This is a genomic window from Stenotrophomonas nitritireducens, assembly GCF_001431425.1.
In the GTDB taxonomy this organism is placed as follows: Bacteria; Pseudomonadota; Gammaproteobacteria; order Xanthomonadales; family Xanthomonadaceae; genus Stenotrophomonas; species Stenotrophomonas nitritireducens.
Map to the genome: position 1 here is coordinate 1 of NZ_LDJG01000014.1, position 115343 is coordinate 115343.

The 115343-nt window shown below is 70.3% G+C and carries 90 protein-coding genes, 1 other RNA gene and 2 riboswitches (1 of these 93 running past the window's edge); of the genes, 70 read left to right on the forward strand and 21 right to left on the reverse strand.

The window, feature by feature from the left end:
• Positions 1-1065, reverse strand: a 1065-nt coding sequence (locus tag ABB22_RS09460) for a leucyl aminopeptidase (protein WP_057505200.1), incomplete at its 3' end; no start/stop codon positions are given.
• 105 nt (positions 1066-1170) lie between these two features.
• Between ABB22_RS09460 and lptF the strand changes: the two genes are divergently transcribed.
• Both lptF and lptG read left to right on the forward strand, forming a co-directional pair.
• A complete protein-coding gene (lptF, locus tag ABB22_RS09465; RefSeq protein ID WP_055766061.1) occupies positions 1171-2253 on the forward strand; it encodes an LPS export ABC transporter permease LptF in 1083 nt (360 codons plus the stop codon).
• Positions 2199-3356, forward strand: coding sequence for an LPS export ABC transporter permease LptG (lptG, locus tag ABB22_RS09470; RefSeq protein ID WP_200911343.1), 1158 nt, complete (start codon positions 2199-2201; stop codon positions 3354-3356). Before lptF ends, lptG begins: the two co-directional genes overlap by 55 nt.
• A 267-nt stretch (positions 3357-3623) precedes the next feature.
• Here lptG and ABB22_RS09475 read toward each other — a convergent pair whose 3' ends face one another.
• A complete protein-coding gene (locus ABB22_RS09475; protein WP_055766055.1) occupies positions 3624-4091 on the reverse strand; it encodes an RDD family protein in 468 nt (155 codons plus the stop codon).
• Between the two features lie 71 nt (positions 4092-4162).
• Between ABB22_RS09475 and ABB22_RS09480 the strand changes: the two genes are divergently transcribed.
• The 22 genes from ABB22_RS09480 (at position 4163) to ABB22_RS09585 (ending at position 40384) form a co-directional block, all read left to right on the forward strand.
• Positions 4163-5248, forward strand: a complete 1086-nt coding sequence (locus ABB22_RS09480; RefSeq protein ID WP_055766052.1) for a site-specific tyrosine recombinase XerD — start codon at positions 4163-4165, stop codon at positions 5246-5248.
• 434 nt (positions 5249-5682) lie between these two features.
• Positions 5683-6462, forward strand: a complete 780-nt coding sequence (locus ABB22_RS09485) for a DsbC family protein (protein ID WP_055766048.1) — start codon at positions 5683-5685, stop codon at positions 6460-6462.
• Between the two features lie 345 nt (positions 6463-6807).
• Positions 6808-10689 (forward strand): phosphoribosylformylglycinamidine synthase, encoded by a 3882-nt coding sequence (gene purL / locus ABB22_RS09490; protein ID WP_055766045.1) that lies wholly within the window; start codon positions 6808-6810, stop codon positions 10687-10689.
• Positions 10690-10968: 279 nt separating this feature from the next.
• Positions 10969-11832: a glycosyltransferase family 2 protein gene (locus ABB22_RS09495; RefSeq protein WP_235504252.1), complete on the forward strand. Its 864-nt coding sequence runs from the start codon at positions 10969-10971 to the stop codon at positions 11830-11832.
• Complete coding sequence (locus tag ABB22_RS09500; protein ID WP_055766041.1) at positions 11829-12668, forward strand: glycosyltransferase family 2 protein; 840 nt, start codon at positions 11829-11831, stop codon at positions 12666-12668. Before ABB22_RS09495 ends, ABB22_RS09500 begins: the two co-directional genes overlap by 4 nt.
• Positions 12669-12978: 310 nt before the next feature.
• Positions 12979-13437, forward strand: coding sequence for a cellulose biosynthesis protein BcsD (bcsD, locus tag ABB22_RS09505; RefSeq protein ID WP_055766038.1), 459 nt, complete (start codon positions 12979-12981; stop codon positions 13435-13437).
• Between the two features lie 22 nt (positions 13438-13459).
• Positions 13460-13780: a hypothetical protein gene (locus tag ABB22_RS09510; protein WP_152984107.1), complete on the forward strand. Its 321-nt coding sequence runs from the start codon at positions 13460-13462 to the stop codon at positions 13778-13780.
• Positions 13781-13871: 91 nt separating this feature from the next.
• Complete coding sequence (gene bcsA, locus ABB22_RS09515; protein WP_055766031.1) at positions 13872-16022, forward strand: UDP-forming cellulose synthase catalytic subunit; 2151 nt, start codon at positions 13872-13874, stop codon at positions 16020-16022.
• Positions 16019-18337 (forward strand): cellulose biosynthesis cyclic di-GMP-binding regulatory protein BcsB, encoded by a 2319-nt coding sequence (bcsB, locus tag ABB22_RS09520; protein ID WP_082443508.1) that lies wholly within the window; start codon positions 16019-16021, stop codon positions 18335-18337. Before bcsA (ABB22_RS09515) ends, bcsB (ABB22_RS09520) begins: the two co-directional genes overlap by 4 nt.
• A 23-nt stretch (positions 18338-18360) precedes the next feature.
• A complete protein-coding gene (gene bcsZ, locus ABB22_RS09525) occupies positions 18361-19509 on the forward strand; it encodes a cellulose synthase complex periplasmic endoglucanase BcsZ (protein ID WP_425477799.1) in 1149 nt (382 codons plus the stop codon).
• The gene (locus ABB22_RS09530) at positions 19491-23903 is read left to right on the forward strand and encodes a cellulose biosynthesis protein BcsC (protein WP_055767315.1); all 4413 of its coding nucleotides are present in this window, start codon (positions 19491-19493) and stop codon (positions 23901-23903) included. The genes bcsZ (ABB22_RS09525) and ABB22_RS09530 overlap by 19 nt, the downstream gene beginning before the upstream one ends.
• 125 nt (positions 23904-24028) lie before the next feature.
• On the forward strand, positions 24029-25207 hold the full coding sequence (pncB, locus tag ABB22_RS09535; protein ID WP_055766025.1) for a nicotinate phosphoribosyltransferase: 1179 nt from the start codon (positions 24029-24031) through the stop codon (positions 25205-25207).
• Between the two features lie 217 nt (positions 25208-25424).
• A complete protein-coding gene (locus tag ABB22_RS09540; RefSeq protein WP_152984108.1) occupies positions 25425-26951 on the forward strand; it encodes a BcsE family c-di-GMP-binding protein in 1527 nt (508 codons plus the stop codon).
• A gap of 44 nt (positions 26952-26995) precedes the next feature.
• The gene (locus tag ABB22_RS19015) at positions 26996-27130 is read left to right on the forward strand and encodes a hypothetical protein (protein ID WP_425477800.1); all 135 of its coding nucleotides are present in this window, start codon (positions 26996-26998) and stop codon (positions 27128-27130) included.
• On the forward strand, positions 27127-28773 hold the full coding sequence (bcsG, locus tag ABB22_RS09550) for a cellulose biosynthesis protein BcsG (RefSeq protein ID WP_055766014.1): 1647 nt from the start codon (positions 27127-27129) through the stop codon (positions 28771-28773). Before ABB22_RS19015 ends, bcsG begins: the two co-directional genes overlap by 4 nt.
• The gene (gene bcsR / locus ABB22_RS09555) at positions 28770-28949 is read left to right on the forward strand and encodes a cellulose biosynthesis protein BcsR (protein WP_055766011.1); all 180 of its coding nucleotides are present in this window, start codon (positions 28770-28772) and stop codon (positions 28947-28949) included. The genes bcsG and bcsR overlap by 4 nt, the downstream gene beginning before the upstream one ends.
• The gene (gene bcsQ, locus ABB22_RS09560) at positions 28946-29689 is read left to right on the forward strand and encodes a cellulose biosynthesis protein BcsQ (protein ID WP_200911342.1); all 744 of its coding nucleotides are present in this window, start codon (positions 28946-28948) and stop codon (positions 29687-29689) included. Before bcsR ends, bcsQ begins: the two co-directional genes overlap by 4 nt.
• The gene (bcsA, locus tag ABB22_RS09565; RefSeq protein WP_057505201.1) at positions 29686-32310 is read left to right on the forward strand and encodes a UDP-forming cellulose synthase catalytic subunit; all 2625 of its coding nucleotides are present in this window, start codon (positions 29686-29688) and stop codon (positions 32308-32310) included. Before bcsQ ends, bcsA (ABB22_RS09565) begins: the two co-directional genes overlap by 4 nt.
• A complete protein-coding gene (gene bcsB / locus ABB22_RS09570) occupies positions 32307-34649 on the forward strand; it encodes a cellulose biosynthesis cyclic di-GMP-binding regulatory protein BcsB (RefSeq protein ID WP_055766004.1) in 2343 nt (780 codons plus the stop codon). Before bcsA (ABB22_RS09565) ends, bcsB (ABB22_RS09570) begins: the two co-directional genes overlap by 4 nt.
• Positions 34649-38221, forward strand: a complete 3573-nt coding sequence (bcsC, locus tag ABB22_RS09575) for a cellulose synthase complex outer membrane protein BcsC (protein WP_055766001.1) — start codon at positions 34649-34651, stop codon at positions 38219-38221. Before bcsB (ABB22_RS09570) ends, bcsC begins: the two co-directional genes overlap by 1 nt.
• A 78-nt stretch (positions 38222-38299) precedes the next feature.
• Complete coding sequence (bcsZ, locus tag ABB22_RS09580; RefSeq protein WP_425477801.1) at positions 38300-39442, forward strand: cellulose synthase complex periplasmic endoglucanase BcsZ; 1143 nt, start codon at positions 38300-38302, stop codon at positions 39440-39442.
• A gap of 144 nt (positions 39443-39586) precedes the next feature.
• On the forward strand, positions 39587-40384 hold the full coding sequence (locus ABB22_RS09585) for a DUF3667 domain-containing protein (protein WP_082443507.1): 798 nt from the start codon (positions 39587-39589) through the stop codon (positions 40382-40384).
• A gap of 40 nt (positions 40385-40424) precedes the next feature.
• Here the strand turns inward: ABB22_RS09585 and ABB22_RS09590 are convergent, their stop codons facing one another.
• A complete protein-coding gene (locus tag ABB22_RS09590) occupies positions 40425-41741 on the reverse strand; it encodes an NCS2 family permease (RefSeq protein WP_057505202.1) in 1317 nt (438 codons plus the stop codon).
• Positions 41742-42155: 414 nt separating this feature from the next.
• The gene (gene ettA, locus ABB22_RS09595; RefSeq protein ID WP_055765989.1) at positions 42156-43820 is read right to left on the reverse strand and encodes an energy-dependent translational throttle protein EttA; all 1665 of its coding nucleotides are present in this window, start codon (positions 43818-43820) and stop codon (positions 42156-42158) included.
• 215 nt (positions 43821-44035) lie between these two features.
• Between ettA and ABB22_RS09600 the strand changes: the two genes are divergently transcribed.
• From ABB22_RS09600 to thiL, 12 genes are all read left to right on the forward strand, one after another.
• The gene (locus tag ABB22_RS09600; RefSeq protein ID WP_055765985.1) at positions 44036-44500 is read left to right on the forward strand and encodes an RcnB family protein; all 465 of its coding nucleotides are present in this window, start codon (positions 44036-44038) and stop codon (positions 44498-44500) included.
• 138 nt (positions 44501-44638) lie between these two features.
• Entirely contained in the window at positions 44639-45892 is a 1254-nt protein-coding gene (glyA, locus tag ABB22_RS09605; RefSeq protein ID WP_055765982.1) for a serine hydroxymethyltransferase, read from the forward strand.
• Between the two features lie 33 nt (positions 45893-45925).
• Positions 45926-46375: a DUF4337 domain-containing protein gene (locus ABB22_RS09610; RefSeq protein ID WP_161809360.1), complete on the forward strand. Its 450-nt coding sequence runs from the start codon at positions 45926-45928 to the stop codon at positions 46373-46375.
• A 17-nt stretch (positions 46376-46392) separates the two neighbouring features.
• Entirely contained in the window at positions 46393-46926 is a 534-nt protein-coding gene (gene nrdR, locus ABB22_RS09615; RefSeq protein WP_055765975.1) for a transcriptional regulator NrdR, read from the forward strand.
• A 147-nt stretch (positions 46927-47073) separates the two neighbouring features.
• A complete protein-coding gene (locus ABB22_RS09620) occupies positions 47074-47880 on the forward strand; it encodes a hypothetical protein (RefSeq protein ID WP_152984109.1) in 807 nt (268 codons plus the stop codon).
• A 42-nt stretch (positions 47881-47922) separates the two neighbouring features.
• Positions 47923-48390, forward strand: a complete 468-nt coding sequence (locus tag ABB22_RS09625; RefSeq protein ID WP_055765969.1) for a GNAT family N-acetyltransferase — start codon at positions 47923-47925, stop codon at positions 48388-48390.
• 99 nt (positions 48391-48489) lie between these two features.
• On the forward strand, positions 48490-49584 hold the full coding sequence (gene ribD, locus ABB22_RS09630) for a bifunctional diaminohydroxyphosphoribosylaminopyrimidine deaminase/5-amino-6-(5-phosphoribosylamino)uracil reductase RibD (protein ID WP_055765966.1): 1095 nt from the start codon (positions 48490-48492) through the stop codon (positions 49582-49584).
• Between the two features lie 267 nt (positions 49585-49851).
• A riboswitch (FMN riboswitch) is annotated at positions 49852-50092 on the forward strand.
• 135 nt (positions 50093-50227) lie between these two features.
• A complete protein-coding gene (locus tag ABB22_RS09635; RefSeq protein WP_055765962.1) occupies positions 50228-50830 on the forward strand; it encodes a riboflavin synthase in 603 nt (200 codons plus the stop codon).
• On the forward strand, positions 50827-51927 hold the full coding sequence (gene ribB / locus ABB22_RS09640) for a 3,4-dihydroxy-2-butanone-4-phosphate synthase (protein WP_055765958.1): 1101 nt from the start codon (positions 50827-50829) through the stop codon (positions 51925-51927). Before ABB22_RS09635 ends, ribB begins: the two co-directional genes overlap by 4 nt.
• Positions 51928-52102: 175 nt before the next feature.
• Complete coding sequence (ribH, locus tag ABB22_RS09645; RefSeq protein ID WP_055765955.1) at positions 52103-52570, forward strand: 6,7-dimethyl-8-ribityllumazine synthase; 468 nt, start codon at positions 52103-52105, stop codon at positions 52568-52570.
• On the forward strand, positions 52567-53046 hold the full coding sequence (gene nusB, locus ABB22_RS09650) for a transcription antitermination factor NusB (RefSeq protein WP_055765952.1): 480 nt from the start codon (positions 52567-52569) through the stop codon (positions 53044-53046). The genes ribH and nusB overlap by 4 nt, the downstream gene beginning before the upstream one ends.
• Positions 53047-53142: 96 nt before the next feature.
• Positions 53143-54117, forward strand: a complete 975-nt coding sequence (gene thiL, locus ABB22_RS09655; protein ID WP_055765949.1) for a thiamine-phosphate kinase — start codon at positions 53143-53145, stop codon at positions 54115-54117.
• 421 nt (positions 54118-54538) lie between these two features.
• On the opposite strand, the gene ABB22_RS09660 is transcribed toward thiL, so the two are convergent.
• From ABB22_RS09660 to ABB22_RS09680, 5 genes are read right to left on the reverse strand one after another with little or no spacing between them, the layout of a single operon-like run.
• Positions 54539-55921 (reverse strand): FAD-binding oxidoreductase, encoded by a 1383-nt coding sequence (locus ABB22_RS09660; RefSeq protein ID WP_055765945.1) that lies wholly within the window; start codon positions 55919-55921, stop codon positions 54539-54541.
• A 9-nt stretch (positions 55922-55930) separates the two neighbouring features.
• Positions 55931-56500, reverse strand: a complete 570-nt coding sequence (locus tag ABB22_RS09665) for a TlpA disulfide reductase family protein (protein WP_055765942.1) — start codon at positions 56498-56500, stop codon at positions 55931-55933.
• 20 nt (positions 56501-56520) lie between these two features.
• Positions 56521-57066, reverse strand: coding sequence for a metal-dependent hydrolase (locus ABB22_RS09670; RefSeq protein ID WP_055765940.1), 546 nt, complete (start codon positions 57064-57066; stop codon positions 56521-56523).
• Positions 57066-57440, reverse strand: coding sequence for a YraN family protein (locus ABB22_RS09675; protein WP_055765937.1), 375 nt, complete (start codon positions 57438-57440; stop codon positions 57066-57068). Before ABB22_RS09675 ends, ABB22_RS09670 begins: the two co-directional genes overlap by 1 nt.
• A complete protein-coding gene (locus ABB22_RS09680; RefSeq protein ID WP_055765934.1) occupies positions 57430-59157 on the reverse strand; it encodes a penicillin-binding protein activator in 1728 nt (575 codons plus the stop codon). The genes ABB22_RS09675 and ABB22_RS09680 overlap by 11 nt, the downstream gene beginning before the upstream one ends.
• A gap of 81 nt (positions 59158-59238) precedes the next feature.
• On the opposite strand from ABB22_RS09680, the gene rsmI reads away from it, so the two are divergent.
• The 3 genes from rsmI (at position 59239) to rnpB (ending at position 61484) form a co-directional block, all read left to right on the forward strand.
• Entirely contained in the window at positions 59239-60063 is an 825-nt protein-coding gene (gene rsmI, locus ABB22_RS09685) for a 16S rRNA (cytidine(1402)-2'-O)-methyltransferase (RefSeq protein ID WP_055767312.1), read from the forward strand.
• Positions 60064-60279: 216 nt separating this feature from the next.
• Positions 60280-61056, forward strand: coding sequence for an alpha/beta hydrolase (locus ABB22_RS09690; protein WP_161809361.1), 777 nt, complete (start codon positions 60280-60282; stop codon positions 61054-61056).
• 76 nt (positions 61057-61132) lie between these two features.
• An RNA gene (gene rnpB, locus ABB22_RS09925) (RNase P RNA component class A) lies at positions 61133-61484 on the forward strand.
• Between the two features lie 219 nt (positions 61485-61703).
• Here the strand turns inward: rnpB and tet are convergent.
• Entirely contained in the window at positions 61704-62948 is a 1245-nt protein-coding gene (tet, locus tag ABB22_RS09695; RefSeq protein ID WP_082443505.1) for a Tet(A)/Tet(B)/Tet(C) family tetracycline efflux MFS transporter, read from the reverse strand.
• A gap of 78 nt (positions 62949-63026) precedes the next feature.
• Between tet and ABB22_RS09700 the strand changes: the two genes are divergently transcribed.
• Complete coding sequence (locus tag ABB22_RS09700; RefSeq protein ID WP_055765928.1) at positions 63027-63662, forward strand: TetR/AcrR family transcriptional regulator C-terminal domain-containing protein; 636 nt, start codon at positions 63027-63029, stop codon at positions 63660-63662.
• Here ABB22_RS09700 and ABB22_RS09705 read toward each other — a convergent pair.
• Positions 63647-64435, reverse strand: coding sequence for an NRDE family protein (locus ABB22_RS09705; RefSeq protein ID WP_055765926.1), 789 nt, complete (start codon positions 64433-64435; stop codon positions 63647-63649). The two genes, ABB22_RS09700 and ABB22_RS09705, sit on opposite strands and share 16 nt — an antisense overlap.
• Before the next feature lie 332 nt (positions 64436-64767).
• Here ABB22_RS09705 and mraZ point away from each other — a divergent pair, with 332 nt between their 5' ends.
• The 14 genes from mraZ (at position 64768) to lpxC (ending at position 80903) form a co-directional block, all read left to right on the forward strand.
• The gene (gene mraZ, locus ABB22_RS09710) at positions 64768-65214 is read left to right on the forward strand and encodes a division/cell wall cluster transcriptional repressor MraZ (protein ID WP_055765922.1); all 447 of its coding nucleotides are present in this window, start codon (positions 64768-64770) and stop codon (positions 65212-65214) included.
• Between the two features lie 14 nt (positions 65215-65228).
• Positions 65229-66197, forward strand: a complete 969-nt coding sequence (gene rsmH, locus ABB22_RS09715; protein WP_055765917.1) for a 16S rRNA (cytosine(1402)-N(4))-methyltransferase RsmH — start codon at positions 65229-65231, stop codon at positions 66195-66197.
• Positions 66194-66457, forward strand: coding sequence for a cell division protein FtsL (ftsL, locus tag ABB22_RS09720; protein ID WP_055765914.1), 264 nt, complete (start codon positions 66194-66196; stop codon positions 66455-66457). The genes rsmH and ftsL overlap by 4 nt, the downstream gene beginning before the upstream one ends.
• Positions 66458-66572: 115 nt before the next feature.
• Positions 66573-68435: a peptidoglycan D,D-transpeptidase FtsI family protein gene (locus ABB22_RS09725; protein WP_055765911.1), complete on the forward strand. Its 1863-nt coding sequence runs from the start codon at positions 66573-66575 to the stop codon at positions 68433-68435.
• 8 nt (positions 68436-68443) lie between these two features.
• A complete protein-coding gene (locus ABB22_RS09730) occupies positions 68444-69919 on the forward strand; it encodes a UDP-N-acetylmuramoyl-L-alanyl-D-glutamate--2,6-diaminopimelate ligase (protein ID WP_235504250.1) in 1476 nt (491 codons plus the stop codon).
• Entirely contained in the window at positions 69916-71298 is a 1383-nt protein-coding gene (locus ABB22_RS09735) for a UDP-N-acetylmuramoyl-tripeptide--D-alanyl-D-alanine ligase (protein WP_055765905.1), read from the forward strand. Before ABB22_RS09730 ends, ABB22_RS09735 begins: the two co-directional genes overlap by 4 nt.
• On the forward strand, positions 71288-72373 hold the full coding sequence (mraY, locus tag ABB22_RS09740; RefSeq protein ID WP_055765901.1) for a phospho-N-acetylmuramoyl-pentapeptide-transferase: 1086 nt from the start codon (positions 71288-71290) through the stop codon (positions 72371-72373). The genes ABB22_RS09735 and mraY overlap by 11 nt, the downstream gene beginning before the upstream one ends.
• Positions 72373-73680 (forward strand): putative lipid II flippase FtsW, encoded by a 1308-nt coding sequence (gene ftsW, locus ABB22_RS09745; protein ID WP_055765898.1) that lies wholly within the window; start codon positions 72373-72375, stop codon positions 73678-73680. The genes mraY and ftsW overlap by 1 nt, the downstream gene beginning before the upstream one ends.
• Complete coding sequence (gene murG, locus ABB22_RS09750) at positions 73680-74777, forward strand: undecaprenyldiphospho-muramoylpentapeptide beta-N-acetylglucosaminyltransferase (protein WP_055765895.1); 1098 nt, start codon at positions 73680-73682, stop codon at positions 74775-74777. Before ftsW ends, murG begins: the two co-directional genes overlap by 1 nt.
• Before the next feature lie 43 nt (positions 74778-74820).
• Positions 74821-76257: a UDP-N-acetylmuramate--L-alanine ligase gene (gene murC / locus ABB22_RS09755; RefSeq protein ID WP_055765892.1), complete on the forward strand. Its 1437-nt coding sequence runs from the start codon at positions 74821-74823 to the stop codon at positions 76255-76257.
• 100 nt (positions 76258-76357) lie between these two features.
• A complete protein-coding gene (locus ABB22_RS09760; RefSeq protein WP_055765890.1) occupies positions 76358-77086 on the forward strand; it encodes a cell division protein FtsQ/DivIB in 729 nt (242 codons plus the stop codon).
• The gene (gene ftsA / locus ABB22_RS09765) at positions 77083-78318 is read left to right on the forward strand and encodes a cell division protein FtsA (protein WP_054667596.1); all 1236 of its coding nucleotides are present in this window, start codon (positions 77083-77085) and stop codon (positions 78316-78318) included. The genes ABB22_RS09760 and ftsA overlap by 4 nt, the downstream gene beginning before the upstream one ends.
• 178 nt (positions 78319-78496) lie before the next feature.
• Positions 78497-79726, forward strand: a complete 1230-nt coding sequence (ftsZ, locus tag ABB22_RS09770; RefSeq protein ID WP_055765887.1) for a cell division protein FtsZ — start codon at positions 78497-78499, stop codon at positions 79724-79726.
• Positions 79727-79991: 265 nt separating this feature from the next.
• The gene (lpxC, locus tag ABB22_RS09775; RefSeq protein ID WP_055765884.1) at positions 79992-80903 is read left to right on the forward strand and encodes a UDP-3-O-acyl-N-acetylglucosamine deacetylase; all 912 of its coding nucleotides are present in this window, start codon (positions 79992-79994) and stop codon (positions 80901-80903) included.
• Positions 80904-81083: 180 nt separating this feature from the next.
• Here lpxC and ABB22_RS09780 read toward each other — a convergent pair whose 3' ends face one another.
• Positions 81084-81521: a DciA family protein gene (locus ABB22_RS09780; protein ID WP_055765880.1), complete on the reverse strand. Its 438-nt coding sequence runs from the start codon at positions 81519-81521 to the stop codon at positions 81084-81086.
• A 12-nt stretch (positions 81522-81533) separates the two neighbouring features.
• Between ABB22_RS09780 and ABB22_RS09785 the strand changes: the two genes are divergently transcribed.
• The 3 genes from ABB22_RS09785 to ABB22_RS09795 all read left to right on the forward strand — a co-directional run bounded on the left by ABB22_RS09785 (position 81534) and on the right by ABB22_RS09795 (position 86878).
• The gene (locus ABB22_RS09785) at positions 81534-82484 is read left to right on the forward strand and encodes a M23 family metallopeptidase (RefSeq protein ID WP_055765877.1); all 951 of its coding nucleotides are present in this window, start codon (positions 81534-81536) and stop codon (positions 82482-82484) included.
• A gap of 157 nt (positions 82485-82641) precedes the next feature.
• Complete coding sequence (secA, locus tag ABB22_RS09790; RefSeq protein WP_055765874.1) at positions 82642-85353, forward strand: preprotein translocase subunit SecA; 2712 nt, start codon at positions 82642-82644, stop codon at positions 85351-85353.
• Between the two features lie 583 nt (positions 85354-85936).
• Positions 85937-86878, forward strand: coding sequence for a Nudix family hydrolase (locus tag ABB22_RS09795; RefSeq protein WP_055765871.1), 942 nt, complete (start codon positions 85937-85939; stop codon positions 86876-86878).
• A gap of 168 nt (positions 86879-87046) precedes the next feature.
• On the opposite strand, the gene ABB22_RS09800 is transcribed toward ABB22_RS09795, so the two are convergent.
• The 4 genes from ABB22_RS09800 to grxB form a co-directional block, all read right to left on the reverse strand.
• Positions 87047-87622 (reverse strand): DUF4124 domain-containing protein, encoded by a 576-nt coding sequence (locus ABB22_RS09800; protein ID WP_055765868.1) that lies wholly within the window; start codon positions 87620-87622, stop codon positions 87047-87049.
• 130 nt (positions 87623-87752) lie between these two features.
• On the reverse strand, positions 87753-88583 hold the full coding sequence (gene metF, locus ABB22_RS09805; protein WP_055765867.1) for a methylenetetrahydrofolate reductase [NAD(P)H]: 831 nt from the start codon (positions 88581-88583) through the stop codon (positions 87753-87755).
• Positions 88584-88684: 101 nt separating this feature from the next.
• The gene (locus ABB22_RS09810; protein WP_055765864.1) at positions 88685-89443 is read right to left on the reverse strand and encodes a COG4705 family protein; all 759 of its coding nucleotides are present in this window, start codon (positions 89441-89443) and stop codon (positions 88685-88687) included.
• A 142-nt stretch (positions 89444-89585) separates the two neighbouring features.
• Positions 89586-90227 carry a glutaredoxin 2 gene (gene grxB / locus ABB22_RS09815; RefSeq protein WP_055765861.1) on the reverse strand — a complete coding sequence of 214 codons (642 nt, stop codon included), beginning with the start codon at positions 90225-90227 and terminating at the stop codon, positions 89586-89588.
• A 216-nt stretch (positions 90228-90443) separates the two neighbouring features.
• Between grxB and ABB22_RS09820 the strand changes: the two genes are divergently transcribed.
• The 5 genes from ABB22_RS09820 (at position 90444) to ABB22_RS09840 (ending at position 95723) form a co-directional block, all read left to right on the forward strand.
• On the forward strand, positions 90444-92060 hold the full coding sequence (locus tag ABB22_RS09820; RefSeq protein ID WP_055765858.1) for an APC family permease: 1617 nt from the start codon (positions 90444-90446) through the stop codon (positions 92058-92060).
• A gap of 199 nt (positions 92061-92259) precedes the next feature.
• Positions 92260-93165: an alpha/beta fold hydrolase gene (locus tag ABB22_RS09825; RefSeq protein WP_152984111.1), complete on the forward strand. Its 906-nt coding sequence runs from the start codon at positions 92260-92262 to the stop codon at positions 93163-93165.
• 55 nt (positions 93166-93220) lie between these two features.
• Positions 93221-94261 (forward strand): sensor histidine kinase, encoded by a 1041-nt coding sequence (locus ABB22_RS09830; protein ID WP_425477802.1) that lies wholly within the window; start codon positions 93221-93223, stop codon positions 94259-94261.
• Positions 94258-94998: a LytR/AlgR family response regulator transcription factor gene (locus ABB22_RS09835; protein ID WP_055765853.1), complete on the forward strand. Its 741-nt coding sequence runs from the start codon at positions 94258-94260 to the stop codon at positions 94996-94998. The genes ABB22_RS09830 and ABB22_RS09835 overlap by 4 nt, the downstream gene beginning before the upstream one ends.
• Positions 94999-95168: 170 nt before the next feature.
• On the forward strand, positions 95169-95723 hold the full coding sequence (locus tag ABB22_RS09840) for a DUF3228 family protein (protein WP_055765850.1): 555 nt from the start codon (positions 95169-95171) through the stop codon (positions 95721-95723).
• A gap of 6 nt (positions 95724-95729) precedes the next feature.
• Here ABB22_RS09840 and ABB22_RS09845 read toward each other — a convergent pair whose 3' ends face one another.
• From ABB22_RS09845 to ahcY, 3 genes are all read right to left on the reverse strand, one after another.
• Positions 95730-96194 carry a GNAT family N-acetyltransferase gene (locus ABB22_RS09845; RefSeq protein WP_200911340.1) on the reverse strand — a complete coding sequence of 155 codons (465 nt, stop codon included), beginning with the start codon at positions 96192-96194 and terminating at the stop codon, positions 95730-95732.
• Positions 96195-96261: 67 nt separating this feature from the next.
• The gene (locus tag ABB22_RS09850; RefSeq protein ID WP_082443504.1) at positions 96262-97083 is read right to left on the reverse strand and encodes an alpha/beta hydrolase; all 822 of its coding nucleotides are present in this window, start codon (positions 97081-97083) and stop codon (positions 96262-96264) included.
• A gap of 138 nt (positions 97084-97221) precedes the next feature.
• Complete coding sequence (gene ahcY / locus ABB22_RS09855; protein WP_055765841.1) at positions 97222-98667, reverse strand: adenosylhomocysteinase; 1446 nt, start codon at positions 98665-98667, stop codon at positions 97222-97224.
• Positions 98668-98700: 33 nt separating this feature from the next.
• A riboswitch (S-adenosyl-L-homocysteine riboswitch) is annotated at positions 98701-98807 on the reverse strand.
• A gap of 103 nt (positions 98808-98910) precedes the next feature.
• On the opposite strand from ahcY, the gene ABB22_RS09860 reads away from it, so the two are divergent.
• The 3 genes from ABB22_RS09860 (at position 98911) to ABB22_RS09870 (ending at position 107343) form a co-directional block, all read left to right on the forward strand.
• On the forward strand, positions 98911-101418 hold the full coding sequence (locus ABB22_RS09860; RefSeq protein ID WP_057505203.1) for a S9 family peptidase: 2508 nt from the start codon (positions 98911-98913) through the stop codon (positions 101416-101418).
• Between the two features lie 294 nt (positions 101419-101712).
• Positions 101713-104421, forward strand: a complete 2709-nt coding sequence (gene ppc, locus ABB22_RS09865; protein WP_057505204.1) for a phosphoenolpyruvate carboxylase — start codon at positions 101713-101715, stop codon at positions 104419-104421.
• Positions 104422-104448: 27 nt separating this feature from the next.
• Entirely contained in the window at positions 104449-107343 is a 2895-nt protein-coding gene (locus ABB22_RS09870) for a serine/threonine-protein kinase (RefSeq protein ID WP_055765831.1), read from the forward strand.
• Between the two features lie 30 nt (positions 107344-107373).
• Here the strand turns inward: ABB22_RS09870 and ABB22_RS09875 are convergent, their stop codons facing one another.
• On the reverse strand, positions 107374-107886 hold the full coding sequence (locus tag ABB22_RS09875) for an acyl-CoA thioesterase (protein WP_055765827.1): 513 nt from the start codon (positions 107884-107886) through the stop codon (positions 107374-107376).
• Between the two features lie 243 nt (positions 107887-108129).
• Positions 108130-109365, reverse strand: coding sequence for a methionine adenosyltransferase (metK, locus tag ABB22_RS09880; RefSeq protein WP_055765824.1), 1236 nt, complete (start codon positions 109363-109365; stop codon positions 108130-108132).
• A 230-nt stretch (positions 109366-109595) separates the two neighbouring features.
• Here metK and olsF point away from each other — a divergent pair, with 230 nt between their 5' ends.
• From olsF to ABB22_RS09905, 5 genes are all read left to right on the forward strand, one after another.
• Positions 109596-111308 (forward strand): bifunctional ornithine lipid synthase OlsF, encoded by a 1713-nt coding sequence (olsF, locus tag ABB22_RS09885; protein WP_055765821.1) that lies wholly within the window; start codon positions 109596-109598, stop codon positions 111306-111308.
• The gene (locus ABB22_RS09890) at positions 111305-112108 is read left to right on the forward strand and encodes a UDP-2,3-diacylglucosamine diphosphatase (protein ID WP_055765818.1); all 804 of its coding nucleotides are present in this window, start codon (positions 111305-111307) and stop codon (positions 112106-112108) included. The genes olsF and ABB22_RS09890 overlap by 4 nt, the downstream gene beginning before the upstream one ends.
• A 66-nt stretch (positions 112109-112174) precedes the next feature.
• A complete protein-coding gene (locus ABB22_RS09895) occupies positions 112175-113566 on the forward strand; it encodes a TolC family protein (RefSeq protein ID WP_055767307.1) in 1392 nt (463 codons plus the stop codon).
• Complete coding sequence (locus ABB22_RS09900) at positions 113563-114573, forward strand: HlyD family secretion protein (protein WP_055765815.1); 1011 nt, start codon at positions 113563-113565, stop codon at positions 114571-114573. The genes ABB22_RS09895 and ABB22_RS09900 overlap by 4 nt, the downstream gene beginning before the upstream one ends.
• Positions 114558-115343, forward strand: partial view of an ABC transporter permease gene (locus ABB22_RS09905; RefSeq protein WP_055765812.1) — the 5' portion only. The gene runs 399 nt beyond the window's last position; 786 of the gene's 1185 nt are visible here — the first part of the coding sequence; it begins with the start codon at positions 114558-114560; the stop codon falls past the right edge of the window. The genes ABB22_RS09900 and ABB22_RS09905 overlap by 16 nt, the downstream gene beginning before the upstream one ends.

Here is a 115343-nt window from a genome sequence, read left to right on the forward strand (position 1 = left end):
CAGCGCGTCGCACAGGATCAGGCGGCCCTCGGCGTCGGTGTTGCCGACTTCGATGGTCTTGCCGGACATGGAGGTGATCACGTCGGACGGGCGGTAGGCGTTGCCGTCGATGGCGTTTTCCACCGCCGGCACCACCACCACCAGGTTCAGCGGCAGCCTGGCCTTGACCGTGGCGACGAAGGTGCCGATGACGTTGGCGCCACCGCACATGTCGTACTTCATTTCCTCGATGCCGCCCTGGGTCTTCAGGTTGACGCCGCCGGTGTCGAAGGTGATGCCCTTGCCGACCAGCACGTAGGGCTTGGCGTCGCCGCCGTTGTTCCACTTCAGCACCACCAGCTTGGGGCGGTTGGCCGCGCCGCGGGCCACGGCCAGCAGCGAGCCCATGCCCAGGGCCTCCATCTGCTGCTCGTCCAGGATCTCGGCCTGCGCGCCTTCATGCTCAGCGGCGGACTTGACCGAGGTCTCGGCCAGGTAGGCCGGGGTGCACAGGTTCGGCGGCAGGTTGCCCAGCTCGCGGGCGTACTCGACGCCGGCGGCGATGGCCTGGCCCTGCTGCAGGGCGGTCTCGTCGCTGCCGCTGATCGCCAGGGTTTCCAGGCCCGGGGCGTCGGGCTTCTTCTTGCCCAGGGTGGCGGTGTAGCGGTAGCTGGCGTGGTTGGCGGCGACCACGGCCTGGCGGACGTTCCAGGCGGCGTCGCGGCCGGCAACGACCAGCTCGGACAGGGTGAACAGCGCGCTGCGGGTGACCCCGCTGCGCAGCGCGCGCGCGGCGTCGCCTACCGCCTTGATGTACTGCGGCACGCCGAACTTGGCCGCATCGCCCAGGCCGACCACCAGCACGCGCGGCGCGGCCACGCCGGCCAGGTCGTGCAGCACGGTGGTGTTGCCGGTCTTGCCGCCGACATCGCCGCGCTCCACCAGCGCCGCGAGGCGGCCGCCGGAGGCGGCGTCCAGCGCCTGCGCCGCCGGGGACAGCGACTTGTCGGAAAAGGCGCCAACGATGACGCAGTCGACCGCGACGGAGGCCGGAGCGGCGTGGTTCAGGGTGAATTGCAGAGACATTGATCAGATTCCATTGCCAAATCCGTACAATCGCGGACTGTTTCCACCCTTCCAGACCGGCCGGGCGCGCCGCGAACCAAACCGGGAGTTTAAACCACCCACCCCATGGCGAAGCTTGACCGCTACCTGCTGAGCGACTTCCTCCAGAGCTTCCTGGCGACCCTGACCGTGCTGCTGGTGGTGAGCGTGGGCGGGGTGCTGGTGGACATCCTGGGCCGGATCGCCGACGGCCGCATGCCGGCCGGGCTGCTGCTGTCGCAGCTGGGCCTGCAGTTCATCGTCTACCTGCCCATCATCCTGCCGCTGGCCCTGCTGCTCGGGTTGTCGCTGGCCATCGCCCGGCTCTACCGGGACTCGGAGATGGCGGTGCTGACCGCGGTGGGGGTCGGCCCGCGGCGCCTGCTGCGACCGGTGCTGATGCTGGTGGTGCCGGTGGTGGCGGTGGTCGGGGCCTGTTCGCTGTGGCTGGGCCCCTGGGCCAACCGTACCGCCGACGCGATGGTCGAGGCCGCCAGCCGCAGCGTGGTCGTGGCCGGACTGGAGCCGGGCAGGTTCACCCAGCTTTCCGGCGGCGGCATCGTCTACCTGTCCTCGCTGAGCGAGGACGGCACCAAAATGGGCAAGGTGTTCATCCAGCGGCAGAAGGACGGGCGCATCGACGTGGTCTCGGCCAACAGCGGCGCGATGTTCTTCGAGGGCGAGCGCCAGCGCTTCCTGCGCCTGGAGGACGGACACCGCGTCGAGGGCCCGGAGAACGGCGCGCTGGACTACCGCCTGATGCGCTACGCCAGCAACGAGGTGGCGCTGCCCGACCGCGACGAGCCGCGCGGGCAGGACGACCCCGAGGTGCTGCCGACCTTGCGCCTGTTGGGCGACGACCGGCGCGAGGCGCAGGCGCAGCTGCACTGGCGCATCACCCCGCCGCTGCTGGCGCTGGCCTTCGCCCTGCTGGCCCTGCCGCTGGCGCGCAGCACGCCGCGGCAGCAGCGCTACGGCAGCATCATGCTGGCCTTCCTGGGCTATGTCGTGGGCATCAGCCTGATGATCAGCGGCCGGCAATGGCTGGCCACCGGCAAGCTGCCGACGGCGCTGGGCATGTGGTGGCTGACCGTGCCGCTGCTGGCGCTGGCGGCATGGATGTATTTCCGCGATGGCCGGCTGTCGCGCCGCAAGCGGGGCCGCGCATGATGCTGAGCCCGCGCATCCACGATTTCTACGTCGGCCGCACCGTGCTGTTCACGGTGCTGCTGACCTGGGCGGTGCTGACCGGCCTGGACGCGATGCTGTCGCTGTCCGGCGAGGCCAAGAACATCGGCACCGGCAGCTATACCTTCGGCCATGCCGTGGCCTGGACCGCCTATACCCTGCCGCGCCGCGCCTACACGCTGTTCCCGATGGCCGCGGTGATCGGCGCGCTGATGGGGCTGGGCCAGCTGGCCGCGACCTCGGAACTGACCGCCCTGCGCGCGATCGGCCTGTCGCGGCGCCGCATCGCGCTCTCGGTGGCCATCGCGCTGTCGCTGCTGACCGCGATGATGGTGGTCAATGGCGAAACCCTGGCGCCGTGGGCGCAGGAAAAGGCCGATGCGCTCAAGGCCAGCGCCAAGTTCAATACAGACATGGCCGTGGCCCGTTATTCCGGGCTGTGGGCGCGCGAGGGCGATACCTTCCTCAATGCGCAGAACGGTGAGGAACAGCTCACCGACGAAGGCGGGACGCGCCTGTTGCTGCACGACGTGCGCCTGTACCGGCTGGATGCCGGCGGCCGCCTGGCCAGCCTGACTTACGCGGTCACCGCGCGCCACGACACCGATGGCTGGACCCTGGAACAGGTGCGGCACGACACCTTCGGCGAGCGCTCGGCCACCCGTCGGACGGTCGCCAGCGAACGCTGGGATTCGGCGCTGGACGCGGCGGCGCTGGCCTCCGGCCTGGCCAAGCCGCGCAGCCTGACCGCGGCCGAACTGCGCACCAGCATCGAGTACCGCAAGCGCAACGGGCTGGATGCGCGCGACTACGAGGACACCTACTGGAGCCGCTGGTTCTATCCGGTGAACGTGCTGGCGCTGTGCCTGGCGGCGGTGCCGTTCGCGTTCGGCTCGCTGCGCAGCGGCGGCATGGGCAAGCGCCTGTTCCTGGGCATGCTGTTCGCGCTGGGCTTCCTGCTGCTGCAGATGTTCTTCGGGCGCATGGCCGGCGCGCTCAAGTTCGACTACCGCATCGCCTACGCGTTGCCGCCGATCGTGATGCTGGCCGTGTCCGGCTGGCTGTTCAAGCGCAGGTCGAGCTGACCTCCGTCCGCCGCGCGCATGCGAAGTGCGCTCCCTGTAGGCGCGATTTCAGTCGCGACCAGGGCCTGCCCCGGAAAGCCCCTTCACGACTGAAGCCGCTCCTGTGGGTTGAGCATTTCTCCCGCCGCACCGGGCGCGTGCCCGTCATGCCTGGTCACCCGTGGCAGCGGATGGGGGGCGATCAAGCGCCCATGCCGCGCTACGGGAAACCGGATGAACCGGTTTGCCTGCCGTGCCGCCGCGCGCCTGTGGAACGAAGCGCCGGGCTTATTCCTGTTTGGGCAGGCGCACCAGCCGCGTGTTGCTCAGTCGGTCGTGCCACGTAAGCCGCTCCCGGTCGAACAGCGCCCACCAGAATCCGAGCCCGCCGCACAGCAGCGACAGCGTGCCGACCGCGTAGCGCTTCCACAGCATGCCCATCGAGGGCGTGCCGTCGGCGCCGCGCACATGCAGCCGCCACGGGCGCATGCCCAGCGTCTGCCCGCCGCGCTTCCAGCTGGCCGTCGCATACACGCCCGCCACCGCCCAGCAGCACAGCCACAACAGCCACTGCAGCGGGCTGTACGGGGCGATGTTGTGGTGCGTGTTGCCGCTTGCGGCCACGTCCAGCAGGGTGAACGGCACGGCGGCGAGCATCCACAGCGCCAGCACCGGCCACAGGTCGTAGAGCATCGCCAGCAACCGGCGCAGCAGCAGCGGCGAAGGGCGGGACGGGGAAGCGGCGTCTGCGTTCATCGCGCGAGCATACGGGCTGGCGTGCGCGATGTGGATGGGCAGTGGCGCCGGCAATGCCTATCCTTCGCACGATGACTCCGCTTTCCACCGCCGCCGAACGCCGCCAGTTGGTGATGCAGCTGCCACCGCTGCGCGAGGAGGACGGCCACCGCATCCAGCGCTTTCTCGACGCGATCTGGGCCGAGCAGGGGCTGGCGCGGGCGACGCTGGACAGCTACCGCAGGGACCTCGAAGGACTGGCGCGCTGGGCGAACGGGCGCGCCTGCGAACCATCGGTCCGTGCGCCGGCGGGCGAACGGCCAGGGAGGGCGGGGACAACCGCTCCGCGAACCGGTGCCGCTGCGCCGGGGGCGGCTTCATCGGCGCAGGGAAGCCTGTTGGCCGGTATCGACCGGCCAGGCCTGTTCGACTATCTGGCCTGGCGCACCCATCACGGCTGGTCGCCGCGCAGCAACGCGCGGCTGTTGTCTGCGCTGCGCGCGTTCTTCGCCGATTGCCTGCGCCGCGGCGAGCGCGGCGACGATCCCTCCGCGCTGCTGGAGCCGCCCAAGCTGCCGCGGCCACTGCCCAAGGCCCTGGCCGAAAGCCAGATCGAGGCCCTGCTGGCAGCGCCGGATGTCGCCACGCCGGAGGGGCTGCGTGACCGCGCCATGCTGGAACTGATGTACGCCGCCGGGCTGCGCGTGAGCGAACTGGTCGACCTGCCGGCCAACGCCGTCAACCTGCGCCAGGGCGTGCTGCGGGTGACCGGCAAGGGCAGCAAGGAGCGGCTGGTGCCCCTGGGCGAGGAATCCCGGCACTGGCTGGAACGCTATCTGGCCGATGCGCGCCCGGCGCTGGCCGCGGGCCGGCCGGTGCAGGCCACGGCCCACGGCCAGGTGCCGCTGTTCCTGACCCGCGGCCAGAAGCCGCTGACCCGCCAGCAGTTCTGGCTGCTGGTGAAGACCTGCGCGGTGGTGGCCGGCATCGACCCGGCGCGGATCAGCCCGCACGGCCTGCGCCACAGTTTCGCCACCCATCTGCTCAACCATGGCGCCGACCTGCGCGCGCTGCAGATGCTGCTCGGCCACAGCTCGCTGTCCACCACTCAGATATACACCCTGGTCGCGCGCGAGCATCTGCAGAAGCTGCACCGCAGGCACCACCCGAGGGGGTGAGCGGCCGCGCTTGCGCGGCGCCCGGCGGGCCTTCCCGGGAAGGCGCCAGCGGGGCGTTGCCCCGCTCTACAAGGAGAGGGGACGCGGCGGCTTTGCAGCGCCGGGCATCGCCCGGCGGGGCCTGCCCGGGAATGTTCCAGCGGGGCGTTGCCCCGCTCTACAAGGAGAGGGGGCGCGGCGGCTTTGTAGCGCCGGGCATCGCCCGGCGGGGCCTGCCCGGGAGGGCTCAAGCGGGGCGTTGCCCCGCTCTACGGCGGTGGGACGCTGCGCCGGCAATGGAATCCTTGCAGGCCTCTGGCGCGCCGCGTGCAGTCGCGTCGCGCTGTTCGCGGGCCCTGCGGCAAGCGCCGCCAATCCCACCCCGCGCTGAACGTCCCGATCCGCGGGTATGCGAGAATCGCCACGCTTTCCGCCTCTTTCCCCTTGGAATCCCCATGCTCCGAATCGCCATCGCCGCGCTGCTGGGCGCGATCAGCCTGACCGCCTGCGCGCAGTCGAAGGCGCCCGAAACCACCACCGCCGCCGCTCCGGCCGCCGGCGATGGCGCGGTCGAGAAGCGGGTGCGCGATGCGCTCAAGCAGCTGGATCCGAATTTCAGCCCGGACTACATCGGCGCCGCACCGTTCGCCGGTTTCCGCGAGGTGGTGGTGTCCGGCCAGGTGCTGTACGTCACCGACGACGGCCGCTTCCTGCTGCAGGCCCAGCCCTACGACATCGGCAAGCGCGCGCTGGCCACCAGCGAAGGCCTGCTGGCCTACCGCCGCAAGCTGCTGTCCACGCTGCCGCATTCGGACCGGATCGTGTTCGCGCCGCCGAACGCCAAGTACACCATCAGCGTGTTCACCGACATCGAGTGCGGTTACTGCCGCAAGCTGCACCAGGACATCGCCGAACTGAACCGCCAGGGCATCGCCGTCGAGTACCTGGCGTTCCCGCGCATGGGCCTGGGCAGCAAGGACCATACCGACATGATCTCGGTGTGGTGCGCCAGCGACCGCAAGGCGGCGCTGACCGCCGCCAAGTCCGACCGCCCGGTGGAGGCGAAGAACTGCACCAACCCGGTGACGATGCAGTACAACGTCGGCCAGCAGCTGGGCATCAGCGGCACTCCGGCGATCTTCGCCGCCGACGGCACCCAGTTGGGCGGCTACCTGCCGCCGGCGCAGCTCAAGGCGGCGCTGGAACGGCTTCCCGGCGCGTCCGGCAGCCCCTGAGGCAGAAACGGCGGCCGAGGCCGCCGTTTTCATGTCCGCCATCGCCAGCCACCGTTCCCCGGGCGGGTGGCGGGCATGGCCCATCGCCGTCCTTGCAGGCCGGAGCATTCCCATGCAGGCCCGCCGGGCGGTACCCGGCGCTACAGAGCCGCTGCGCGTCCTCACCTTGTAGAGCGGGGCAACGCCCCGCTGAAGCCTTCCCGGTAAAACACCGGTGGCATGCCCCGCCTCCGCAATCCGGGCCCTGTTCCCGCCGCGGCGATGCGGCATGCCGTCGCCGGTTCCAGCCCGCGGCGCTCGCTCCGGTACAATGGCGGGCCCGACTCCCACCATGGTCTCCCGGACATGATCGTCCTCGAGGGCGCAGCCGCCCTTTCGCCGTTCCGCCGCGAACGTCTTGAATCCCGCCTGCAGTCCATCGCCGCCGATCTGCGCATTACCGGTGCCTGGCACGTCTACTTCATCCAGGCCGCCGATGCCGCGGCCGTCGACCAGGCCGTGCTGGGCCGCATCCTGCAGGGCCAGCCGCAGCCGGCCGCCGCCGCCGCGGATACGGTCTCGCGCTATGTGGTGCCGCGCCTGGGCACGCTGTCGCCCTGGTCGAGCAAGGCCTCCGAGCTGGTGCGCGGCGCCGGCCTGCCGATCCAGCGCGTGGAGCGCGGAACCCGCATCGACCTGGCCGGCTGGCCGTCCGACCCGGCAAAGCAGGCCGCCGTGGCCAGGCTGCTGCACGATGCGATGACGCAGTCGCTGCTGACCGGCATCGAACAGGCGCAGGCGCTGTTCACCAGCCCGGCGCGCGGCCAGCTGGAGCGCATCGCCCTGGCCGACCTGGAAGCGGCCAACAAGCGCCTGGGCCTGGCCCTGGCCGACGACGAGATCGACTACCTGCGCCGGCGCTATGCCGAGCTGGGCCGCGATCCGTCCGATGTCGAACTGATGATGTTCGCGCAGGCCAATTCCGAGCACTGCCGGCACAAGATCTTCAACGCCAGCTGGACCATCGACGGGCGCGAGCAGGACCGCTCGCTGTTCCGCATGATCAAGAACACCCACCAGCAGACCCCGCAGCACACGTTGAGCGCCTACAGCGACAACGCGGCGGTGATCGAAGGCGAGCCGGCCGCGCGCTACCGCCCCGATCCGGCCAGCGGGAAGTACCGCAGCGAAGCGGTGGTGCCCAGCGCGTTCCAGATCAAGGTGGAGACGCACAACCATCCGACCGCGATCGCGCCGTTCCCGGGCGCTTCGACCGGCGCCGGTGGCGAGATCCGCGACGAAGGCGCCACCGGCCGCGGCGGCAAGCCCAAGGCCGGCCTGACCGGCTTCTCGGTCTCGCACCTGCGCATCCCGACCCTGCCGCAGCCGTGGGAGGCGCCGCGCGCGCTGAATCCGCGCATGGCGCCGGCGCTGGACATCATGCTCGACGGCCCGCTCGGCGGCGCCGCGTTCAACAACGAATTCGGCCGCCCCAACCTGCTCGGTTACTTCCGCAGCTTCGAGCTGCCGGAAGACGGCATCACCCGCGCCTACGACAAGCCGATCATGCTGGCCGGCGGCCTGGGCGCGATCGACCGCGTGCAGGTGGACAAGCTGAAGCTGCAGGACGGCGACATCGTCATCGTGCTCGGCGGCCCGGCGATGCTGATCGGCCTGGGCGGCGGCGCCGCCTCGTCGGTGGCCTCGGGCGAGAGCGCCGAGGACCTCGACTTCGCCAGCGTGCAGCGCGACAACCCGGAGATGGAGCGCCGCTGCCAGGAAGTGATCGACCGCTGCGTGGCCATGGGCACCGGCAACCCGATCAAGTTCTTCCACGACGTCGGCGCCGGCGGCCTGTCCAACGCCATCCCGGAACTGCTGCACGATTCCGGGGTCGGTGGCGTGATCGACCTGGGCAAGGTGCCCACCGACGACCCGTCGCTGTCGCCGCTGGAACTGTGGTGCAACGAGTCGCAGGAGCGCTACGTGCTGGGCATCCCGGCCGGGCGCTTGGCCGAGTTCACCGACATCTGCGCGCGCGAGCGCTGCCCGTTCGCCGCGGTCGGCATCGCCACAGCCGAGGAGCGCCTGGTCGTGGCCTACGGCGCGACCCCGGGCAACGTCCCGGCCGACGCGCCGATCGACCTGCCGATGGACGTGCTGTTCGGCAAGGCGCCGAAGATGCACCGCGATACCGCGCATCCGGCCGCGCCGCGCTGGCCGGCGTTGAAGACCGCCGGCATCGACCTGCACGACGCCGGCCTGCGCGTGCTCGCGCACCCGACCGTGGCATCGAAGAGCTTCCTGGTCACCATCGGCGACCGCAGCGTCGGCGGCCTTGCCGCGCGCGAACAGATGATCGGCCCGTGGCAGCTGCCGATGGCCGACGTCGCCATCACCCTGGCCGGGTTCGACACCTGGGCCGGCGAAGCCATGTCGCTGGGCGAGCGCACCCCGCTGGCCCTGCTGGACGCCGCCGCCTCGGCGCGCATGGCGGTGGGCGAAGCGATCACCAACCTGTGCGCCGCGCCGGTGACCTCGCTGGATACGGTCAAGCTGTCGGCCAACTGGATGGCCGCCTGCGGCCACGACGGCGAAGACGCGCTGCTGTACGACGCGGTCAAGGCGGTGGGCATGGAGCTGTGCCCGCAGCTGGACATCAGCATCCCGGTGGGCAAGGACTCGCTGTCGATGCAGGCGCAGTGGCAGGCCGACGGCAAGGCCGAGAAATCGGTGTCGCCGGTGTCGCTGGTGATCTCGGCGTTCGCGCCGGTGGTCGATGCGCGCCAGCAGTTGACCCCGCTGCTCGACCGCGATACCGAAAGCGAGCTGTGGCTGATCGGGCTGGGCGCGGGCAAGCAGCGCCTGGGCGGTTCGATCCTGGCCCAGACCCAGGCCGACCACAGCGCGCTGCCGGCCTTCGCCGGCGAAGTGCCGGACCTGGACGATCCCGAGCGCCTGCGCGGCTTCTTCGAACTGATCCGCGATGCGCGCGAAGCCGGCCTGCTGCTGGCCTACCACGACCGCAGCGACGGCGGCGCGTTCGCCGCGCTGTGCGAGATGTCCTTCGCCTCGCGCCTGGGCCTGGACATCGTGCTCGACGCCTGGGGCGACGATCCGTTCCGCAGCCTGTTCAACGAGGAACTGGGTGCGGTGGTGCAGATCGCCCGCGAAGACCGCGCCGCGTTCGCCGACCTGGTCGAGCGCCACGCGCTGACCGAGTGCGCGCAGCGCATCGCACGGCCGACCACCGCGCCGGTAGTGCGCGTGCAGCTGGAAGGCGAAACGCTGGTCGAATGGCGCTGGGAAGAACTGTTCGACGCCTGGTGGTCGGTGACCCACGCCATGCAGAAGCTGCGCGACAACCCGGAAGCGGCCGACCAGGAACGCGCGGTCGCGCGCAGCTTCAATGCGCCGGGGCTGAAGCCGAAGCTGGCGTTCGACGCGGCCGAGGATGTCGCCGCGCCGTTCATCGCCACGGGCGCGCGGCCGAAGGTGGCGATCCTGCGCGAGCAGGGCGTCAACGGCCAGATCGAGATGGCCAACATCTTCGAGCGCGCCGGTTTCGACGCCTTTGACGTGCACATGAGCGACCTGATCGCAGGCCGCGTGCAGTTGGCCGATTTCCGCGGCATCGCCGCCTGTGGCGGTTTCAGCTACGGCGACGTGCTGGGCGCGGGCCGCGGCTGGGCGACCTCGATCCTGGAGCGTCCTGCGCTGCGCGAGGCATTCGCCGCGTTCTTCGCGCGCCCGGACACCTTCGCCCTGGGCGTGTGCAACGGCTGCCAGATGATGAGCCAGCTCAAGGACATCATTCCCGGTGCGGAGCACTGGCCGAAGTTCCTACGCAACCGCAGCGAGCAGTTCGAGGCCCGTACCGCGCTGCTGGAGGTGGTGGAGTCGCCGTCGATCCTGCTGCGCGGCATGGCCGGCTCGCGGCTGCCGGTGGCGGTGGCGCACGGCGAAGGCCGCGCCGAGTTCGACAGCGCGGTGGACCAGGCCGCGGTCGACGTGGCGCTGCGCTACATCGATGGCGACGGCAAGGCCGACCCGCAGTACCCGCTGAACCCGAACGGCTCGCCGGACGGCATCACCGGCCTGACCACCCGCGACGGCCGCGTCACCATCCTGATGCCGCACCCGGAGCGCACCCCGCGCACGCTCAACCTGAGCTGGGCGCCGAAGGGCTGGGGCGAGGATTCGCCATGGCTGCGCATGTTCCGCAACGCGCGGGTGTGGTGCGGCTGATCCGGCCGTGCCGGCGCCGGGCCTGCGGAAAGCCGCATGCCCGGCCTTGCTCCCCGTAGGAGCGGCTTCAGCCGCGATGGGGCTGTCCCGCTGCATTCGCCGCAGTGCCGCGCAGGTGTTGAACGCGGCATATGCTTGAAAGCCTCCTCGCGGCTGAAGCCGCTCCTACGGGTGCGCGCCGTTCCGGGCGGCTGCTAGAGTCCGGTGCGTCGGTACCAGGGAATCGCCGGTCGTGACCACTTCCGCACCATCCGTTCCACCCCATGCCGGGATCGCTGCATGACCCTGCCGGTGATCCTGTTGCCGGTGGGAGTGGACGACGCGGCGCTCGATGCCTGCCTGGCGGCGCTTGAAGCGGCCACGCCGGCCGGTACGCCGATCTGGCTGGCCGACGACGCGCAGGGCGGGCCGCGCGTGCAGGCGGTGATCGAGCCGTGGCTGGCGCGCACCCAGCTGCAGGCCGAATACACGCGCCGGCCGCGCGCCATCGGCGAATCGGCGCACCTGGAGGAAATGCTGCAGGCCTGCGGCGACGCCGACGTGGCGGTACTGGCGCCCGATGCGCTGCCGCTGCCGGGCTGGCTGCAGCAGCTGTCCGATTGCCTCGCGCGCGATGCCTCCATCGCCACCGCCACGCCGTGGAGCAATGCCGGCGAGACCGTGGCCTGGCCGCGCGCGGGCGAATTGAATCCCCTGCCGTCGGATACCGCGCGGCTGGTACGGGCCTGCGCGTCGATGCCGCTGCTGCATCCGGAACTGCCCTCGGCCGTCACCCATGCGGTGCTGATCCGCGGCAGCGCGCGGCGTCGCGCCGGCGGGCTGGATACGAGCAGCTGCGCATCCTGGTATGCCGCACTGGTGGACCTGAGCCTGCGCATGAGCGGGCTGGGCTGGCGCAACGTGCTGTGCGACAACGCCTTCGTCGGCCGCCACGACGAAGGCCGGCCCGCCGATGGCGACATGGAGGTGTTGGCCAGCCGCTGGCCGACCTGGACCGCACGCCTGGCCGGCTTCCTGATGGACGACCCGCTGCATGCGCATCGCCAGCACCTGCGCGCGTTGTGCGAGCAGGCGGCGATGCCGGCGCGGCAACCGGACCTGTTCGGCGATGGCGGCGAGCCGCCGGCGGAGGCGCTGCCGTGAGCGCGTCCATCGCCGTCGTCGTCGTCAGCTACCAGAGCGCCGCGACGCTGGACGAGTGCCTGCAGCGGTTGCGCGGTGCGCGCGACGTGGCGCAGATCCGGGTGGTGGACAACGCCTCCGGCGATGGCTCGCTCGGCATCGCCCAGCGCCACGCCCTGGCCGATGCGCGCGTACGCTTCATCGCCAATCCGGACAATCCCGGTTTCGCCACCGCCTGCAACCAGGGCGCGTGGGACAGCGACGCGCCGTGGCTTGCCTTCGTCAATCCCGACCTGATGGTCGAGGCCGATACGCTGGCGCGCCTGCGCGATCTCGGCCTGCCGCTGGGCGACTGCCTGCTCGGCGTCGAGCAGGTCGACGAGCAGGGGCGGCCGGACGCCGCGGTGCGCCGCCGCGATCCCGACTTCGCTGCGATGCTGCGCAATCCGGCGGCTGGTGCGCGGCTGGCGGTGGCCGCCGATCCGGCGCAGCCGCTGCAGCCGGTGCCGGCCCTGTCCGGCGCGCTGCTGCTGATGCCGCGCGCGCTGTTCGAGCGCATCGGCGGCTGGGATGGGGGCTACCGGCTGCATGCCGAGGACCTGGACCTGTGCCGGCGCGCGCGTGAGGCCGGGGCGATGGTGGCCGTCGCCAACGAACTGGCGGTGCTGCACGTGCGCGGGGTGTCCAGCCGCGCGCGGCCGTTCTTCGTGGAATGGCACAAGCATCGCGGGCTGTGGCGCTATTTCCGCAAGTTCGAGGCGCCGCGGCGCGGTCTGCCGGTGCGCGCCGCGGTGTGGTGCGCGATCTGGGCGCATGCGGCCGTGCAGGTTCCCAGGCTGCTGCTGCGCCGCCGATAGCCGGCTTTCCTGGCCGGGCCGCGGCCCGTACCGGCGCGACAGCTTCATCTCTGCGGCATTTCCGGTGCCATCGCGCAAAGGCGGCGCCATCTGGCCGGGGTTCTCTTACGGTCGTGTGTTTAGCTGTGCCATCCCCGTGGAAAATGATGGCGCGGCGGCATGGGTCTGTCGCGTTGGTTGCTTCATGGGCCGGAAATGAAAGTGTGATCTAATCCGCAATTGTTTTTTTGTGGTTCGCGAGAGAGGGCGGGATGGGCAGCGTAGGCAAGGTGCCGGTGCACGAGGGAGTGATGCACAAGGGAGTGATCCGGTGAATCCGGCAGAGTTGCTCGATGGTTACCGCGACCGTTCCTGTGCCCGGCAGTGGCGCGGTTTCCTGCGCGCGATGGCGGCCGAATTCGGCCAGGCGCTGCCGGATGAAGAGTCGGCACGCCTCATGGCGCGTATCGGCCAGCGTTTTGCCGACGCCCATCCATTGCCGCCCGCAGCCACGGTCGAGGCCCTGCAGGCGTCGGTCAATGCCGTCTGGAGCGAATGCGAGTGGGGATGGGCGGCGTTCGAGGAACGCCACGACCAGCTGCGCATCGTGCATGCCTGTTCGCCGTTTGCCGTGGCGCTGGGGCCGGGCAACGGCTGGCAGCACGGCTTCCTCGAAGGCGCCTACCGTCATTGGCTGCGCGCTGCCGGCATGTTGGCCGTTCTCGACGTCCGCCACCTGGCGACGGAGAACCGCGACCTTTCGATCTTCACCGTTGCGCGGGTGTTCTGACGATGGAAAAGGTGTGTGTGGCATGAGCAGAGATCATTCGATGGGCCCCCCGGGATGCGACGACGACGTGGCGGGGCTGTTCATGAAGCTTGGCGACGGCAAGGGAAGGCCGGAGTACCGGGATTTCCCCGAGGCCGCCCTGCCCCAGCCCACGGCGGCGGCACGACCGGCCAAAGCGGCGGCGGACGTGCTGGTCCCGCAGGAAGCGGGTATGCCCCCGACGCCGGCTGCCGGCGCCGCCGTGGCGGCGGACACGCCGCTGTCGCAGTTGTTCCGCAGGCTTGCCGAGACCGGCGGAGCCATCGCGGATGACAGTCCCCTGATCCGGCTGCGCGGGCAGTAGGCGAAGGGGCTCCAACGCCGGGGAGGGACGCCGTGGAGGCGGGCCCGGACCGGCATGGCCGCCCCGACCGGGCGGCGCAGAGGGGTAAACCATGAGACTTTCGATCAGACCCGAGGGCTCGCAGGCTCTGGCCCGCATTGCCTTGGCCGCACTGGTGCTGGTGGGCGTGTTGCTCATCGCCTTCGTCGTCACCGTGCCGTTGAACGTGGCGCAGCAGTTGCTGTTCTCGCTGGCGGTGTTCGTCATCGGCCTGTGCCTGCGCCGCGCCAGCAACCGCATCGTGCCGCTGGTGCTGATGGGGCTGTCGCTGGTCATGTCCAGCCGCTACATGTGGTGGCGCCTGACCGAAACCATGGGCATGGGCAGCCTGGTCGACCTGACCCTGGGCTTCGGCCTGGTCATGGCCGAGGTCTACGCGTTCGTGGTGCTGGTGCTGGGCTATTTCCAGGTGGCGTGGCCGCTGCACCGCCGTTCGCTGCCGCTGCCCGAGGACCAGTCGCAGTGGCCGACGGTGGACGTGTTCATTCCCACCTACAACGAGCCGCTGTCGGTGGTGCGCACCACCATCCTTGCGGCGACGGTGATGGACTGGCCGGCCGGCAAGCTGAAGATCCACCTGCTCGACGATGGCCGCCGCGAGGAGTTCCGCCAGTTCTGCGAGGAAGTGGGGGTGAACTATGTCACCCGCACCAACAACAACCACGCCAAGGCCGGCAACATCAACGCCGCGTTGAAGAAGAGCGACGGCGAATACGTCGCCATCTTCGATTGCGACCACGTGCCGACACGCTCCTTCCTGCAGATGTCGATGGGCTGGTTCCTGCACGACTCTCGGCTGGCGGTAGTGCAGACCCCGCACTATTTCTTCTCCGCCGATCCGTTCGAGCGCAACCTGGGCACCTTCGGCAAGGTGCCCAACGAGGGCGAGCTGTTCTACGGCCTGCTGCAGGACGGCAACGACGCCTGGGACGCCACGTTCTTCTGCGGCTCGTGCGCGGTGATCAAGCGCGCGCCGCTGGAGGAAGTGGGCGGCGTCGCGGTGGAGACGGTGACCGAGGACGCGCATACCGCCATCCGCCTGCACCGCGCCGGCTACCGCAGCGCCTACATCCCGGTGCCGCAGGCCGCCGGCCTGGCCACCGAGAGCCTGTCGGCGCACGTGGGCCAGCGCACGCGCTGGGCGCGCGGCATGGCGCAGATCTTCCGCGTCGACAATCCGATGCTGGGACGCGGCCTGAGCCTGGTGCAGCGCATCTGCTACACCAACGCGATGCTGCACTTCTTCTACGGACTGCCGCGCATCATCTTCCTGACCGCGCCGCTGGCCTTCCTGTTCTTCGGCGCGCACGTCATCCACGCCTCGGCGCTGATGATCTTCGCCTATGCCCTGCCGCACCTGGCGCAGGCCAGCCTGACCAACCTGCGCATCCAGGGCGCGCATCGCCACCTGCTGTGGAACGAGGTGTACGAGACGGCGCTGGCCTGGTACATCCTGCGGCCGACGCTCATGGCGGTGATCAACCCGCGGCTGGGCAAGTTCAACGTCACCGCCAAGGGCGGCCTGGTCCACAAGAGTTATTTCGACGCGCAGATCGCGCGCCCCTACCTGCTGCTGCTCCTGCTCAACCTGGTCGGCGTGGTCGCCGGCATCGTCAGGCTGGTGCTGGCCGACAGCAGCGGCGAGGTCAACACCATCTGGCTCAACCTGGGCTGGACCCTCTACAACATGATCATGCTCGGCGCGGTGATCGCCACCTGCAGCGAACAGCGCCAGATCCGCCGCGCCCACCGCGTACCGCTGGAAATGAAGGCGGTGCTGCACCTGCCCGACGGCCAGGCGCTGCCGTGCAGTACGGTCGATTTCTCCACCGGCGGCATGGCCATCCGCCTGGACCAGCCGCAGCCGGTACAGCCGGACACGGCGGTGGAAATCGAGCTGCGCCATCGCCAGCGCAGCCACCGCCTGCCGGCCGTGGTGCGTCACGACCGCGATGCGCAGGGGCTGAGCCTGCAGTTCGGCGAGCTGAGCGTCGAACAGGAGCGCTGGCTGATCGCCTCCACTTTCGCCCGCGCCGACATCTGGGTTTCGCTGTGGGGCCGGCACGAGCGCGACACCTTCCTGCGCTCGCTGTCCGACGTGCTCCGCGCCAGCCTCAGGGGCTTCCACCGCCTGGGCCGATTCGTCATCACCAGGGGGCGCTACGACGGCCAGTCCCAGCCCGCTCCCGGAGAAACCGCATGAAGCATTGCCTGCACACACCGCTGATTCCCGCCGCGCGGGCGCGCTGCGCCTCGCTGGCGTTCGCACTGGCCCTGGTGGCCGGCGCCGCCCACGCGCAGACGCTGGGCAGCATGCCGCCGCCGCCGGGCCTGCAGGCCGAGCCCGCCGCCGCCGCGCCGCCGGCGCCGGGGTTGCCGCTGCAGCGCAGCCGCTCCACGCTCAAGCAGCTGGGGCTGGATTACGAGGTGACCCTGCGCGGCATCCAGGGCACGGCCGGCATTCCGTTCTCGATCCGCAGCGACCAGGTCGTCGACCACGCCGCGCTGCACCTGAAATACACCTATTCGCCGGCGCTGCTGCCCGACCTGTCGCACCTTCGCGTCACCGTCAACGACGTGACCGTGGCGACGCTGCCGGTATCGGTGGAGGAGGCCGGCCGGCCGGTGGAGCGCGATGTCGCCATCGACCCGCGCCTGGTGACCGACTACAACCGCGTCAACCTGCAGCTGATCGGCCATTACACCCGCGAGTGCGAGGACCCGGACCACACCAGCCTGTGGGCCAACATCGACAGCGCCAGCTATCTGGAACTGGGCTGGCTGCCGCTGCCGCTGAGCAACGACCTGGCGCTGCTGCCGGTGCCGTTCTTCGACTCGCGCGACACCCGCCGGCTCGAACTGCCGTTCGTGTTCGCCGGGCAGCCGGCCAATGGCCAGCTGCAGGCCGCCGGCATCGTGTCCTCGTGGTTCGGCGCGCTGGCCGGCTACCGCGGCGCGATGTTCCCGGTCTCGACCGGCGCGCTGCCGGCGCGCGGCAACGCCGTGGTCGTGGCGACGCCGCGCAACCTGCCGGCCGGGCTGGCGCTGCCCGAGGTGGCGGGGCCGACGCTGGCGGTGCTCAGCAACCCCAACGATGCCGGCGGCAAGCTGCTGCTGGTGCTGGGCCGCGACGACGCCGAACTGCGCGCGGCGGCCACCGCGCTGGCGCTGGGGGCGCCGTTGTCCGGCGCCAGCGCCACCCTGCGCGACGTCAAGGAGGCCGCGCCGCGCAAGCCCTACGACGCGCCGAACTGGGTGCCCAGCGATCGCCCGGTGCGTTTTTCCGAACTGGTGCGCAGCACCAGCGAGCTCAACGTGGTGGGTTACAACCCGGACCTGATCCGCATCGGCCTGCAACTGCCGCCGGACCTGTTCGTGTGGCGCAAGGACGGCATCCCGGTGGACCTGCGCTACCGCTACACCCTGCCCGAAGGCGCGGACAAGTCGGCGCTGAACATCAGCATCAACGATGCCTTCGTCACCACGCTGCCGCTCAACGGCCGGCCGCTGGCGACCTCGGTGCCGCGGCAGATGTGGCAGAAGCTGGGCGCGCGTGGCGCGATGCCGATCCAGCAGCCGCTGCTGCTGCCGACCGGGCCGCTGTCGGCGAGCAGCCAGCTGCGTTTCCACTTCTTCTTCGACCGCCCGCGCGCGGAGGAATGCAAGAACACCTTCCCGGACGTGTCGGCCTCGATCGACGATTCCTCCACCATCGACCTGAGCGGCTTCGCGCACTACATGGCGATGCCGAACCTGGCCGCCTTCGGCAATGCCGGCTTCCCCTTCACGCGCCTGGCCGACCTGTCCGGCAGCGCGCTGGTGATGCCGGACAACGCCAATGGCGATGACGTGGCCAACGCGCTGGCGCTGCTGGGCCGCATGGGCGCCTCGACCGGCTACCCGGCGCTGCGCACGCGCTTCATCCAGGCGCGGCAGGTCGACGAACACGCCGACCAGGACCTGCTGGTGCTCGGCTCGCGCCGCAGCCAGCCGCTGTTCGCGCGCTGGGCCGCGGCGATGCCTGTGGGCGATGGTGCGCAGGTGCGCCGCTTCGGCCTTTCGGACTGGCTGTTCAACAAGATGCCGGCGTTCCTTTCCGCGGACGCGCGCCGTACCGACCTGCCGACCGTGGCCGAGGTCGGTGTGCGCCCGGAACCGGGCGACGTGCTGCTGATGGGCTTCGAATCGCCGTTGCGCAAGGGCCGCAGCGTGGTGGCGCTGATGGCCGACGAGCCGGGCCATGTCAGCCGCCTGTTCGAGGCGTGGTTCGATCCGGAGCGCCTGCGCGGCTTCCAGGGCAGCGTGGTCCTGCTGCACGGCGAGAAGGTGCGCAGCCTGGCCGGCAACCAGACCTATTACGTCGGCGAGCTGCCGCCGCTGCTGGCCCTGCGCTGGTTCTTCGCGCACCACCCGCTGTGGATGGCGCTGGGCGTGGGTCTGGTGTGCCTGCTGCTGGCGATGCTGGCCGGCTGGCTGCTGCGCCGGCATGCGCGCGCGCGGTTGAAGGTGGCCGGCTGAGCATGGAGCAGGCAGGTCCGGCCATGCTGTCCAGGCGCGACGTGCTCGGTCTGATGGCCGCCGCGACGGCGCTGGCCGCCTGTCCCGCGCCGGCGGCCGGAGTCGCCTGCGGCACGCCCTGGCGCGACTGGCATGGCTTCGTCCAGCGGCACGTGCAGGACGATGGGCGGGTCGTCGACCACACCCACCCGGACCTGCGCAGTACCTCCGAGTCGCAGTCCTATGCGCTGTTCTTCGCGCTGGCGGACAACAACCCGGTGCTGTTCGACCGCATCCTGGCGTGGACGCGCCGGCACCTGTGCGGCGGACGCCCGGACCTCAACCTGCCGGCCTGGCTGTGGGGGCGTGCCGGCGACGGGCAGTGGCGCGTGCTCGACGCCAATACCGCCTCCGACGGCGAACTGTGGATCGCCTACGCCCTGCTCGAGGCCGGCCGCCTGTGGAACCGGCCCGGGCTGGCCCAGGCCGGGCGCCAGATCCTGGGGCTGATGCGCAGCGCCGAAGTGGTCGAGCTGCCGAAATTCGGCCCGATGCTGCTGCCGGGAAACCGCGGCTTCGTGCAGCGCGACCGCTGGATCCTCAATCCCAGCTACCTGCCGCTGTTCGCGCTGCGCCGGTTCGCCGCGGTCGAGCCGCGCGGTCCCTGGGCGCGATTGGCCGAACGCAGCGTGGCGATGCTGCGCGCGGCCTCGCCGACCGGCTTCGCGCCGGACTGGACCGCCTGGAACGGCGAGGCCTTCGTGGCCGATCCGTCCAGGGGCGCGGTGGGCAGCTACGACGCGATCCGCTGCTACCTGTGGGCGGGCATGACCGATGCGGGCGAACCGCTGCGGCCGCGGCTGCTCGACGCGTTGCCGGGCCCGGCGCGGCTGCTGCGCGCCCAGGGCGGTTTCGCCGAGAAGATCCAGACGCGCAGCGGTTCCGGCACCGGCGCCGCGCCGGCCGGCTTTTCCGCCGCGCTGCTGCCTTACCTGTCGGCGCTGGGCCAGCCGGCCATGGCCGCCGCGCAGGCCACCCGCATCCCGGCGCCCGGCCCGGCGGCCGACGCCCTTGGCTACTACGACCGCGTCCTGGTGCTGTTCGGGCGCGGCTGGATGGATCGCCGTTTCCGTTTTGCTGCCGATGGGCGCCTGCTGCCCGCGTGGAGTTCGACATGTTCCGCAAAAACCTGAAACCCCTCTGCCTGCTCGGCCTGTGCGTGCTGACCGCGCCGGCATGGAGCCAGAACGCCGCGTCCACCCAGCAACTGGTCAACCAGGGCAACTACTGGCTCGACCAGGGCCGCGAGGACCTGGCCGCCGATGCCTGGCGCAAGCTGCTGGCGGCCGACCCGGCGCAGCCCGACGCGCTGCTCGGCCTGGGCATGATCGACCTGAACCAGGGGCGCCGCGCCGATGCGCAGCGGCGCCTGCAGCAGCTGCAGGCCAGGCACCCGTCGGCGGCGCAGACCGCGCGGCTGCGTGCGGCGCTGGCCGGCGGCGGCGCCGCTGCCGGCGCGGGATCGCTGCAGGCGGCGCGCGGCGCGGCCGCGGCCGGCCGCTATGCCGAAGCGATCAAGGCCTATGACGAAGTGTTCGGCGCCGGCGGGCCGCCGGACAACCTCGCGCTGGAGTACTACCAGGTACTGGCCGGCACCCAGGACGGCTGGGCGCGCGCGCGCGACGGCCTGCGCCGGCTGGTGTCGGCCGACCGCGACAACGGCGCCGCCGCGCTGGCGCTGGCGCAGGTGTTGACCTACCGCGAGCCGAGCCGGCGCGAGGGCATCGCCCAGCTGAAGACGCTCAGCCAGCGCCAGGACACGGCCGGTCCGGCGCGTGCCGCGTGGCGCCAGGCGCTGCTGTGGCTCAACGCCACGCGCGCCGACGCGCCGCTGTTCCAGGCGTTCCTCGAACTGCAGCCGGACGATCGCGAAGTGGCCGCCCGCCAGGCGCAGCTGCGCGACCAGGCGGTGCGTGCGGAAGCGGCGCCGGATCCGAACCAGCGCCTGCTGGGCGAGGGTTTCCGCGCCCTGCAGGCCGGCACCCTGGACGTGGCCGAGGCGCGCTTTGCCCAGGTGCTGCGTGCGCAGCCGAAGAATTCCGAAGCGATGGGCGGGCTGGGCTCGGTGCGGCTGCGCCAGGAGCGTTTCGGCGAGGCCGCCGAACTGCTGCGCCCGGCGGCGTCGGCCAACGGCAAGTGGCGCAGCGCGGCCAACGCCGCGCGCTACTGGCTGGTCCTGCAGGAGGCACGCCGGCAGCCGGGGCCGGAGGCGGTCGCGAAGGTGCGCGAGGCCATCGCCCTGCAGCCGAAGGAACCCACCGGTCATGTACTGCTGGGCGACCTGCTGGGCGCCAGTGACGCCGCCACGGCCGAGGCGAGCTACCGCAGGGCGCTGGAACTGGATGCCGGCAATGCCGGCGCGCTGCAGGGGCTGGGCGGCCTGCTCGGGCGGCTGGGGCGCGCCGACGAGGCGGCCGCGCTGTTCGACCGGTTGACCCCGGAACAGCAGGAACGTGCCGGCGGCGCCGCGGTGCTGCGCGCCAACCTGGCCCGCGCCCGTGCCCAGCAGGCGATCGCCTCGGGCAGCCTGGAGATGGCGCAGATCGAACTGGAGGACGCCGTGCTGCAGCAGCCGCGCGATCCGTGGCTGCGGCTGGAACTCGCCCGGCTCTACCAGCGGCAGGGACGCCCGGACCAGGCCGATGGCCTCATGGCCGGCCTGCGCGCACAGGATGAAGACTCGCCGCAGGCACTGTTCGCCCAGGCATTGTTCGCGCGCGAACGCAACGACTGGAACGGCGCCTGGGCCGCGCTGGAGCGCATTCCGGCGGCATCGCGCGATGCGGAGATGAGCGCGCTGCACGACACCGCCTGGGTCCAGCTGCAGGCTGCGCAGGCGCGCACCCTGGTGCAGGGCAACCGGGTCGGCGAGGCGCAGCTGCTGCTTGCCCGGACCGAATCGGCATTGGGCGCGCGCGTTGCACAGCCCGCCATCGCGGCGGCCCTGGCCGGTGCCTATGCCGACATCGGCAGCCAGCAGCGCGCGCTGGCGCTGGCGCAGCGGTTGATGCAGGGCAACCCGGGCGTGGAGGAGCGCCTGCAGTACGGCCAGGTGCTGCTGCGCGCACGCCAGGACGCCGAACTGGCGGCCCTGCTGCGGCAGCTGGGCGAGGCCGATCTCACCGCGCCCCAGCTCAAGCGCCTGCAGGAGCTGCGCAGCGCCTATGTGCTGCGCCAGGTCGACGCGCTGCGCGAACTCGGCAACCTGGAAGGCGCCTACGAGGTGCTGGCACCGGTGCTGGCGCAGCAGCCGCAGGATCCGCAGACCATCGCCGCGCTCGCGCGCCTGTATGCCGCGGCCGGCGATCACGGCCAGGCACTGGCGCTGTACCAGCAGCAGCTGCAGCTGGCCCCGGGCGACGTCGATGCGATGGTGGCCGCCGCCGGCAGCGCCGCGGCGATGCGCGACCTGGGGACCGCCGAGCAGTACCTGGAGCAGGCGCTGGCGCAGGCGCCGCAGTCGCCGGAAGTGCTGGCCGCGGCCGGCCGCGTGTACCGCTCGGCGGGCAAGAACCGGCGCGCGGAGAGTTACTTCAAGGCGGCCATCGCCGCCGCTGCGCGTGGTGCCGGGCAACTGGACAACGGTTATCCGCGCGCCAGTACCGCCCTGGCCGGCGGTGGCCGCGCCTTCAATCCCTTTGCTGGCATCACCCGCGGCAATACCCGGCCGGTCGCCCTGCGCGCCGATCCGGCGCCGCTGCCGGCCAGCGTCGCCGCGCTCGCCGGCAATGCGCCGTTGGCCGCGGCGGCCCTGCCCGCGCCGCAGATCGGTGCCGATGGCCTGCCGGCTCCGGTGCTGACACTCGCCGCCGCTCCCGTCGCGGCCGCGCCGGTACCGCAGCGCGCCGCGGCTTCCGCACCGATGGCCGGCGCACTGCCGGCGCCGGTGCGCGGCGTGATCGATGAACTGCGCGAACTGCGCGCCGACAGCAGCAGCGCGCTGGCGGCCGGTGCCGCTTACCGCAGCCGCGACGGCGAGGCCGGGCTGGGGCAGCTGGCCGACCTGCAGGTGCCGCTGGAAGCCCGCTTCGCCGTCGGCGACGGCAAGCTCCAGGTTTCGGTGACGCCGACCGTGCTGGATGCCGGCCGCGCCGACGCCGCCTACGCCTCCAGCAGCCGTTTCGGCGCGGGTCCGCAACTGGCCCTGTCCGGCGCGCTCGCCGCCGACCGCGCCCCGGTCGACGACCTGGTCGGATCGTCGCTGTACCAGACGCTGCTGACCAACGGCGCCACCACCGCGACCCGCAACCTCATCTACGAACGCGCGCTGGACAACGGCCGCTACCAGGAGCTGTTCAACCAGACCGACGCCACGCTCACCGCGGCCGAGCGCCGCCAGGCCACGCTGGAACTGCTGTATGCCGATCCGCTGCCGGACTACATGCTCGGCCGCGACCTGGGCAACACGCCGATCGCCGACATCGCCCGGCAGGTCCTCGGCAACAGCGCCCTGCTGCGTGGACTCAGCGCGGCCGAACAGGCCCAGTTGAAGGCACTGGCCGGCGGCAGCAGCGCTTCGCAGACCCCGCTGGCCTTCCAGGACACGCTGTACGCGATGGTGGCCAATGCCGCCGGCGCGCGCCGCCTGGGATCGCAGGACGCCAGCGGCGCCGGCGTGTCGGTCGGGTTCCAGCAGGGCGGTTTCAGCGCCGATGTCGGCACCACGCCGCTGGGCTTCCGCGAATCCAACATCGTCGGCGGGCTCGGCTACCGCGGCCAGGTCGGCGACACCCTGACCTGGTCGGGCGAAGCCTCGCGGCGCGCGGTCACCGACAGCCTGCTGTCCTTCGCCGGGGTGAGCGATCCGCGCAACGGCCTGCAATGGGGTGGCGTCACCGCGACCGGCGCACGCATGGCGGCGACGCTCGACAACGGCCTGCTCGGCGGTTACGCCAGCCTCGGCTGGCATCGCCTGCAGGGCACCCACGTGGCCGACAACGACCGCCAGGAACTGGGCGCCGGGGTCTACGTGCATGCGCTGGAAACGGCGAACCAGTCGCTGACCGCCGGCCTGAACCTGACCGCGATGCAGTACGACCGCAACCTCAGCGGCTTCACCTATGGCCACGGCGGCTACTTCAGTCCGCAGCGCTACGTGGACGTGAGCGTGCCGCTGCACTGGAACGGACGCGACGCCGCGCAGCGCCTGGCCTGGCAGATCGATGCCAGCGTCGGCGTGCAGAACTTCAAGGAAGACCCGGCGGACTACTTCCCGCTGGATCCGGCGATGCAGCAGGAGGCCTATGAAGCGGCATCGCTGGCGGCGCTGCTGGGCCTGACCCCGCGCTATGTCGCGCCGGTCTACGACGGCCAGACCAAGACCGGGGTGTCCTACAACCTGAGCGCGGCGGCCGAATGGCAGCTGTCCTCGCAGTTGTTCCTGGGCGGGCGCATGGAGTTCAACAATGCCCGCGACTACCGTCAGTTCGGCACCAATCTCTACCTGCGTTTCCTGCTCGACCGCCTTGGCTCGGGCCTGGGCAAGCAGCCGCGGCCGCTGCGCTCGCCCTACGCCGGCGACGAATAAGCGGCCATGGACGCGTCCGGCCCAGGCCGGGCGCGTCCGTCGGCGCAGCCGCCGCCGCGGCGCGCGGGCCGGACGTGGCGCGGCCTGCACGCGGTGCGCAGGGGAGGGCAGCGCATAATGCGCCCATGATCATCCCGTCCCTGCTCGATACCGACCTCTACAAATTCACCATGATGCAGGCGGTGCTGCACCAGCACCCCGGGGCGATCGTGCAGTACCGCTTCAAGTGCCGCACGCCCGGCATCGACCTGGCCCGCCATCTGGACCAGATCAGCGCCGAGATCGACCACCTGTGCAGCCTGCGCTTCGCCGCGGACGAACTGGACTACATGCGCCGGCTGCGCTTCGTGAAGCCGGACTTCGCCGATTTCCTCGGCCTGTTCCACCTGGACCGCAAGTACATCGACCTGCGCGCTTCGACGAGCGTGCCCGGCGAGATCGAGCTGGACATCACCGGCCCGTGGCTGCACACCATCATGTTCGAGGTGCCGCTGCTGGCGATCATCAACGAGGTCTGGTTCCGCAACACCAGCACCCCGGACTTCGCCGAGGGCGAGCGCCGCCTGCGCGCCAAGACCGCGCTGCTGCGCGACACGCCGGGCTTCGGCAACTGCCGCATCGCCGACTACGGGACCCGCCGCCGCTACTCGCACGACTGGCACGCGCACATGCTGCCGCTGCTGCGCGACGCGCTCGGCGCCCAGTACGTGGGCACCAGCAACGTGCACTTCGCGCGCCTGTACGGGATGACCCCGCACGGCACGATGGCGCACGAATACCTGCAGGCCTTCCAGGCGCTGGGGCCGCGCCTGCGCGATTCGCAGGTGGCCGCGCTCGAATCCTGGGCGCGCGAGTACCGCGGCGACCTCGGCATCGCGCTGTCCGACGTGGTCGGGCTGGACGCCTTCCTGCGCGATTTCGACATGTATTTCTGCAAGCTGTTCGATGGCGTGCGCCACGATTCCGGTGACCCGTTCGCCTGGGGCGACCGCATGCTGGCGCACTTCAAGGCCAACCGCGCCGATCCTTCGAGCAAGATCCTGGTGTTCAGCGACGGCCTGAACATCGAGAAGGTGATGCGCCTGTACGACTATTTCCGCGACCGCTGCCAGGTCGCCTTCGGCGTGGGCACGCACCTGACCAACGATCTGGGACCGACCCCGCTGAACATCGTGATCAAGATGGTGCGCTGCAATGGTCAACCGGTGGCCAAGCTGAGCGATTCGCCGGGCAAGAGCATGTGCGACGACCCGGGATACCTGGCCTATCTGCGGCAGGTATTCGGGCTGCCGCCGGCGCCCTGAACCGGGGCGGCTATGGCCATCCATTCATTCACAAAAATGAATTGGTCGTTCTACACACGCTGTGGAAGCGTTCTGTGTCACTGTCGTGGTGAGCAAGTGACATTGAGATGACGGGCAAGTCAAGTTTATAACTGTGATGCCCGTCATGGATCCGCGTGTGGGGTGAGGGACGGAGAGCGGTAGCGCACCGGCTGCGCACGCTGACAGGGACATAGCCTTGAAGACGATTTCACTTGCCATAGACGGCTTGCCGTACGAACTCACCCGCCTGCGTACGGGCGGGGTGTACTGGATCGCCTGCGCAGATGCCGCCCATGCCGACCTGTTCGCCGCCGGTGTCCTCGCCGGATCGGCCGAACTGCCGCTGGCCGTCGTGGGCGCGCTTGGCCGCTCGCCGGCGCCGATGGTCGCGCCGCTTGCGGCCGAGCAGGGCCCGGCGCGCATCCGCCTGTACGAAGCGACGGTCGCCGACCTGCCATCGGCGGTCCGCGCGCTGCCCATCGACCTGGCGCGCTGCGCCGCCGCGCGCGGCACCTTGTGCGTGGTGCAGGTGCCGGCCGCCGCGCTGGAAAACCTGGAAGGCGCCCACCTTGCGCGCTGGTGCGGGCAACTGCACGACTGGGCCACCGCCGGCGGCCACTGCGTGCTGCTGCTGTGCCATGGCGAGGTGGCGACGCTGGCGCCGCGCCTGCTGCCGCTCAACCGGCTGTGCGCCGGTGTCGCCCAGTTGTATCCGCATCGCGGCGCCCTGCAGTACCTGGTGCATTACTGGAGCAACGCCGAAGGCGTGTTCGCGCATCGCGATTTCGAATCGGAATGGCGCGGCTTCCACCTCCACGTGATGGCCGACGGCGATGGCCTGATGGCCGCGGTGCTGGCGCAGGAAGGCGGCGACCGCTTCCTCTACCTCGCCCAGGCCCAAGCGCTGGAAGGGGCGCCGCCGTTCTCGCCGGCCTGGCGCCTGTTCGACAACTGGTCGGCGCTGATGGCCGGCGCGCTGCAGGCGCAGGCGGCCACGGTGGTGCTGTCGATCGACGAGAATGCCGATGTCGACGCGCTGACCCGCATCGTCTTCCATCTGCGCAGCGAGCGCGGCAACGGCCTAAAACTGGTGGTGCGCGAGATGCAGCCCTGCCTGCGCTATGCCGACGAGCGCCTGTTGCTGGAATCCGGCGCCAGCCTGGTGGCGCCGTCCAGCCTGCCGCTGGCGCGCTTCCTGACCCTGCTGGAAACGATCCAGGGCCAGGTCTGGCAGGGACGCCTGCCGCAGGATCCGGAACGCCTGATCCGCCTGCACCGGCCGCCGGATGTCGGCGGCATCGTCACCCCGGTGCAGTTCAGGCAACTGGCCGGCGAACTGCTCGACCAGGGCGAGGGCGTGGTGGAAAGCGCGGTGCTCGTCCTGCAGCCGGTGGCCGGGGTGAGTCCGGTGCAGGCGCTGCAGCAGCTGCAGATGCGCCGCCGCGGCGATTTCGCCTGCATGCACGCCGGCCAGGTCTGGCTGTTCCTGTTCGCCTGCCGCAGCGATGGCATCGAGCGTGCGCTGGGCAACCTGTTCCGTCTGCCCTGGCGGGAATTATTCGATGGCTATCAGCGTCTGGTCGGGCACGACGTGGCCGCGATGGGCGCGTCCGAGGGCGGCGTCGCGCCGCCGCAGCCGCGGCAGGTGCCGGTGATGGCGCCCGTCGCGCAGGCGCCATCGTGGACGGCGCCGCGACCGATCCGCCTGGGGGGCGAACGATGAACGACCAGCAGGTATGGAGCCTGGTGGCTGCATGTGCGGTAGTGATGATTCCGTTGGGCGTGATGCTGGGGGCGATGCTACGGGCGCTGCGCGCGCGGCTGCGGCGCAGCCTGCCGCCACGCTACCTCCGGCGGGTGGGCGAACGCCGCCGCCAGGCCGCCCCGCGGAGGCAGGCATGAGCGACGCTGCCACCGCTCCCGCAGCGGCTTCCACGCCCTGGGCGTGGCCCGACCTGCGCGGCTGGAACCTGTATTTCCTTTCCAAGGTGATCCTCGCCTGGATGGGCGCCCTCGACCTGCACATCCTGCCCAACCTGCTGCTGCTCGCGGTCCTGCTGGTGCCGCTGCCGTGGCGCCGCGCGCGCATCGCGCGCACCGTGGTCGCGATCCCGGTGGCGGTGGCGCTGTATTACCAGGACACCTGGTGGCCGCCGTTCGAGCGCCTGCTGGCGCAGCCGGGCGTGCTAGATTTCTCGGCCTCGTACTGGATGGAGCTGCTGGGGCGCTTCATCAACTGGCAGATGGTCGCGCTGCTGGCGCTGCTGGTCTTCGGCTACCTGCTGCTCAAGCCGTGGCTGCGGGTCACCACGCTCAGCGTGCTGGGCATGCTGGGCATGGCGGCGATGGCGCTGCCGCTTCCGGCCGGCCTGCAGTCTGCCGGGAGGGGCGATGCGACGACGGCGCAGGGCGGCGCGGGAACCGGCGCCGCGGCGCGCGGTGGCCCGGCCGGCAACGACACGCTCAACGCCTACCTGGCCGGCTTCTACCAGCAGCAGGCCGGGCTGAAGACCGCGTTTCCCCCGGCCCAGGGCGGCGCGCCCTTCGACCTGATCGTCCTCAACATCTGCTCGCTGGCCTGGAGCGACCTGGATGACGTGGGCCTGCGCCACAACCCGTTGTTCGACGGGATGGACATGGTGTTCGACGATTTCAATTCGGCCACCTCCTACAGCGGGCCGGCGGCCATCCGCCTGCTGCGCGCCAGTTGCGGCCAGACCTCGCATACCGCGCTGTTCGATCCGGTGCCGGCACAGTGCCAGCTGTTCGCCAACCTGCAGGCGCTGGGGTTCCAGAACGAGCTGGCGATGAACCACGACGGCCACTTCGACGATTTCATTGGCGACCTCACCCGGTACGGCGGCCTGGCCGCCACGCCGCTGCCGATCGAGAACTATCCGCGCGCGCTGATCGCCTTCGACAAGTCGCCGCTGCGTCGCGACGCGGACGTGTTGACCGGGTGGCTGAAGCGCCGCCAGGCCGAATCCACCGGGCAGGTGGCGCTGTTCTACAACACGATCTCGCTGCATGACGGCAACCGCATCGTCGGCGCCGACGGGCGCGCGATGGCCAGCGACTACAAGGCGCGCGCGCAGATGGTGCTGGGCGACCTGCAGGGCTTCATCGACGCGCTGGAGAAGAACGGGCGCCGCGCCATGGTGGTGGTGGTGCCCGAGCACGGCGCGGCCCTGCACGGCGACCGCATGCAGATCCCGGGCATGCGCGAGATTCCCAGCCCTTCCATCACCCATGTCCCGGCGGGCGTGAAGCTGATCGGCATGGGCATTCCGGCCGCCGGCGGTCCGCGCCACGTGACCGCGCCGAGCAGCTACCTGGCGCTCTCGGAACTGGTGGCGCGGGTCTATGCGCTCAACGCCCAGACCCCGGCCGACGGCCGCGACTGGGACGGCCTGCTGCAGAACCTGCCGGTGACGCCGTCGGTGTCGGAGAACGAGGGGGCCAAGGTGATCGACTACGAGGGCAAACCGTGGTTGCAGCTCAAGGGCAGCCAGAGCTGGACGCCCTACCCGGAGGACAAGCCGTGAAGGCGCACGAACCGGACGCAGGACTGACCTCGGAACAGGACGACATCGACGTCCTGCGCGGACATCTGGGGATGCCGGCGCTGCCCTACCTGGACTTCTCCGCGCAGCGTGCGCGGGCGCAGGCGCTCGCGCGTTGGCCGCTGTTCGCCGAGCTGGCCGCGGAGCCGCGCCGATGAGCATGACGCTGTCTCTGCAGGGCGTGCGCGGTGGCGTCGGGGTGACGACGATGACCGCCGCGCTCGGCCACGCCCTGCACGCGCAGGGCGAGCGGGTGCTGCTGGTCGAGTGCAACCCGGACCACCTGCTCGGCCTGCACCTGGGACTGCCGGCTGCCGAGACGCGCGGCTGGGCGCGCGCGTGGCTGGAGGGTGGCGACTGGCGCGAGGCGGCGTTCGGCGCGACGCCCGGGCTGGCGCTGCTGCCCTACGGGCTGGCCAGCGATGCCGACGTGGCCGCGGTCGAGGACCGGCTGCGGCAGTCGCCGCGGTTCTGGACTGAGCGCCTGCCGGTGCTGGCGGCGCAGTTCGACTGGATCCTGTTCGACCTGCCGCAGCGGCTGGACGCGCACGTCGCCGCGGTCAACCAGCATGCCGCCTGCGCCCTGCCGCTGCGGATGGCGACAGTGGACCCGGGCTGCCACGTACTGCTGCAGCGACATGTTGATGATGCGCGACGGGTGCTGTGCAACCGCTACGACCCGGCCATGGACGTGCAGCGCGACCTGATGCAGCTGTGGATCGACGGTGGGCCGTCGCTGGTGCCGCAACCGCTGCACGAGGATGCCGCCGTGTCTGCCGCGCTGGCACGCAAGCTGCCGCTGGGCGTCGATGCCGACGGCTCGCAGGCCGCTGCCGACATGGTCAGCCTCGCGGTGTGGTGCCTGGCCGAGCGCGCGCGCCAGGGGCGGGCACGATGAGCCTGTGCTACCTGCGCTGGCCGCAACTGCGCGAAACGGCGCGGGCACCGCTGCCCACGCTGTGGCTGTTGTGGCTGCTGCAGGCGCTGGGCTGGGGGTTGCTGCGGCTCGAAGGGCCCGCCTGGCAGGCGCTGGCCCCGCGCCTGCCCGATGCCTTCCCGCAACTGCAGCCGTACCGTCGCTGGCGGTTCGGCGATCCGCTGCGGATGCTGATCCAGGCCGGATGGCTGCTGCTGGTCCGCATCACGCGGCGCACCTCCCGCCGCCGCCACCGGCTGGCGGAAGCCCGGCGCCGCCATGTCGCCGGGCTGCGCGGCGCCGCGGGCCGCGGCCGGCGGCGCTATCTGGACGCGCTGCGCGGCCTGCCGCAGCGGGTCTGGACCAGCGCGGCATGGCAGCGCATGTGGAGTTTCCAGGCCGGGCTCTCGCCGCGCGCGCGGAGGTGGCTGACGATCGTCGCCGGCCTGGCGACGCTGGGCCTGGGGCTGCTGTGCATCACTCAGCCGTTCAGCTATTTCGCGCAGCTTGTTTTCGTGCTGCTGCTCTGGGGCATCGCCCTGCTGATAAAGCGCATGCCCGGACGCTACGCCACGCTGATCCTGGTGGTGCTGTCGATCACCGTGTCGTGCCGCTACCTGTGGTGGCGGTACACCGCCACGCTCAACTGGAACAGCAAGTTCGACCTGGCCTGCGGCATCGTCCTGCTCGCCGCGGAAACCTATTCCTGGCTGGTGCTGATGCTGGGCTACGTGCAGGTGGCCTGGCCGCTGCAGCGCAGGCCGTCGGCGCTGCCGCCCGATCCGCGCGACTGGCCCACCGTGGACGTGCTGATCCCGACCTACAACGAGGAACTGTCGCTGGTGCGGCACACGGTGCACGCCGCGCTGGGCCTGGACTGGCCGGCGGACAAGCTGCGCATCCACCTGCTCGACGACGGCAGGCGCGCCGAGTTCCGCGAGTTCGCCGCGCAGGCGGGGGTCAACTACATCACCCGCAGCGACAACCGCCACGCCAAGGCCGGCAACCTCAATCACGCGCTGACCCAGATCGACGGCGAACTGGTGGCGATCTTCGACTGCGACCACCTGCCGGTGCGCTCGTTCCTGCAGGTCACCACCGGCTGGTTCCTGCGCGATGCGAAGCTGGCGCTGGTGCAGACCCCGCACCATTTCTTCTCGCCGGATCCGTTCGAGCGCAACCTGCGCGTGTTCCGCCGCGACCCCAACGAGGGCGAGCTGTTCTACGGCCTGGTGCAGGACGGCAACGACCTGTGGAACGCGGCCTTCTTCTGCGGCTCGTGCGCGGTGCTGCGGCGCGCGGCCATCGACGATATCGGCGGCTTCGCCACCGAGACCGTCACCGAGGACGCGCATACCGCGCTGCGCCTGCACCGCAACGGCTGGAACTCGGCCTACCTGCGCATTCCGCAGGCCGCCGGCCTGGCTACCGACAGCCTCGGCGCGCACGTCAACCAGCGCATCCGCTGGGCGCGCGGCATGGTGCAGATCTTCCGCATCGACAACCCGCTGCTGGGCAAGGGCCTGAACCTGTTCCAGCGTTTCTGCTACGCCAACGCGATGCTGCACTTCCTGGCCGGCATCCCGCGGCTGGTGTTCCTGACCGCGCCGCTGGCCTTCCTGCTGCTGCACGTCTACATCATCTACGCGCCGGCGGTGGCGATCCTGCTGTTCGTGCTGCCGCACATGGCCCACGCCAACCTGACCAATTCGCGCATCCAGGGCCAGTGGCGCCGCCCGTTCTGGGGCGAGGTCTACGAGACCGTGCTGGCTTGGTACATCGCGCGGCCGACCACGGTGGCGCTGTTCAGCCCGACCAGGGGCAAATTCAACGTCACCGACAAGGGCGGCACCCAGGCCGGGGACCGCTTCGACTGGAAGGTCGCCCAGCCCTATCTGGTACTGGCGCTGCTCAACCTCGCCGGGCTGGGGTTCGCTGTATGGCGCTTCCTGCATGGCCCGGCCGACGAACGCGGCACGGTGATCGTCAGTTCGTTGTGGGTGCTCTACAACCTGCTCATCGTCGGCGGCGCGCTGGCGGTCGCGGCGGAGGTGCAGCAGGTGCGCCGCACGCACCGGGTCAGCCAGCGCCTGCCGATGGCGCTGCGCCTGCCCGACGGGCGCACCCTGCGCGGGGTCATGCACGACTACTCCAACGATGGCGTGGGCCTGGAACTGGCGCATGCGCCGGAGCGCGGGTTGGCTGCTGGCACGCGGGTTTCCCTGCTGCTCGGCCGTGGCCGCCGCGAGTTCGCGTTCGCCGCGGTGGTCCAGCGCAGCGTCGGCGCGCGCCTGGGCCTGCTGCTGCGGTTCGAGAGCGAAGCGCAGCGGGTGGAGTTCGTGCAGTGCACCTTCGCCCGCGCCGACGCCTGGTTGAACTGGCACGCCGGCTACCGGCCGATGAGCCTGCCGCGCAGCCTGTGGAGCGTGCTCAAGCTTGGCTGGCAGGGCTACCGCAGGATGGGCGATTTCGCGCCCATCGATCTCGACCGGCCGATGCACTGGAGCCGCCGCGCGCTGCGCTGGCTGGCCAGTTACGCGCCGCAACGTCCACTTCCTTCCTATCCGGCTGACCCAGCCGCTGACCCGGGGCTTCGTCCATGAGCATTTCCACTTCACTGCGCTGGTTGCTGCTGCCCCTGTTGGCGCTGCCCGTCGCCAACGGTTCGAGCGCGCCGCAGGCGGCACCTGCCGCGCCCCCGGCAACGGATGCCGTGCCGGTACCTGCGCCCGCCGCACCTGCCGCCACGCCGCAGGCGCCGGCGACGGTCTGGTCCGGCGCCGCGTGGCCCTGGCAGCGCGCCAGCACCCTGGCCCAGCTCGGCCGCCGCCAGGACACGCTGCTGTCCGGTGTGCGCAACACCACCACATTCGAGTTCCAGGTGCGGCGCGACCGCCTGGCGCGCGAGGCCGAGCTCGACCTGAGCTTCACCCCGTCGCCGTCGCTGCTGCCCACGCTCTCGCACCTGCGCGTCTACCTCAACGACGCGCTGATGGACGTGGTGCCGATCGGCAACGACCAGCTCGGCCGGCCGGTGCAGGCCAAGGTGCCGCTGGACGCGCGCCTGATCGCCGACTTCAACCAGATCCGGCTGGAGTTCGTCGGCCATTACACCGACATCTGCGAAGAGCCGACGCACAGCTCGCTGTGGGTCAACCTGTCCAGCAACAGCACCTTGCGCCTGGGCGGCCAGCCGCTGGCGATGCAGGACGACCTGGCCAATTTCCCGCTGCCGTTCTTCGACCCGCGCGACAGCGCGCGGCTGGAACTGCCGGTGGTGTTCGCCGGCTCGCCGTCGGTGGCGCAGCAGCGCGCGGCAGCGCTGATGGCCTCGTACTTCGGCGGCATGGCCGGCTGGTGGCGGCAGGCGCGGTTCCCGGTCAGCTTCGACCGGCTGCCGGCGCAGGGCCACGCGGTGGTGATGGCGGTCAACGGCCGGTTCCCGTCGGTGATCGCCAAGCATGCGCCGGTGCAGGGGCCGGTGATCGAACTGGTGTCGCTGCCCGATGACCCGCAGCGCAAGCTGCTGCTGGTGCTGGGCCGCAACGACGAGGACCTGCAGACCGCGGTGTCGGCCATCGCCGCCGGCAACGCGCTGTTCCGCGGCACCCGGGTGCAGGTGGACGAGGTCAAGCCGCTGGCGCCGCGCAAGCCCTACGACGCGCCGAACTGGGTGCGCACCGACCGCGCCGTGCGCTTCGCTGAGCTGCTCGACTACCCGCAGCAGCTGCGCGCCAGCGGCATCGCGCCGCAGCCGATCGTGCTCAACCTCAACCTGCCACCGGACTTGTTCATCTGGCGCAACCAGGGCATTCCGCTCAACCTGCGCTACCGCTACACGCCGCCGTTCAGCAGCGACGAATCGCGGCTGAGCGTGGGCATCAACGACCAGTTCATTTCCAGCTTCCCGTTGATCCGCCGTTCCGGCAAGCAGGGCCTGGAGGAGATCCGCCTGCCGGTGCTGACCTCCGACGCCGGTGCCGGCGACGGCAAGCTGCTGATCCCCGCGCTGAAGATCGGCGACCGCAACCAGCTGCGCTTCGACTTCAACTTCGCCAGCGTCATGGGCAGCGCCCAGCGCGACCATTGCCAGACCGTGCTGCCGCCCAACCTGCAGGCCGCGATCGAGGAGGACTCCTCGATCGACTTCTCCGGCTTCCACCACTACATGGGCCTGCCGGACCTGGCCGCGTTCGCGCTGAGCGGCTTCCCGTTCACGCGCATGGCCGACCTGTCCGAGACCGTGGTGATGATGCCGCCGCGCGCCAACGAGGCGCAGGTCGGCCTGCTGCTGAACCTGGTCGGCGGCCTCGGCGTGCAGAGCGGCTACCCGGCCTATGGCCTGCGCGTGAGCGATGACTGGAAGCAGGCCGCGCGGCTGGACGCCGACGTGCTGATGCTCGGCGAACTGCCGCAGGAGCTGCGCGGCAGCGACCAGCTCTCGCTGATGATCGACAACCAGCGCACCACGCTGCGCAACGGCCGGGTGAGCTCGCCGCAGGAAGCGGTGATCGAGGCCCGCCTGGGCAGCGCCGGCGCCGATGCGGCGGTCAACCGCGTCGGCGTCACCGCCGATGCGCCGTTCGCGGCCATCATCGGCCTGCAGTCGCCGCACCACGCCCAGCGCAGCATCGTGTCGCTGGCCGCGAGCAAGGAGGCGGACTACGCGCTGCTGGACGACGCATTGAGCGACATCGGCAAGCGCGAGGCCATCGCCGGCTCGGTGTCGATCCTGCGCAGCTCCGGCATCCACAGCCAGTTCGTCGGCGAGCATTACTACGTCGGTTCGCTGCCGTGGTGGCTGCTGCTCTGGTACCACCTGGCCGACCACCCGGTGCTGCTGGCGGTGCTGGCCACGGTGGTGGTGCTGATGGTGGCGTTCCTGCTGTGGCGCGCGCTGCGCTGGGTGTCGCAGCGCCGGCTGGAAGCGGCCGAGCACTGATGCCCCGCCGCCTTTCCCTGTCGATGGCGTTGCTGGCAGGCCTGGCCGGGATCGGCCAGGTGGCCGCGCAGGAGCTGCCGCCCACGCCGGCCGGCAGCCTCGCCTCGCAACGCCAATGGCTGCTGCAGCAGGTGCGCATCGGCGAGGCCACCGGCCGCCAGCGGCTGATCGAGGACGCGCTGGCGCGGTTGCGCCTGCTGGCGCCGGACGACCGCGCCACGATGGTGGCGATCCTGGAAGTGCAGCTGTCGCAGCAGAAGATCGACGACGCCACCGGAACCCTGCAGCGCCTGCGCCAGATCGGTGCGGGCAGCCGCGAACTGATCGCCGGCGAACGGCTGTGGGCGGCGTACCGCGGCGACATGCAGGCCGAACTGCAGCAGGCGCGCATGCTGGCCACCGGCGGACGCAACGCCGAAGCGCTGGCGATCTATCGCCGGCTGTTCGACGACGACCCGCCGGGCATGCAGCTGGGACTGGAATACTGGCGCCTGCGCGGCGCCGAACCGGCCGGCCGGGCATTGGCGATCCGCCGCCTGACTGCGCTCGACGAGGCCTACCCCGGCAACACCGTGCTGCTGCAGACGCTGGCGCAGTTCCTGTTCGCCAGCGGCCGCGACGGCGAGGCGCTGGCGATCCTGGGGCGCATGGGCAGCAACCCCGAGGCGAGCACCTATGCCGCCGACGCGGAATGGGACTACCTGTCGTCCCGCCAGGCCGATGCGACCAATGTGCGCCGGCTGCAGTCCTTCATCGCCCGCTATCCGGGCTGGGTGCACCTGGACGACGCGCGCCGGCTCTACGACGAGCAGCGCAGGCGCGTGGGCAATCCGGCCTGGCTCGCGGGGCTGCGTGGTGGGCAGCTGCTGGACGCCGGCCGCAACGCGGAGGCGGAAACCGCCTTCCGCCAGGCCCTGCGCGGCTTCCCGCAAGAAGCCGATTTCCAGGGCGGACTGGGGTTGGCGCTGATGCGCCAGGGCCGCCGCGAGCAGGCGCTGGAACAGTTCCAGACGGCGCAGCGGCTGCAGGCGGATACCAGCAACAGCGACAAGTGGCGCGACCTGATCGCCAGCACCCGTTACTGGCTGCTCATCGACCAGGCCGACGCCGCGCTGGAGGCCGGCGAACTGGATCGTGCGCAGTCGCTGTACGCGCAGGCGCGCCGGCAGCAGCCACGCGAGATCAACGCGCAGCTCGGGCTGGTCGACGTGGCGGTGGCGCGCGGCGACGATGCCGCGGCCGGCCGCGAACTGCAGGCCGCGCGGCGCATCGCGCCGAACGATCCGAACCTGGTGCGCAGGCTGGCGCAGTTCTACGGGCGCACCGATCCGGCGCAGCTGGAAAGCTACGTCGCCGGCCTGTCGCCGGCGCAGCGCGGGCTCTATGCAGAGGAGCTGCGCAGGCTGCGCCTGGCGAAGCTGCGCGAACAACGCGAGCGCGCGCTCGCGGCGGGCGACGTGGCCACCGCCATCGAGCTGGGGCGCGAACTGCGCCGCGAGCAGCCGGACGACCCGTGGCTGGCCTATTCGCAGGCCAATGCGCTGCGCACCCGCGGTGCGGCCGAGGAGGCCGACGCGGTGATCGCCGAGATGGCCGGCAAGGCCGGCAACACGCCCGAGGCGCGCTATGCGCAGGCGCTGTACCTGTCCGGCTCGGATCGAATAGCGCCGGCACTGGCCGCGCTGGACGAACTGCCTTCCGCGCAGTGGAGCGACGACATGCGCGCGCTGGCCGCGCGCCTGCATCGCCAGCAGGCCACGGCGCGCGCCTGGGAGCTGCGTGCCGCCGGTCGCGAGGACGAGGCCATCGCCCTGCTGCGGAAACTGCCGCAGGACGCGGACATCCAGCTGACGCTCGCCGACTGGGCGCGCCTGCGCGGCGATCATGCGCAGGCACTGCAGCTTTACGGCCAGGTGCTGTATGCGCAGCCCGGCAATGTGGATGCGCAACTGGGCAGCGTGCAGGCGCTGATCGACAGCGGCGACCTGCAGGCCGCGCGCGCGCGCATGGCCGCCGCGCCACCCGTAGTGGAACCCGGCGACGTCGGCCAGCAGCGGCAGCTTGCCGCGATATGGTCCGGCCTGCACGACGATGCACGGGCGCTGGAGATCCTGCGCGGTGTGCTGGCCGCCAAGACCGCGCCGGACCCGCAGGTGTGGCGCGATGCCGCGCGCCTGCTGCGCGCCGACGACCCGGAACAGGCGCTGGACATGTATGCCCGTGCGATGGAAGAGAACGGCCTGCTCGCGCCGCAGCAGGCGCAGCCGCGCGACGACCGCGCGCTCACCCGCGCCAGCCGCGAAACGGCCGGCGACGACTGGCTGCGGCGCAGTCTGCGTGGCGATGTGGAAACGCTGTACCAGCAGCAGAACCCGACGCTGACGGTGATGCAGGATTCGGGACGGCGCAGCGACGGCACGCCGGGCATCTCGAAGCTCTCTCGCGACACGCGCATCGCCCACCTCGACGCGCCGTTCGCCGGCGGCCTGGGCTGGGCCAGGATCGAACAGGTGCACCTGGACGCGCGTCGTTTCGAGACCGACGCCAACGGCTTCCACGACCAGGATTTCGGCAGTTGCGAGTTGTACCTGCTGCGCGGCGACGGCAGCCGCCTGCAGGCGCCGGGCTGCGACACCCGCCTGCGCCAGCGCATGGATTCCGGCGCCGGCCTGGCGGTGGGCTGGCGCACGCTCGACGACCGCTGGAACTTCGACATCGGCCATACGCCCGCCGGCTATGCGGTCGGCAACTGGCTCGGCGGCGTCACCGTCAACGGCGACCTCGGCCGTTTCGGCTGGGGCGCGACGCTGTCGCGGCGGCCGATGACCAACTCGCTGCTGTCCCAGGCAGGCGCGGTCGATCCGCGCAGCGGCATCGTCTGGGGCGGCGTCACCGCCAATGGCGTCACCTTCAGCCTCGGCTACGACCAGGGCGGCCGCAACGGCGTCTGGTCGAACTGGAGCTGGCACCGCCTGACCGGCCGCAACGTCATGGACAACGACCGCGCCCGCGCGATGGCCGGCTGGTACCACAAGCTGGTGCAGCGCCCGGACCTGCGCGTGGACGTCGGCCTGACCGGCATGTACTGGCGCTATGCGCACGACCTGGGCGGCTATTCGCTGGGGCAGGGCGGCTACTACAGCCCGCAGCGCTATGCCTCATTGAGCGTGCCGGTGAGCCTAGCCTGGCGCAACGATGACTGGTCGGTGCGCGTGGACGCCTCGCTGGGCGTGTCCCGTGCGCACACCGCCTCGATCAGCCGCTTCCCGGAGCCATCGCTGATCGAGCGCGTGATCGAGCAGCTGCAGCCGCTGTATGGCCCGCTCACGCTGGATCCGGCCGGGCTGTACACCGCCGATTCCAGCAGCACCGGGACCGGCCACCGCCTGTACATGGCCGTCGAGCGACGGCTCGGCGACCACTTCGTACTGGGCGCGGCCGGCACCCTGCAGCGCAGCCAGGACTATTCGCCGAACACCTTCCAGCTCTATCTGCGCTATACGCTGAAGCCCTGGCAGGGCAACCTGCCGTTGCCGGTCTCGCCGCTGGTACCGTATGGCGAATTCCGCTAGCTCCCGCTCGAACCCGGTCGCCGCCGAAAGGGCGACCGGAAAGGCTAGGGGGACGAATCACGGGCAATCGAGGCTGGAATCCGCGCGATGACCACACCTGCCGATCCAACACGCCGCGCATTGCTGCAGGCCCTGGCCGCCGCGCCGCTGCTGGGCGTGCTGCCGTCCGCCTGCGCCGCCGCCGGCTGGCCGGCCTGGCGGGTGCTGGCCGACAGCAGCCTGAGCGCCGACGGGCGCATGATCGACCGCAGCCAGGACGATCTACGCAGCACCTCGGAAGGGCAGTCCTACGCGTTGTTCTTCGCCCTGGTCGACAACGACCAGGCGCTTTTCGACCGGATCCTCGCCTGGACCGCGAACAACCTCGCCGGCGGCGACATGGGCAAGCGCCTGCCGGCATGGCTGTGGGGACGCGATGCCAAGGGCGGCTGGAGCGTGCTGGACGCCAACCCCGCTTCCGACTCAGACCTGTGGCTGGCCTATGGGCTGCTCGAAGCCGGCCGCCTGTGGCATCGCCCGGCGCTGACGCGCACCGGCCAGGACATGCTGGCGCAGGTGCGGAGCACCGAAATCGTCGACCTCCCCGGGCTGGGGCCGATGCTGCTGCCCGGCCCGCAGGGCTTCGTCGAGGACGGCGCGACCCGGGTCAATCCCAGCTACCTGCCGCTGCCGCTGCTGCGCCGTTTCGCCGCGGTCGACCGCGATGGCCCGTGGGCGGCGCTGGCCGGCAACACGCTGGAACTGCTGCGGCAGACCGCGCCGCATGGCTTCGCGCCGGACTGGGCGGCATGGCGCGATGGCGCCTTCGTCGCCGATCCGGCCAAGGGCGCGGTCGGCAGTTACGACGCGATCCGCTGCTATCTGTGGGCCGGCATGCTGTCGCCGCGCGACCGCCTGTTCCGCGCACAGCTGCAGGCGCTGTCGGGCCCGTTGCGCCGGCTGCGCGATGGCGGGGCGATGTGGGAGAAGGTCGATACCCGCAGCGGAGCCGGCGAGGGCGAAGGCGGCTATGGCTTCCGTGCCGCCCTGCTGCCCTACCTGCTGGCGCAGGGCGAGCGGACGCTGGCGCAGGCGCTCCGGTCCAGCCTGCCGACGCCCGAGCAGCAGCGAAGCGATGCCCCGGCCTATTACGCGCAGATGCTGAGCCTGTTCGGCCACGGCTGGGCGGAAGGGCGCTACCGCTTCGCCGCAGACGGCCAGCTGCAGCCGCGCTGGCGCTGATCCGCCGATGCTGCGCCGGTGCGGCGTGCCCGGTGCCGCGCGCGCTGCGTCGTTGCATGCCGGCCACGCCCGCCTCGATGCCGATGATGGTCGCCGGCGAGGGCGCCGGTCTAGAATGCGCCCCTTCGACAGGGCAGGCAGCGCATGGGGATGCACGAGGAAAGCCACTGCATCAATTGCGTCCGCGCCGTCGCCGGCCCGCAACAGAAGTTCTGCCCGGACTGCGGCCAGCCCACGCCGGCGCGGCGCATCGACTGGGGGTACGTCGGCCATGAGCTGGAGCACGGCGTGCTGCAGATGGACCGCGGCCTGCTGTATTCGTTGAAGCTGCTGATGCTGCAGCCGGGCAGGCTGCTGCGCGACTACATCGAGGGACGGCGCGGCAACCAGGCCAAGCCGCTGCTGCTGGTCACCCTGACCGCCGCGGCGGTGGTGCTGCTGGGCCGTTTTGTCCTCGGCGAAGGCGTGGTGAAAGCGGTGGCGCACGCCGATGCCGCCGCCGCGATGGAGGCCGGGTCCGCGGCCGCGCGGCACATGGCGCGGTTCACCGCCGCCAGCCAGTCGGTCGCCGGGTGGATCAACGCCAACTTCGCCACCTTCACCTTGTTGCTGCTGCCGATCGAGGCCGGCGTGAGGTGGGCGGTGTTCCGCCGCTACAGCCGGCTGAACTATCCCGAATGGCTGGTGATCTCCACGCTGCTGGTCTCGCAGACATTCGTCGTCTGGATGGCGTTGATCTCGCTGCATCGCTGGCTGCCGCAGCTGCTGCAGTGGGTCGCGTTGTTCGCGGTGGTCTACTGCGTGTTCTCGCTGGTGCAGTTCTTCCAGGGAAGACCGGCGTGGCAGACGATATGGCGTGTCCTGCTCGCCGAGCTGGTGTTCGCGGTGATCGGCCAGGTATTGATGGCGGTGGCGATCTTCGCGCTCATGGTGGCCAGCTAGCACAGGCCGGCGCCGCTCCCGGGCGCGATGGCTCAGGGGCTCACTCCAGCGCGAAACGCAGCACGAACAGCCCGGCCACCAGCCTCAGCGCCGGGCGTGCCTCGCGCCAGCGGCCGGTGCCGGCCTTCAGTGCGGCATAGGCGATGAAGCCGAAGGCCAGGCCGTTGGCGATGGAATAGGTGAAGGGCATCGCCAGCGCACACAGCGCGGCGGGGACCGATTCGGTCAGGTCGCTCCATTCCACGTTGACCAGTTCGCGCAGCATCAGCCCGGCCACGAACAGCAGCGCCGGCGCGGTGGCGTAGGCCGGCACCATCGCCGCCAGCGGCGAGAACAGCAGCGCGGCCAGGAACAGCGCGGCGACCACCAGTGCGGTCAGGCCGGTGCGGCCGCCCGCCTGCACGCCCGAGGCGCTCTCGGCGAAGGCGGTGGTGGAACTGGTGCCGAGCAGCGAACCGGCGACGATCGCACTGCTGTCGGCCAAAAGCGCGCGGCCGAAGCGCTTGCGGCCGTCGGCCAGTTCCAGCAGGCCGGCGCGGCCGACCACGCCGTACAGCGTGCCAGTGGCATCGAACACTTCCACCAGCACGAACACCAGCACCACCTGCAGCAGCACGGCGACGGGCGCGCCGCCGTCGTGGTGCAGCAGGCCGGGCAGGTCCAGCTGCAGGAAGGTCGGCGCCAGGCTCGGCGGCAGCGAGACCAGGCCCTGGTACTGCACGTCGCCGGCCAGCCAGCCGGCGGCGGTGACAGCGAGGATGCCGATCAGGATCGCGCCGCGCACGCGCCGCGCCTCCAGCACCGCGATCAGCAGGAAGCCGCCCAGCGCCAGCAGGGGCGGCACGGTATTGAGCGGCCCCAGCGCCAGCATCGTGTCCTCGTTGGCGACGATCACGTTGGACTTCTGCAGCGCGATGATCGCCAGGAACAGGCCGATGCCGGCGACGATGGCCGAACGCAGCGAGGCCGGGATGCCGGCCACCAGCCAGGCACGGACGCCGCTCAGCGACAGCGCCAGGAACACGAGGCCGGAAATGAACACCGCCGCCAGCGCCTGCTGCCACGGCAGCCCGGCCGAGCCGACCACGGTGAAGGCGAAGAACGCGTTCAGGCCCATGCCCGGCGCCATGCCGACCGGGAAGTTCGCCGCCAGCGCCATCACCGCCGAGCCGATCGCCGCGGCCAGGCAGGTGGCCACGAACACCGCGCCCGGGTCCATGCCGGTGGTGCCGAGGATGTCGGGGTTGACGAAGACGATGTAGGACATCGTCAGGAAGGTGGTCAGCCCGGCCAATATCTCGGTGCGGACATCGGTGCCGTGCTGGCGGAGCTTGAACAGGCGGTCGAGCGGTGACATGGAAGCTCCGTGGCGGCGGGATGCGTTCTCGGTGAAACAGACGGGCGGGATGCCCCGCCGTGCGGCGAAGCCGCCCGGAGGGTGGGGTGCGGGCGTACCGGGCGCCGCTGCCCCGCAGGAACGGGCGGTAGTGGCGCGGCGGAGATTCTGCGGCCGTGGCAATGATGGGCGCGTCGCTGCGCGCCAGCCCGGCCAAGCCCACGGAAAACAGCTCCCGGGCCGCCGTGCGCTGCGGCCGCGCGGCGACACGTTGCCTGCGGCCGGCGATGAAGCGCCCTGCGCCGCTCCCGCGCCGTTCCCCGCCATGCGTCGCATGCCCGCACGGCGGCGAGGGTGCCGGCCATGCGCTTGCCTGTCCGGCAGGGCGGGGTCGAAAAGCGGACGGCCGCATCGCTGCGGCCGTCCGGGTACTGCTTACTTCAGCGCCTTGAAGCGCAGGCGCTTGGGGCCGGCATCGTCGCCGAGGCGACGCTTCTTGTCCTCTTCGTACTCGCGGTAGTTGCCCTGGAAGAACTCCACGTGCGAGTCGCCTTCGAAGGCGATGATGTGCGTGGCGATGCGGTCCAGGAACCAGCGGTCATGCGAGATGACGAAGGTGTTGCCCGGGAACTCCAGCAACGCATCTTCCAGCGCGCGCAGGGTTTCGATGTCCAGGTCGTTGGACGGTTCGTCGAGCAGCAGCACGTTGCCACCCTGCAGCAGGGTCTTGGCCATGTGCAGGCGGCCACGCTCACCACCGGACAGCGAGCCGACCAGCTTCTGCTGGTCCTGGCCCTTGAAGTTGAAGCGGCCGATATAGGCGCGCGACTGGATCTCGACACCGTTGATGTTGAGGATGTCCAGGCCGCCGGCGATTTCCTGGAACACGTTGTGGTTGCCGGTCAGCGCGTCGCGGCTCTGGTCGACATAGGACAGCTTGACGGTCGGGCCGACCACGATCTCGCCCGAATCCGGCTTTTCCTGGCCGGTGATCATCTTGAACAGGGTCGACTTGCCGGCACCGTTCGGACCGATGATGCCGACGATGGCACCCGGCGGGATGATCATCGACAGGTTGTCGATCAGCAGGCGCTCGCCGAACCTCTTGGAGACGTTCTTGAACTCCATCACCGAGTTGCCCAGGCGCTCGCCCGGCGGGATGAAGATTTCATTGGTCTCGTTGCGCTTCTGGTAGTCGACGCTCTGCAGCTCTTCCAGGCGGGCCAGACGCGCCTTGCCCTTGGTGCGGCCACCCTTGGCGTTCTGCCGCGACCACTCCAGTTCCTTCTGGATCGCCTTCTGGCGGGCCTTTTCCTGGTTGTCTTCCTGCTTCAGGCGCTCGTCCTTCTGCATCAGCCATTCGGTGTAGTTGCCCTTCCACGGAATGCCCCGGCCGCGGTCCAGTTCCAGGATCCACTCGGCGGCGTTGTCCAGGAAGTAGCGATCATGGGTGACGGCCACGACGGTGCCGGTGTAGCGCGCCAGGAACTGTTCCAGCCATTCCACCGACTCGGCGTCCAGGTGGTTGGTCGGTTCGTCGAGCAGCAGCATGTCCGGCTTCTGCAGCAGCAGGCGGCACAGCGCCACGCGGCGCTTCTCACCACCGGACAGGTTGCCGATCACCGCATCCCACGGCGGCAGGCGCAGGGCGTCGGCGGCTACGTCCAACTGGTTTTCCAGGGTGTGGGCATCGCCGGCGGCCAGGATGGCTTCCAGCCGTTCCTGTTCCTTGGCCAGTGCGTCGAAGTCGGCGCCTTCCTCGGCATAGGCGTCGTAGATCTTGTCCAGCGCGGCCTGCGCCTGCAGCACTTCGCCCACGCCTTCCTCGACCGCTTCACGCACGGTCTGGGCCGGGTCCAGGCGCGGTTCCTGCTCCAGGTAGCCGACCTTGATGCCGGCTTGCGGGCGGGCCTCGCCCTCGAAATCGGTGTCCACGCCGGCCATGATCTTGAGCACGGTGGACTTGCCGGCGCCGTTCAGGCCCAACAGGCCGATCTTGGCGCCCGGGAAGAACGACAGCGAGATGTCCTTGATGATCTGCCGCTTGGGCGGGACCACCTTGCTGACGCGGTTCATGGTGTAGATGTATTGCGAGGACATGACGTCTCCGTAGCGCACGCCCGCGCCCGGTCCGCAAGGCGGACGAGCCCGAGGCAAAAGGGAATGGGCGATTATAGCGGGAAGCCGCCCGGCACCGGCGGTCGAGCGCGGCTGGCCGCCGGATGAATGGCGCCGGTGGTAACCGTTTCCAGCCGGAAACCGTTCAGATCGCGTGAGCATGATGGGAAGCGTCCATCAACACCGCGAGGGCCACCATGAAGATGCACCGACTTGCAGTCGCAGCGATGACCACCCTGCTGGCCTTCGGCGCCACCGCCCCGGCCTTCGCCGCCGGCGATCGCGACCATGACCGCGGCCGCAACGGCTGGGACGATCGCGGCCGTGGGAACGGCCATGACCGCCGCGACTGGCGGGATGACCGGCGCGACGACCGCCGGCATTACAGCGCCGGTTACCGCGAGGGCTACCGCGACGCCCGCCACAACGACCGCCGCTACTACGCCCCGCCGCCGCGCGTGGCCTACCGCCCCTACGGTTTCGAGCGCGGCTACCGCTACAACAACTATTACGGCGGCCCGGTCTACGTGGTCAACGACTATGACCGCTACCACCTGCGCCGTCCGCCGCATGGCCACCGCTGGATCCGCGACGACCGCGGCAACCTGCTGATGGTGGCCATCGCCACTGGCATCATCGCCGACATCGTGTTCAACCACTGAGCCGGCGGCGATCGCGGGAAAGGCAGGGCGCCCATGGGCGCCCTTGCTGTTTCCGGGAGCGAGCGGGATGGCCGGGGTGGGGCAGTGAAGGAAGCGCTACAATCGGCCCTTCCCCCGCCCACCTTCCCAGGAGCCGAGATGTTCCCGCGTGACGCCCGTATCGAGTCCTACGACCCCGAGTTGGCCAAGGCCATCGCCGCCGAATGCCAGCGCCAGGAAGACCATGTCGAGCTGATCGCCAGCGAGAACTATGCCAGCCCGAGGGTGATGGAGGCGCAGGGCAGCCAGCTGACCAACAAGTACGCCGAAGGCTACCCGGGCAAGCGCTACTACGGCGGCTGCGAGTACGTGGACATCGCCGAGAAGCTGGCCATCGACCGCCTGAAGCAGCTGTTCGGCGCCGACTACGCCAACGTGCAGCCGCACAGCGGTTCGCAGGCCAACCAGGCCGTCTATTTCGCGCTGCTGCAGCCGGGCGACACCATCCTGGGCATGAGCCTGGCCCATGGCGGGCACCTGACCCACGGCGCCAAGGTCAATGCCTCCGGCAAGATCTTCAACGCCGTCCAGTACGGCGTGGACGAGCAGGGCCTGATCGATTACGACGAAGTCGAGCGCCTGGCGCTGGAACACAAGCCGAAGATGGTCGTGGCCGGCTTCTCGGCCTATTCGCAGATCGTCGACTGGGCGCGCTTCCGCGCCATCGCCGACAAGGTCGGCGCCTACCTGTTCGTGGACATGGCGCACGTGGCCGGCCTGGTCGCCGCCGGCGTCTACCCGAACCCGATCGAGCACGCCCACGTGGTGACCTCCACCACCCACAAGACCCTGCGCGGCCCGCGCGGCGGCATCATCATCGCCAAGGGCGCCGGCGAGGAGATCGAGAAGAAGCTGCAGTCGATCGTGTTCCCGGGCATCCAGGGCGGTCCGCTGATGCACGTCATCGCCGCCAAGGCGGTGGCCTTCAAGGAAGCGCTGGAGCCGGAATTCAAGGCCTACCAGCAGCAGGTGGTGAAGAACGCGCAGGCGATGGCCGATACGCTGATCGCGCGTGGCTACAAGATCGTTTCCGGCGGCACCCAGAACCACCTGATGCTGGTGGACATGATCGGCAAGGACGTGTCCGGCAAGGACGCGGAAGCCGCGCTGGGCAAGGCCCACATCACCGTCAACAAGAACTCGGTGCCGAACGACCCGCGCTCGCCGTTCGTGACCTCGGGCCTGCGCCTGGGCACCCCGGCCATCACCACCCGCGGCTACAGGGAGCCGGACTGCGTGGCGCTGGCCAACTGGATCGCCGACGTGCTGGACAACCCGGGCGACGACAACGTCATCGCCGGCGTTCGCGAGAACGTCACCCTGCAGTGCAGGCAGTTCCCGGTTTACGGATAAACCCGGGTGATCGGCGACCGGTGGCACCGCAGGGTGTTCCTGGTGCTGATCGTGGTATTGGGCCTGCCCACGCTGGTCGTGGGCGGCCTGCTGGCCGCATTGAGTGCCGGCATGGGTACCGCCTTCTGGGCGATGGGCGGCATCGAGGCAGGTGACGGTGTTTTCCTCACTGCCTGGGGTTGTCTGGGCATGGCGGGACTGCTCGGTGGTGCACGGTTGTCCGTCGCGATGCTGGTCGGCAGTGTGGCCACCCTGTCGCGTGTCCGCTGGCCGTGGTGGTCGATGCTGATTGCCGGCGTCGTCGCGGCATTGCCGTTGGCCGTACTGCTGGTTTACCTGGCCTGGACCGGCGAATTTTCCACCGGTTTTCCATGGCCTGCGCTGTTTTTCGGGCCGTTGGTGCTTGTCCCTGCGCTGCATCTGCTGTATCTGCGTATTACCTGCCATCGCCGGATCGCGCCTGGTACGCCCGAAAAGGCCTGACGCCCAAGGTTGTTCGAATGCACTGCCCCTTCTGCCAGCACACCGACACCCGCGTGATCGATTCGCGCGTTTCCGAGGATGGGGCGACCATCCGCCGCCGGCGCGGCTGCGAGGCCTGCGGCGAGCGTTTTTCCACGCTGGAGACCATCGAGCTCAAGCTGCCGGTCATCGTCAAGAGCGATGGCGGGCGCGAAGCGTTCGACGCGCGCAAGCTGCGGGTCGGTTTCGACCGCGCGCTGCAGAAGCGGCCGGTGCCCGAGGAGCGGATCGAGGCGGCGGTGCGCGCGGTGGTGCACCAGCTGCGGATGAGCGGCGAGCGCGAAGTGCCGTCGATCCGCGTCGGCGAGTTCGTGATGGACGAACTGCGCAAGCTCGACCACGTCGCCTACGTGCGTTTCGCCTCGGTCTACCGCAGCTTCGAGGACGTGGCCGATTTCCGCGACGAAATCGAGAAGCTGGAACGCGACCACCCCAGCGACGACGGCCAGTTGCCGCTGCTGGAACGGCCCCAGGTGCAGGAGGCGCGCCCGGGCAAGGGTGGCAGGCGCTGAGCCCGGAACGGGCAGGATGGGGAAGCGATGATGCGGATGCGATCGGAAGGGGGCCGGCTTTCCCGAGCCGGGCTGGCCGTGGCGTTGCTGTGGCTGGCGGGGACCGCGCAGGCGCAATCCGGGCCGGCGGAGGCGGCACGCCGTGCCATGCGGGCGGCCGAAGAGGCGGCCGCTGCCGTCGCGGCACTGGAGTCGGGCCAGGCCGGGATGCCATCCCAGGTGGAAGTCGCCAGCACGCCTCCGGCGCTGGTTGCCCGCTATGCGGTGGCCGAAGGTGGATTCGCCGGCTCGACCCTGCAGCTCAGCCAGGACGGGGGCTATGTGCTGCAGCTGGCGATGGCCCCTGTACCGCGCAGCTCGCGCGGGCGATGGTCGTTGCAGGACGACATGGTGCTGCTGCAGCCGCAGGACAGCCCGCGCGATACCGTGCAGCTGGTTCCCTACGAGGCCTTGGCCGACGAACGCGCCCGGTTGCAGCAGCAGTTCGCCCAGCTGCAGCAGGCCCTTTCCGGTACGTCGGATGAGCAGGCACGGGCGCGGCTGGAAGAACTGCGGGCCCAGTTCGCGCCGCAGCACGTGGCTGGAACGCCGCTGCAGGTGACCCTGCTGGACCCGGTCAGTGGCGTGGCCAGTGACGGCGTGCAGGTGGTGCTGGAACTGGCGCAGGGCGAGCCGATCGCCGCAGACAGGCTGGCGGGCGGGAACAGCTACCGCTTCCCGGCACCGCTGCCGGGGCAGGCCGTGACCGCCGTGCTGCTGCACTTCCCCGGGCTGGCCGAACCGGTGCGTCTGCCCTTGCCGGCACCGCTGCGGCCCGGTTACCTGGTGCTGTTTGATGCGTGTGCGGTGGGCATGTGCGTTTCGGACACGATGGGCCTGATGCTGGAGCAGCAGGAAGGTCAGGTACGCCTGCAGAGCTTTGGTGTCGGCGTGTTCAACGCGGTGGACGATTAGCATGCCGGCCGGTGCGCCGCCGCCGGCGGCTGTCGGGCTCCGATGAAGATCGTCAATCTGCAGGACCGGCGCGACCTGGTGCCGGCAATTGCCGCGGCCCATGTGCAGGCCTTCGGCACGCTGCTGCCGGACTGGACCGTAGCCCAGGCCGTGGCCGAGCTGCAGGCGCAGCAGCGCGATGCCATTCCCTGCAGCTGGCTGGCGATGGACGCCGGGGACTGGTCGGGTTCGGTGAGCCTGTTGCATGACGACCATGAACAGATCCGCGGCTGGTCGCCGTGGCTGGCCTCGCTGTATGTGAAACCCGAGGCACGTGGCTGCGGTGTGGGCGCGGCGCTGGTTGAACATGCCATCGCGCAGGCCGCCGTCTTCGGCGTGCCGGAGCTGTACCTGTACTGCGAAGCGCCGAGGGTGGCGTGGTATCGCACTCTGGGCTGGCGGGTGCATGCCCAACTGCAGCTGGGGCCATTGGCGATCACGGTGATGGCGGTGGAGACCGGGCACCGCTGACTGCCGGACGCTGCCGGGGCCCGGCCCGCAGCGCATACACTGCTGCTTCGCCCGTTGCCGCGGTTGGCGGCGGGCCGGGTACGCAACGAGGTTTTGCCGATGTCGTCGTTCACTGCCACCGATCACCTGCTGATGGCCCGCGCGCTGCGCCTGGCCGAGCGCGCCGCCTGGACCACGCGGCCCAATCCGATGGTCGGCTGTGTGATCGCCCATGGCGAGGAGGTGCTGGGCGAGGGCTGGCACCAGCGCGCCGGCGGGCCGCATGCGGAAGTGTTCGCGCTGCGCATGGCCGGCGAGCGCGCACGTGGCGCCACCGCCTATGTGACGCTGGAGCCGTGCGCGCATTACGGCCGCACCCCGCCATGCGCGCTGGCGCTGATCGAGGCCGGCGTGGCGCGGGTGGTGGCGGCGATGGCCGATCCGTTCCCCGATGTCGACGGTGGCGGTTTTGCGCTGTTGCGGCAGGCCGGGATCGAGGTGGCGGTGGGGTTGATGGCGGACAGGGCGCGCGAACTCAACCGCGGCTTCCTGTCGCGGATCGAGCGTGGCCGGCCGTTCGTGCGGGTCAAGCTCGCCGCCAGCCTGGACGGGCGCACCGCGATGGCCAGCGGCGAGTCGAAGTGGATCACCGGGGCGGCCGCGCGCGCCGACGTGCAGTGCTGGCGCGCGCGCGCCGGCGCGATCCTGACCGGCGCGGCGACGGTGCTGGCCGACGACCCGGCGCTGACCGCGCGTCCGGAGGCGGGCGACTTCCTGCCGCCTTTGCGGGTGGTGCTGGATGCGCGGCTGCGCACGCTGTCCTGCGCACGGGTGCGCGAAGGCGGTGCGCCCACGCTGTATCTGCATGATCCGGCGTTGACGCCGCCTGCGCTGGAAGAAGCGGAGTTCGCCTCCGCGCCGCTGCACGCCGATGGCCGCTTCGACCTGGCGGCGGTGATGGCGCTGTTGGCCGCGCGCGGCATCAACGAGGTCCATGTCGAAGCCGGGCCGACCCTATGCGGTGCGCTGCTGCGCGCCGGCCTGGCCGACGAGCTGCTGCTGTACATGGCGCCGCTGCTGATGGGCGAGGGCGCCCGCCCGCTGCTGGCCGGGCTGGGAATCGAGTCGATGGCGCAGGCGCGGCCGCTGGAGGTGCGCGACCTGCGCATGGTCGGCAAGGACCTGCGCCTGCTGCTGCGCCCGGTCGCCCCGTAGAGCGGGGCACCGCCCGGCGCTACAGCCCCGCCGCCTTGTAGAGCGGGGCAACGCCCCGCTGGGGCATTACCGGGCCAGCCCGCCGGGCGCCGCCCGGCGCTACAGCCCCCACCGCCTTGTAGAGCGGGGCAACGCCCCGCTGGGGTTTTCCCGGCAATGCACCGGCAGATGCGATGCCGCGCTCCGCGGAACACTGCCATCCATCCGCCAGACAGGTCCGCGGGGAGCCGGCTGGTACAATGCGCCGGCCGGTTCGCCGGCAACCACGAACGTCTTCAGGGCGGGGTGTAATTCCCCACCGGCGGTAGGTGCGCGGTTCCCCCGGGAACCTGCACGAGCCCGCGAGCGCCGAGGCCGGCACGCGAGTCATTGCACTCGCGGATACCCATGCATCGCATGCGCGGGTTGCAACGGCCGAGGGTCAGCAGATCCGGTCCGATGCCGGAGCCGACGGTTGGCGACGCCGCGAACGCGGTGCCGCCTAGAGTCCGGATGAAAGAAGACGGCCCGCGCGCGGCCCGGCCGTGCGCGCGCCTGTTTGCCTTGTGGCGTTTTTCGCTCTCCAACCGCGGGAAACGTTCATGAAAACCCTCTGCATTTCTCTTCCGGTCTTCCGGTTCGCCTCCACCACGGAGGTGCGCTGATGTTCACCGGCATCATCGAAGGCGTCGGCCGCCTGGCCGCGCATGAGCCCGTCGGCGGCGATGTCCGCTTCACCTTCGAGGTCGGCAGCCTGCCGTTCGACAACGTGCAGCTGGGCGAAAGCATCGCGGTCAACGGCGTGTGCCTGACCGTGATCGCGTTCGACGCCGGCTCGTTCCAGGCCGACGCCTCGACCGAGACCCTGGGCCTGACCACGCTGGGCCGCCTGGCCGTGGGCGCGGCGATCAACCTCGAGCGCGCGATGCGCCCGACCGACCGCCTCGGTGGCCACCTGGTCAGCGGCCACGTCGACGGCATCGGCAGGGTGCTGTCGATCCACGACGACGCGCGCGCGCAGCGCTGGCGCTTCGCCGCGCCGGTGCCGCTGCTCAGGTACATCGCCAAGAAGGGCTCGATCTGCGTCGATGGCGTCAGCCTCACCGTCAACGAGGCCGACGACGCCGGCTTCGAGGTGGCGTTGATCCCGCACACCGTCGCCCATACCCGTTTCGCCCACACCGGCGTCGACGACGCCGTCAATCTGGAAATCGACCTGGTGGCGCGCTATGTCGAGCGCCTGCTGGGCCAGGGAGCCACCGCATGAACTTCGCCCCCGTCCCCGAACTGCTGGAAGAGATCCGTGCCGGCCGCATGGTGGTGATCGTCGACGACGAGGACCGCGAGAACGAAGGCGACCTGATCATGGCCGCCGAGCTGGTCAAGCCATCGGACATCAACTTCATGGTCACCCATGGCCGCGGCCTGGTGTGCCTGCCGCTGACCCGCGAGCGCGCCGGGCAGCTCGGGCTGGCGCCGATGGTGCGCGCCAATACCGCGCAGTTCCAGACCAACTTCACTGTCAGCATCGAAGCCGCAGAGGGCGTGACCACGGGCATCTCGGCCGCCGACCGCGCCCATACCATCCGCACCGCGGTGAAGCCCGACGCCAGGCCGTCGGACCTGCACCAGCCGGGCCATATCTTCCCGTTGATCGCCCAGCCCGGCGGCGTGCTGACCCGCGCCGGGCACACCGAAGCCGGCGTCGACCTGGCCATGCTGGCCGGGCTGGAACCGGCCGGCGTGCTGGTGGAGATCCTCAACCCCGACGGCACCATGGCGCGGCGGCCGGAGCTGGAAGTGTTCGCGCGCGAGCATGGGCTGAAGATGGGTTCCATCGCCGACCTGATCGCCTGGCGGCTGGCCACCGAGCACACCGTGGAGCGGGTGGACGAGCGCGGGATCGACACCGAGTTCGGCGCGTTCAAGCTGGTCACCTACCGCGACCGCATCGCCCACGACCTGCACTTCGCGCTGGTCAAGGGCCAGCCGGACAAGGACACGCCGACCCTGGTCCGCGTGCAGGTGGAGAACCCGCTGGCCGACCTGCTGCACTGGCGCCGCGACGATTTCGGCGTGGCTGCCACCGATGCGCTGCGCGCCATCGCCGCCGAAGGCCAGGGCGTGATGGTGGTGCTCTCGGCTCCGCGCGATTCCGACGCGCTGCTGGCGCGCCTGCGCCGCGAACCCGAGGTGCGCCCGGCCGGCAAGGACAAGGACGTGGGCCAGTGGCGCCGCAACGGCGCCGGCGCGCAGATCCTGGCCGACCTCGGCCTGGGCAGGCTGCGCGTGCTCGGCACCCCGCGCCGGCAGATCGGCCTGGCCGGCTACGGCCTTGAGATCGTCGAGACCGTGCAGCCCTGACGACTCCTCCCGCAGGAGCGGCTTCAGCCGCGCCGGGGGTGTCCCGAAGAACCACAACCCTCGCCATCGCAGGCGCAGGGGACGTGGCCGCGGGGATCCCATCGCAGCTGAAGCCGCTCCTACGGGAAGGCGACCTACACGGTAAACTGACCCACCTTTTGGATCGCTACGCCCCATGAGCCACTACGAAGGCGACCTCCGCCCGGCCGGAACGGCCCGTTTCGTCATCATCGCCAGCCGCTGGAACGCCCGCATCACCGACGTGCTGGTGGCCGGCGCGCGGCAGAGCCTGGCCGGCAACGGCATCGGCGAGGACGCCATCGACGTGGTACGCGTGCCCGGCGCCTGGGAGATCCCGCTGGTCGCCGCGCGCCTGGCCGCCGCCGGCCGGCATGCGGCCATCATCACCCTGGGCTGCGTGATCCGCGGCGATACCCGCCACTACGAGCACGTGGCCGACCGTTGCGCAGAAGGCCTGATGCGCGCGCAGCTGGACTTCGGCGTGCCGGTGCTCAACGGCGTGCTGGCGGTCGAGCGCGTGGAGGATGCCGAGGCCCGCGCCGGCGGCAGCCACGGCAACAAGGGCGAGGAAGCCGCGCTGGCGGCATTGGAAATGGTCAATCTTCTGGAGCAGCTGCCATGAGCAACAAGAACCACGGCAAGCCTGCCGGCAAACCCTTCCGCCGCGACGGCGTCGATCCGGTGCTGCGCTCGCGCGCGCGCCGGCGCGCGCTGCAGGCGATCTACGCCTGGCAGATCTCCGGCGGCAACGCCGAGTCGCTGCTGGCCCAGTTCGCCCACGAGCAGGCGCACGAAGTGGCCGACCTGGCCTACTTCGAGAACCTGCTGCGCGGCGTGCTCGACCACCGCCGCGAACTGGACGAGGCGCTTGTGCCGTTCCTCGACCGTCCGGTCGAAGAGGTCGACGCGATCGAGCGCGCGGTGCTGCGCGTGGCCGCTTACGAACTGCGCCACCGCATGGACGTGCCGTACCGGGTGGTGATCAACGAGGCCATCGAGACCGCCAAGCGGTTCGGCTCCGAGCATGGCCACACCTACGTCAACGGCGTGCTGGACCGCGCCGCCGTGGAATGGCGCAAGGTCGAATCGGGCCAGTGACACCATCGCCGGTGCGCGACCGCGCCGGCCGGATCCACCACGACGCCGGGGCCGGCTGCATCGGCACCGGCGTTTTCGTTCCAGGAATGCCTGCGCATGAGCCTTGACGAGTTCGTACTGATCGAACGCATCGCGCGCCGCACCCATGCGCGCGACGACATCGCGCTGGGCATCGGCGACGACGCGGCCCTGCTGCGGCCCGCGGCGGACCAGCAGTTGGCGGTCACCGCCGACACGCTCAACGCCGGCGTGCATTTCCCCGCCGAGAGCGCGCCGGCCGATATCGGCTGGAAGGCGCTGGCGGTCAATCTCTCCGACCTGGCGGCGATGGGCGCCGCACCGGCCTGGTGCACGCTGTCGTTGTCCCTGCCGCAGGCCGAGGCCGCTTGGCTGGACCCGTTCGCCGACGGGCTGTTCGCGCTGGCCGATGCCAGCGGCATCGCCGTGGTCGGCGGCGATACTACGCGCGGACCGTTGTCGATCTCGATCACCGCGATGGGGCAGGTGCCGGCCGGGCAGGCGCTGCGCCGCGACGGCGCGCGGGTGGGCGACGACATCTGGATCAGCGGCCATCCCGGCGAGGCCGCCGGCGCGCTGCGGCTCTGGCAGCAGGGCAGGCTGGACGTGCGCCACGCCGCGGCCGATGCCGCTCACGAACACCTGCGCCAGCGCCTGCAGCGGCCGGCGCCGCGGTTGGAACTCGGGTTGGCGCTGCGCGGGCTGGCGCACGCGGCGGCCGATGTATCCGATGGGTTGCTGGCCGACCTGGGCCACATCGCGGCGCGCAGCGGCGTGGCAGTGGTGGTGCAGGCCGACACCATGCCGCTGTCGCCGGCACTGCGCGCCGCATTCGGCTTTGATGCCGCGCTGGACTGCGCGCTGCGCGGCGGCGACGACTACGAACTGTGTTTCACCGCCGCGCCGGAACGGCGCGAGGCGCTGGGTGCGTTGTCATCGAGCCTGGCGTTGCCGTTGACGCGCGTCGGCGTGATCGCCGAGGGCCGTGGCGTCCGCTGCGAGGGCGATGCCGGCGACGGGCGTGCCAGCGGCTACCGCCACTTCGCGGAGTAGGTCGGGCGTCGCGTTTCCCTGCCCGCGTCGTGCCGGCCGGCGCGCTCCGGTCGGGTCATGCGCATCGGCCGGGAAATGCAGCACTTCGCTTACCGGACGCCGCCTTGCCGCACGGCACGCTGCCGGTTTCCGGCGGGCGAAGGCCGGGGGGAATGCCGCGTCGTCGTGGAAATGCGCCGGCACCGCGTCCGCGTCATGCGGTTTCCATGCCGCGGCCCGGCGTGCGGCGAACTGCGAGGGAGCGATATCCATGGCCCGCACTCGTCTGATTGCGGTGTCGGGCGTGTCCGGGCGGCGCTCAGGCCGGGATTGCTTCCCGATACCTGACGATCCGGAAGCTGCGCGTCGGGGGCGTGGATCCGACTTGCCGCTGGCCGGAAAAAGCGGGCGGCCCCGCTTCTCGGCCGTCTCCCGCAGGTCGTCACCCGGGTGGCAACACCTTGCCTGGATTGAGGATGCCGTCGGGGTCCAGCGCCCGCTTGATCGCGCGCATTGTTGCCAGCGTGGCGGGGGTGAAGGCCTGCGCCATGAAGTCGCGCTTGGCCAGGCCGATGCCGTGTTCGCCGGACAGCGTGCCGCCCAGCGCGAGCGTCAGCGCGAACACCTCCGGCAGCGCCGCCTGCGCGCGCGCGTTCTCGCCGGCATCGTCCGGGTGGTAGAGGATGTTCACGTGCAGGTTGCCGTTGCCGGCATGGCCGAAGGTGACGATGGGCAGCGCGAAGCGCGCCGACAGCGCCTGCACGCCGGCCACCAGGTCGGGGATGCGCGAGACAGGCACCACCACGTCCTCGTTGATCTTGCCCGGCGCGATGCTCTTCAGTGCCGGCGACAATGCGCGCCGCGCCGCCCACAGCTGTTCGCGCGCGCTGCCGTCCATCGCCACGTCCAGCGCCAGCAGGCCATCGCCTTCGGCGGCCTGGGCCAGCGCATGCAGCACATTGGGCAGGGTGTCGTCGTCGCCGTCGGCGTCGATCAGCAGCATCGCGCCGGCGTCGGGCACCTGCGCGCCATTGCGGCGCAGTAGTTCCAGGCTGCGCGCATCCATGAACTCCAGCGTGGTTGGCGTGGCCGGCTGCGTCATCACCCGCGACACCGCGGCCGCCGCGCTCTCGGCGTCGCGGTACAGCACGCGCAGCCCGGCCTGCGCGCGCGGGCGCGGCGCCAGTTTCAACGTGGCTTCGACGATCAGCGCCAGCGTGCCCTCGCTGCCGACGAGCAGGTGGGTGAGGTCGTAGCCGGTGGCGTCCTTGGTCCACGGGCCGCCGCATTCGATGAGTTCGCCGGCGCCGGTCACCGCCACCAGCCCGAGCACGTTGTCGCGGGTGGTGCCGTACTTCACCGCGCGCGGGCCGCCGGCATTGGTGGCCAGATTGCCGCCGATGCTGCAGATCTCGAAGCTGGACGGGTCCGGCGGCCAGAACAGGCCGTGCGGCTGCAGCGCCTGCTGCAGGTCGCCGTTGAGCACGCCCGGCTCGACCACCGCGCAGCGGTCGCCGGGACGCAGCGCGAGGATGCGGTCCATGCGCGCGAACGAGAGCACGATGCCGCCGGCGGTCGGTACCGCTGCGCCGGTGGTGCCGGTGCCGGCACCGCGACCGACCAGCGGCACGCCGTGCTCGCGGCACGCGCGCACGATGGCCTGCACCTGCTCGCGGTTCTCCGGCAGTGCGACGCCCAGCGGCAGCGCGCGGCGCCAGGAGTTGTCCTGCGCATGCGCGGCGAGCGCGGCGGTGTCGGTGCGCCAGTGCGCGCCGAGCAGGTCGGAAAGCGCTCGGTCGAAAGCGGCGGGAAGATTGCGGTCCATCACCGCATTCTAGGGCGATGGCGCGTTGCCGGGCGGCCGGTTGCGGATCTCGTCCGGCAACAGGGCGACGATTTCTTCCATGAAGCCGGGCAGCGCGTCTGCCGAATAGCCCACGTGGATCGAGGCGATGCGGCCCTCGTGGCCGAGCACCAGCATGCGCGGTATGGCGCGAACGCCATAGCGTGCGGCGGTTTCGCCCTTGCCGTCGAACACGTATTCCAGATCGAGCTTGCCGTTGCGGCGGGCGAAGGCGAACACGTCCGCGCGCGGCTCGCCCCAGTTCACCGCGATCACTTCCAGCGCGTCCTTGCCCACCACTTTCTGCAGCTGCGCCAGTATCGGCAGTTCGCGCATGCAGGGCCCGCACCAGCTGGCCCAGAAGGTCAGCACCACGATCCTGCCGCGGTGCTGTTCCAGGTCGACCATCTGGCCCTGGCGGTTGTTGCCCAGCAGGGGCGGCGGGAATTCGCCAACCCGCGGCGATGCGGGGGTGTCGTCGGCGGCGTGCGAAAGCGGTGCCAGCAGCGGCAGCAGGCAGCACAACAGCAGCCCGAAGGGCTGCCGATTACGACGTTCCATGCATCTTCTCCCGGTGCGGCTCAGTCAGGGGCGCGGCCGCTTGCGCCTGCGGGTGATTGGATCATCCGCCAACCCAGTACCGCCAGCGCCAGCGGCAACCATACCCAGCGCAGTTCGGACAGCACGGTCTGCAGGCCGCGCGCGCTGAAGAAGGCGTTGGCGAAGGGCGAAACGCGTATCGGCCGCCAGGGCGCGAACAGGCGCGCGTCGCTCCATGGCCACCACAGCACCACGCCGAGGCCCCCGGAGGTGAGCGCGTCGAGCAGCGGGTGCGAGAGCGCGCAGGCGAAGACGAAGGCCAGCGCCTGCCGTCTTCCTGCGTGCAGCTGCCGGTGCAGCAGGAGGGCCGATGCCGCCGGCAGGCAGGCGAACAGCAGCGAGTGGCTGGCGCCGCGATGGTCGAAGGCATCGGCGTAGGGAATGTGCAGGGCGAAGGCCAGCACGTCGGCGTCGGGCAGCATCGCGGCGGCGATGCCGGCGCCGAGCAGGCGCGTGGAAATGCGGCCGCGCTCGCTGGCGCACCACAGCGCCAGCGGGACCGCGGCATGGGTGAAAACGCTGGGCATCAGCAATCGTCGGCGCGGAAGGCGTCGCGCAGCCAGTGCAGCCGCGGCGGTTCGCCGCTGGCCTCGACCACGTCGAAGCGGCAGGGCGCCTGCGCGTGCACGGGATGGGCCGAAAGATAGAGCTGCGCGGCCAGCAGCAGGCGGCGGCGCTTGCCGGCATCGACTGAAGCGGCGCCGCCACCGAATGCGGTGTCGCGGCGGTAGCGCACTTCCACGAAGACCAGGCTGGCGGCCGCCGGGTCGAACATCACCAGATCGAGTTCGCCACCGCGGTAGCGGACGTTGCCGGCCAGCCAGCTCAGGCCTGCGTTCTCGAGGTGCCGGCGCGCGGCGGCTTCCACCGCCGCGCCGCGTGCGGCCTTGTCAGCGGCCATCACCGATCGGCACCGGCTGGCCACCGCTGAAGGTGGACCACGCCGGCGTGCGCAGCACATTGCCGAAGCCGTCCAGGTGCAGGGTGCCGGTGGCGCCGGCCAGGCCGCCCTGGGTGCTGTTGGCGAGCTTTTCCAGGTAGGCGGAGATCTTCCAGGCATCGAAGCCGAAGGCGAACAGGCGCGCGGCGGCACCGCGTGCGGTCGGCAGGGTGGTGGCCAGTTCGCCGGCCGCCGGCAGGCCCGGGGCGCCGCGCACGCTCCACGTTTCGCTGGGGAAGGCGATGCCGTCCAGCGCCATGTCCTCGTCGGCCTTGCCAGTACCGGAGGCCAGCTGCGAGGTGCCCACGCGCGTGGCGCCGCCCATTCCCGCCAGCGCCAGCTGCGGCGCCAGCACGCGCGCCTGCGAACCCTTGACCGCCAGGAACACCGCGTCGACCGTGCCGGCCTGGCGCAGGCGCGCGCTCACGTCGCCCGGGGCGTCGCCGACGCTGAGGCTGGCGGCGACCTTGCCGCCACGCTCGGCGAAACGCTCGCGGAAGGCCGCGGTGGCACGGCGGCCGGTGTCGTCGTTGCTGCCGATCACCAGCACGTTGCCGCGCTCGCGGGCCAGCAGGTATTCGGCGGCCATGATGCCGTCGTCCTCCGGCGCCAGCGAGAAACCGGCGCTGCCGGCCGGCGGAGTGTCCTTGCCGCGGTTGAGCGCGAGCAGCGGTACCTGCAGCGGATCGCGGCCGAACAGCGCATCCACTTCATCGCGGCCCAGCGGGCCGACCACAAAATCCGCGCCGCTTGCCACGGCCTTGTCGTAGGCGGCGATGGCGCCGGCCGGGGTGCCGCGGGTATCGATGAAATCGACCTGCGGGCGGCGGCGGTACTCGGCGTAGTAGCCGGCGAGCAGGCCGTCGCGCACGGGCGCGGCGGCGGTGGCCAGGTTGCCCGACAAGGGCAGTAGCACCGCCATCTTCACCGGCGGCCGGTAACCGTCCGCCTCGGCTGGCGGACGCTTGCCGGTGTCCAGCTGCCAGGCGGCATCGCGGTCGAACGGACGCGGCAGCGGCAGGCCCCGGCCGATCAGGGCGCGGCCCGCATGGTTGTAGAGCGGGTCGCCGGCCGGCAGGGCGGCACTGCGGCTGGCGAGGCTGGCATCGTCCAGCCCCGCCAGCAGGCGGGTGATGGCGCGCTGGTTGTCGGTGCGGGCGCTGCCGGACAGCAGCACGCCGGCGCGGGCGCGGGCGCCGGCCGCGGCGAAGGCGTCGCCCGTGGCTTCCAGCGCCTGGCCGCGGGCCAGGTGCCAGCGGGCCTGCTGGGCGGCGGTGAGCTGGTCGGGCGGCTGCGTGCCCAATGCCTGCAGCACGGCGGCCGGCTGCTTGTCGGCCAGCGCCAGTTCCGCGCCCAGCAGCGCATGGCGCTGGCGGCTGGCGCCGGCCAGCTGGCGTGCCTGCACCTGCGGCAGCAGCATGCGCGCGCGGGCATCGTCGCCGGCCTCGTGCCAGGCGAAGGCGGCGTCGGCCAGCAACTGCGATTTCGCCGCGCCGCGCGCCAGCGCGGCCTCGGCCTCCAGCTGCTGCGCGGCTTCGCGCGGCTTGCCCTGTTCGAGCAGGGCGATGGCGGCCTGCTGCGCCGGCGACGTGGTCGGCGCCATGCCGGTGGTGGCGCAGCCGGCGAACAGCAGGAGCGACAGTGACAGGGCAGTGATCCGTGCGGCGGGCTTGTTCATTCGGGATCCGTTCAACGGCGCGCGGCGGCGCCGGGTGGGGGACACGGTAGGATTCTAACCTTGCCCATGGAAAAGCCGATGATGCCCGCCGCCTCCGCCACCCTGTACGTTGTCGCCACGCCGATCGGCAATCTGGCCGACCTGAGCCCGCGCGCGCAGGAGGTGCTGCGTTCGGTGGCGGCGATCTGCGCCGAGGACACGCGCCACACCGGCCAGCTGCTGTCGCACTTCGGCATCAGCCGGCCGCTGGTCGCCCTGCACGACCACAACGAGGAGGCGATGGCGCAGCGCGTGGTGGCGCGGCTGCTGGGCGGCGAATCGATGGCGGTGGTGAGCGATGCCGGCACGCCGCTGGTCAGCGACCCCGGTTTCCGGCTGGTGCGCGCCGCGCGTGCGGCCGGGGTGAAGGTGAGTCCGGTGCCCGGCGCCTGCGCGGCGATCGCGGCGTTGAGCGTGGCCGGCCTGCCCAGCGACCGTTTCGTGTTCGAGGGCTTCCTGCCGGCCAAGGGCGCGGCTCGGCGCGAGCGCCTGCAGCGGCTGGCCGGCGAGACCGGCACCCTGGTGTTCTACGAATCCTCGCACCGCATCGCCGAATCGCTGGCGGACATGGCCGCGGCCTTCGGCGCCTCGCGTCCGGCGGTGGTCGCGCGCGAACTGACCAAGCTGTTCGAGACCGTGCTCGACGGCAGCCTGGAGCAGCTGCTTGCCGCCGTGCAGGCCGACGACAACCAGCGCAAGGGCGAGTTCGTGGTGATGGTGCAGGGCGCCGCCGACGACGAGGAGGCGAAGATCGCCGAAGGCCGCCGGCTCTACGCCAGGCTCAACGAACACCTGCCGCCATCCACCGCCGCCAAGCTCGCGGCCGAACTCAGCGGTGCGCCGCGCAAGGCGTTGTACGGGCAATGACCGCTGCCGGGCCGGCAGCGGCGAGGTGATGCATCATTGGAGCTTCGATGGGCGGCGGCGGACGCCCGCGCCGTTCGGGGCAGGTCTGCAGTACGACGTTGCATGACGGCATGGGGAGAGGGGATGCGCCTGTGGATACGCGTGGTATCGCTAGGTGTGCTGGCAGCGCTTGCCGGATGCGTGATGCGCTACAAGGAGGAATACCTTGTCCGCCCCATGCCGGCGCCGGCGCCATCGCTTGAGGCGCTGAAAGACGGTTTTCCCGTGTTTACGTTCTCGGAGGCGCGGATTCCCGTCGCCGATGGCGCGGAACTGTATTCCCTGCGCCTGCTGCGCCCGGATGCGAAGGCGACGGTGCTGTACTTCGGCGGCAATGGCTACCGGATAGGGGCGAACGCGCGTTTCAGCGCGGCGGTGTATGCGGACCTGCCGGTCAACCTGGTGCTGGTCGACCATCGCGGCTATGGCGCGAGCACTGGAGCGCCGCGCATGGAAGCGCTGATGGACGATGCGCTGGCGGTTTACGACGACCTGCGCGCGGACAAGGCGTTGGCGGGCGTGCCATTGATCGTGCATGGGCAATCCATGGGAAGCTTCATGGCCGGTCATGTCGCCGCGCAGCGTCGGCTGGATGGCGTGGTGCTCGAAAGCTCGGCGACCACGACGGAGGCATGGGTGGCTTACCAGCGCTCGCTGCGCCCATTCTGGCAACGGCTGCTGGTGCGCAAGGTGGAGGTCGATGGCCCGCTGGCAGGACGCGGCAACCTTGCCGTCGCGCGTGGGCTCGATGAGCCGGTGCTGTATGTGGTGGGGGCGGAGGATCGGACTACGCCGCCGGCATTTTCGCGGGAGATGTACGAGGCCACGCCGTTGCCGGTCGATCGCAGGCAGTTGCTGGTGGTGCCGGAGCGGGGTCACAACGACGCGACCCGCTCGGATGCTTTCCGCCAGGCCATGTCGGCGTTCATCGCGCGGATCGTTGCCGAGGGCTGAACGCGCCGGCTGGTGTCGGCTTGAATGCAGGGATTGCTTCGACGCTGGAAGGGCAACGTGCGACAATGCGCGCGGCGGAGTCGGCCGGACAGTCGCGTCGTTCCTTCGGGAGCGCCGAGGAAAGTCCGGGCTCCACAGGGCAAGGTGCCAGGTAACGCCTGGGCGGCGCGAGCCGACGGAAAGTGCAACAGAAAGATACCGCCTACGTCTCCTCCGGGAGGCCGGTAAGGGTGAAATGGTGCGGTAAGAGCGCACCGCGAGTCCGGCAACGGACCGGCACGGCAAACCCCACCTGGAGCAAGACCAAATAGGGACCTAATGGCGTGGCCCGCGTCGGGTCCGGGTAGGTTGCTCGAGCGTCACGGTGACGTGGCGCCTAGAAGAATGACTGTCCACGACAGAACCCGGCTTACAGGCCGGCTCCGCCGCTTTTCCCGCCCTGCAGTCGGGAAAAGCCCCAATGTTTTGTACCGCGGAGGCGGTACAAAACATTGGGGCCCGGGCCTCTTGCCTTCCAGAACCCCGCGCCTGTCGGCGCGCCCCCTTTACTAAAGGGGGCTGTTACTAAAGGGGGCTGTTCTCCAAGTGGATGGCGTGGCTCGCTTCGCGTCGCGCTTTGGGATGAGGGCCGCTTTTTCGGGCTTGCCTCAAGGTGCCTGCTGTTTTTCTGCGTTGCTTTGCGCGGTGCCGGGAAGGGCAGGCTCGACGGTTGACGATGTCTCCCTTTGCCTGCGGCCGAACAGCAGTGGCAGGACCAGCAGGTTGGTGGCGGCGCCCACCGCCCAGACCAGTCCGGGCCAGAGGCCCTGGCCCAGGGCGTAGAGGGTGGTCACCAGCAGTGGGCCGGCGATGCCGATCAGGCTGGTGATGCTGGTCAGGGTGCCCTGCAGTTCGCCCTGCCGGTGGTCGTCGATGCGGCGGGTGAGCAGCGACTGCAGGGCCGGGGCGGCAAGGCCGCCGGCGGCGAACAGGGGCAGCAGCAGGAAGGGCTCCCAGCCGGAAACGGCGATGGACAGCAACAGCAGGCCCAGCGAGTCGCCGGCCAGGCCGAGCAGCAGAGCGCGGCGTTCGCCCAGGCGCGATACCAGCGGCGCGATCGCGAACGCCTGGGTCAGGGCGTGGCACAGGCCGTAGCCGGCCAGCGACAGGCCGGCCACCCACATGCTCCAACCGAAGCGGTCCTGGCCGTACAGGATCCACAGGGTTGCCGGCCATTGCCCGACCAGGGTGACGATGGCGTATACCCCCACCAGTGGCAGCAGGCCGGGCCGTCCCTGCAGGCGATGCAGGGCAGCGAAGGCGTTCAGGCTGACCTTGCGGCGCTCGGGGTGCGGCGCCGGGCGCGATTCGGGCAGCAGCCGCCAGGTCAGCAGCAGGTTGAGGCCGTTGAGCACCGCGGCGAGCATGAACGGTGCGCGCAGCAGCCATTCGCCGAGCAGGCCGCCCAGCACCGGGCCGGCGATGAAACCGATGCCGATGGCCGCGCCCATCTGTCCGAACCGCGCCGCGCGCTGGTCTTCGGGCGTGATGTCGGTGAGATAGGCGGCGGCCACCGCCATGTTGGCGCCGGTGACGCCGGCCAGGGCCCGGCCGAGATACAGCCAGGGCAGGGTCGGGGCGAAGGCCATCAGCAGGTAGTCCAATGCCGCGCCCGCGAGCGAGACCAGCAGTACGCGGCGTCGGCCCAGGCGGTCGCTCAGTGCCCCCAGGACCGGCGCGCACAGGAACTGCATCAAGGCGTACACCGACAGCAGCGCGCCGTAATGGAAGCTGTTGGCGGTGCGATCGCCGGTCATGCTCTGCAGCAGGCCCGGCAGGATGGGCATGATCAGGCCGAAGCCGATGGTGTCGATCAGCAGGATCGCGAGCAGGACGAACAGCGGTTTGCGCATGTGGGCGTCTTGTAGGAAATCCCTATCGGCGATAGGGTGGGGTGGATTGTTCCACATTTCCCTATCGGTGATAAGTCGTTGAATGACTCCACTCCTCCGCGCCTGAGCCGCGAATCGGTGGTGCGGGCCGCGCTCGAACTGCTCGACGAAGTCGGTATCGACGCCCTGAGCACGCGCCGGCTGGCCGAACGGCTCGGCGTGCAGTCGCCCACGCTGTACTGGCATTTCCGAAACAAGGCCGAACTGCTTGCGGCCATGGCCGAGGCCGTCATGCAGGAGCGGCGCCAGCAGCCGCTGCCGGCGCCGGGCCAGTCATGGCAGTCGTGGTTCATCGCCAACGCGCACGGCTTCCGCCACGCCCTGCTCGGTCGCCGCGACGGCGCCCGGCTGCACGCGGGAACGCGCCCGCAGGGCGCTCTTTTCGACGACGTCGAGGCCAAGCTGGGCGTGCTGTGCGCGGCCGGCTTCGAGCCGGTGCAGGCGATCGGCCTGCTGCTGGCGGTCAGCCGCTTCGTGGTGGGCTGGGTATTGGAAGAGCAGGCCGGGCCGGCCGACGACCTGGCCGCCGGCAACGGGCCCGACGCGGCGCGCCATCCGCTCGGTGCCAACGGGTGGCAGGAACTGGCGAAGGAGAGCCCGGACGCGATCTTCGACCGGCAACTGCGGCTGTTCGTGGCGGGGGCCGAAGGAATGATCGGTCAGCGCACCGGCTGAGGATTCCCCGGCGGCCGGAGGTCCATCCGGGTCTCGCCCAGGAACACGCCCTGCGGGCCGAAGCGGCGTTCGACGATGAAGCCCTGTCCGTCGTGGCCGACCGCCACCAGGGTGCTGGCGCGGGTGCCGTAGTCCTCGCCGCGGATGAAGGCGGCCGACAGATGCCGTTCCAGCGGCAGCGCGATGCCGGTCGCCGGCAGGTCGGCGTCGGCTGGGCGCCACTCGTCGGCGAGGGCGTTCCACAGCCCGTCGAGCGGCGGGTCGTCCTGCGCCAGCCAGCTTTCCAGGGCGGCCATCAGCCGGCGTGTCTTCGGCCACGGCGCATCCAGGGCGCCGTTGGACATGCCGTGCACGCCCGGCACCAGCGTCTGCCGCGCAGACGGGCGATTGCCCAGGTAATGGCAGCCGCCTGCATCGGCCAGCAGCAGGTTGAACGGCGCATAGTCGCCGGCAACAGCGTTCAGCCGGTCGATTTGGTCCTCCGCGCAGGTGCCGGCACCGGCCAGGTAATCCGCGACCAGGGCGCCGCGCGAGGGCCCGCCGCTGGCCGCGGCCGGGTCGCGCACGTTGGTGATCACCGCCGCGCGCCCCTTGCCGTCGATCCCCATCCAGGTGCCGCCCGAGCGCAGGTCGCGGCCGGCGATCACATCGTCCTGCGGCGGTGCCCAGCGCTCCAGTGCCGCGGTGGGGCGGGCATGGAACTCGTCACGGTTTCCCGCCATGAACAGGCGCCAGCGGGGGTGGGACTTCCAGGCGAGAGCGACCAGACACATGCCCGCCAGTGTGCCCTCTTGCGCGTGCTGCGGCCACGGCTGGCTGAATGGCGGCGGGTGCCGGACGTGTTTTTCACGCCTCCTCTACACGGCTGAATTTCATTGAAATCTCAAAATTTGAGACGAAACAGCAACTTGTGGATAAAGCTTGAACAAGTCTCTAAAGATTGGCGCAAACCCTTGATGCGAATGACGATTTTGCCCACTGAAAGTTGTTGACAACCCTTTGCTCGCTGCTAAGGTGGTCATCCGAGGGGAAACCGGGTTTTTTGTGGGTTTCCGTGGTTCAATGACCGCCCAAGCGACATCAGGCACTGACAGGTAGAGACGGCGTGTTTCAAGGCGAGACGGCCATCACGGTTGACGACAAGGGACGCATGGCGGTGCCCACCGCCCATCGCGACCTGGTCGCGCGTGCGAGCGGCAACCGTCTGGTGCTGACCTACAACCCGTTCGAAGCCGGGTGCCTGTGGCTGTACGCCGAGAAGGAATGGGAACGGGTGCGTGACGACCTGATGGCCAAGCCCAACACCCAGCGCGTGATGCGCACCCTGCAGCAGAAGCTCGTCGGCTCGGCCGCCCATCTGGAACTGGATGGCAATGGCCGCATCAGCCTGCCGTCCAGCCACCGCAGCGCGGTCGGCATCGAGAAGAAGGCCGTGCTGATGGGCATGGGCGACAAGTTCGAACTATGGAGCGAGCAAGCGCATCGCGCACTGATCCAGCAGACGTTGTCTGACGAGGATCTGGGCGATGGGCTGCTCGATCTGAAGTTGTGAGCCGGGGTGCCCGGGTGCGCGGTCAAGCGCAGGCCGGTCACCCTCCGGTGTCGCAGCCGCCGGCGGCTCACCTGCCGGTGCTGTACACCCAGGTCCTGCAGGGCCTGAGGGTGATCGAAGACGGTACCTATCTGGACGGCACGTTCGGCCGTGGCGGCCATGCCGGCGGCGTGCTGCGCCAGCTCGGCCCGCACGGGCGCCTGCTGGTGATGGACAAGGATCCGGAAGCCATCGCCGTGGCGCAGCGCGACTTCGCCCCGGACGGCCGCGTGGCCATCTACCGCGGCAGCTTCGCCGACCTGCTGGACTGGAGCGAGACCGCCGCCGGCCTGGACGGCGTGCTGTTCGACCTGGGCGTGTCCTCGCCGCAGCTGGACGTGGCCGAGCGTGGTTTCAGCTTCGGCAAGGACGGCCCGCTGGACATGCGCATGGACCCGGACGCGGGCGAAAGCGCGGCGCAATGGCTCAACCGCGCCGAGGAGCGCGAAATCGCCGATGTGCTGTGGACCTACGGCGAGGAGCGCCAGAGCCGCCGCATCGCTCGTGCCATCGTGGCCCGCCGTGCGAACCCGCCGTTTTCACGCACCGCCGAGCTGGCCGAGCTGATCGCCTCGGCGATGCCGCGCGGCAAGGACAAGATCCATCCGGCCACGCGCAGCTTCCAGGCCATCCGCATCCACATCAACCGCGAGCTGGCCGACCTCGAGGCCGGGCTGGACGCGGCGATGGCGCGGCTCAAGCCCGGTGGCCGGCTGGCGGTGATCAGTTTCCATTCGCTGGAAGACCGCATCGTCAAGCAGTTCATGAACCGCCACGCCAAGGCGCCGCCGAGCAATCGCCGCCTGCCGGAAGTGCAGGCTTTCGTGCCCGTACTGGACCTGGTTGGCGGCGCGATCAAGGCCGAGGACGACGAACTTGCGGTCAATCCGCGTTCGCGCAGCGCCGTGCTGCGCGTTGCGCAGAAGCGCGGGGTGGCCGCATGAGCCGCCTGCTGCTGGTGGTGCTGCTGGCCTGCACGATCGCCTCGGCGATCGGCGTGGTGTTCATGCGCCACCGCCACCGCCAGCTGTTCGTCGAACTGTCGCGGCTGGAGCACTCCCGCGACGAGCTGAACATCGAGTTCGGCCGCCTGCAGCTGGAGCAGGCCACGCTGGCGCAGGCCACGCGCGTGGACCAGGAAGCGCGCGGCCGCCTGGGGATGAAGTTCCCGGAAGCCGGCGACATCGTGGTGGTGCGGCCATGACGAAACGGCAGGACAGCTGTTTTGCACGGCGAAGCCGCCCGCAGGGTGGCGCAGGGTCGGTTTGTGCTCCTGCAACACCGGCATTCCCGCCGTCCATGGCGGTCAGAGGTGCGCCATGAACGCACCACGCCGCAACCGCAATCGCAGCCAGTTCAACCTGCGCAACCGCATGCTGATGGTCGGCGCGGGGCTGGGCCTGTGCGCGGTGACCCTGGTCGGCCGCGCCGCCTACGTGCAGCTGGTCAACAGCGATTTCTACCAGCGCCAGGGCGAGGCACGTTACCTGCGCGAAGTGCCCATCGCGACCTCGCGCGGCATGATCACCGACCGCAACGGCGAGCCGGTGGCGGTGTCCACGCCGGTAGCCTCGATCTGGGTCAATCCGCAGGAGCTGCTGCGTGCGCCCGAGCGTATTCCCGGGCTGGCGCAGGCGCTGTCGCTGCCGGTGGACGAACTGACCTCGAAGCTGACGCAGAAGGCCGACAAGGAGTTCATGTACCTGCGCCGCCGGATGAATCCGGACGTGGCCGAGCAGATCGTCGCGCTGAAGATTCCCGGCGTGTTCGCGCAGCGCGAGTTCCGCCGCTACTACCCGCAGGGTGAGGCGATGGCCCACGTGCTGGGCTTCACCAACATCGACGACCACGGCCAGGAAGGCCTGGAGCTGGCCTTCGACGAATGGCTGCGCGGCAAGCCCGGCGCCAAGAAAGTGATCCGCGACCGCAAGGGCGCGATCGTGGAGAGCATCGACCTGGTGCGTCCGGCCGAACCCGGCAAGGACCTGACCCTGAGCATCGACCGCCGCATCCAGTTCCTGGCCATGCGTGAACTGCGCAACGCGGTCACCGCCAACCAGGCCGCCGGCGGCTCCATCGTGATCATGGACGTGGCCACCGGCGAGGTGATGGCCATGGCCAACCTGCCGACCTACAACCCGAACTCGGTCAGCGGCGCCACGCCGGACGCGCGCCGCAACCGCGCCGTGACCGACCTGATTGAGCCGGGTTCGACGATGAAGCCGCTGACCATCGCCACCGCGCTGCAGAACCACGTGGTGACCCCGGACACCATCATCGACACCAACCCGGGCTACCTGGCGCTGGACAGGCGCTACACCATCCGCGACGTGCCGCGGAACAACGGCGTGCTCAACGTCACCGGTGTGATCACCCGCAGCTCGAACATCGGCGCGGCCAAGATCGTCTCGCGCCTGCCGGACCAGACCTTCTACAACTCGGTGCGCGCCTTCGGCTACGGCATGGCCCCGCACAGCGGTTTCCCGGGTGAATCGGCGGGCGTGGTGCCGGTGCCGGGCAGCCCCGGCTGGTCCGGCACCACCAAGGCCACCATGTCCTACGGCTATGGCCTGTCGGTGACGCCGCTGCAGATCGCGCAGGCGTATTCGGCGCTGGCCAACGGCGGCCGCGTGATCCAGCCGACCTTCGTCAAGGGCCAGCACAGCGAAGCGCGCGAGGTCATCGACCCTGCGGTCGCGCAGGAAGTGGTGCGGATGATGGAGACGGTGGTGACCCAGGGCGGCGCCAAGCAGGCGGCGATCCTGGGCTACCACGTCGCCGGCAAGACCGGCACGGCGCGCAAGAACGGCCCCAACGGCTACGAACGCGACCATTACAACCTGTTGTTCGCCGGCGTGGTGCCGGCCACCAATCCGCGCTTCGCCGCGGTGATCGTGGTCAACGACCCGCGCGGCGCGCTGCAGTACGGCGGCCTGGTATCCGCGCCGGTATTCCACCACGTGATGGAAGGCACCCTGCGCCTGATGGACGTGCCGCCGGATGACATCCAGTCGTGGCTGGCGGCGCAGGCGGCCGGCAAGGTCGGCGGCAACCCGGTCAACAACCCCGCGGTGCTGCCGGTTCCGCAGGATCCGGCCGAACCCAACATCGACGCCGAATTCGATGCCGCCATGCCGACCGCCATCGCGCCGCAGCCGGCCGCGACGGAGGTGCGCCAGTGAGCCGCACGATGAAACTGTCGCAGCTGCTGCCCGACCTGGCGCTGGCCGCCGACCCGCAGATCGGCGGACTGGTGCTGGACTCGCGCCAGGTGCGTCCCGGCGACGCGTTCGTCGCCATCGCCGGGTTCGGCGCGCACGGGCTGGGCTTCGTCGCGCAGGCCAGGGCCGCCGGTGCCAGCGCCATCCTGTTCGATCCGCCGGCACCGGCGCAGCTGCCGGCGCCGGCCGACGCCATCGCCGTGCCCGGCCTGCGCCAGCGCATGGGCGCGATGGCCGACCAGTTCCATGGCCATCCTTCGCATGCGATGACGATGGTCGGCGTGACCGGCACCAACGGCAAGACCTCGACCGTGCAGCTGCTGGCCCAGGCCTGGCACCTGCTGGGCCGCCGCAGCGGCAGCATCGGCACGCTCGGCGTCGGCCTGTACGGCGACGTGGTGCCGACCGGCTTCACCACGCCGCTGGTGCTGCAGATGCATGAAGTACTGGCGCAGCTGCGCGACGCGGGCGCGCAGGCGGTGGCGATGGAAGTCAGCTCGCATGCGCTGGACCAGGGCCGCGTCGATGCCGTGCATTACGACGTGGCCGTGTTCACCAATCTCACCCGCGACCATCTCGATTACCACGGCGACATGGCAAGCTACGGCGCGGCCAAGGCGCGCCTGTTCCATCGCGAGGGCCTGAAGGCGGCGGTGATCAACCTGGACGATGCCTTCGGCCGCGAACTGATCACCACCCTGGCCGCCGGTGTCCAGGCCATCGGCCTGAGTTCGACCGGGCAGCCCGGCGCTGCAATCCGCGCCGAGACGCTGGTGCTGGACGGGCAGGGCATCGGTTTCGACCTGGTGATCGGCGAGGAGCGCCATCCGCTGCGTTCGCCGCTGCTGGGCCGCTTCAACGCCGACAACCTGCTGGCCGTGGCCGGCGCGCTGCATGCGCTGGGCCAGCCGGCGGCGACCATCGCCGACGTGCTGGGCAGGCTGCAGCCGATCCGCGGCCGCATGAACCGCCTCGGCGGGCAGGGCGAGCCGACCGTGGTCATCGATTACGCGCACACGCCCGACGCGCTGGAGCAGGCGCTGCGCAGCCTGCACGGCCATCTCGACGGCCGCCTGCTGTGCGTGTTCGGCTGCGGCGGCGAACGCGATACCGGCAAGCGCCCGCAGATGGCGGCCATCGCCGAGAAACATGCCGACGCGGTATTCGTCACCGACGACAATCCGCGCGGCGAGGATGGCGACACGATCGTCGCCGACATCATGGCCGGTTTCGCCGCGCCGTCGCGGGTGAGCGTGCAGCGCGACCGCGCGCGCGCCATCGGCGCGGCCATCGCCCAGGCCGGCCCCGGCGACATCGTGCTGGTCGCCGGCAAGGGCCATGAGCCCTATCAGGAGATCGCAGGCATCAAGCATCCTTTCGACGACACCGACGTCGCCTCGCGCGCGCTGCAGGCACGCGCGGCGAACGGGAAGGTGGGCGCATGAAGCGCACTCCGCTGTCGCTGATCGCGCACTGGGCCGGCGGCGAGCTGCATGGCGAGGACGCGAGCATCGACGCCATCGGCAACGATACCCGCACGCTGGCCCCCGGCAGCCTGTACCTGGCCCTGCGCGGCGAGCGTTTCGACGGCCACGATTTCGCCGCCGGTGCGGTGGAGAACGGCGCCAGCGCGCTGCTGGTGGAGCGCCTGCTGCCGCTGGACGTGCCGCAGGTGGTGGTCGCCGATGCCGAGCGTGCGCTGGCGAAGATCGCCACCGCGATGCAGCGTGACCGCGCCACGCGCGTGTTCGCCGTCACCGGCAGCAACGGCAAGACCAGCGTGAAGACACTGCTGCTGGCGATCCTGCAGAACGTGGCCGTGGTCGAAGGCCGCACCATCCATGCCACGCCGGGCAACCGCAACAACGAGATCGGCATGCCGCTGGCGGTGATCGACGCGCCGGAAGACGCCGACTTCGCCGTCTACGAGATGGGCACCGGCAAGCCGGGCGACATCGCCTGGCTGACCGCCATCGCCGCACCGGACGTGGCCCTGGTCAACAATGTCGCGCCTGCGCACCTGGAGCGCATGGGCAGCCTGCTGGAGATCGCCAACACCAAGGCGGCGGTCTACGACGACCTGCGCGAAGGCGGCGTGGCGGTGGTCAATGCCGACGATGCCTTCGCTCCGTTCTTCGCCGAGCGCGCAGGCGCCCACCGCGTGATCCGCTTCGGCCTGGAAGCCAGCGCCGACGTCACCGCCACCGGCATCGCGCTGGCCGAAGCCGGCTCGCGCTTCCGCCTGCATACGCCGCAGGGCGAGGCCGAGGTGGCGCTGCAGCTGCCGGGCCGCCACAACGTGCTCAATGCGCTGGCCGCCGCGTCGCTGGCGCTGGCCGCGGGCATCGCCTTGCCGCGCGTGGCCGAAGGCCTGGCGCAGGCGCGCCCGGTCGCCGGCCGCCAGGTCGCGCGCGTGCTGGGCAACGGCGCGGTGCTGGTGGACGACAGCTACAACGCCAATCCAGGCTCGCTGGCCGCGGCGATCGCCGCGCTGGCCGCGGGCAAGGAAGAGGGCTGGCTGGTGCTGGGCGACATGCGCGAACTCGGCCCCGACGCGCAGGCGCTGCATGCGCAGGCCGGCGTGCGTGCGCGCGAGGCCGGGCTCAAGCGCCTGTATGCGCTCGGGCCGCTGAGTGCCGCCGCCGCCACCGCCTTCGGCGAGGGCGGGCGTCACTTCGACAGCCACGCCGCGCTGGCCGCCGCGCTGGCCGCCGACCTTCATGCTGGCGTGCGTTGCCTGATCAAGGGCTCGCGCGGCAGCGCCATGGACAAGATCGTGACCGCGCTGCTGGGGCGCGGCGAGGACACACCGCATGTTGCTTGAACTGGCCCGTTGGTTGCAGCAGCTGGACGACCTGTTCCGGCTGTTCAACTACCTCACCTTCCGCGGCATCCTCGCGGCGCTGACCGCGCTCGGCCTGTCGCTGTGGCTGGGGCCGGCCGCGATCCGCCGCCTGGCCCAGCTCAAGGGCGGCCAGCCGATCCGCAAGGACGGCCCGCAGTCGCACTTCTCCAAGGCCGGCACGCCGACCATGGGCGGCGGCCTGATCCTGCTGTCGGTGCTGATGGCGGTGCTGCTGTGGGGCGACCTGCGCAACCGCTACGTGTGGCTGGTGATGGCGGTGATGCTGTGCTTCGGCGCCATCGGCTGGTACGACGACTGGATCAAGATCGCCCGGCGCGACCCCAATGGCCTGAAGTCGCGCTGGAAATACCTGCTGCAGTCGATCTTCGGCCTCGGCGCCGGCCTGTTCCTGTTCTACACGGCCGACGTGCCGGCGGCGCTGACCCTGTACATCCCGATGTTCAAGGCCATCGCGCTGCCGCTGGCCGGGATCAGCTTCGTGGCGATCGCCTACTTCTGGATCGTGGGCTTCTCCAACGCGGTCAACCTGACCGACGGCCTGGACGGCCTTGCGATCATGCCGACCGTGCTGGTCGCCTGCGCGCTGGGCGTGTTCGCCTATGCCTCGGGCAACGCGGTGTTCTCCAGCTACCTGCAGATCCCGCAGATTCCGGGCGCGGGCGAACTGGTCATCATCTGCGCGGCGATCGCCGGCGCCGGCCTGGGCTTCCTGTGGTTCAACACCTATCCGGCGATGGTGTTCATGGGTGACGTCGGTGCGCTGGCGCTGGGCGCGGTGCTGGGCACCATCGCAGTGATCGTGCGCCAGGAACTGGTGCTGGTGGTGATGGGCGGCGTGTTCGTGATCGAGACGCTGTCGGTGATGATCCAGGTGGCCAGCTTCAAGCTGACCGGCAAGCGCGTGTTCCGCATGGCGCCGATCCACCACCACTTCGAACTCAAGGGCTGGCCCGAGCCGCGGGTGATCGTGCGTTTCTGGATCATCTCGGTGGTGCTGGTGCTGATCGGCCTGGCGACGCTGAAGGTGCGCTGATGGACGACACCGCGCGCCAGGCAACCCGGCTCGAAGCGATCGGCGGCCACTACGACAAGTGGCTGCTGGGCGCGGCCGTGGCGCTGGCGTCGCTGGGCATCGTGATGGTGGCGTCCAGCTCCATCGCGCTGACCCAGAGCCCGTTCTACTACCTGACCCGCCACCTGGTGTTCATCGGCATCGGCCTGGCGCTGGCGGCGGTGGCGATGCGCGTGGAGCTGCGCGAGATCGAGAAGTACAACCACCTGCTGCTGCTGGGCTGCTTCGCGCTGCTGGTAGTGGTGTTCGTGCCGGGCCTGGGCAGCACCGTCAACGGCGCGCGCCGCTGGATCAACCTGGGCGTGGCCAAGTTCCAGACGGTCGAAGCGGTGAAGGTGCTGTACATCGTCTGGCTGTCCAGCTACCTGGTGCGCTTCCGCGACGAAGTCAACGCCACCTGGCAGGCGATGCTCAAGCCGGTGGGCGTGGTCGGCGTGCTGGTCGTCCTGCTGCTGCTGCAGCCGGACTTCGGCTCGTCGATGCTGCTGCTGGGCATCACCACCTGCATGCTGGTGCTGGGCGGCGCGCAGCTCAAGCGCATCGTGCTGCCGGTGCTGCTGATGCTGCCGGCGCTGGTGCTGCTGGTGATCTTCGAGCCGTACCGCATGCGCCGCGTCACCTCGTTCATGGACCCGTGGGAAGACCAGCTGGGGTCGGGCTACCAGCTGTCCAACGCGCTGATGGCGATCGGCCGCGGCGAATGGGCCGGCGTGGGCCTGGGGGCGTCGATCCAGAAGCTCAACTACCTGCCCGAATCGCACACCGACTTCATCTTCTCGGTGATCGCCGAGGAGCTGGGTTTCGCTGGTGTATGCACCATCATCGCGCTGTACGCGCTGCTGGTCGGACGCGCGTTCTGGCTGGGCATGCGCTGCATCGAGATGCGCCGCCATTTCTCCGGCTACATCGCCTTCGGCGTCGGCCTGTGGATCGGCCTGCAGACCTTCGTCTCGATCGGCGTGAACCTGGGCATGCTGCCGACCAAGGGCCTGACCCTGCCGCTGATTTCCTCGGGCGGTTCGAGCGTGATGATGACCTGCGTGGCAGTCGGCGTGCTGCTGCGCGTGTCGTGGGAATACAACCGCGCGGTGCGTCGCCAGGAAGTGCGTGAGGACGCCGACGTGGCCGACGCGCCGGCCGCCGATGCGGCGCAGCCGGTCGAGCCGGCCACCGCCACCGCGATCGCCGCGGCCATGCAGGCCGGTGCCGCGCGCGGCACCAGCCGCATGCAGCAGCGGGTCGAGCCCACGTTCGGGAGGATCGCCTGATGGCCGCCTCCACGCCTGCCAACGATGCGCGTCCGGTGCTGATCATGGCCGGCGGTACCGGCGGCCACATCTTCCCCGGGCTTGCCGTCGCCAAGGTGCTGCGCGAGCGCGGCGTCCCGGTGACCTGGCTCGGTGCCGACGGCGCGATGGAAACCCGGCTGGTGCCGCAGCACGGCATCGCCATCGACACGCTGGCCATCTCCGGGCTGCGCGGCAAAGGCAAGCTGGCGCTGCTGGGCGCGCCGCTGCGGGTGCTGCGCGCGATCCGCGCTGCCGGTTTCGTCCTGCGCGACCGCAACCCGCGCGCGGTGGTGGCCTTCGGCGGCTTCGCCTCCGGTCCCGGCGGCATGGCCGCGCGCCTGCACGGTTTTCCGCTGCTGGTGCACGAACAGAACCGCGCGCCGGGCATGACCAACCGCATCCTGTCGCGTTTTGCGCGGCGCCTGCTGACCGGCTTCCCGGGCAGCTTCGCCGGCACCCGCGAAGAAGCGGTCGGCAATCCGGTGCGCGCCGAGATCGCCGCGCTGCCGGCGCCGGAACAGCGCCTGGCCGGCCGTGACGGTCCGATGCGGGTGCTGGTACTGGGCGGCAGCCAGGGCGCGCGCGCGCTCAACAATGCCGTGCCCAAGGCGCTGGCCGCGCTGGGTGGCGGCGTCGCCATCGAGGTCTGGCACCAGTGCGGCGAGAAGCTGCACGACGAAGCGCAGCAGGCCTACCGCGCTGCCGGCGTCGAAGGCCGCGTCGATGCCTTCATCACCGACATGGCCGCCGCCTATGCCTGGGCCGACCTGGTGGTGTGCCGCTCCGGCGCCTCCACCCTGGCCGAGCTGTGCGCAGTGGGCATCGGCAGCGTGCTGGTGCCGTTCGCCGCCGCGGTGGACGACCACCAGACCCGCAACGCCGAATACCTGGTCGAGCGCGGCGCCGCCGAACTGCTGAAGCAGGACGACGCGCTGGCCGCCAATCTGGAAGGCGTGCTGCGCGCTCTGGCCCACACTCCCGCCCGCCGCATGCAGATGGCGCAAGCCGCGCGTGCGCTGGCCAAGGTCGATGCGGCCGAACGCATCGCCGACATCATCCTCGAGGAAGCAGCATGAACACGGCACCGCGCACCCGCGCCCGCCCTACCGGAGGCCGCGCATGATCCGCCGCCTCCACGACACCACCGACCTGGTCCGTGCGTTCCCGCGCGTGCACTTCGTCGGCATCGGCGGCACCGGCATGAGCGGCATCGCCGAAGTGATGCTGACCCTCGGCTATGAAGTCTCCGGTTCGGACAACGCCGACAACGCCGCCACCCGCCGCCTGGCGCGGCTGGGCGCGCGGGTGATGCGCGGGCACTCGGCCGCCAACGTGCTCGGCACCGACTGCGTGGTGGTGTCCAGCGCGATCCGCGAGGACAACCCCGAACTGATGGAGGCGCGCAGCCAGCGCATCCCGATCATGCCGCGCGCGGCGATGCTGGCCGAGCTGATGCGCTTCCGCCGCGGCATCGCCGTGGCCGGCACGCACGGCAAGACCACCACCACCTCGCTGACCGCCGCGGTGCTCAGCGAAGGCGGCCTGGACCCGACCTTCGTGATCGGCGGGCAGCTGCTGGCCGCCGGCGCCAACGCCAAACTGGGCGGCGGACAATGGCTGGTGGCCGAGGCCGATGAGAGCGACGGCAGCTTCCTGCGCCTGAACCCGCTGGTGGCGGTGATCACCAACATCGATGCCGACCACCTGGAAAACTACGGCAACGACTTCGCGCGCGTGCAGGCCGCATTCGCCGAGTTCCTGCAGCGCCTGCCGTTCTACGGGCTGGCGGTGCTGTGCATCGACGACCCGGAAGTGGCCGCGCTGGCCACGCAGACGCCGCGCCATGTCATGACCTACGGCATGAGCGGCCACGCCGACGTGCGTGCCGAGGACGTGGAGCAGGACGGCGCGCGCATGCGCTTCACCCTGCGCCTGCCGGAGGGCAGCAGCGTGCCGGTGACGCTGGCGCTGCCGGGCCGCCACAACGTACTCAACGCGCTCGCCGCCGCCGCCATTGGCTGGCAGCTGGGCGTGGCGCCGGAAACGATCGCCGCCGCGCTGGAAAAATTCGAAGGCGTGGGTCGCCGCTTCAACGACCTGGGCGTGGTCACCACCGCCAAGGGCGCGAAGGTGCGGCTCATCGACGACTACGGCCACCACCCGCGCGAACTGGCCGCGGTGTTCGCCGCCGCCCGCGGCGGCTGGCCGGCACAGCGCCTGGTGGTGGCGTTCCAGCCGCACCGCTACAGCCGCACACGCGACCAGTTCGATGCATTCGCCGCGGTGCTGTCCGAAGTGGACGCGCTGGTGCTCAGCGAGGTGTACCCGGCCGGCGAGGCACCGATTCCCGGCGCCGACTCGAAGTCGCTGGCCCGCGCCATCCGCGCGCGCGGCCGCAGCGAGCCGGTCGTGGTCGGCCACGCCCATGACCTGGTGTCGGTACTGCCGGACGTGCTGCGCGACGGCGACCTGCTGCTGATGATGGGCGCTGGCGACATCGGCCACGTCGCCCAGCAGATCGCCACCGGCGGTTTCCAGGGGGCGCAGGACGAATGAAGGCCTGGCTGCTCCCGCTGATGCGCACCCCGATCATGGCCGTTGCCGGCCGTGGCGCGGCGCCGTCGTGCGGAAACGCGCGGGCGCAGGGGAGGCGCGCATGAGCGCGGTGCTGCGGATCCTCGCCTGGCTGCTGGCCATCGCCCTGGTGGCGCTGCCGGTGGTGGCCGTGCTCAACGGCTGGGTCGGTGCCGAGCGCTGGCCGCTGGCCAAGCTGCGCGTGCACGGCGAGTTCAAGCGCGTGCCCGGCGAAGAGCTGCAGAAGGCGTTGCTGCCGTATGCGCGCGCCGGCTACTTCGCGGTGAAGCTGCAGGACGCGCAGCACGCGGTGGAGCAGCTGCCGTGGGTGGAGAGCGCGCAGGTGCGCAAGCAGTGGCCGGACGTGCTGGAAGTCAGCATCGTCGAGCACAAGCCGTTCGCGCGCTGGGGCAAGGACCGGCTGCTGTCCGAGCAGGGCCGCCTGTTCGCCACCCCGCACGGGCTGGAGAACGCGCCGCTGCCGGAACTCGATGGCCCGGACAGCAAGACCGCCGAAGTGGTCGAGCTCTACAACGAATCGCGCGCGCTGTTCGCGCCGGCCGGCGTGGACGTGCGCGCGCTGGCGATGGACGCGCGCGGCAGCTGGTCGCTGGCGCTGGACAACGGTACCGAGGTCATCGTCGGCCGCGACGATGCGCGCTCGCGGCTGGGCCGCTTCGTGCGCGTGCTGCCGCAGCTCACCCGCACCCAGGTGCCGATCGTGCGCGCCGATCTCCGCTATACCAATGGTTTCACGCTGAGCTGGGGAACCCCGCCGCCGGCAGCAAAGCAGACGCAGGACAGGACATGAATCGCAAGGGTGACAAATCGCTGATCGTCGGCCTCGACATCGGCACCTCCAAGGTGGTGGCGCTGGTGGGCGAGTATTCGCCGGGCAGCCCGATCGAGGTGATCGGCATCGGCTCGCACGAATCGCGCGGGCTCAAGCGCGGCGTGGTGGTGGACATCGAATCGACGGTGCAGTCGATCCAGCGCGCCATCGAGGAAGCCGAATTGATGGCCGGCTGCGAGATCCGCTCGGTCTACGCCTCCATCTCCGGCAACCATGTGCAGTGCCGCAACTCGCAGGGCATCACCCCGATCCGCGAGGGCGAGGTGACCTGGGGCGACCTGGACCGCGTGCTGGAAGCGGCCAAGGCGGTGGCGATCCCGGCCGACCAGAAGATCCTGCACGCGATCCCGCGCGAGTACGTGCTGGACGATTCGCAGGAAGGCATCCGCAACCCGGTCGGCATGACCGGCGTGCGCCTGGAGGTGCATGCGCACCTGGTGGTGTGCGCGCAGTCGGCGGCGGCCAACATCAGCAAGTGCGTGCAGCGCTGCGGCCTGCAGGTGGACGACCTGGTGCTGTCCTCGCTGGCCTCCTCGGTGGCGGTGTTGACCGCCGACGAGCGCGAGCTGGGCGTGGTGATGGTGGACATCGGCGCCGGCACCACCGACATCGCGGTGTTCGTGCAGGGTGCGATCTGCCATACCGCCTCGCTGCCGATCGCCGGCGACCATGTCACCAACGACATCGCGCACATGCTGCGCACGCCGACCCCGGAAGCCGAGCAGATCAAGGTGCGCTACGCCTGCGCGCTGGCGCAGCTGGCCACCGCCGAGGAAAGCATCCAGGTGCCGTCGGTCGGCGACCGGCCGCCGCGGCGCATGCCGCGCGCCTCGCTGGCGCAGGCGGTGCAGGGCCGCTACGAGGAGATCTTCGAGATGGTGCAGGCCGAACTGCGCCGCTCGGGCTTCGAGGAGATGGTGCGCGCCGGCATGGTGCTCACCGGCGGCGCCTCGAAGATGGAAGGCGTGGTCGAGCTGGCCGAGGAAATGCTGCAGATGCCGGTGCGCGTGGGCATCCCGCAGCACGTCACCGGCCTGGGCGAAGTGGTCGGCAATCCGGTGCATGCCACCGGCGTCGGCCTGCTGCTGATGGGCAGCCAGATCGAGCACCCGCGGCGTCCGTCGCTGCCCACCGGGCGCGCCGGCACGCTGTTCAACAAATTGAAGAACTGGTTCCGCGGCGAGTTCTGACGCGGGGCGGGCGGTAACGCCGGCCCCGGCCGGCGGATTGAAGCAGAGCGGTACCTCCCGAGTGGCGCAGGCCACGAAGGAATTCCAACGACAACTGCCGCAACGGCGGCGCGGTACGGCAAGGGCAGGATGCCCGCGCGGCCACGCCACTGGAAGCGGTTATAACGAGGACATGGACATGGCACATTTCGAACTGATCGAGAAGATGGCACCCAACGCGGTGATCAAGGTGGTGGGCGTGGGCGGCGGCGGCGGCAACGCCGTGGCGCACATGGTCAACTCCAGCGTGGACGGCGTGGAATTCATCACCGCCAACACCGATTCGCAGGCGATCAAGAACTGCGGCGCCAAGCTGCAGCTGCAGCTCGGCACCAACGTCACCAAGGGCCTGGGCGCCGGCGCCAACCCGGAAGTCGGCCGCCAGGCCGCGCTGGAAGACCGCGAGCGCATCATGGACGCCCTGCAGGGCGCGGACATGGTGTTCATCACCGCCGGCATGGGTGGCGGCACCGGCACCGGCGCCGCGCCGGTGGTGGCGCAGCTGGCCAAGGAAATGGGCATCCTGACCGTGGCCGTGGTCACCAAGCCGTTCCCGTTCGAAGGCCGCCGCCGCATGCAGGTGGCGCTGAAGGGCATCGAGGAACTGAGCCAGCATGTCGACTCGCTGATCACCATCCCCAACGAGAAGCTGATCACCGTGCTCGGCCGCAACGCCACCATGGTGCAGGCGTTCCGCGCCGCCAACGACGTGCTGCAGGGCGCGGTGCAGGGCATCGCCGACCTGATCGTGCGCCCGGGCCTGATCAACGTCGACTTCGCCGACGTGCGTACCGTGATGTCGGAAATGGGCCTGGCGATGATGGGCACCGGCACCGCCCGCGGCGACGACCGCGCCCAGGCCGCCGCCGAGGCCGCCATCCAGAACCCGCTGCTGGACGACGTGAACCTGGCCGGCGCCAACGGCATCCTGGTCAACATCACCGCCGGCCCGGACTTCACCATGAGCGAGTTCGACGAGATCGGCCGCACCATCGACGGCTTCGCCTCGGAAGACGCCACCGTGGTGGTCGGCACCGTGCTCGACCCGGACATGCAGGACGAAGTGCGCGTGACCGTGGTCGCCACCGGCCTGAACCGCGTCGCCGCCAAGACCGCGCAGCGGCCGGGCGAGCGCGCGCCGATCAAGCTGGTGCGCAACGCCACCACCGGGCAGGCCGAGTTCGGCGGCGACTACGAGAGCCCGGCCGACGCCGTGGCCAAGGCCGTCGGTAGCTCGCTGGGCATGGGCCTGCGCCGTCCGAGTTCGGACACCGTGGCCGCGCCGGCCCCGGCTGCCACGCCGGCCGCCGCGGAACTGCCGAGCGACTACCTGGATATTCCTGCCTTCCTGCGTCGCCAGGCCGACTGAACTGCCGGCCGCCGTTGCGCCGTGCGCCCCGGGTGGGACGTGGCGGTGGGCGGTGTGCCGGAAGGGTCGTGAGTTGCAGGCGCCGGGGTTGTCCTCCCCGGTGGCGGCATCCATGTCCTTGTTGCCGGGCCAGGATCGGCCCGGCAGCAGCTTCGCCTCCCCGGAGGAGGCGGGGCGGCAGCGTGCCAGGGCGGGATGTTGATGCGTGTTATTCTTGTTTGGCTATGGCCGCGCTCCGGGCGGGCCCCTCCAGAACCTACTTTCGATGATCCAGCAGCGCACTCTCAAGAACACGATCCGCGCCACCGGCGTCGGCCTGCACAGCGGCGACAAGGTCTACATGACCCTGCGCCCGGCCCCGGTCGACCATGGCATCGTGTTCCGCCGCGTGGACCTGGACCCGGTGGTGGAAGTGCCGGCGCGTGCCGATCTGGTCACCGAAGTGACCCTGTGCACCGGCCTGACCTGCGAAGGCGCCAAGATCCAGACCGTCGAACACCTGATGTCGGCCATGGCCGGCCTGGGCGTGGACAACGCCATCGTCGAGCTGTCCTCGGCCGAGCTGCCGATCATGGACGGTTCCTCTGGCCCGTTCGTGTTCCTGCTGCAGTCGGCGGGCATCGCCGAGCAGCCCGCGCCCAAGCGTTTCCTGCGCATCCTCAAGACGGTGGAAGTGCGCGACGGCGACAAGATCGCCCGCTTCGAGCCGCATGAGGGTTACCGGCTGGGCTTCACCATCCAGTTCGACCATCCGATGATCCCGGCCAGGCAGTCGCGGGTGGAGATCGACTTCTCCACCGCCGCCTACATCAAGGAAATCTCCCGCGCGCGCACCTTCGGCTTCATGCGCGACCTGGAGTACATGCGCGAGCGCAACCTGGGCCTGGGCGGTTCGATGGACAACGCCATCGTGCTGGACGAGTTCCGCGTGCTCAACGACGACGGCCTGCGCTACGCCGACGAGTTCGTGCGCCACAAGATCCTCGACGCCATCGGCGACCTGTACCTGGCCGGCGGCCCGGTGCTCGGTGCCTACGAGGGCTACAAATCCGGCCACGCGCTCAACAACAAGCTGGTCCGCGCGCTGCTGGCCGACGCCAGCGCCTGGGAGTGGGCGAGCTTCGATTCGCCGGCCGCGGCCGACCCGGTCGTGTATGGCGCGGTCGCCTACGCCTGAATGGGTGTCGTCCGGCGGGGCGTGCAGGTTTTGTGAATCCAGACGCGATTCCAGCCTGAATTTAACCAATAATTAACAAAACACTAACTCCTGCACAGCAAGTCGCGGCTAGGATTCCTGCCGGCTTGGTGCTGGAGTCCTTCGGGATGTCCAGATGCGGCGGAGGATCTCCATCCGCATTCAGGAACGGGTGCCCTTTACATCCGCCAGGCAAGCCAGGGCGTCGCGCAGGCCTTTGTGCGTGGCGGCCGTTACTGCGTGAGTGCTGCGCTGGTCGTTGCGCACCGGGGAGGGTGCAGGCGCGGTTGCAGTCTTGACGGTCACCCGGGTGGCCTTCAGCCCGATGGATCGGGCCGCGTCGAGCAGCTGGTCCTCGGCAAGCCTGACCTTGGCGTGCCAGACCGGCGATTCGACGAGAAAAACGAGGTGTTCGCCGTCCACATTGGCCAACCGGCAACGGTTGCCCAGCGCAGGCGGCAGATGGGGGCGCAACTGCCGGTCCAGCGCGTCGAGCCACAGGGCTCGCCGCAACGGGTTTCCCGCTTTGTCCGCCATGACCGCTTCCAGCGCCTGTTTCGGCGCGGTGCGGGAACGAACGCTGGATTTCGGCTCAGACATAAGAATTCTTCGATGGCATTCAAAAAGATCGTAATCAAAACACGGGGGCAGCAGGCGAAAACGCCATTGGCACGCCTGCAGGTTTTTTTCGAGGATAGGCCAAAGGCACTGCTCGGCACCGTGATGGCGCTGGGCTGCCTGGTCGGCGCGGGGCTCACCCTGGGCACCGGCGCGGCGGGCGACTCGGCGCTGCGCGCCAAGGTCGAGCGCCAGGAGCGGGAGCTGGCCAAGGTGCAGGCCGACGCGCAGACCCAGGTCAACGCGCTGGCGGCGCGGCTGGGCGAGCTGCAGGCCCAGGCCACCCGCCTGAACGCGCTGGGCGAGCGCCTGACCCAGATGGGCAAGCTCGAGGACGGCGAGTTCGATTTCAACGAGACGCCCGGCCTGGGCGACGGCGATGCCGGCCCGGCCCAGGATATCCCGCTGAGCGCGGTCAACAGCGACTTACAGGTGCTGGAGCAGCGCTTCGCTGCTTCGGGCCGCCAGCTGTCGGTGCTCGAATCGCTGCTGTTCGACCACCAGCTGGAGCAGAACGCCGTGCCCTCGCGCATGCCGATCCGCAACAGCTACGTGACCTCCGGTTTCGGCACCCGCGCCGATCCGTTCGGCCGCGGCGCCGCCACCCACAAGGGCATGGACTTCCACGCCCGCGTCGGCGACCCGGTGATGGCCGTGGCCGAGGGCGTGGTCAGCTTCTCCGGGGTCAAGGGCGGCTACGGCAACGTGGTCGAGGTCGACCACGGCAACGGCTACAAGACCCTGTACGCGCACAACTCGCGCCTGAGCGTGCGCGAGGGCGACCTGGTGCGTATCGGCCAGGAAGTGGCCAAGGCCGGCTCCACCGGCCGTTCCACCGGCGCCCACGTGCACTTCGAGGTGTGGCAGGACGGCCGCGTGGTCAACCCGCGCAAGTTCCTCGGCGACGGCGGCAACACCCCGGTGGGCCGCGTCGGACGTGGCTGACGGCCGCGGACGGGCGCTTGAATCGCCAGGCGCCCGCCCCAAGCTACAATAGGCGTTGCCATCGACAGGGCGCATTGCGCCCTGTTTCGTTTGTGCCCGGCTGGTCCCGCTTGGGGTGGGGTCCGCGCACGGTATTCCATTCAAACCGGTTCCTTCAATGATCAACAGCCTGCTTACCCGCGTTTTTGGCAGCCGCAACGAGCGCCAGCTCCGCCAGCTCAACCGTATCGTCGCCAAGATCAATGCCTTGGAGCCGGAGATCCAGAAGCTCTCCGACGACCAGCTGAAGGCCAAGACCCCCGAGTTCCGCGAGCGCGTCGCCGCCGGCGAAGCGCTGGACAAGGTGCTGCCGGAAGCCTTCGCGGTCTGCCGCGAGGCCTCCCAGCGCGTGCTGGGCATGCGCCACTACGACGTGCAGCTGATCGGCGGCATGGTGCTGCACCTGGGCAAGATCGCCGAAATGCGCACCGGCGAAGGCAAGACCCTGGTCGCGACCCTGCCGGTGTACCTCAACGCCCTGGAAGGCAAGGGCGTGCACGTGGTCACCGTCAACGACTACCTGGCGCGCCGCGACGCTGCGCAGATGGGCAAGCTGTACAACTGGCTGGGGCTGAGCGTGGGCGTGGTCTACCCGGGCATGCCGCACGGCGACAAGCGCGAGGCCTACGCCGCCGACATCACCTACGGCACCAACAACGAGTTCGGCTTCGACTACCTGCGCGACAACATGGCGCTGACCCGCGCCGACCGCTACCAGCGCGGCCTGCACTACGCCATCGTCGACGAGGTGGACTCGATCCTGATCGACGAGGCGCGCACGCCGCTGATCATCTCCGGCCCGGCCGACGATTCGCCGGAGCTGTACATCCGCGTCAACCGCGTGGTGCCGCAGCTGGTCAAGCAGGAGACCGAGGAAGGCGAGGGCGACTTCTGGGTCGACGAGAAGGGCAAGCAGGTGCACCTGTCCGAAGCGGGCATGGAGCACGCCGAGGAACTGCTGCGCCAAGCCGGCATCATCGACGCCGACAACGAGGGCGGCCTGTACGCGGCGCAGAACCTGACCGTGGTCCACCACCTCAATGCCGCCCTGCGCGCGCATGCGATCTACCAGCGCGACGTGGACTACATCGTGCGCGACGGCGAAGTGGTGATCGTCGACGAATTCACCGGCCGTACCCTGGCCGGCCGCCGCTGGTCCGACGGCCTGCACCAGGCGGTGGAAGCGAAGGAAGGCGTGCCGGTGCAGCGCGAGAACCAGACGCTGGCCAGCATCACCTTCCAGAACCTGTTCCGCATGTACAAGAAGCTGTCCGGCATGACCGGTACGGCCGACACGGAAGCCTACGAATTCCAGAGCATCTACGGCCTGGAAGTGGTGGTGATCCCGACCAACAAGCCCACCATCCGCAAGGACCACCCGGACCAGGTGTTCCTCAACCGCAAGGGCAAGTTCAATGCGGTGCTGGCCGACATCGAGGAATGCGCCAAGCGCGGCCAGCCGGTGCTGGTCGGCACCACCTCGATCGAAACCTCGGAAATGCTGTCCGAGCACCTGCGCAAGGCCGGCGTGCAGCACGAAGTGCTCAACGCCAAGCAGCACGACCGCGAAGCGACCATCGTCGCCAACGCCGGCCGCCCGGGCTCGGTGACGATCGCCACCAACATGGCCGGTCGCGGTACCGACATCGTGCTCGGCGGTTCGCTGGAGACGGAACTGCACGAACTGGGCGAAGAGGCCAGCGCCGAGCAGAAGGCCGCGCTCAAGGCGGCGTGGCAGGAGCGCCATGACGCGGTCAAGGCCGCCGGCGGCCTGCACATCGTCGGCACCGAGCGCCACGAATCGCGCCGCATCGACAACCAGCTGCGCGGCCGTTCCGGCCGTCAGGGCGACCCGGGCTCGTCCCGCTTCTACCTGTCGCTGGAAGACAACCTGATGCGCATCTTCGCCTCGGACTGGGTGCAGAAGGCGATGCGCCTGATGGGCATGAAGGAAGACGACGTCATCGAGGACCGTCTGGTCAGCCGCCAGATCGAGAAGGCGCAGCGCAAGGTCGAGGCGCACAACTTCGACATCCGCAAGAACCTGCTGGACTTCGACGACGTCAACAACGACCAGCGCAAGGTGATCTACGCCCAGCGCGACGAGCTGCTGGACGCCGAGTCGGTCAAGGACAACATCGACGGCATCCGCGGCGACGTGATCTACGACCTGGTGATCCGCTTCGTGCCGCCGAACTCGGTGGACGAGCAGTGGGACCTGCCGGGCCTGCAGGCCACGCTGGAATCGGACCTGGGCGTGCAGATGGACCTGGTGGGGCTGTTCAAGCAGCACGAGGAGCTGGACGCCGAGGGCATCGCCCAGGCCGTGTCCGACCACCTGGACGAGCACTTCGCGCAGAAGGAAACCGCCGTTGGCGGCGAGACCATGCGCGCGCTGGAGAAGCACGTGATGCTGACCGTGCTCGACCAGAGCTGGAAGGAGCACCTGGCGCGCATGGACTACCTGCGCCAGGGCATCTACCTGCGCGGCTACGCGCAGAAGCAGCCCAAGCAGGAATACAAGAAGGAAGCCTTCGAGCTGTTCTCGGAGATGCTGGAGAACGTCAAGCGCGAAGTGATCCACCTGCTCTCGCGGGTGCGCATCCGCAGCGAGGAGGAAGTGGCGGCGATGGAGGCGCTGGAGCGCCAGCAGGCCGAGGCGCGCCTGCAGATGTCGCAGTTCCAGCACCAGGACAACGGCGGCTACGGCGCCGACGAGGAAGCTGCCGACGTGCAGGCCGCGCTCGCCGAGCCCAAGGTCGGCCGCAACGATCCGTGCCCCTGCGGCAGCGGCAAGAAGTACAAGCATTGCCACGGTCAACTCAACTGAGTTGAGTTGACCGTTGTGTAGCCCGCAAAGCGGGCTACGCACCCATGATCCGTGCAACGGATCATGGGTACACGATCTTTATCCCCGATCCCCCGCGCCTTCGGCGCGCCCCCCTTGCCAAGGGGGGCTCCTCATCGGGTGGATACCAGCAACGCCGGCCATTGGCCGCGGCACGCCATCGCTGCGCGCTGTCGCCCACGATGTGCGCCGCAAACTGCAGCCCTATCCTTCTTCTTCCCCGGCCCGGAGCAGCGCACGAGGCGTTCGGCTGGTCTGTGCGGCGATACCGTGCAAGCAGGCCGCCCTCCCGCAGCTTGACTCGCCGCACGCGGCTCGCCCTTCGAGCCGGCTTCGCTGTTCGCGCTTCGCGCAGTGGCGCGGCCCTGCTTCAGGGGATGTGTCTCCAGGCGCGATCCCGGCAGGGGCCGACTGTTGATCGGGCCCGTCGAGCGTCCCCGGGCTCACCGCATGACCGCAGGTGTGGGGCTTGCCCCACACGGGGCCTTCTCGATGAACGTCCATGCCGGGAAAGCACGAATGCAAACGATTGCGCCTTCCCCCGGATTTTCGGCATTCTCGGCGCATGACACCTCCGTTGCGCTCCATCCATGTCGTGGCCGCCGTCATCACCGACGCCCGTGGCCGCATCCTGCTCAACCGCCGCACCGGCAACAGCGACATGGCCGGTTTGTGGGAGTTTCCCGGGGGCAAGCGCGAGCCGGGCGAGACCTCCGAACAGGCGCTGGTGCGCGAACTGCGCGAGGAACTCGGCATCGAGGCCGAGGTCGGCGACTGGGTGATGGAGGTGCCGCAGCTGTATCCGGACAAGCGCCTGCGGCTGGAGGTGCGGCTGGTGCAGCGCTGGAAGGGGACCGCGCGGGGGCGCGAGGGCCAGGCCATCACCTGGGTGACGCCCGACAAGCTCTGCCGCTATTCGATGCCGCCGGCGGACCTGCCGGTGGTGGCCGCGCTGCGCCAGGCCGACCGCTACCTGGTCACGCCGGAGCCGTCGGCCGGTGCCGCCGCCTGGCTGGACGGGCTGCAGGCCGCGGTTGAGGGCGGTATACGCCGGGTGCAGCTGCGTACGCCGCAGGCCGGCGACCGCGCCGCGCTGGCGCGCGGTGCGGTGGAGCGGGTCGGCCACCGGGCCGAGCTTTTGCTCAACCGCGACATCGCGCTGGCGCAGGAACTGGGCGTGGGCGTGCACCTGGGCAGCGAACAGCTGCTGCAGCTGGAGCGGCGCCCGCTGCCGGACAGCGTGCTGGTCGGCGCTTCCTGCCACGATCTGGCGCAGCTGCAGGCCGCGCAGCGGCTGGGCTGCGACTTCGCCGTGCTCGGCCCGGTGCAGGCCACCGCCAGCCATCCCGGGGTGGCGCCGTTGGGCTGGGAGGCGTTCGAGCTGCTGCGCGAACAGGTATCGCTGCCGATCTATGCCATCGGCGGTCTGGCCGCGGAGGATATCGACACCGCGCGCCGGCACGGCGCGCTGGGCGTGGCCGCCATCCGTGCGCTGTGGCGGCCGTGACCGGTCGGACAGGGCCCGCGTTCCGGGCTGATATCGGCCCGGCGCGGGACAAGGCGGGTGGGAAAGAACGCGCGGGACGCACCGCGACCGGTGGGCTGGGCGGCCGGCTTCCGGGGCCGTGCTCGAGCGGTGCCGGCAACCGCCGCCGCAAGGCGGGCGGGAAGGCCCCTAGAGGCTGATCCAGAAACAGTTGTATTGACGGCGCAGCTTCAACAGCGTGCGCGAGGGCGTGCCGCTGCGGCCCAGCACCTGCTCCAGCCGCAGCGCGACCGGGCGCGCTGGCGTGGCCGGCATGTTGGTGATCATGATCGGGCCGTTGCCGGCCGCTTCGCCGGTATCGTCCGCGGGTTCCAGCTCCGGATCGCGCGGAAACACCGGCGCGATGTCGACCAGCGGGCGCTGCACGATCGCATCCAGCCGGTCCATCACCCGCGTGGCTTCGGCGCTGGACAGTCCGCTCCAGGCATAGATGCCGGACAAGCGGTTGGCGTCGCGGGCGTCCACCGCGGAACGGATCTGCGCCACCACTTCGCTGAGCCGGCGCGCGCAGGTGTCGCGGTACAGGCCGCTGCCGCCGGCGGCGCGCGCCCCGGGCAGCAGGCGCGCGTGCGCGCCCATCGCCTCGCAGGACTTGTCGCCGTATACCGTCCGCCCCTGCGCATCGGTGCAGCGGTTGACCTGCTGCGCCTGCGCGGCGCCGGCCCACAGGGCGGTTGTGAAGAAGAGGAGCGGCAGGCATCGCATCGGCCAAGCCTAACCGGTGCAGCGCATCCTGATGCGTGACGGCAGTTCCGCGGCTCCGGCCGCAACGCCACGCGCCTCCATGCGAGGGGGCAGCTGGGCAGTTCCATCGCGCCCCGGCCTGTGCCGGCGGTCAGCCGCGGCCGATCCGCTGCAGCACCGCGCTGGTCGGCCTGGCCAGGTTGAGCGTGTAGAAGTGCAGCGACGGCGCGCCGCCGGCGATCAGGCGTTCGCACAGGGCGGCCACCACGTCGGCGCCGAACGCGCGCACCGAGTCGGCGTCGTCGCCATAGGCCTGCATGCGCTTGGCGATCCAGCGCGGGATCTCCGCACCGCACTGCTCGGAGAAACGGCGCAGCTGGCTGAAGTTGGAGATCGGCATCACCCCGGGGATGATCGGCACGTCCACGCCCAGCCTGCGCGTGGCATCGACGAAATGGAAATAGGCGTCGGCGTTGTAGAAGTACTGGGTGATGGCCGCGTCGGCGCCGGCGTCGATCTTGGCCTTGAAATGGCGCAGGTCGGCCAGCGCGTCGCTGGCCTGCGGGTGCGTTTCCGGGTAGGCGCCGACCTCGATGCGGAAGGCGTCGCCCTGCTCGGCGCGGATGAAGGCGATCAGTTCCGAGGCGTAGCGCAGGTCGCCGGGAAAGCCCATGCCCGAGGGCAGGTCGCCGCGCAGGGCGACGATGCGCTTCACCCCGATGGCGCGATACAGCTTGAGCAGCTCGCGGATCTCCTCGCGGGTGCCGCCTACGCAGGACAGGTGCGGCGCGGCCTGCAGGCCATGGTGCTGGTTGAGGTGGCGCACCGTCTCGGAGGTGTAGCTCAGGGTCGAGCCGCCGGCGCCGAAGGTGCACGACACGTATTCGGGCGCATGCGCCTTGAGCCTGCTCGCGGTGCGGTCCAGCTGCGCGCGCTGGTCATCGGTCTTGGGCGGATAGAACTCGAAGCTGAGCGCGGTCATGGCGGGCCGTCGGAGGGATCTGGCCCGAATTATATCTCTCCATCAAGATGGATATGCAATTGTTTCGGCTGTGACCGGGGCTCCGCCCGCGCGCGACGCTTTCAGTGCGCCTGCCGTGCCGCCCGCTGCGGCAGCAGGGCGATGCAGGCGGCGATCGCCACCAGCAGCACCAGCGAGGCGGTGTAGCGGCTAAGCGCCAGGCCACCGTGGTCGAGCGGCTTGTCGAGGAAATCGCCGACCACCGCGCCCAGCGGCCGGGTGAGGATGAAGGCCGCCCAGAACAGCAGCGTCTTCGACAACCGGGTGCCGAAGTGCAGCGCCGCGACCAGCGCCAGCAGCCCGCCGAACAGGACGATGCCGCCGGTATAGCCCAGCCCCTGGGTATCGGCCGCCCAGTCGCCCAGTGCGGTGCCCAGGGTCTGCGAGAAGGTGATGGTCAGCCAGTAGAACAGCTCGCTGCGTCGCGAGGTGATGTCCGCCACCGAGATGCTGCCGGTGCTGCGCTGCCAGCAGAACAGCGTACCCAGCAGCAGCGCCAGCAGCAGGCTGCTGCCGCCGCTGTAGCCGATGCCCAGCGAGCGGTCCACGTAATCGGCCAGGGTGGTGCCGACCGTGGTGCTGGCGATGATCGCCGCCCAGTACAGCCAGGGACGGAAGCCGCTGGCGCGGATCTGCGCCGCCACCGCGACGGCGAACACGGCGGCGAACAGCAGCGTGCCGAGCAGATAGCCCAGGTCCATCGACATGGTGACCGCGTCGCCGCCGACCTCGCCCAGCGTGGTGGCCAGGATCTTGGTGATCCAGAAGGCGAGGGTGACTTCGGGAACCTTGCTGTCGCGCAGGGTGGCGCTGAGGGTCATGGCGGCGATCCGGTCCGGGAGGGAGGCGCTGCCACGATGCGGAGCCACGGGTCGGAGGCGTGTCGGAAACGCGCCCCCACCCGCCAGCAGAGCGCCGGCCGCTGGATCGCCGTTCAGCCGGCGGCCGCGCGTGCCACGGGGCTTACAGCGCCTTGCCGTCGAACAGTGCAACCCGGCAGCGTGCGGCCCTGTCGGCCACATAGCGCCGCACGTTCGGGCCGAAAGCGATGTCCTTGACGATGGTCAGCGAGCGCAGCGCCGGGAACAGGCGGAAATCGCTTTCGTCGAGCGTGTCGGCCGGGCCTTGGGCCAGCAGCGTCTCCAGTTCGTCCAGCCGGGGCTGCAGCTGGGCGAGGAACTCGGCGGTGCCGTCCCACAGCGCCTGCAGGTCGCCGAAGGCCTTGATCTCGCGCGCGATGAACGCCGCACGCGCCTCGTCGGTGGCCAGTTCGCGGAAATCCGCGCGGGTGAAGCGCGGCACGCACAGGCGCAGCATCAGCGGCCACACGCGTTCGACCCACGCATCGATGGCGGCCTTGTTGCCGGCGGAAATGACGGCCGGCGCGGAGGCCTGGTCGAGGTAATGCACGATGTCCATGCTCTCGGGCATGAAGCTGCCATCGTCCTTGCGCAGGATCGGCACGACCTTGCGGCCGACCATGCGGGTGGGCGTCTCCACATCGCCTTCCATGATGATGCCGATGGCCACGTCCAGCTGCTTGAGGCCGATGATCATCTGCGGCCGGCAGCAGAACGGGCAGTGTTCGTAGATGAAGAGTTCCATGGGGCGTGGGCGTGGTGGAGGTGGCGCATCATCGCGTCGCAGGACGCGCGCGACAACCACGGCGGCGCAACGGAGCGTGGCGGAAAATGCGGCCTGGCGCATTCCTGCCACGGTGTCTTCACGTGCCGGCGTGCCATAGGTAGGGCCGGCAGCCGGGTCCCGCGCTGCCACCCCCGTTCCCGTGCCGGCACCGGCACGCCGTCTGCCGGAGCCACCATGCATCCTCCCAGCGCCATCCGCCGCGACGTCGGCCCCATCGCCCTGATGCTGACCGGGCTGGGCTCCATCATCGGCTCGGGCTGGCTGTTCGGCGCCTGGCGCGCGGCCGGCCTGGCCGGGCCCGGGGCGATCTGGGCCTGGGTGCTGGGCGCGGCCATCATCCTCACCATCGCGCTTACCTATGCCGAGCTGGGCGCGATGTTTCCCGAATCCGGCGGCATGGTGCGCTACAGCCACTATTCGCACGGTTCGCTGGTGGGCTTCATCGCCGCCTGGGCCAACTGGATCGCGATCGTCTCGGTGATCCCGGTGGAGGCCGAAGCCTCGGTGCAGTACATGGCGTCGTGGCCATGGCAATGGGCGCAGGACCTGTACGTGCAGGCGCCGGGCGGCCATGGCGAACTGACCCCGCCGGGGCTGGGCATCTCCGCCCTGCTGGTGGTGGTGTACTTCCTGGTCAACTACTGGAGCGTGAAGCTGTTCGCGCGCTCCAACAGCGCCATCACCGTATTCAAGCTGGTGGTGCCGGCGCTGACCGCGGTGGCACTGATCGCCAGCGGCTTCCATGCGCAGAACTTCTCGGTGGGCCTGCATGGCGCCGGCAGCCCGGTGCTCGATTTCTCGGCGATCCTCACCGCGATCGCCACCGCCGGCATCGTCTTCAGCTTCAACGGTTTCCAGAGCCCGGTGAACCTCGCCGGCGAAGCCCGCAACCCCGGGCGCAGCATCCCGCTGGCGGTGGTCGGCTCGATCCTGCTGGCGACGGTGATCTACGTGCTGCTGCAGGTGGCTTACCTGGGCGCGGTGCCGCCGCACATGCTGGAACAGGCCGGCTGGCACGGCATCGATTTCCGCTCGCCGTTCGCGCAGCTGGCGCTGATCGTCAACCTGCACTGGCTGGCGATGCTGCTCTACGTCGATGCCTTCGTCAGCCCCAGCGGCACCGGCATGACCTACACCGCCACCACCGCACGCATGATCTACGGCATGCAGCGCAACGGCACCGCGCCGGACATCCTCGGCCGCGTGCACGCGCATTGGGGCGTGCCGCGCCCGGCGATGTGGCTGAACCTGGCGGTGTCGTTCCTGTTCCTGTTCTTCTTCCGCGGCTGGGGCACGCTGGCGGCGGTGATCTCGGTGGCGACGGTGATCTCCTACATGACCGGCCCGGTCAGCGCGATGTCGCTGCGCCGCACCGCGCCCGGCCTGCACCGGCCGCTGCGGGTGAAGGCGCTGCCGGTGCTGGCCGGCGTCGCCTTCGTGATGGCCACCGAACTGCTGTACTGGGCGCGCTGGCCGCTGACCGGCCAGATCATCCTGCTGATGCTGGTGGCGCTGCCGATCTACTTCTACTACCAGGCAAAATCGGGCTGGCACGACTTCGGCCGGCAGCTGAAGGGCGCGGGGTGGCTGGTCTGCTACCTGCCGACGCTGGCGCTGGTGTCGTGGCTGGGCAGCAGTACCTTCGGCGGCCGCGGCTACCTGGCCTATGGCTGGGACCTGGTGGTGGTGGCGGTGATCGGTGTCGCGTTCTACGTCTGGGGCGTGCAGTCGGGTTGGCGCACGCCCTCGGTGGAGCAGGCCGAGGCCATCCCGCATCCGGAACAGGCCTGACACCGGCATGCGTCATCGGGGGGCATTGCATCGCCCCTGAAAGAGGGGGGCAAATAGGCTTTGTGCGTACACGATGCCGCGCCGGTCGTCCGCTGCCACCCCCGCTCACGGGCGCCGGCGGCCATTCGTCATCCAACGGCCGCGGCGGCTGGGCGGCGCAGGCAAGCTGCGCGCACCACAACCGAACGGGAGTTGCACGATGAAGCCGGTCCACATGCGTTCGAGCAAGCGCTCCTCCGCCTTGTTGCTGTTGTTGCTGGCGGCACCGATTGCCGCCAACGCCGCAACTGAAACTGTCTTCCAGGACATCAAAGTGGAAGTCGTGGGCCGCGGCGTGCCGGTGTTGATGGTGCCCGGCCTCAACAGCAATGCCGACACCTGGCGCGGCACCTGCCAAGCGCTGCAACCGCAGGTGCAATGCCACCTGGTCAGCCTGCCGGGCTTTGCCGGACAGCCTGCAGTGGAGGGCGAAGCCTTCCTCGTGCCGATGCGTGACCGCCTGCTGGCCTATATCGCCGAGCGCAAGCTGCAGAAGCCGGCGGTGATGGGCCATAGCCTGGGCGGTGTGCTGGCCCTGCAGATGGCATTGGCGCAACCGCAGGCCGTGGGCAAGCTGGTGATCGTCGATTCGCTGCCATACTTCGGCGCGATACAGAACCCGGCTGCCACCGTGGAAACCGTGCGGCCGATGGCCGAGCAGATGCGCATGGCGATGCTCGCCCAGCCCGAGGCAGCCTACCTGGCGCAGGCCGAGGCTTCGGCGAAGGGGTTGGTACGCGACGCGTCGCGGTGGGATACGCTGACCGCATGGAGCCGCAGCAGCGCGCGCAGCGCCACCACGGCAGCCCTGTACGACATGATGACCACCGACCTGCGTAGTGAAGTGGCGGCAATCCGCTCACCCACCCTGGTGCTGGGCAGCTGGGCCGCCTACCAGTCGATGGGCGGCACCATGGAATCCACTCGCGCCATCTTCGCCGCGCAATACGCCAAGCTGCCGGGAGTGGATATCCGCATGAGCGAAGCCGGCTACCATTTCCTGACGTGGGATGACCCGCGGTGGGTGGAGGCGCAGGTACGCCAGTTCCTCGAACTGGCACCCTGAGCGGGGCATGGCGCGGGGCCTGTTGCCGGCCCCGCACGACGGAGCAGGCATGGAAATCGAAACGCCGCCGCCGGTGCGCGGCTTCTGGTGGTTCAACGCACTGGCATGGGGCCTGTATTCCGGCCTGAATTTGTTCATGGCCGTCACCTTCGCGCATTTCTCTTCGGGCATGGTATTGATCTGCGTGACTTTGGGCATCGCGTTGTGTCTGGTCAGCGGCGGCATCCGCGGGCTGGCCCTGCGGCAAGCCTGGTGGGAGTCCGGGGGCGCAGGCTTGGTCCTGCGCCTGCTGCTTGCCATCGCGCTAGGCGCCAGCCTGGCGCAGTTGCTCATCTGGCTGGTAATGGTGCTGGCGTTGCACTGGGGATGGATAGTCATGCCTGGTGGCGTAGCCGATTACCGCCCCGCCGCCGCGCTGGGCTATTGGCTCAATACCATGGTGGTGCTGACGATGTGGGTCGGCGCGTGGACCGCCTGCCATGGCATACGCCGGGCTCGCCACAGCGAGCTGGCGCGGCTGCGCGAAGAGGCCAGGCGCAATGCGATGGAACGCGATGCGCTGCGCGCGAGGCTCAACCCGCACTTCGTGTTCAATGCACTGAACAACCTGCGTGCGCTGATCAACGAAGACGCTGTACGTGCCCGTGAAATGGTCACGCGCCTGTCCAATACGTTGCGCAGGGCGCTGGAAAATACCGGCGATGCATCGATCCGGCTGGAACACGAACTGGCGCTGGTGGAGGACTACCTGGCGGTGGAGCAGGTGCATTACGAACAACGGCTGCGAGTGCAGCGACGCATCGATGCATCGGCCCTGCACGCGCTGTTGCCGGCGATGGCCTTGCAGTTGCTGGTGGAAAACGCGATCAAGCACGGCATTGCGATGACCCCCGAAGGGGGTGAACTGGAAATCGACATCCGGTGCCGGAGCGGCGCTTTGTGCATAGAGGTAGGCAACCCCTTGCCGCCGCAGGCCGCACCCGCCGGGCATGGCTTGGGACTGGCCTACCTGCGCGCGCAGCTGCGACCGGACGGTCATGTCGGACTGCGCTCCGAAGGCGGGCGCATGCGGGCGCGCCTGGTGGTGCCGCAATGAGCACCTGTCTGCGCGTACTGGTGGTTGACGACGCGCGGCTGGCTCGCCGCGAAATGCGGACCTTGCTGGCGGCGATGGAGGGTGTGGAGTGCATCGGCGAGGCCGATGACGTGCCCGCCGCGCGCGAGGCCATCGCCCGCCTGCACCCGGACGTGGTGCTGCTGGACATCCAGATGCCGTCGGGCAGCGGCTTCGACGTGCTCGATGGTTTGCAGCTGCCTCCATCGGTGATCTTCACCACCGCATACGACCGATATGCCGTGCAGGCCTTCGACGCCAATGCGCTGGACTATCTACTCAAACCGGTGGAGGCGTCGCGGCTGCATGCCGCGCTGGACAAGGCGCGCGCCAGGGTCGCGGACGTGGTTCCTGGCGCGCGCCCGGCCGGCGATCCGGCAAAGCTGGGTGCCGAGGACACCGTGTTCCTGCGCGATGGCGAGCGCTGCTGGTTCGTGGCGCTGGGCGAGATCAGCCGCATCGTGGTCGATGGCAATTACGCGCGGCTGTGGTTCCGCGGCCAGAGCGCGATGCTGTCGCGCAGCCTGTCGGCGCTGGAGGCGCGGCTGGAATCGGGGCTTTTCTTCCGTGCCAACCGCAATACATTGGTCAATCTGCGCAAGGTGCGTGGCGTGGAGCTGTCCGTAGCCGATGGCTACGACCTCACCCTCGAGGACGGCAGCCAGGTGGAAGTGTCGCGCCGGCAGGCGCGCGAGTTGCGTGAGCGGCTGGCATTGTGACCTCCGTAACTTCGCATGCTCGCCCTCGCGAAACGGCAAGGTCGTGAATTGCATGCCTCTCCGCATGAGGTATTCCCGGCGCAGGACCCCGTGGAGCAGGACCTGCACCTGCGCGAATGACGGCTCGATGACGGAGAATACGTACTGCCTTTGCCCCCAGTGTCTGCCCCATGTCCATCTTCCTCACGCCCTTCGCCCGCACCCGCCTGTTCCCGCGCACGCCGCGCCCGAACACGATCCGCGACTGCACGCCCGAGCAGTTCGAGCGTCATCTCAACGACCATGCGCCGCTGCAGGTGCTCGATGGCTATGCACCGTTCTGCAGGCTGCACGTGCACCGCAACTGGACGTCCACGCGCTGCCTGACCGTGCCGGTCACCGACGCCAACCGCCACCTGCTGCGCTCGGCCTACGAGGCGCGCACGCGCGAGGAGCTGCCGGTGCTGGTGCGCTGGTTCGAAGGCGTGGAACCGCCGGTGGCCGATTACCTGGTCGTCATCCTCTACAGTCGCGAGCAGCTGGCCAAGGAGGGCTCGCCCATCGATGCCGACTGGGGCGTGGTCGGCTGCCTGTACACCGCGCAGCCGGCGGAAATCCCGATGGCGCCGATCACCATGATGCGCAACGCGCTTGGCGTGGAGGAGGGCGGCTCGGGCGTGCCCATCGATCGCGACGCCTACCGCCGCGCGGTGGAGTTCTGGGAAGCGAACGCGAACTGGCGGTAAGCGCGGTCAGCCTTCCTGCCGATAGTCGATGGCCAGGCGCAGCATGTCCCGGTGCTGGATGCCGTCCTCGATGATCGCTTCGTCGTAGTTGCGCAGGAAGAAATCGCGGTCGACCTGGAATGCGCGGAAGCCGTGCCGCTGGTAGAACGCGAGCGGGTGGCCGAAGGCGCCGGTGCCGACTTCCAGCCGCACCGCGCCTTCGCGCCGGTACGTATCGATCACGTGGGCCAGCAGCTGCGTGCCGATGCCGCGCTGCTGCCGCGCCGGATCGACGGCGATGTTCATCAGCTCATGACTGCCCTGCACGCGCGGCACCACCGCGCAGATGCCTGCAATGCTGCCGTTCTGCAGGGCAGCGAAGCAGCGCGCTGTGGACAGATAGGCGCGTACCTTGCGCTCCGAGGGATCGGCCAGCAGGAGCAGCGCCATCGGGGCGTCGGTTGGCGCTATTTCGCGGATCGTCGTGGACATGCGTGCGTCGTGGGTTTCCTGTCGCGGCGGATTCCGGTGGGCAGCCGAGCCGGTGTTCCGGGATGGATCAGCGATCGCCGTCGCCGGGTGCCGCTGGATACATGCGCTCGATCGCCATCGCCTCCAGCGCGGTGTAGATGGTGTCGTGGCGCAGGTCCGGGCGCGGCATGGCCTGCCATTGCAGACCGGGCAGGGCGGCGCTCCGCACCGTGTCCGACAACGCCTGTGCGTGCGGGCCGATGTTGTCCTCGTCGCCCCAGGCCAGCAGTACGCGCTCGTTCAGTGCGGGCATGCCCTGCAGGCGCCCGCTGGCGCCGCGGGTGAGCGCTGCGTCGTTCCACCACAGGCTCGGGCTGAAGGCGATCCAGGTGTCGAACAGCGTCGGCTGCTCGAACAGGGTTTCGACGATGAACAGCCCGGCCAGCGATTCGCCGATGATGCCGCGCGATTCCGTGGTGCGGTAACGGCGCTCGATCTCGGGAACCAGTTCCTCGGCGACGAAGGCGCGGAACGCGGCCGAGCCGCCGACCACCGGTGCGATGCGGCGGTCGCTGTCCACGTCCGTCGGGCCGGTCATGTCGCGGCGGCGCTGGGTGTTCTCGATGCCGACCACCAGCAGCGGCGCGATCCGGCCGGCGCGGATGCCGGCATCGACCGTGGCCGCCACATGCGGGAAATCCTCGGCGATTCCGCCATCGGGCATGTACAGCACCGGATGCGCCGGCGCCGCATCGGCGGGCGGCAGGTAGACGTTGATGGTGCGCGCTTCCTGCAGCCGCTGCGACTGGATGACGAAGCTGTCGTGTGCGGGCGTCGCCGGCTGTGCGTGGGCGGTACCGGACAGGGCCGCCATCAGCAGGGCCGCGATTGTCGGGAGCATCGGTTTCATCGTGGTCTTTGCGGACGGCGTCGGGATCGGGGCGCGCAGCGTAGCAAGAGCGCTTGGCGAACAGAAACGCCGCGCAGGAAACGCAACGGGCGCCTTGCGGCGCCCGTCGTGTGTTTCACGCAGTGACCGGCAGGCCGATCAGTAGCGGTAGTGCTCCGGCTTGAACGGGCCGTCCACCGGCACGCCGAGGTAGTCGGCCTGTTCCTGGGTCAGGGTGGTCAGCTTCACGCCGATCTTCTCCAGGTGCAGGCGCGCCACTTCCTCGTCCAGCTTCTTCGGCAGGCGGTAGACGTCGGCCTTGTAGCTGTCCTTGTTGGCCCACAGGTCGATCTGCGCCAGGGTCTGGTTGGCAAAACTGTTCGACATCACGAAGCTCGGGTGGCCGGTGGCGCAGCCCAGGTTCACCAGGCGGCCTTCGGCCAGCAGGAAGATCGCGTTGCCGTTCGGGAACACGTACTTGTCCACCTGCGGCTTGATGTTGATGTGCTGCACGCCCGGGAACTTCACCAGCGCATCGACCTGGATCTCGTTGTCGAAATGGCCGATGTTGCAGACGATGGCCTGGTCCTTCATCGCGCTCAGGTGCTCGATGCGGATGATGTCCTTGTTGCCGGTGGTGGTGACGTAGATGTCGCCACGGCCCAGGGTGGATTCGATGGTGTTGACCTCGAAGCCTTCCATCGCCGCCTGCAGCGCGCAGATCGGGTCGATCTCGGTGACGATGACGCGGGCGCCATAGGCGCGCAGCGAGTGCGCCGAGCCCTTGCCGACGTCGCCATAGCCGCAGACCACGGCGACCTTGCCGGCCAGCATCACGTCCATCGCGCGCTTGAGGCCGTCGGCCAGCGATTCGCGGCAGCCATACAGGTTGTCGAACTTGCTCTTGGTGACCGAGTCGTTGACGTTGATCGCCGGGACCAGCAGGGTGCCGGCTTCGGCCAGCTGGTACAGGCGGTGCACGCCGGTGGTGGTCTCCTCGGAGACGCCCTTCCAGTCCTTGACCACGCGGGTCCAGTAGCCCGGGCGCTCGGCGTGCACGCGCTTGAGCAGGTTCTTGATGACCTGTTCCTCATGCGAGCCCGAGGCGGTGTTGACCCAGTCGCTGCCGTTTTCCAGCTCGTAGCCCTTGTGGATCAGCAGGGTGACGTCGCCGCCGTCGTCCACCACCAGTTCCGGGCCGAGCAGGGTGCCGTCGGCGGATTTGAAGGTCAGCGCTTCCAGCGTGCAGTCCCAGTATTCCTCCAGGGTCTCGCCCTTCCACGCGAACACCGGGGTGCCGGTGGCGGCGATGGCGGCGGCGGCCTGGTCCTGGGTGGAGAAGATGTTGCACGAGGCCCAGCGCACGTCGCCGCCGATGTCCTTGAGCGTCTCGATCAGCACCGCGGTCTGGATGGTCATGTGCAGCGAGCCGGTCACGCGCACGCCCTTGAGCGGCTTGGCCGCGGCGTACTTGCGGCGGATCGACATCAGGCCGGGCATCTCGTGCTCGGCGATGTCCAGTTCCTTGCGGCCCCAGTCGGCCAGGGTGATGTCGCGGATCTTGTAATCGCCTTCGGTGGAGAAGGTCTTGGCAACAGCGTTCATGTAAAGCTCCGGTGTGGTGCGAGCAGGGCTCGCGTTCGCCGGGCGCCGTTGTTGCATGCGATGCCGTCCGAGCCTGGCCGCCGTGCCGGCCCAGCCCTTGCGGGGGACACCACACGGCGGTCGCAGCGCCCCTCGGACGGGCCGGCGATTATATCGCGGGCCGGCCCCGGCCCAACCAAAGGCAGGGGAGCCGGACGCCAGAGCTTGTTAACGTGGGCCGTTGATTCAGCCAAGAGGATTGCCATGACGATGTTCGCTTCCCGCCGCGCCCGGCGGACTTCCGCGGCGCTGGTGCTGTGCGCCGGCCTGCTGCTGGCCGTGCCGCCGCTGCTGGCGGCCGCCCCGGCCGCCAACGCCCCGGCAGGCGATGCCCAGGGCTACCGCCTGCCGTCCGCGGCGCTGCAGGCGGTGGTGGACGCCCCGCGCGCGCCCAGCCTGCGCCTGTCGCCTCGGCGCGACCTGGCGGCGATGCTGCAGACCCCGCCGCTGCCGTCCATCGCCCAGGTGGCGCAGCCGGAACTGAAGCTGGCCGGGCTGCGGATCAACCCGAAGACCTTCTCCGACAGCCGCTTCTCCTTCGGCAGCAAGCTGTGGCTGGTCTCCACCGCCGATGGCGCGCAGCGCCAGATCAGCGGCCTGCCGCAGCCGCTGTCGGTGGCCTCGCTGGCCTGGTCGCCGGACCAGAAGTACCTGGCCTTCAACCAGGTGGACCCGACCAGCGGCAGCAACGAGCTGTGGCTGGTGGACGTCGCTGCCGGCAGCGCACGCCGGGTGGCGGAGCGGCTGAACTCGGTGGTAGGCAATGGCTACGCATGGCTGCCGGGCGGCGATGCGCTGCTGGTGATGCAGCGCCCGGCCGGGCAGGGCGCCGCGCCGGTCGGCGACGGCATCCCGACCGGTCCGGCGGTGCAGCAGACCGAGGCGGGCAAGGGCGTGCGCTCGGTGCGCACCTACCAGGACCTGTTGAAGAACGAACACGACGCGCGCCTGTTCGAGTATTACCTGCAGGCGCAGCCGGTGCGGGTGGCGATCAACGGTGAAAGCCGTCCGCTGGGCATGCCGGGCATCTACCTGGGGCTGTCGTCCTCGCCGGACGGCAACTACCTGCTCAGCCAGCGCGTGGAGCGGCCGTTCTCCTATGCGGTGCCGGTGAGCAGCTTCCCGCGCCGCATCGAGGTGCTGGACGCGCAGGGCCGCGTGGCGCACACGGTGGCGAAGCTGCCGCTGGTCGAAGGCCTGCCGACCGGCAACGACGCGGTGCCGACCGGCGTGCGTTCGATCTCCTGGCGCGCCGACGCGCCGGCCACCCTGGTCTGGGCCGAGGCGCAGGACGGCGGCGATCCGGCACGCGAGGCGGCGATCCGCGACGCGGTGCTGGTCCAGGCCGCGCCGTTCGACCGGCCGCCGCTGACGCTGGCGCGGCTGGCGTCGCGCTATGCCGGCATCACCTGGGGCCGTGGCGATGTCGCCCTGCTCAACGAGTACTGGTGGAAGACCCGCCAGGTGCGCGAATGGAAGATCGCCCCGGACCAGCCGGAGCAGGCGCCGCAGCTGCTGTCCGAGCGTTCGGAGGACGACCGCTACGGCGACCCGGGCGCGCCGCTGCTGCAGCCCGACGACGGCGGCCGTGCACGCCTGCAGTTCACCGCCGATGGCCACGGCTTCTACCGCGTCGGTGATGGCGCCTCGCCTGAAGGCGACCGCCCGTTCCTCGACCGCATCGACCTGGACGGCGGCAAGAGCGAGCGCCTGTTCCACTCGCAGGCGCCGTACTACGAAGCGCCGGTGGCGGTGATCGATGGCGATGCGCCCCGCGTGCTGTACAGCCGCGAGTCCAACGACGAGCCATCCAACCTGTATGCGCGCGCGCTCGGCGGCGAAGCGGCACTGGTCGCGCTGACCCACAACGCGCATCCGCTGCCGCAGCTGCGCGGGGTGAAGAAGGAGCAGATCCGCTACAAGCGCAGCGATGGCGTCGAGCTCACCGCCGACCTGCTGCTGCCGCCCGGCTACGACCCGAAGAAGGACGGTCCGCGCCCGGTGCTGATGTGGGCCTACCCGGCCGAGTTCAAATCCGCCGCCGACGCCAGCCAGGTCACCGGTTCGCCGCATCGTTTCAATGCGGTCAGCTACTGGGGACCGCAGGCGTTCCTGGCCAAGGGCTACGTGGTGCTCAACAACCCGACCATGCCGATCGTCGGCGAGGGCGATGCCGAGCCCAACGACACCTATGTGCAGCAGCTGGTGGCCAGCGCGCAGGCGGCGGTGGACGAAGTGGTGCGCCGTGGCGTGGCCGACCGCGGGCGCATCGCCGTCGGCGGCCATTCCTATGGCGCGTTCATGACCGCCAACCTGCTCGCGCACACGCGCCTGTTCAAGGCCGGCATCGCACGCTCGGGCGCCTACAACCGCACGCTGACGCCGTTCGGTTTCCAGGCCGAGGAACGCAACTACTGGCAGGCACAGGACATCTACCTGAAGATGTCGCCGTTCAACTACGCCGGCGACATCAAGGATGCGATCCTGTTCATCCATGGCGTGGACGACAACAACTCCGGCACCTTCCCGATGCAGAGCGAACGCATGTTCGCCGCGGTCAAGGGCCTGGGCGGCAATGCGCGGCTGGTGATGCTGCCCAACGAATCGCACGCCTACCGTGCGCGCGAATCGATCATGACCATGCTCGCCGAAAGCGAGGACTGGCTGGACCGTTGGCTGGCGGCGCCGGCGAAGGACGGCAAGCGCCGTTGACCCGGCGCCGGGTGGACCTGGCCGGCAAGGCGTCAGCGGGGCAGCGCCCCGCCCTGCAGGTTGGCGCAGCGTCGGCGCTGTAGCGCCGGGCATCGCCCGGCGATGCTCCAGGGCTGCTCCCGGCAAGCCATTGCATGACCACGACGGGGCGTTCGCGCCCCGTCGTCGTGTCTGCGCGGACAGCGCGCGGACAACATGCAGATGCAACCATTTTCCGTATTGATGCACTGCAAAAACGCCCGGATTTTTCGGTTAGGCTTGGGGCGTTCCCGCTCTCGAGGTTCCGGTTCCTGGATGAACGAGTACCGCAGCAGCGTCGTTTTCGCCACGCCCGATCTGCCCCTGCGCGACGATGTCCGTCGCCTCGGCGCGATGGTCGGCGATCTCCTTTCCGAACAGGTCTCGCCCGCATTCCTCGATGAAGTGGAAGACGTGCGCACCGCCGCGATCGCGCGCCGCGAAAGCCAGGCGCCGCTGGCCACGCTCAGCGCGCAGCTGGCCGGGCGCACGCCGCGCCAGGCCGAGGCGCTGGTGCGCGCGTTCAGCACCTATTTCCAGGTGGTGAACATCGCCGAGCGGGTGCACCGCATCCGCCGCCGCCGCGACTACCAGCGTGCCGGCACCAAGCGCCCGCAGCCCGAAGGCCTGCAGGACGCGCTGCAGCAGCTCAAGGCACAAGGCGTGACGCTGGAAGAACTGATGCAGTGGCTGCCGCGCATCGATATCGAGCCGGTGTTCACCGCCCATCCCACCGAGGCTGTGCGCCGCGCGCTGCTGGAAAAAGAACAGCTGATGGTGGCCAGCCTGGTGGACAACCTCGACGGCCAGCGCACGCCGGGCGAGCAGGCCGCCGACACCGCGCGCCTGCGCATGGCGCTGACCGCGTCGTGGCAGACCGCCGATTCCTCGCCGGTGCGGCCGAGCGTGGAGGACGAGCGCGAGCACGTCGGCTTCTATCTCACCCGCGTGCTGTACCGGGTGATGCCGGTGTTCTACGAATCGCTGGAACAGGCGCTGCTCGACACCTGGGGCCGCAGCCTGCCGCTGCCGCGGCTGGTGCGCTTCGGCACCTGGGTGGGGGGCGACATGGACGGCAACCCCAATGTCGATGCGGCCACCATCGCCGCCACTTTGAACGCGCAGCGCGACGCGGTGCTGGAGCTGTACCTGAAGGACCTGCTCAAGCTCGCCAGCCTGCTGAGCCAGTCCACCGAACTGGTGCCCGTGAGCGATGCGGTGCGCGCGCGGGTGGAGGAATACCGCGCGCTGCTGCCGCAGGTGCAGTCGCGCCCGCGCCACGCCGACATGCCCTATCGCCTGCTCAACGACCGCATGCGCGCGCGCCTGCAGGCCACGCTCGACGACGCGCCGGGCGCGTACGCCTCGCCGGAGGAACTGGTCGGCGACATCCAGCTGATCCTCGACAGCCTGGATGCCAACAAGGGCCGGCATGCCGGCTGGTTCTCGGTGCGCCGCCTGTTGTGGCGCGTGCGCACCTTCGGCTTCCACCTGGCGCGGCTGGACGTGCGCCAGGAGTCCAGCGTGCATGCGCGCGCGCTGGCCGAGGTGCTGGGTGGCCAGGATGCGTTCGACGCACTGGACGGCGCGGCGCGCGCGCGGCTGTTGTCGCCCTACGCCGCAGGCGAAGCTGCGCTGCCGCGTGGCGACGACGAGAGCGGACAGCGCCTGGACAAGGTATTCGCGGCGCTGGCCGACGCGCACCGTCGCCACGGCGCCGACGCGCTGGGCAATTACATCATCTCGATGGCGCACGACCGCGGCGATGTGCTCGCGGTGCTGGCGCTGGCGCGGCGCGGCGGCCTGGTCGCCGACGGCAATGTGCCGCTGGACATCGTGCCGCTGTTCGAGACGGTGGACGACCTGCATCGCGGCACCGCGACCCTGCGCGACCTGCTCGCCGACCCGGTGTACCGCACGCACCTGGCCGCGCGCGGCGACGTGCAGATGGTGATGCTCGGCTATTCGGACAGCGGCAAGGACGGCGGCATCGCCGCCTCGCGCTGGGGCCTGCAGCAGGCGCAGGTGGAGCTGCTTGGCGTAGCCGCCGAGCACGGCGTGCGCCTGACTTTCTTCCATGGCCGCGGCGGTTCGATCAGCCGTGGCGGCACCAAGACCACGCACGCAGTGGATGCCTCGCCGCGCGGCAGCATCGACGGCCGCCTGCGCGTCACCGAGCAGGGCGAGGTGATCCATCGCAAGTACGGCATCCGCGCGCTGGCGCTGCGTTCGCTGGAACAGTCCGCCGGCGCGGTGCTGCGCGCCAGCCTGCGCCCGCGCGCGCCCGAACCGCGCGAGGCGCAGTGGACGCCGGTGATGGACATCGTCGCGGCGGAAAGCGCGCGCCGTTACCGCGCCTTCGTCGGCGACGCGCAGTTCATGGACTACTTCCGCAACGCCACGCCCATCGACGTGATCGAGCGCATGACCCTGGGGTCGCGGCCGTCGCGCCGGCTCGGCCAGGACGCGGCGCTGTCCAACCTGCGCGCGATCCCCTGGGTGTTCGCCTGGAGCCAGGCGCGGGCGGTGATCCCGGGCTGGTTCGGCGTGGGCAGCGGCCTGCAGGCCGCCGCCGATGCCGGCAACGAGGAGCTGCTGCGCGAGATGGCGCACGACTGGCCGTTCTTCGCCACCTTCCTCGACGACATGGCGATGGTGCTGAGCAAGGGCGACATCCACATCGCCGAACAGTTCTCGCGCATGGCCGGAGTGCTGCACGAACGCTTCTTCCCGCTGATCCGCGAGGAGCTGGCGCTGACCGCGCACTGGGTCAAGCGCCTGAGCGGCCAGCAGGAACTGCTCGAGCACGATCCGCGGCTGGCGCTGTCCATCCGCCTGCGCAACCCCTACATCGACCCGATCAGCGCCCTGCAGGTGGACCTGCTGCAACGCTGGCGTGAAAGCGGCCGCGAGGACGAGGCGCTGCTGCGCGCGCTGGTGGCCTGCGTGAACGGCGTGTCGCAGGGAGTGCAGAATACGGGCTGACGGCGGCGTGCCGGGACGGGAACGGGGATGATGCGCGAAGGGGACGTAAGCGGTGGCGATGCAGCGCGTTACCACCGGGTCAAGCAGATCGTGCTGCAGGCGCTGGACCTGCAGGGCAGCGCCCGCGAGGACCTGGTCGCCCGCGAGGCGGCGGGCGACGCGACGATGGTCGAGGAAGTGCGGGCGTTGCTCGCCGGCATGGAGGCCGACCAGACGCTGGTGGTGTCGTTGCGCTCGTCCGGACCCCCGGCGCCGGACGCGGGACAGGACCTGAGCGGCCAGGAGGCCTCGGCCGACGCCGCGCGCGACTACCGCCTGCTGCAGCGCCTGGGTGCCGGCGGCATGGGCGTGGTCTACCTGGCCGAACGCAGCCACGGCGACTTCGTGCAGAAGGTCGCGTTGAAGCTGCTCAATCCGGTGGCCGAGGCATCGCCCGAGCTGCGCGAGCGCTTCGCCCGCGAACGCGAGCTGCTGGCGCGGCTGGACCACCCGGGCATCGCGCGCCTGCTCGACGGCGGCATCCTCGCCGACGGCCGTCCGTTCCTGGCGATGGAATACGTCGAAGGCGAGCGCGTGGACGTCCATGCCGCGCGCCTGCCGCTGGACGAGCGCATCGCGCTGTTCATCGGGATATGCGAGGCGGTGGCCGAGGCGCACCGCTGCCTGGTCATCCACCGCGACCTCAAGCCGGCCAACATCCTGGTCGACGCGCGCGGCCAGCCGCGCCTGCTGGACTTCGGCATCGCCCGCCTGATCGACGAGGACAGCGCGGCGGCGGGCGACACCCATACCGGCCAGCACGCCCTGACCCTGGCCTATGCCAGCCCCGAGCAGCTGGCCTGCCAGCCGCTGACCACCGCCACCGACGTCTACTCGCTGGGCGCGGTGCTGTACCAGCTGGTCTGCGGGCAGCTGCCGTTCGCCGACATCGACAATCCGGCCGGCCTGTACAACGCCATCGCCAATACCGACGTGCAGCCGCCCAGCCGGCGCCTGCGGCGCGATGGCGAGCCGCCCGCGCAGGGCCGCGCGGTGCCGGCCGACATCGATGCGATCGTGCTCAAGGCGCTGCGCAAGGAGCCGGACCGGCGCTATGCCTCGGTCGCGGCGCTGGCCGAGGACCTGCGCCGTTACCTGGCCCATCGTCCGGTCAGCGCGCGCGCCGACGAACGCGGCTACCGCGCGCGCCGCTTCCTGCGCCGCAACGCCTGGCCGCTGGCCGCCGCCGCGCTGGTGCTGCTGTCGGTGCTGGGCGGCCTGCTGGCCTCGGTGCTGGCGCTGCGCGAGGCGCGGGCGCAGCAGGCGCTGGCCGAAAAGCGCGGCCACGACCTGCAGCGGCTCGCCGACTTCCAGCAGGCGATGCTGGAAAGCGTGGACATCGATGCGATGGGCCATGCCATGACCGACACCCAGCAGCGCAAGGTGCTGGAAGTGCTGGAGAAGCAGGGCGCCGGCCAGCCGCTGGACGTGCGCCTGCGCCAGGCCTTCGCCCAGGTCGGTGCGCCGAGCATCGCCCGCGACGCGCTCGACCAGCAGATCGTCACGCATGCGCTGGCACGGCTGGACGGTGATTTCGCCGATGCACCGCTGCTCGCGGCCGACATGCGGCAGTCGCTGGCACGGGTGCTGATCGCCATCGGCCACTATGCGCACGCGGCCGACGAATTGCGGCGGGTGCTGCAGGTGCGCGGGGCGGCGCTGCCGGCCACCGATGCGCGCATCGTGTCGGCCCGCATCGACCTGGGACAGGCGCTGTCGCTGCAGGGCGAACTGGAGCCGGCCACGGATGCCTACGACCAGGCGCTGGCGGCGACGCGCGCATTGCCGGCGCTGGACCCGCAGCGCCGCGCTGCCGAGGCCGGCGCCGCGCGGACACAGGCGGCGCGCGGCGAACTGCAGGCGGCGTTGGCCCGCCAGTCGGCGCTGCGCAAGGCGTGGATGGCGGCCCTGCCCGCCGACGACGAAGCTCTGCTGCTGTTGCGCGGCGACTACGCGCACACACTGGACAAGCTCGGGCAGCGCGACGCGGGCAGCGCCGAGATGGACGCGCTGCTGCCGCTGTACCGCTCCCGCTTCGGCCCGGAGTCGAACCGTACGCTGGCGGCCATGGATACGCTGGCCGAACTGGCCTTCGCCCACAACGACTACGAGCAGTCCGCCGCGCTCGCCCGGCAGGTGGCCGAAGTGCGCGAACGCCGGCTCGGCGCCGAGCACCCGGACACGCTCAAGGCCTGGGGCATCGCCGCCGGCAGCCTGGTGCGGCTGGCCGATTCGCCGGAAACCTTTGCCGGGGCCGAAGCCCTGCTCGACCATCTGCTGCAGGCGCAGGGGCGGATTCTTGGCATCGAACACCCGGCCACGCGGCAGTTCATCGTGGCCAAGGTCCGCCTGCTGTCCAAGCAGGAGCGCACGCTCGAGGCGATCGCGCTGCAGCGCCAGCTGCTGGCCGATTGCCAGCGGGTGCTGGGGCCGGACCACAGCGAAACCCTGTTCGCGCAGGGCAGCCTGGCCAGCCTGTTGAGCTACCTGCCGGAGCGCCAGGACGAGGCGCGGCGGTTGGCGCAGGCGGTGCTGCCGCCGATGGGCCGGCAGCTGGGGCCGGAACACCCGTTCGTGACCGCCACCTACGACCTGATCGGGCGCATCGAGCGCAACACCGGCAACTGGGAGGCTTCGCGCGACGCCCACGCGCGGGCGCTGGAGATCCGCTCGCGTACCCGCGGCATGGTCGATGGCAACACCATCGAAAGCGCGAACCGGCTTTATGTCGCCCTGTTCAACCTGCGCGACGAAGCGGGCATGCGCGACCTCCGCGCCCGCTTCCTCGACCCGCTGATCGCACGCGACCCGGGCACCCTCAATGCCAGCCTGCGCAGCGTGCGCGAAGCCTCCCTGCTGGCGCTGAAGGGGCGCTGGGACTAGGCCGGGGCCTGCCGCCTATGAGCCGGGGCGTTAGCCCTGGCCCGGCGCGGAGGAGGGGGTGCTCCTGAGCAGTTCCAGGTGGCGCTGCTCCATCTCCTGCCGCAGCTGCCGGCGTATCTGCGCAGCGGCATAGCGGCGCTTCTCGTCGCCGGTCTGCGGCTGCAGCGGCGGCACCGGGGTCGGCTTGCCCTCGTCGTCCACCGCGACCATGGTGAAGAAGCAGCTGTTGGCGTGGCGCACGCTGCCCTTGCGGATGTCCTCGGCCACCACCTTGATGCCCACCTCCATCGACGAGGTGCCGGTGTAGTTCACCGAGGCCAGGAAGGTGACCAGTTCGCCCACCGCGATCGGCTGGCGGAACGTGACCTGGTCCACCGACAGGGTGACCACGTAGTTGCCGGCATAGCGGCTGGCGCAGGCATAGGCGACCTGGTCGAGCAGGCGCAGCACCGCGCCGCCGTGCACCTTGCCGGAAAAATTGGCCATTTCCGGCGACATCAGCACGGTCATCGACAACTGGTGGGGCGTGGGCGTGATGGACATGGCGGCTGCCGCGGTGAAGGGAGCCGCAGGCTACCCCAGCGTCGTGGAAGGCGGTAGCCGGAGATGTCTGGATTCGTGCGCTGCTGCGTAGCGTCCGGCGGTGCCCGGCGGGGCTTTGCCGGTAATGCCCCAGTGGGGCGTTGCCCCGCTCTACCGGAGGCGAATGCGGGAAGCCGGCGCGGGCGCAAACGGAAAGGCCGCCCTTGCGGGCGGCCTTTCCGGTGATGCGGTGCCTTGCGGGCCTTACTTGAGCTTGGCGGCCTTGCGCAGCGCTTCGGCGCGGTCGGTCTTCTCCCACGAGAACGCCGTGGCGTTCTGGGTCTTGCCGTCGCCGTCGACGTACGAGAATTCCTTCGGCTTGCGGCCGAAGTGGCCGTAAGCAGCGGTCTGCTGGTACATCGGGTGGATCAGGTCGAGCATCTTGATGATGCCGTACGGGCGCAGGTCGAAGTGCGCACGGATCAGCTTCTCGATCTGCGCGTCCGGGATCTTGCCGGTGCCGAAGGTGGTGACCGAGATCGAGGTCGGCTCGGCCACGCCGATGGCGTAGGAGACCTGCACTTCGCACTTGTCGGCCAGGCCGGCGGCAACCACGTTCTTGGCGACGTAACGGGCCGCATAGGCAGCCGAACGGTCGACCTTGGACGGATCCTTGCCGGAGAACGCGCCACCACCGTGGCGGGCCATGCCGCCGTAGGTGTCGACGATGATCTTGCGGCCGGTCAGGCCGCAATCGCCCACCGGGCCGCCGATCACGAAGATGCCGGTCGGGTTGATGTGCACCTTGTTCTTCGGCAGCTTGTCCAGCCATGCCTTCGGCAGCACCGGCTTGAGGATGTGCTCGCGCACGGCCTCGATCAGGTCCTTCTGCTTCACGCCCGGGTCGTGCTGGGTCGACAGCACCACGGCATCAAGACCTTCGATCTTGCCGTCCTGGCCGTAGCGCAGGGTCACCTGGCTCTTGGCGTCCGGGCGCAGCCACGGCAGCGGCGAGTTCTTCTTCTTGCGGACCTTGGCCTGCTGCTCGACCAGGCGGTGCGAGTAGTAGATCGGCGCCGGCATGAATTCCGGGGCTTCGTTGCAGGCATAGCCGAACATCAGGCCCTGGTCGCCCGCGCCCTGTTCTTCCGGCTTCTTGGCCTTCTTGTCGGTGCCGTCCACGCCGGCGGCGATGTCCGGCGACTGCTTGCCGAGCATGTTGATGATCGCGCAGGTGTGGCCGTCGAAGCCGACGTTGGAGTTGTCGTAGCCGATCGAGTTGATGACGTTGCGGGTCAGCTCCTCGATGTCGACCCACGCCGAGGTGGTGACTTCGCCGGCGACGATGGCCGCGCCGGTCTTGACCAGGGTTTCGCAGGCGACGCGGGCGCGCTTGTCCTGGGTAAGGATCGCGTCCAGCACCGCATCGGAAATCTGGTCGGCGATCTTGTCCGGATGGCCTTCGGAGACCGACTCGGAAGTGAAGAGATAGCTGGACATGAGCTTGTATCCCTGTATGCGGATGAAAAGATAGCCGCGAATGATACACGGCCTTGGCGCCCCCGGAATAGTGCAGGTGGGGTCGTTGCCATCCGGTTAATAAACCGGTTCACGCGTTCGGCCGTGCCGGCGCGCCGCGCCCGGGCGTCACGGAACTGCCGCAAAACCGCAACCGCATTGCCGTGTGCCGGAGGCAGGCTGCCGGCCAACCGGGCCGTCGGACAACCGTCATGCACCAGATCGAACAACGCCTGCAGCAGCGCTATCCCGATTGGTTCCACGGCCCGCGCGGCCGCCTGGCGCGGCCACTGCTGCGCACGGTGGGGCGCTGGTCGCGGCTGGACCGGATACAGGAATTCCTGCGCGGCAACGGCGACCGCCATGGCTTCGCCTTCGTCGGCGCGGCGCTGGATTTCCTGGGCAGCCGCTATGAGGTGGAGGCCGCGTCGTTGGCGCGGATTCCCGCCAGCGGGCGCCTGCTGATCGTGGCCAACCATCCCTCCGGCGCGCTCGATGCGCTGGCGCTGCTGGATGCGCTGGGCAAGGTGCGGCGTGACGTGCGCATCGTCGCCAACGACCTGCTGGCGGGCCTGGAACCGCTGCGCGAACTGCTGCTGCCGGTGCGCATCCTCGGCGGCCGCGCGCAGCGCGCCAGCCTGCAGGCGGTGGAACAGGCGCTGGCGGCCGAGCAGTGCGTGATCGTGTTCCCGGCCGGCGAGGTCTCGCGGCTGTCGCTGCGCGGCATCCGCGACGGGCGCTGGAACCGCGGCTTCGTCCGCTTCGCCAACGCCACCCGGACGCCGGTGCTGCCGGTGCGGGTGCAGGCGCGCAACTCGGCGCTGTTCTACGGCGCCTCGACCCTGTTCAAGCCGGCCGGCACCGCCCTGTTGGCGCGCGAGATGTTCGCCCGCGGCGGCCGGCCGTTGCGGCTGCAGGTGGGGGAGGCGATGCGCCTGGATCCAGAACTTGACCCGGCGCTGCAGCTGGAGGCGGTGCGGCGCGCGCTGTACGCGCTGGGCCGCGAGGCCGCGCAGGCCGACGCCGTGGGCGGCGGGCCGGAACCGCTGGCCGCGCCGATCGCGGTGGAGCAGGTGGCGGCGGAGATCGAGGCTGCCGAACTGCTCGGGCAGACCGGTGACGGCAAGCAGATCCGGCTGGCGCGCTGCGCCGCCGGTTCGCCGCTGCTGCTGGAACTGGGCCGGCTGCGCGAACTGACCTTCCGCCGGGTCGGCGAGGGCACCGGGCGCAGCCGCGACCTGGACGATTTCGACCCGCTGTACCAGCACATCGTGGTCTGGGACGCGGCGCAGCAGCGCATCGCCGGCGCCTACCGCATCATGCGCGGCGCCCAGGCGCTGGCGCGCAGCGGGCTGGCCGGGCTCTACACCGCCGCGCTGTTCCGCTACTCGGACGACGCCATCACCCGCATCGCCGAGGGCATGGAACTGGGCCGCAGCTTCGTCGTGCCCGACTACTGGGGCAGCCGCAGCCTGGACTACCTGTGGCAGGGCATCGGCGCCTACCTGCAGTGCCAGCCGGGCATCCGCTACCTGTTCGGCGCGGTGTCGATCAGCGCGGCGCTGCCGCGCGAGGCGCGCGAGCAGCTGGTGGCCTACTACCAGCGCTACTACGGCGGCGGCCCCGGCCTGGCCGAGTCGAACCGGCCGTTCCAGTACTTCGCCGCGCCGCCATGCTTCGGTGACCTGGATGCCGAGGCCGCGTTCGAGGTGCTCAAGGCCAACCTGGCCACGTCGGGGACCAGCGTGCCGACGCTCTACCGCCAGTACACCGACCTGTGCGAGCCGGGCGGCGCGCGCTTCCTGGCGTTCGGCGTGGATCCGGACTTCAGCGATTCCATCGACGGGCTGATCGAGGTGGACCTGCAGGCGATCCGGCCGAAGAAGCGCAAGCGCTACCTGCGCGATGCAGGAGCGGTGGCATGAGCGCGCCGGCGCTGCTGCTGCCGCACCGGCGCGCGGTGTTCATCTCCGACACGCACCTGGGCGCGCGCCATTGCCATGCCGCCGAACTGGCGCGCTTCCTCTCGTTGCTGCGCTGCGAGCGGCTGTACCTGGTGGGCGACATCGTCGACCTGTGGTGGCTGGCGCACAAGCGCGCCAGCTGGGAGCAGGCGCACAACGAGGTGATCGAGGCGCTGCATGCGCTGCGCCGCGCCGGCACCGAGATCGTCTACATCCCCGGCAACCACGACGCGCCGCTGCGCCGCACCTGCGGGCTGATGTTGCCGGCCATGCAGGTGCGGCGGCGTGCGATCCATGTCACCGCCGACGGCCGCCGCCTGCTGGTGGTGCACGGCGACGACTACGACGGCATTACCCATTTCGGCGGACTGCAGGAGCGCTTCGGCGACTGGCTGTACTACCGCATCCTCACCGGCAACCGCCTGCTCAACGCGCTGCGTCGGCGTCTGGGCCTGCGCTACTGGTCGCTGTCCGAGTTCCTCAAGCGGCGCAGCGCGGCGGCCGAGCGCTATATCGAGCGCTTCGTGCAGGCCGGTCTGGCGGATGTCCGTCGCCGCGGGCTGGACGGCATCGTCTGCGGGCACATCCATCGTGCCGCACTGGTCGAGCGCGACGGGCTGGTCTACGCCAACGACGGCGACTGGGTCGAAAGCCTCACCGCACTGGCCGAGGACCAGGACGGCAGCCTGCGCCTGCTCGACCACGCCGGCCGCAGCCTGGCGTGGCTGCCGCCGCGCGCCTCGCTGGCGCAGGCCGCCTGAAGCGCCCGCGCATGCTTCTTCCTCACGGACCGGCCGGCTATGCTGGCCCGGTATGGGGAAGGGAGCATCCGGGTGGCGGGCAAGCGGCCGAGGACGAGACATGCACTGCGGGCCGGGCTGTTTGCAGCGGGCCTGCTGCTGGCGGCAGCCGCCGCCGCCGATGACGCGCCGGTACTGAGTTTCGAGCAGGCGCGCGAGCGCCTGGAACAGGTGTCCGACGCGCTCGCCGCGGCCCAGGCGGGCGTGCGCAACAAGCAGGACCTGCAGGACGCCACCCGCTACCTGCGGCTGCCGGAAATCACCGCCGACGTGCGCCGTATGCAGTTCCAGAAGACCCTGAACCTGCCGCTGGGCTCGCTGGCGCCGGTGGCCGAGGCGTTCGGCATCGAATCGCCGCTGCAGTTCGCCGAGCGCGACTGGCGTACCCGTCCGATCGTCACCGCCAGCGTGCCGCTGTACAGCGGCGGGCTGATCCCGGCCGCGCAGCAGGCGGCGCAGGCGGCCACCGCGCAGGCCCAGGCCGAGCGCGAGGCGCAGCGGCAGTCGCTGGCGCTGCAGCTGGTGCAGGCCTATTTCGGCCAGCAGCTGGCCGCGCAGGCGGTGCAGGTGCGGCGCGAGGTGCGCGATGGCCTGCAGCGGCACCTGGACGATGCGCTCAAGCTCGAGCGCGAAGGCTTCGCCAGCCGCGCCCAGCGCCTGCAGGCCAATGTCGCCCGCGACAAGGCCGAGCGCGACTACCAGAAGGCGGTCAACGACCTGGCCACCCTGCAGCAGGCGCTGGCCACGCTGCTGCGCAGCGGCGGCACGGTCGGTACCGCCTCGCCGCTGTTCGTGATCGATGCGCCGCTGGGCGCGCGCGCCGACTTCGAGCGCAGCGCGCTGCAGCGCCACCCGCAGATCGAACGCCTGCGCGCGCTGAGCGCGCAGGCCGAGCAGGGCGTGCGCGTGCAGCAGGCCAAGCTCAAGCCGCAGGTCTACCTGTTCGGGCAGTACGACCTGCATCGCCGCGACGCGCTGCTGACCGATGCCGACTGGGCATTCGGCATCGGCCTGCGCTACACCTTCCTGTCGCCGACGGCGCGGCCACTGCAGGTCAGCGCCGCGCGCGCGCAGCTGGAACAGGTGCAGTCGGGCCTGGGCGAGGCGGAGAACCAGCTGCGGCTCGGCGTGGGCAAGGCCTGGAACGAGCTGGACACCGCGCGCAGCCAGTTCCGGCTGCTGGACAGCAGCATCGCCCAGGCCGAGGAGAACCTGCGCCTGCAGGAACTGTCCTTCCGCGAAGGGCAGGCCACCTCGCTGGACGTGATCGATGCGCGCCTGGCGCTGGGCGGCGCACGGGTGGAACGGGCGCAGGCCGCCTACCAGTTCGACGTGGCCCTGGCGCAGCTGCTGGAAGTAAGCGGGCAGATGGAACGGTTCGACGACTACCGCCGGCGTGCGGACAAGGTGCTGGAATGAGCGATTCACTGGGACAGGGCGCCAGCCCGCGGCATCGCCGCGTCTTCGCCATCGCAGGCGGCCTGCTGCTGGCGCTGGTCGCGCTCGGCCTGTGGCTGGGCCTGCGCACGCCGGCCGACCAGGTGCAGGGCATGGCCGACGCGGATAGCGTCAACGTCGCCGCCAAGGTCACCGCGCGCCTGCAGAAGCTGCATGTGCGCGAGGGCGAGCGGGTCGCGGCCGGGCAGGTGCTGTTCGAGCTGGACAGCCCGGAAGTCGCCGCCAAGGAGCGCCAGGCCGATGCCGTGGTGGCGGCCGCGCAGGCGGTGGCGGACAAGGCCGAGGAAGGCGCGCGCAGCGAGGACATCCGCGCGGCCGAGGCCAACTGGAAACGCGCCGTGGCCGGCGCCGAACTGGCCACCGCCACCTTCCGCCGCGTGGACAACCTGTTCGGCGAAGGCGTGGTGACACGACAGAAGCGCGACGAGGCGCGTGCGCAGGCGCGCAGCTCGGAGGAGCTGGCGCGCGCGGCGCGGGCGCAGTACGACCAGGCGCTGGCCGGCGCGCGGCAGCAGGACAAGGCCGCGGCGCTGGCGCAGGTGCGGCAGGCCGAGGGCGCCAAGGCCGAGGTCGACGCCGCGCGGCAGGAGACGGTGGGTCGCGCGCCGCTGGCCGGCGAAGTCGGCAAGCGGATGTCCGACATCGGCGAACTGGTGCCGGCCGGCTACCCGGTATTCACCCTGGTCGACATCGACCGCATGTGGGTGGCGCTGACCCTGCGCGAGGACCAGCTGCACGGGCTCAAGCCCGGCGCCAGGCTGCAGGGCACGATTCCGGCGCTGGGCGGGCGCAGCGCCGGCTTCGAGGTCTACTTCATCAATCCGGCCGGCGACTACGCCACCTGGCGCAGCACCCGCCAGTCCTCCGGCTACGACGTGCGCAGCTTCGAGGTGCGGGCGCGGCCGCAGCAGCCCATCGACGGCTTCCGCCCGGGCATGAGCGTGCTGTTCGCATGGCCGCAGGGCTGACGCCGGGCACGGCCGCCGCCTTCATCGCTTCGCTGCGGCGCGAACTGCGCCATTGGCGCGCGGACCGCTGGGAACTGGCGCTGGTCACGCTGATGCCGCTGCTGCTGATGGCGCTGATGATGTGGCTGTTCTCCAGTTCCGTGCTGCGACAGGTGCCGGTGGCGCTGGTGGACCTGGACGGCAGCCCGGACAGCCGCGCGCTGGCGCGCGCCATCGACGCCAGCCCGGGCGTGGCGATCGCCAGCCAGCCGGCATCGCTGCAGCAGGCGCAGGCGCAGCTGCGCGCGCTGGAGGTGTTCGCCATCGTGCTGGTGCCGCGCGACATGAGCCGGCGCGCGCTGCGCGGCGAGGCCGCGCCGGTGTATGCGTTCTACAACGCCACCTACATGGCCACCGGGCAGTCGGCGGCGCGCGACATCGCCGACGCGGTGGGCGCGTTCAACGCGCGCATGCTGCGCGAGCGTATCGGCCGGCAGGTGGGGCCGGCGCGGCTGCGCGCGGCGCCGGTGACGGTGCAGGCCACGGTGCTGCACAACCCGGCGCGCAGCTATGAACTGTTCCTGCTGCCGCTGGTCTTTCCCGCGGTGCTGTCGCTGCTCGCCGCGCTGGCCGCCGGCGGCGCCTTCGGCCGCGAACGCCGCGACGGCCTGTTGACCGCATGGCTGGGCGAGCGACCCTGGGCGGCCATCGCCGGCAAGCTGGCGCCGTACTTGGCGCTGTTCTCGCTGTATGGCGCGCTGGGCGTGCTGTACGTGGCGTACGTGCGCGGC

Excerpts from the sequence above, each read along its gene's own strand:
- lptF (WP_055766061.1), top strand. The coding sequence starts at position 1,171 with ATGGCGAAGCTTGACCGCTACCTGCTGAGCGACTTCCTCCAGAGCTTC.
- lptG (WP_200911343.1), top strand. The coding sequence starts at position 2,199 with ATGGATGTATTTCCGCGATGGCCGGCTGTCGCGCCGCAAGCGGGGCCG.
- ABB22_RS09475 (WP_055766055.1), bottom strand. The coding sequence starts at position 4,091 with ATGAACGCAGACGCCGCTTCCCCGTCCCGCCCTTCGCCGCTGCTGCTG.
- ABB22_RS09480 (WP_055766052.1), top strand. The coding sequence starts at position 4,163 with ATGACTCCGCTTTCCACCGCCGCCGAACGCCGCCAGTTGGTGATGCAG.
- ABB22_RS09485 (WP_055766048.1), top strand. The coding sequence starts at position 5,683 with ATGCTCCGAATCGCCATCGCCGCGCTGCTGGGCGCGATCAGCCTGACC.
- purL (WP_055766045.1), top strand. The coding sequence starts at position 6,808 with ATGATCGTCCTCGAGGGCGCAGCCGCCCTTTCGCCGTTCCGCCGCGAA.
- ABB22_RS09495 (WP_235504252.1), top strand. The coding sequence starts at position 10,969 with ATGACCCTGCCGGTGATCCTGTTGCCGGTGGGAGTGGACGACGCGGCG.
- ABB22_RS09510 (WP_152984107.1), top strand. The coding sequence starts at position 13,460 with ATGAGCAGAGATCATTCGATGGGCCCCCCGGGATGCGACGACGACGTG.
- bcsA (WP_055766031.1), top strand. The coding sequence starts at position 13,872 with ATGAGACTTTCGATCAGACCCGAGGGCTCGCAGGCTCTGGCCCGCATT.
- bcsB (WP_082443508.1), top strand. The coding sequence starts at position 16,019 with ATGAAGCATTGCCTGCACACACCGCTGATTCCCGCCGCGCGGGCGCGC.
- bcsZ (WP_425477799.1), top strand. The coding sequence starts at position 18,361 with ATGCTGTCCAGGCGCGACGTGCTCGGTCTGATGGCCGCCGCGACGGCG.
- ABB22_RS09530 (WP_055767315.1), top strand. The coding sequence starts at position 19,491 with ATGTTCCGCAAAAACCTGAAACCCCTCTGCCTGCTCGGCCTGTGCGTG.
- pncB (WP_055766025.1), top strand. The coding sequence starts at position 24,029 with ATGATCATCCCGTCCCTGCTCGATACCGACCTCTACAAATTCACCATG.
- ABB22_RS19015 (WP_425477800.1), top strand. The coding sequence starts at position 26,996 with ATGATTCCGTTGGGCGTGATGCTGGGGGCGATGCTACGGGCGCTGCGC.
- bcsG (WP_055766014.1), top strand. The coding sequence starts at position 27,127 with ATGAGCGACGCTGCCACCGCTCCCGCAGCGGCTTCCACGCCCTGGGCG.
- bcsQ (WP_200911342.1), top strand. The coding sequence starts at position 28,946 with ATGAGCATGACGCTGTCTCTGCAGGGCGTGCGCGGTGGCGTCGGGGTG.
- bcsA (WP_057505201.1), top strand. The coding sequence starts at position 29,686 with ATGAGCCTGTGCTACCTGCGCTGGCCGCAACTGCGCGAAACGGCGCGG.
- bcsB (WP_055766004.1), top strand. The coding sequence starts at position 32,307 with ATGAGCATTTCCACTTCACTGCGCTGGTTGCTGCTGCCCCTGTTGGCG.
- bcsC (WP_055766001.1), top strand. The coding sequence starts at position 34,649 with ATGCCCCGCCGCCTTTCCCTGTCGATGGCGTTGCTGGCAGGCCTGGCC.
- ABB22_RS09585 (WP_082443507.1), top strand. The coding sequence starts at position 39,587 with ATGGGGATGCACGAGGAAAGCCACTGCATCAATTGCGTCCGCGCCGTC.
- ABB22_RS09590 (WP_057505202.1), bottom strand. The coding sequence starts at position 41,741 with ATGTCACCGCTCGACCGCCTGTTCAAGCTCCGCCAGCACGGCACCGAT.
- ettA (WP_055765989.1), bottom strand. The coding sequence starts at position 43,820 with ATGTCCTCGCAATACATCTACACCATGAACCGCGTCAGCAAGGTGGTC.
- ABB22_RS09600 (WP_055765985.1), top strand. The coding sequence starts at position 44,036 with ATGAAGATGCACCGACTTGCAGTCGCAGCGATGACCACCCTGCTGGCC.
- glyA (WP_055765982.1), top strand. The coding sequence starts at position 44,639 with ATGTTCCCGCGTGACGCCCGTATCGAGTCCTACGACCCCGAGTTGGCC.
- nrdR (WP_055765975.1), top strand. The coding sequence starts at position 46,393 with ATGCACTGCCCCTTCTGCCAGCACACCGACACCCGCGTGATCGATTCG.
- ABB22_RS09620 (WP_152984109.1), top strand. The coding sequence starts at position 47,074 with ATGCGGGCGGCCGAAGAGGCGGCCGCTGCCGTCGCGGCACTGGAGTCG.
- ABB22_RS09625 (WP_055765969.1), top strand. The coding sequence starts at position 47,923 with ATGAAGATCGTCAATCTGCAGGACCGGCGCGACCTGGTGCCGGCAATT.
- ribD (WP_055765966.1), top strand. The coding sequence starts at position 48,490 with ATGTCGTCGTTCACTGCCACCGATCACCTGCTGATGGCCCGCGCGCTG.
- ABB22_RS09635 (WP_055765962.1), top strand. The coding sequence starts at position 50,228 with ATGTTCACCGGCATCATCGAAGGCGTCGGCCGCCTGGCCGCGCATGAG.
- ribB (WP_055765958.1), top strand. The coding sequence starts at position 50,827 with ATGAACTTCGCCCCCGTCCCCGAACTGCTGGAAGAGATCCGTGCCGGC.
- ribH (WP_055765955.1), top strand. The coding sequence starts at position 52,103 with ATGAGCCACTACGAAGGCGACCTCCGCCCGGCCGGAACGGCCCGTTTC.
- nusB (WP_055765952.1), top strand. The coding sequence starts at position 52,567 with ATGAGCAACAAGAACCACGGCAAGCCTGCCGGCAAACCCTTCCGCCGC.
- thiL (WP_055765949.1), top strand. The coding sequence starts at position 53,143 with ATGAGCCTTGACGAGTTCGTACTGATCGAACGCATCGCGCGCCGCACC.
- ABB22_RS09660 (WP_055765945.1), bottom strand. The coding sequence starts at position 55,921 with ATGGACCGCAATCTTCCCGCCGCTTTCGACCGAGCGCTTTCCGACCTG.
- ABB22_RS09665 (WP_055765942.1), bottom strand. The coding sequence starts at position 56,500 with ATGGAACGTCGTAATCGGCAGCCCTTCGGGCTGCTGTTGTGCTGCCTG.
- ABB22_RS09670 (WP_055765940.1), bottom strand. The coding sequence starts at position 57,066 with ATGCCCAGCGTTTTCACCCATGCCGCGGTCCCGCTGGCGCTGTGGTGC.
- ABB22_RS09675 (WP_055765937.1), bottom strand. The coding sequence starts at position 57,440 with ATGGCCGCTGACAAGGCCGCACGCGGCGCGGCGGTGGAAGCCGCCGCG.
- ABB22_RS09680 (WP_055765934.1), bottom strand. The coding sequence starts at position 59,157 with ATGAACAAGCCCGCCGCACGGATCACTGCCCTGTCACTGTCGCTCCTG.
- rsmI (WP_055767312.1), top strand. The coding sequence starts at position 59,239 with ATGCCCGCCGCCTCCGCCACCCTGTACGTTGTCGCCACGCCGATCGGC.
- ABB22_RS09690 (WP_161809361.1), top strand. The coding sequence starts at position 60,280 with ATGCCGGCGCCGGCGCCATCGCTTGAGGCGCTGAAAGACGGTTTTCCC.
- tet (WP_082443505.1), bottom strand. The coding sequence starts at position 62,948 with ATGCGCAAACCGCTGTTCGTCCTGCTCGCGATCCTGCTGATCGACACC.
- ABB22_RS09705 (WP_055765926.1), bottom strand. The coding sequence starts at position 64,435 with ATGTGTCTGGTCGCTCTCGCCTGGAAGTCCCACCCCCGCTGGCGCCTG.
- ftsL (WP_055765914.1), top strand. The coding sequence starts at position 66,194 with ATGAGCCGCCTGCTGCTGGTGGTGCTGCTGGCCTGCACGATCGCCTCG.
- ABB22_RS09725 (WP_055765911.1), top strand. The coding sequence starts at position 66,573 with ATGAACGCACCACGCCGCAACCGCAATCGCAGCCAGTTCAACCTGCGC.
- ABB22_RS09730 (WP_235504250.1), top strand. The coding sequence starts at position 68,444 with ATGAAACTGTCGCAGCTGCTGCCCGACCTGGCGCTGGCCGCCGACCCG.
- ABB22_RS09735 (WP_055765905.1), top strand. The coding sequence starts at position 69,916 with ATGAAGCGCACTCCGCTGTCGCTGATCGCGCACTGGGCCGGCGGCGAG.
- mraY (WP_055765901.1), top strand. The coding sequence starts at position 71,288 with ATGTTGCTTGAACTGGCCCGTTGGTTGCAGCAGCTGGACGACCTGTTC.
- ftsW (WP_055765898.1), top strand. The coding sequence starts at position 72,373 with ATGGACGACACCGCGCGCCAGGCAACCCGGCTCGAAGCGATCGGCGGC.
- murG (WP_055765895.1), top strand. The coding sequence starts at position 73,680 with ATGGCCGCCTCCACGCCTGCCAACGATGCGCGTCCGGTGCTGATCATG.
- murC (WP_055765892.1), top strand. The coding sequence starts at position 74,821 with ATGATCCGCCGCCTCCACGACACCACCGACCTGGTCCGTGCGTTCCCG.
- ABB22_RS09760 (WP_055765890.1), top strand. The coding sequence starts at position 76,358 with ATGAGCGCGGTGCTGCGGATCCTCGCCTGGCTGCTGGCCATCGCCCTG.
- ftsA (WP_054667596.1), top strand. The coding sequence starts at position 77,083 with ATGAATCGCAAGGGTGACAAATCGCTGATCGTCGGCCTCGACATCGGC.
- ftsZ (WP_055765887.1), top strand. The coding sequence starts at position 78,497 with ATGGCACATTTCGAACTGATCGAGAAGATGGCACCCAACGCGGTGATC.
- lpxC (WP_055765884.1), top strand. The coding sequence starts at position 79,992 with ATGATCCAGCAGCGCACTCTCAAGAACACGATCCGCGCCACCGGCGTC.
- ABB22_RS09780 (WP_055765880.1), bottom strand. The coding sequence starts at position 81,521 with ATGTCTGAGCCGAAATCCAGCGTTCGTTCCCGCACCGCGCCGAAACAG.
- ABB22_RS09785 (WP_055765877.1), top strand. The coding sequence starts at position 81,534 with ATGGCATTCAAAAAGATCGTAATCAAAACACGGGGGCAGCAGGCGAAA.
- secA (WP_055765874.1), top strand. The coding sequence starts at position 82,642 with ATGATCAACAGCCTGCTTACCCGCGTTTTTGGCAGCCGCAACGAGCGC.
- ABB22_RS09795 (WP_055765871.1), top strand. The coding sequence starts at position 85,937 with ATGACACCTCCGTTGCGCTCCATCCATGTCGTGGCCGCCGTCATCACC.
- ABB22_RS09800 (WP_055765868.1), bottom strand. The coding sequence starts at position 87,622 with ATGCGATGCCTGCCGCTCCTCTTCTTCACAACCGCCCTGTGGGCCGGC.
- metF (WP_055765867.1), bottom strand. The coding sequence starts at position 88,583 with ATGACCGCGCTCAGCTTCGAGTTCTATCCGCCCAAGACCGATGACCAG.
- ABB22_RS09810 (WP_055765864.1), bottom strand. The coding sequence starts at position 89,443 with ATGACCCTCAGCGCCACCCTGCGCGACAGCAAGGTTCCCGAAGTCACC.
- grxB (WP_055765861.1), bottom strand. The coding sequence starts at position 90,227 with ATGGAACTCTTCATCTACGAACACTGCCCGTTCTGCTGCCGGCCGCAG.
- ABB22_RS09820 (WP_055765858.1), top strand. The coding sequence starts at position 90,444 with ATGCATCCTCCCAGCGCCATCCGCCGCGACGTCGGCCCCATCGCCCTG.
- ABB22_RS09825 (WP_152984111.1), top strand. The coding sequence starts at position 92,260 with ATGAAGCCGGTCCACATGCGTTCGAGCAAGCGCTCCTCCGCCTTGTTG.
- ABB22_RS09835 (WP_055765853.1), top strand. The coding sequence starts at position 94,258 with ATGAGCACCTGTCTGCGCGTACTGGTGGTTGACGACGCGCGGCTGGCT.
- ABB22_RS09840 (WP_055765850.1), top strand. The coding sequence starts at position 95,169 with ATGTCCATCTTCCTCACGCCCTTCGCCCGCACCCGCCTGTTCCCGCGC.
- ABB22_RS09845 (WP_200911340.1), bottom strand. The coding sequence starts at position 96,194 with ATGTCCACGACGATCCGCGAAATAGCGCCAACCGACGCCCCGATGGCG.
- ABB22_RS09850 (WP_082443504.1), bottom strand. The coding sequence starts at position 97,083 with ATGAAACCGATGCTCCCGACAATCGCGGCCCTGCTGATGGCGGCCCTG.
- ahcY (WP_055765841.1), bottom strand. The coding sequence starts at position 98,667 with ATGAACGCTGTTGCCAAGACCTTCTCCACCGAAGGCGATTACAAGATC.
- ABB22_RS09860 (WP_057505203.1), top strand. The coding sequence starts at position 98,911 with ATGACGATGTTCGCTTCCCGCCGCGCCCGGCGGACTTCCGCGGCGCTG.
- ppc (WP_057505204.1), top strand. The coding sequence starts at position 101,713 with ATGAACGAGTACCGCAGCAGCGTCGTTTTCGCCACGCCCGATCTGCCC.
- ABB22_RS09870 (WP_055765831.1), top strand. The coding sequence starts at position 104,449 with ATGATGCGCGAAGGGGACGTAAGCGGTGGCGATGCAGCGCGTTACCAC.
- ABB22_RS09875 (WP_055765827.1), bottom strand. The coding sequence starts at position 107,886 with ATGTCCATCACGCCCACGCCCCACCAGTTGTCGATGACCGTGCTGATG.
- metK (WP_055765824.1), bottom strand. The coding sequence starts at position 109,365 with ATGTCCAGCTATCTCTTCACTTCCGAGTCGGTCTCCGAAGGCCATCCG.
- olsF (WP_055765821.1), top strand. The coding sequence starts at position 109,596 with ATGCACCAGATCGAACAACGCCTGCAGCAGCGCTATCCCGATTGGTTC.
- ABB22_RS09890 (WP_055765818.1), top strand. The coding sequence starts at position 111,305 with ATGAGCGCGCCGGCGCTGCTGCTGCCGCACCGGCGCGCGGTGTTCATC.
- ABB22_RS09900 (WP_055765815.1), top strand. The coding sequence starts at position 113,563 with ATGAGCGATTCACTGGGACAGGGCGCCAGCCCGCGGCATCGCCGCGTC.